The sequence below is a fragment of the Bradyrhizobium amphicarpaeae genome (assembly GCF_002266435.3).
In the GTDB taxonomy this organism is placed as follows: domain Bacteria; phylum Pseudomonadota; class Alphaproteobacteria; order Rhizobiales; family Xanthobacteraceae; genus Bradyrhizobium; species Bradyrhizobium amphicarpaeae.
Map to the genome: position 1 here is coordinate 4,807,069 of NZ_CP029426.2, position 112,937 is coordinate 4,920,005.

The 112,937-nt window shown below is 65.7% G+C and carries 100 protein-coding genes (1 of these 100 running past the window's edge); 44 read left to right on the top strand and 56 right to left on the bottom strand.

From position 1 onward, the window contains the following. Nucleotides 1–822 carry a helix-turn-helix domain-containing protein gene (locus tag CIT40_RS22680; RefSeq protein WP_094895688.1) on the bottom strand — a complete coding sequence of 274 codons (822 nt, stop codon included), beginning with the start codon at nt 820–822 and terminating at the stop codon, nt 1–3. Nucleotides 823–923: 101 nt separating this feature from the next. On the opposite strand from CIT40_RS22680, the gene CIT40_RS22685 reads away from it, so the two are divergent. After that, nucleotides 924–1,154: a hypothetical protein gene (locus CIT40_RS22685; protein ID WP_193550878.1), complete on the top strand. Its 231-nt coding sequence runs from the start codon at nt 924–926 to the stop codon at nt 1,152–1,154. Nucleotides 1,155–1,192: 38 nt separating this feature from the next. Further along, the gene (locus CIT40_RS22690; protein ID WP_094895690.1) at nt 1,193–1,591 is read left to right on the top strand and encodes a hypothetical protein; all 399 of its coding nucleotides are present in this window, start codon (nt 1,193–1,195) and stop codon (nt 1,589–1,591) included. A 1,254-nt stretch (nt 1,592–2,845) separates the two neighbouring features. Here the strand turns inward: CIT40_RS22690 and CIT40_RS22695 are convergent. Continuing rightward, on the bottom strand, nt 2,846–3,412 hold the full coding sequence (locus CIT40_RS22695; RefSeq protein ID WP_094895782.1) for an SET domain-containing protein: 567 nt from the start codon (nt 3,410–3,412) through the stop codon (nt 2,846–2,848). Between the two features lie 161 nt (nt 3,413–3,573). Here CIT40_RS22695 and CIT40_RS22700 point away from each other — a divergent pair, with 161 nt between their 5' ends. After that, the gene (locus tag CIT40_RS22700; RefSeq protein WP_244612011.1) at nt 3,574–4,176 is read left to right on the top strand and encodes a hypothetical protein; all 603 of its coding nucleotides are present in this window, start codon (nt 3,574–3,576) and stop codon (nt 4,174–4,176) included. Here the strand turns inward: CIT40_RS22700 and CIT40_RS22705 are convergent. Together CIT40_RS22705 and CIT40_RS22710 are read right to left on the bottom strand one after the other, a co-directional pair. Continuing rightward, a complete protein-coding gene (locus tag CIT40_RS22705) occupies nt 4,173–4,817 on the bottom strand; it encodes a DUF6321 domain-containing protein (RefSeq protein WP_094895692.1) in 645 nt (214 codons plus the stop codon). The two genes, CIT40_RS22700 and CIT40_RS22705, sit on opposite strands and share 4 nt — an antisense overlap. Nucleotides 4,818–4,860: 43 nt before the next feature. Further along, nucleotides 4,861–5,592 carry a TetR/AcrR family transcriptional regulator gene (locus CIT40_RS22710; protein ID WP_094895693.1) on the bottom strand — a complete coding sequence of 244 codons (732 nt, stop codon included), beginning with the start codon at nt 5,590–5,592 and terminating at the stop codon, nt 4,861–4,863. A 106-nt stretch (nt 5,593–5,698) separates the two neighbouring features. On the opposite strand from CIT40_RS22710, the gene CIT40_RS22715 reads away from it, so the two are divergent. From CIT40_RS22715 to CIT40_RS22740, 6 genes are all read left to right on the top strand, one after another. After that, nucleotides 5,699–7,096, top strand: a complete 1,398-nt coding sequence (locus tag CIT40_RS22715; RefSeq protein ID WP_094895694.1) for a carotenoid oxygenase family protein — start codon at nt 5,699–5,701, stop codon at nt 7,094–7,096. 37 nt (nt 7,097–7,133) lie between these two features. Further along, entirely contained in the window at nt 7,134–7,397 is a 264-nt protein-coding gene (locus tag CIT40_RS22720) for a hypothetical protein (protein ID WP_094895783.1), read from the top strand. Between the two features lie 76 nt (nt 7,398–7,473). Then, nucleotides 7,474–8,049: a hypothetical protein gene (locus CIT40_RS22725; protein ID WP_094895695.1), complete on the top strand. Its 576-nt coding sequence runs from the start codon at nt 7,474–7,476 to the stop codon at nt 8,047–8,049. A 12-nt stretch (nt 8,050–8,061) separates the two neighbouring features. Then, complete coding sequence (locus CIT40_RS22730) at nt 8,062–8,616, top strand: inner membrane-spanning protein YciB (protein ID WP_094895696.1); 555 nt, start codon at nt 8,062–8,064, stop codon at nt 8,614–8,616. 188 nt (nt 8,617–8,804) lie between these two features. Beyond that, the gene (locus CIT40_RS22735) at nt 8,805–9,101 is read left to right on the top strand and encodes a hypothetical protein (protein ID WP_094895697.1); all 297 of its coding nucleotides are present in this window, start codon (nt 8,805–8,807) and stop codon (nt 9,099–9,101) included. A gap of 15 nt (nt 9,102–9,116) precedes the next feature. Beyond that, nucleotides 9,117–10,037 (top strand): SH3 domain-containing protein, encoded by a 921-nt coding sequence (locus CIT40_RS22740; protein ID WP_094895698.1) that lies wholly within the window; start codon nt 9,117–9,119, stop codon nt 10,035–10,037. 108 nt (nt 10,038–10,145) lie between these two features. On the opposite strand, the gene CIT40_RS22745 is transcribed toward CIT40_RS22740, so the two are convergent. Further along, nucleotides 10,146–11,801 (bottom strand): fumarate hydratase, encoded by a 1,656-nt coding sequence (locus CIT40_RS22745; RefSeq protein ID WP_094895699.1) that lies wholly within the window; start codon nt 11,799–11,801, stop codon nt 10,146–10,148. A 243-nt stretch (nt 11,802–12,044) separates the two neighbouring features. Here CIT40_RS22745 and CIT40_RS22750 point away from each other — a divergent pair, with 243 nt between their 5' ends. The 3 genes from CIT40_RS22750 to CIT40_RS22760 all read left to right on the top strand — a co-directional run bounded on the left by CIT40_RS22750 (nt 12,045) and on the right by CIT40_RS22760 (nt 14,305). Beyond that, nucleotides 12,045–12,518: a hypothetical protein gene (locus CIT40_RS22750; protein ID WP_094895784.1), complete on the top strand. Its 474-nt coding sequence runs from the start codon at nt 12,045–12,047 to the stop codon at nt 12,516–12,518. A 269-nt stretch (nt 12,519–12,787) separates the two neighbouring features. Beyond that, nucleotides 12,788–12,961: a hypothetical protein gene (locus CIT40_RS22755; protein WP_167443370.1), complete on the top strand. Its 174-nt coding sequence runs from the start codon at nt 12,788–12,790 to the stop codon at nt 12,959–12,961. Between the two features lie 222 nt (nt 12,962–13,183). Further along, nucleotides 13,184–14,305 carry a helix-turn-helix transcriptional regulator gene (locus CIT40_RS22760; protein WP_094895701.1) on the top strand — a complete coding sequence of 374 codons (1,122 nt, stop codon included), beginning with the start codon at nt 13,184–13,186 and terminating at the stop codon, nt 14,303–14,305. Nucleotides 14,306–14,622: 317 nt separating this feature from the next. Here CIT40_RS22760 and CIT40_RS22765 read toward each other — a convergent pair whose 3' ends face one another. From CIT40_RS22765 to flgB, 10 genes are all read right to left on the bottom strand, one after another. Further along, nucleotides 14,623–15,330 carry a glutathione S-transferase gene (locus CIT40_RS22765; RefSeq protein WP_094895702.1) on the bottom strand — a complete coding sequence of 236 codons (708 nt, stop codon included), beginning with the start codon at nt 15,328–15,330 and terminating at the stop codon, nt 14,623–14,625. Between the two features lie 197 nt (nt 15,331–15,527). Continuing rightward, the gene (locus CIT40_RS22770) at nt 15,528–16,208 is read right to left on the bottom strand and encodes a lectin (RefSeq protein WP_094895703.1); all 681 of its coding nucleotides are present in this window, start codon (nt 16,206–16,208) and stop codon (nt 15,528–15,530) included. A gap of 145 nt (nt 16,209–16,353) precedes the next feature. Continuing rightward, a complete protein-coding gene (locus tag CIT40_RS22775) occupies nt 16,354–17,376 on the bottom strand; it encodes a Tim44 domain-containing protein (protein WP_094895704.1) in 1,023 nt (340 codons plus the stop codon). Between the two features lie 328 nt (nt 17,377–17,704). Continuing rightward, nucleotides 17,705–20,284, bottom strand: a complete 2,580-nt coding sequence (gene cckA / locus CIT40_RS22780) for a cell cycle histidine kinase CckA (protein ID WP_094895705.1) — start codon at nt 20,282–20,284, stop codon at nt 17,705–17,707. A gap of 155 nt (nt 20,285–20,439) precedes the next feature. Beyond that, nucleotides 20,440–21,519, bottom strand: a complete 1,080-nt coding sequence (flhB, locus tag CIT40_RS22785) for a flagellar biosynthesis protein FlhB (protein ID WP_094895706.1) — start codon at nt 21,517–21,519, stop codon at nt 20,440–20,442. 6 nt (nt 21,520–21,525) lie between these two features. After that, nucleotides 21,526–22,296, bottom strand: a complete 771-nt coding sequence (fliR, locus tag CIT40_RS22790) for a flagellar biosynthetic protein FliR (RefSeq protein WP_094895707.1) — start codon at nt 22,294–22,296, stop codon at nt 21,526–21,528. Between the two features lie 17 nt (nt 22,297–22,313). After that, nucleotides 22,314–22,577, bottom strand: a complete 264-nt coding sequence (gene fliQ, locus CIT40_RS22795) for a flagellar biosynthesis protein FliQ (RefSeq protein ID WP_018321865.1) — start codon at nt 22,575–22,577, stop codon at nt 22,314–22,316. A gap of 175 nt (nt 22,578–22,752) precedes the next feature. Beyond that, nucleotides 22,753–23,067 (bottom strand): flagellar hook-basal body complex protein FliE, encoded by a 315-nt coding sequence (gene fliE, locus CIT40_RS22800; RefSeq protein ID WP_094895708.1) that lies wholly within the window; start codon nt 23,065–23,067, stop codon nt 22,753–22,755. A gap of 16 nt (nt 23,068–23,083) precedes the next feature. Beyond that, nucleotides 23,084–23,509, bottom strand: a complete 426-nt coding sequence (flgC, locus tag CIT40_RS22805) for a flagellar basal body rod protein FlgC (RefSeq protein WP_094895709.1) — start codon at nt 23,507–23,509, stop codon at nt 23,084–23,086. Between the two features lie 18 nt (nt 23,510–23,527). Further along, nucleotides 23,528–23,932 (bottom strand): flagellar basal body rod protein FlgB, encoded by a 405-nt coding sequence (gene flgB / locus CIT40_RS22810; protein ID WP_094895710.1) that lies wholly within the window; start codon nt 23,930–23,932, stop codon nt 23,528–23,530. Nucleotides 23,933–24,284: 352 nt separating this feature from the next. Between flgB and CIT40_RS22815 the strand changes: the two genes are divergently transcribed. After that, nucleotides 24,285–25,241, top strand: coding sequence for a flagellar biosynthetic protein FliO (locus CIT40_RS22815; protein ID WP_094895711.1), 957 nt, complete (start codon nt 24,285–24,287; stop codon nt 25,239–25,241). Next, nucleotides 25,238–25,996, top strand: coding sequence for a flagellar type III secretion system pore protein FliP (gene fliP / locus CIT40_RS22820; RefSeq protein WP_094895712.1), 759 nt, complete (start codon nt 25,238–25,240; stop codon nt 25,994–25,996). Before CIT40_RS22815 ends, fliP begins: the two co-directional genes overlap by 4 nt. Before the next feature lie 190 nt (nt 25,997–26,186). Here fliP and CIT40_RS22825 read toward each other — a convergent pair whose 3' ends face one another. From CIT40_RS22825 to fliL, 5 genes are all read right to left on the bottom strand, one after another. Continuing rightward, the gene (locus CIT40_RS22825) at nt 26,187–29,948 is read right to left on the bottom strand and encodes a tetratricopeptide repeat protein (protein WP_162307621.1); all 3,762 of its coding nucleotides are present in this window, start codon (nt 29,946–29,948) and stop codon (nt 26,187–26,189) included. A 104-nt stretch (nt 29,949–30,052) separates the two neighbouring features. Next, complete coding sequence (locus tag CIT40_RS22830; RefSeq protein WP_094895714.1) at nt 30,053–30,817, bottom strand: MotE family protein; 765 nt, start codon at nt 30,815–30,817, stop codon at nt 30,053–30,055. A gap of 9 nt (nt 30,818–30,826) precedes the next feature. Next, on the bottom strand, nt 30,827–31,273 hold the full coding sequence (locus CIT40_RS22835; RefSeq protein WP_094895715.1) for a DUF6468 domain-containing protein: 447 nt from the start codon (nt 31,271–31,273) through the stop codon (nt 30,827–30,829). Next, nucleotides 31,270–32,472, bottom strand: a complete 1,203-nt coding sequence (gene fliM / locus CIT40_RS22840; RefSeq protein ID WP_094895716.1) for a flagellar motor switch protein FliM — start codon at nt 32,470–32,472, stop codon at nt 31,270–31,272. The genes CIT40_RS22835 and fliM overlap by 4 nt, the downstream gene beginning before the upstream one ends. A gap of 29 nt (nt 32,473–32,501) precedes the next feature. Next, nucleotides 32,502–33,002 (bottom strand): flagellar basal body-associated protein FliL, encoded by a 501-nt coding sequence (fliL, locus tag CIT40_RS22845; RefSeq protein ID WP_094895717.1) that lies wholly within the window; start codon nt 33,000–33,002, stop codon nt 32,502–32,504. Between the two features lie 376 nt (nt 33,003–33,378). Between fliL and flgF the strand changes: the two genes are divergently transcribed. The 4 genes from flgF to flgH are packed head-to-tail and all read left to right on the top strand — an operon-like array spanning nt 33,379 to nt 36,863. Beyond that, nucleotides 33,379–34,140, top strand: coding sequence for a flagellar basal-body rod protein FlgF (flgF, locus tag CIT40_RS22850; RefSeq protein WP_094895718.1), 762 nt, complete (start codon nt 33,379–33,381; stop codon nt 34,138–34,140). A gap of 16 nt (nt 34,141–34,156) precedes the next feature. Continuing rightward, nucleotides 34,157–34,945: a flagellar basal-body rod protein FlgG gene (gene flgG, locus CIT40_RS22855; RefSeq protein ID WP_091965437.1), complete on the top strand. Its 789-nt coding sequence runs from the start codon at nt 34,157–34,159 to the stop codon at nt 34,943–34,945. Nucleotides 34,946–34,955: 10 nt separating this feature from the next. Next, nucleotides 34,956–36,089 carry a flagellar basal body P-ring formation chaperone FlgA gene (gene flgA, locus CIT40_RS22860; RefSeq protein ID WP_162307622.1) on the top strand — a complete coding sequence of 378 codons (1,134 nt, stop codon included), beginning with the start codon at nt 34,956–34,958 and terminating at the stop codon, nt 36,087–36,089. A 9-nt stretch (nt 36,090–36,098) separates the two neighbouring features. Then, on the top strand, nt 36,099–36,863 hold the full coding sequence (flgH, locus tag CIT40_RS22865) for a flagellar basal body L-ring protein FlgH (RefSeq protein ID WP_094895720.1): 765 nt from the start codon (nt 36,099–36,101) through the stop codon (nt 36,861–36,863). Between the two features lie 238 nt (nt 36,864–37,101). Here the strand turns inward: flgH and CIT40_RS22870 are convergent, their stop codons facing one another. Together CIT40_RS22870 and CIT40_RS22875 are read right to left on the bottom strand one after the other, a co-directional pair. After that, complete coding sequence (locus CIT40_RS22870) at nt 37,102–37,881, bottom strand: 2-keto-4-pentenoate hydratase (protein WP_094895721.1); 780 nt, start codon at nt 37,879–37,881, stop codon at nt 37,102–37,104. A gap of 96 nt (nt 37,882–37,977) precedes the next feature. Further along, complete coding sequence (locus CIT40_RS22875; protein ID WP_094895722.1) at nt 37,978–39,006, bottom strand: SDR family oxidoreductase; 1,029 nt, start codon at nt 39,004–39,006, stop codon at nt 37,978–37,980. A 96-nt stretch (nt 39,007–39,102) separates the two neighbouring features. Between CIT40_RS22875 and CIT40_RS22880 the strand changes: the two genes are divergently transcribed. Beyond that, nucleotides 39,103–39,543 (top strand): winged helix-turn-helix transcriptional regulator, encoded by a 441-nt coding sequence (locus CIT40_RS22880; RefSeq protein WP_162307623.1) that lies wholly within the window; start codon nt 39,103–39,105, stop codon nt 39,541–39,543. Between the two features lie 283 nt (nt 39,544–39,826). Here CIT40_RS22880 and dksA read toward each other — a convergent pair whose 3' ends face one another. Both dksA and CIT40_RS22890 read right to left on the bottom strand, forming a co-directional pair. Further along, on the bottom strand, nt 39,827–40,192 hold the full coding sequence (gene dksA / locus CIT40_RS22885; RefSeq protein ID WP_008554760.1) for an RNA polymerase-binding protein DksA: 366 nt from the start codon (nt 40,190–40,192) through the stop codon (nt 39,827–39,829). A 216-nt stretch (nt 40,193–40,408) separates the two neighbouring features. Continuing rightward, nucleotides 40,409–41,020: an NAD(P)-dependent oxidoreductase gene (locus CIT40_RS22890; RefSeq protein ID WP_094895723.1), complete on the bottom strand. Its 612-nt coding sequence runs from the start codon at nt 41,018–41,020 to the stop codon at nt 40,409–40,411. A gap of 149 nt (nt 41,021–41,169) precedes the next feature. Between CIT40_RS22890 and CIT40_RS22895 the strand changes: the two genes are divergently transcribed. Then, entirely contained in the window at nt 41,170–41,538 is a 369-nt protein-coding gene (locus CIT40_RS22895) for a winged helix-turn-helix transcriptional regulator (RefSeq protein WP_094895724.1), read from the top strand. Between the two features lie 176 nt (nt 41,539–41,714). Here the strand turns inward: CIT40_RS22895 and CIT40_RS22900 are convergent, their stop codons facing one another. Beyond that, nucleotides 41,715–42,128 carry a flagellar assembly protein FliX gene (locus CIT40_RS22900; protein WP_094895725.1) on the bottom strand — a complete coding sequence of 138 codons (414 nt, stop codon included), beginning with the start codon at nt 42,126–42,128 and terminating at the stop codon, nt 41,715–41,717. A 284-nt stretch (nt 42,129–42,412) separates the two neighbouring features. On the opposite strand from CIT40_RS22900, the gene CIT40_RS22905 reads away from it, so the two are divergent. From CIT40_RS22905 to CIT40_RS22920, 4 genes are all read left to right on the top strand, one after another. Further along, nucleotides 42,413–43,537 (top strand): flagellar basal body P-ring protein FlgI, encoded by a 1,125-nt coding sequence (locus CIT40_RS22905; protein WP_094895726.1) that lies wholly within the window; start codon nt 42,413–42,415, stop codon nt 43,535–43,537. Beyond that, nucleotides 43,537–43,905 carry a flagellar assembly peptidoglycan hydrolase FlgJ gene (gene flgJ, locus CIT40_RS22910; RefSeq protein ID WP_094895727.1) on the top strand — a complete coding sequence of 123 codons (369 nt, stop codon included), beginning with the start codon at nt 43,537–43,539 and terminating at the stop codon, nt 43,903–43,905. The genes CIT40_RS22905 and flgJ overlap by 1 nt, the downstream gene beginning before the upstream one ends. An 11-nt stretch (nt 43,906–43,916) precedes the next feature. Beyond that, nucleotides 43,917–44,411 (top strand): hypothetical protein, encoded by a 495-nt coding sequence (locus CIT40_RS22915; protein ID WP_094895728.1) that lies wholly within the window; start codon nt 43,917–43,919, stop codon nt 44,409–44,411. A 164-nt stretch (nt 44,412–44,575) separates the two neighbouring features. Beyond that, complete coding sequence (locus tag CIT40_RS22920; protein WP_094895729.1) at nt 44,576–44,935, top strand: hypothetical protein; 360 nt, start codon at nt 44,576–44,578, stop codon at nt 44,933–44,935. Here CIT40_RS22920 and CIT40_RS22925 read toward each other — a convergent pair. The 6 genes from CIT40_RS22925 to CIT40_RS22950 all read right to left on the bottom strand — a co-directional run bounded on the left by CIT40_RS22925 (nt 44,925) and on the right by CIT40_RS22950 (nt 55,761). Next, nucleotides 44,925–45,056, bottom strand: coding sequence for a hypothetical protein (locus CIT40_RS22925; RefSeq protein WP_283810030.1), 132 nt, complete (start codon nt 45,054–45,056; stop codon nt 44,925–44,927). The two genes, CIT40_RS22920 and CIT40_RS22925, sit on opposite strands and share 11 nt — an antisense overlap. Next, a complete protein-coding gene (flaF, locus tag CIT40_RS22930; RefSeq protein WP_008554779.1) occupies nt 45,053–45,421 on the bottom strand; it encodes a flagellar biosynthesis regulator FlaF in 369 nt (122 codons plus the stop codon). The genes CIT40_RS22925 and flaF overlap by 4 nt, the downstream gene beginning before the upstream one ends. Nucleotides 45,422–45,714: 293 nt before the next feature. Beyond that, complete coding sequence (locus CIT40_RS22935) at nt 45,715–48,000, bottom strand: DUF1522 domain-containing protein (RefSeq protein WP_109862232.1); 2,286 nt, start codon at nt 47,998–48,000, stop codon at nt 45,715–45,717. Nucleotides 48,001–48,219: 219 nt separating this feature from the next. Then, nucleotides 48,220–50,508, bottom strand: a complete 2,289-nt coding sequence (locus CIT40_RS22940; RefSeq protein ID WP_094895787.1) for a DUF1522 domain-containing protein — start codon at nt 50,506–50,508, stop codon at nt 48,220–48,222. Nucleotides 50,509–50,837: 329 nt separating this feature from the next. Then, nucleotides 50,838–53,120 (bottom strand): DUF1522 domain-containing protein, encoded by a 2,283-nt coding sequence (locus tag CIT40_RS22945; protein WP_094895788.1) that lies wholly within the window; start codon nt 53,118–53,120, stop codon nt 50,838–50,840. 358 nt (nt 53,121–53,478) lie between these two features. Next, the gene (locus CIT40_RS22950) at nt 53,479–55,761 is read right to left on the bottom strand and encodes a DUF1522 domain-containing protein (RefSeq protein ID WP_094895789.1); all 2,283 of its coding nucleotides are present in this window, start codon (nt 55,759–55,761) and stop codon (nt 53,479–53,481) included. 321 nt (nt 55,762–56,082) lie between these two features. On the opposite strand from CIT40_RS22950, the gene flbT reads away from it, so the two are divergent. Then, a complete protein-coding gene (flbT, locus tag CIT40_RS22955) occupies nt 56,083–56,523 on the top strand; it encodes a flagellar biosynthesis repressor FlbT (protein ID WP_094895790.1) in 441 nt (146 codons plus the stop codon). An 88-nt stretch (nt 56,524–56,611) separates the two neighbouring features. Here the strand turns inward: flbT and CIT40_RS22960 are convergent, their stop codons facing one another. The 9 genes from CIT40_RS22960 to CIT40_RS23000 form a co-directional block, all read right to left on the bottom strand. Beyond that, entirely contained in the window at nt 56,612–58,111 is a 1,500-nt protein-coding gene (locus CIT40_RS22960) for a pyridoxal phosphate-dependent decarboxylase family protein (protein ID WP_094895791.1), read from the bottom strand. Then, nucleotides 58,108–59,361 (bottom strand): ATP-grasp domain-containing protein, encoded by a 1,254-nt coding sequence (locus CIT40_RS22965; RefSeq protein ID WP_094895792.1) that lies wholly within the window; start codon nt 59,359–59,361, stop codon nt 58,108–58,110. Before CIT40_RS22965 ends, CIT40_RS22960 begins: the two co-directional genes overlap by 4 nt. A gap of 1 nt (nt 59,362) precedes the next feature. Then, the gene (locus tag CIT40_RS22970; RefSeq protein WP_162307624.1) at nt 59,363–61,012 is read right to left on the bottom strand and encodes a hypothetical protein; all 1,650 of its coding nucleotides are present in this window, start codon (nt 61,010–61,012) and stop codon (nt 59,363–59,365) included. Then, complete coding sequence (locus CIT40_RS22975) at nt 61,002–61,778, bottom strand: methylenetetrahydrofolate reductase (protein ID WP_094895794.1); 777 nt, start codon at nt 61,776–61,778, stop codon at nt 61,002–61,004. Before CIT40_RS22975 ends, CIT40_RS22970 begins: the two co-directional genes overlap by 11 nt. Before the next feature lie 71 nt (nt 61,779–61,849). Next, the gene (locus CIT40_RS22980) at nt 61,850–63,733 is read right to left on the bottom strand and encodes a flagellar protein (RefSeq protein WP_094895795.1); all 1,884 of its coding nucleotides are present in this window, start codon (nt 63,731–63,733) and stop codon (nt 61,850–61,852) included. 21 nt (nt 63,734–63,754) lie between these two features. Further along, nucleotides 63,755–65,638: a flagellar hook-associated protein FlgK gene (gene flgK, locus CIT40_RS22985; RefSeq protein WP_094895796.1), complete on the bottom strand. Its 1,884-nt coding sequence runs from the start codon at nt 65,636–65,638 to the stop codon at nt 63,755–63,757. Between the two features lie 35 nt (nt 65,639–65,673). Beyond that, entirely contained in the window at nt 65,674–67,932 is a 2,259-nt protein-coding gene (locus CIT40_RS22990) for a flagellar hook-basal body complex protein (RefSeq protein WP_094895797.1), read from the bottom strand. 198 nt (nt 67,933–68,130) lie between these two features. Then, entirely contained in the window at nt 68,131–68,643 is a 513-nt protein-coding gene (msrB, locus tag CIT40_RS22995) for a peptide-methionine (R)-S-oxide reductase MsrB (protein WP_094895798.1), read from the bottom strand. 84 nt (nt 68,644–68,727) lie between these two features. Beyond that, nucleotides 68,728–70,194: an NAD(P)/FAD-dependent oxidoreductase gene (locus CIT40_RS23000; protein ID WP_094895799.1), complete on the bottom strand. Its 1,467-nt coding sequence runs from the start codon at nt 70,192–70,194 to the stop codon at nt 68,728–68,730. Between the two features lie 191 nt (nt 70,195–70,385). Here CIT40_RS23000 and CIT40_RS23005 point away from each other — a divergent pair, with 191 nt between their 5' ends. From CIT40_RS23005 to CIT40_RS23020, 4 genes are all read left to right on the top strand, one after another. Further along, nucleotides 70,386–70,916, top strand: coding sequence for a SixA phosphatase family protein (locus tag CIT40_RS23005; RefSeq protein ID WP_094895800.1), 531 nt, complete (start codon nt 70,386–70,388; stop codon nt 70,914–70,916). A 100-nt stretch (nt 70,917–71,016) separates the two neighbouring features. Beyond that, entirely contained in the window at nt 71,017–71,442 is a 426-nt protein-coding gene (locus CIT40_RS23010; protein ID WP_094895845.1) for a universal stress protein, read from the top strand. Between the two features lie 182 nt (nt 71,443–71,624). Continuing rightward, on the top strand, nt 71,625–72,629 hold the full coding sequence (locus CIT40_RS23015; RefSeq protein ID WP_162307625.1) for an alpha/beta fold hydrolase: 1,005 nt from the start codon (nt 71,625–71,627) through the stop codon (nt 72,627–72,629). Between the two features lie 178 nt (nt 72,630–72,807). Continuing rightward, entirely contained in the window at nt 72,808–73,614 is an 807-nt protein-coding gene (locus CIT40_RS23020) for a transglutaminase-like domain-containing protein (RefSeq protein ID WP_094895801.1), read from the top strand. Nucleotides 73,615–74,704: 1,090 nt separating this feature from the next. On the opposite strand, the gene CIT40_RS23025 is transcribed toward CIT40_RS23020, so the two are convergent. After that, nucleotides 74,705–74,941 carry a DUF1127 domain-containing protein gene (locus CIT40_RS23025; RefSeq protein ID WP_094895802.1) on the bottom strand — a complete coding sequence of 79 codons (237 nt, stop codon included), beginning with the start codon at nt 74,939–74,941 and terminating at the stop codon, nt 74,705–74,707. Nucleotides 74,942–75,127: 186 nt separating this feature from the next. On the opposite strand from CIT40_RS23025, the gene CIT40_RS23030 reads away from it, so the two are divergent. Next, on the top strand, nt 75,128–76,471 hold the full coding sequence (locus CIT40_RS23030) for an aminotransferase-like domain-containing protein (RefSeq protein WP_094895803.1): 1,344 nt from the start codon (nt 75,128–75,130) through the stop codon (nt 76,469–76,471). Nucleotides 76,472–76,492: 21 nt separating this feature from the next. Here CIT40_RS23030 and CIT40_RS23035 read toward each other — a convergent pair whose 3' ends face one another. Beyond that, entirely contained in the window at nt 76,493–77,080 is a 588-nt protein-coding gene (locus CIT40_RS23035) for a hypothetical protein (RefSeq protein ID WP_094895847.1), read from the bottom strand. 78 nt (nt 77,081–77,158) lie between these two features. Between CIT40_RS23035 and CIT40_RS23040 the strand changes: the two genes are divergently transcribed. Then, nucleotides 77,159–77,593, top strand: coding sequence for a hypothetical protein (locus CIT40_RS23040; protein ID WP_094895804.1), 435 nt, complete (start codon nt 77,159–77,161; stop codon nt 77,591–77,593). A gap of 62 nt (nt 77,594–77,655) precedes the next feature. Here CIT40_RS23040 and CIT40_RS23045 read toward each other — a convergent pair whose 3' ends face one another. From CIT40_RS23045 to CIT40_RS23055, 3 genes are all read right to left on the bottom strand, one after another. Beyond that, nucleotides 77,656–80,055, bottom strand: coding sequence for an EAL domain-containing protein (locus CIT40_RS23045; protein ID WP_094895805.1), 2,400 nt, complete (start codon nt 80,053–80,055; stop codon nt 77,656–77,658). 100 nt (nt 80,056–80,155) lie between these two features. Further along, entirely contained in the window at nt 80,156–81,580 is a 1,425-nt protein-coding gene (locus tag CIT40_RS23050) for an MFS transporter (protein WP_094895806.1), read from the bottom strand. 144 nt (nt 81,581–81,724) lie between these two features. Further along, nucleotides 81,725–82,231: a YciE/YciF ferroxidase family protein gene (locus CIT40_RS23055; RefSeq protein ID WP_094895848.1), complete on the bottom strand. Its 507-nt coding sequence runs from the start codon at nt 82,229–82,231 to the stop codon at nt 81,725–81,727. Between the two features lie 428 nt (nt 82,232–82,659). On the opposite strand from CIT40_RS23055, the gene CIT40_RS23060 reads away from it, so the two are divergent. The 7 genes from CIT40_RS23060 to garD all read left to right on the top strand — a co-directional run bounded on the left by CIT40_RS23060 (nt 82,660) and on the right by garD (nt 92,608). Then, entirely contained in the window at nt 82,660–83,742 is a 1,083-nt protein-coding gene (locus tag CIT40_RS23060) for a lysylphosphatidylglycerol synthase transmembrane domain-containing protein (RefSeq protein WP_094895807.1), read from the top strand. A gap of 85 nt (nt 83,743–83,827) precedes the next feature. Continuing rightward, complete coding sequence (locus CIT40_RS23065; protein WP_094895849.1) at nt 83,828–85,780, top strand: SGNH/GDSL hydrolase family protein; 1,953 nt, start codon at nt 83,828–83,830, stop codon at nt 85,778–85,780. A 353-nt stretch (nt 85,781–86,133) separates the two neighbouring features. Further along, nucleotides 86,134–87,039, top strand: coding sequence for a LysR family transcriptional regulator (locus CIT40_RS23070; protein ID WP_094895808.1), 906 nt, complete (start codon nt 86,134–86,136; stop codon nt 87,037–87,039). 128 nt (nt 87,040–87,167) lie between these two features. Then, nucleotides 87,168–88,112, top strand: a complete 945-nt coding sequence (gene kdgD, locus CIT40_RS23075; RefSeq protein ID WP_094895850.1) for a 5-dehydro-4-deoxyglucarate dehydratase — start codon at nt 87,168–87,170, stop codon at nt 88,110–88,112. A gap of 25 nt (nt 88,113–88,137) precedes the next feature. Beyond that, nucleotides 88,138–89,481 carry a glucarate dehydratase gene (gudD, locus tag CIT40_RS23080; RefSeq protein ID WP_094895809.1) on the top strand — a complete coding sequence of 448 codons (1,344 nt, stop codon included), beginning with the start codon at nt 88,138–88,140 and terminating at the stop codon, nt 89,479–89,481. 22 nt (nt 89,482–89,503) lie between these two features. Beyond that, nucleotides 89,504–90,952: an aldehyde dehydrogenase family protein gene (locus CIT40_RS23085; protein ID WP_094895810.1), complete on the top strand. Its 1,449-nt coding sequence runs from the start codon at nt 89,504–89,506 to the stop codon at nt 90,950–90,952. 114 nt (nt 90,953–91,066) lie between these two features. Continuing rightward, complete coding sequence (gene garD, locus CIT40_RS23090; RefSeq protein ID WP_094895811.1) at nt 91,067–92,608, top strand: galactarate dehydratase; 1,542 nt, start codon at nt 91,067–91,069, stop codon at nt 92,606–92,608. 17 nt (nt 92,609–92,625) lie between these two features. Here garD and CIT40_RS23095 read toward each other — a convergent pair whose 3' ends face one another. Both CIT40_RS23095 and CIT40_RS23100 read right to left on the bottom strand, forming a co-directional pair. Further along, a complete protein-coding gene (locus CIT40_RS23095) occupies nt 92,626–93,366 on the bottom strand; it encodes a hypothetical protein (protein WP_094895851.1) in 741 nt (246 codons plus the stop codon). 5 nt (nt 93,367–93,371) lie between these two features. After that, complete coding sequence (locus CIT40_RS23100; RefSeq protein ID WP_162307626.1) at nt 93,372–94,259, bottom strand: MipA/OmpV family protein; 888 nt, start codon at nt 94,257–94,259, stop codon at nt 93,372–93,374. Between the two features lie 142 nt (nt 94,260–94,401). Between CIT40_RS23100 and CIT40_RS23105 the strand changes: the two genes are divergently transcribed. From CIT40_RS23105 to CIT40_RS23115, 3 genes are all read left to right on the top strand, one after another. Continuing rightward, the gene (locus tag CIT40_RS23105; protein ID WP_244611829.1) at nt 94,402–95,280 is read left to right on the top strand and encodes a response regulator transcription factor; all 879 of its coding nucleotides are present in this window, start codon (nt 94,402–94,404) and stop codon (nt 95,278–95,280) included. Next, nucleotides 95,277–96,641 carry a sensor histidine kinase gene (locus CIT40_RS23110; RefSeq protein WP_094895813.1) on the top strand — a complete coding sequence of 455 codons (1,365 nt, stop codon included), beginning with the start codon at nt 95,277–95,279 and terminating at the stop codon, nt 96,639–96,641. The genes CIT40_RS23105 and CIT40_RS23110 overlap by 4 nt, the downstream gene beginning before the upstream one ends. A 195-nt stretch (nt 96,642–96,836) precedes the next feature. Next, entirely contained in the window at nt 96,837–97,106 is a 270-nt protein-coding gene (locus tag CIT40_RS23115; RefSeq protein ID WP_162307627.1) for a hypothetical protein, read from the top strand. A 52-nt stretch (nt 97,107–97,158) separates the two neighbouring features. Here CIT40_RS23115 and CIT40_RS23120 read toward each other — a convergent pair whose 3' ends face one another. The 3 genes from CIT40_RS23120 to CIT40_RS23130 all read right to left on the bottom strand — a co-directional run bounded on the left by CIT40_RS23120 (nt 97,159) and on the right by CIT40_RS23130 (nt 99,586). Next, nucleotides 97,159–97,515 (bottom strand): hypothetical protein, encoded by a 357-nt coding sequence (locus CIT40_RS23120; protein ID WP_162307628.1) that lies wholly within the window; start codon nt 97,513–97,515, stop codon nt 97,159–97,161. 339 nt (nt 97,516–97,854) lie between these two features. Next, nucleotides 97,855–98,451 carry a DUF2147 domain-containing protein gene (locus CIT40_RS23125; RefSeq protein WP_094895816.1) on the bottom strand — a complete coding sequence of 199 codons (597 nt, stop codon included), beginning with the start codon at nt 98,449–98,451 and terminating at the stop codon, nt 97,855–97,857. Nucleotides 98,452–98,557: 106 nt separating this feature from the next. After that, a complete protein-coding gene (locus CIT40_RS23130) occupies nt 98,558–99,586 on the bottom strand; it encodes an NAD(P)/FAD-dependent oxidoreductase (protein WP_094895817.1) in 1,029 nt (342 codons plus the stop codon). 182 nt (nt 99,587–99,768) lie between these two features. On the opposite strand from CIT40_RS23130, the gene CIT40_RS23135 reads away from it, so the two are divergent. Further along, on the top strand, nt 99,769–100,236 hold the full coding sequence (locus tag CIT40_RS23135) for an acyl-CoA thioesterase (protein ID WP_094895818.1): 468 nt from the start codon (nt 99,769–99,771) through the stop codon (nt 100,234–100,236). Nucleotides 100,237–100,311: 75 nt separating this feature from the next. Here the strand turns inward: CIT40_RS23135 and CIT40_RS23140 are convergent, their stop codons facing one another. Together CIT40_RS23140 and CIT40_RS23145 are read right to left on the bottom strand one after the other, a co-directional pair. Next, nucleotides 100,312–100,632, bottom strand: coding sequence for a 2Fe-2S iron-sulfur cluster-binding protein (locus tag CIT40_RS23140; RefSeq protein ID WP_092213319.1), 321 nt, complete (start codon nt 100,630–100,632; stop codon nt 100,312–100,314). A 164-nt stretch (nt 100,633–100,796) separates the two neighbouring features. Continuing rightward, complete coding sequence (locus CIT40_RS23145; RefSeq protein ID WP_094895819.1) at nt 100,797–101,171, bottom strand: Hpt domain-containing protein; 375 nt, start codon at nt 101,169–101,171, stop codon at nt 100,797–100,799. A 396-nt stretch (nt 101,172–101,567) separates the two neighbouring features. Here CIT40_RS23145 and CIT40_RS23150 point away from each other — a divergent pair, with 396 nt between their 5' ends. After that, nucleotides 101,568–107,342 carry an apolipoprotein A-IV repeat region-like domain-containing protein gene (locus CIT40_RS23150; RefSeq protein ID WP_094895820.1) on the top strand — a complete coding sequence of 1,925 codons (5,775 nt, stop codon included), beginning with the start codon at nt 101,568–101,570 and terminating at the stop codon, nt 107,340–107,342. A gap of 1,090 nt (nt 107,343–108,432) precedes the next feature. Here CIT40_RS23150 and CIT40_RS23155 read toward each other — a convergent pair. Genes CIT40_RS23155 through CIT40_RS23165 form a run of 3 tightly spaced genes read right to left on the bottom strand, consistent with a single transcriptional unit; the run spans nt 108,433 to nt 111,257 of the window. Continuing rightward, the gene (locus CIT40_RS23155; RefSeq protein WP_094895821.1) at nt 108,433–109,308 is read right to left on the bottom strand and encodes an MlaD family protein; all 876 of its coding nucleotides are present in this window, start codon (nt 109,306–109,308) and stop codon (nt 108,433–108,435) included. A gap of 42 nt (nt 109,309–109,350) precedes the next feature. Next, nucleotides 109,351–110,121 carry an ABC transporter ATP-binding protein gene (locus CIT40_RS23160; RefSeq protein ID WP_162307629.1) on the bottom strand — a complete coding sequence of 257 codons (771 nt, stop codon included), beginning with the start codon at nt 110,119–110,121 and terminating at the stop codon, nt 109,351–109,353. Nucleotides 110,122–110,123: 2 nt separating this feature from the next. After that, nucleotides 110,124–111,257, bottom strand: a complete 1,134-nt coding sequence (locus tag CIT40_RS23165) for an MlaE family ABC transporter permease (protein ID WP_094895823.1) — start codon at nt 111,255–111,257, stop codon at nt 110,124–110,126. A 133-nt stretch (nt 111,258–111,390) separates the two neighbouring features. Here CIT40_RS23165 and dgcA point away from each other — a divergent pair, with 133 nt between their 5' ends. Beyond that, the gene (gene dgcA / locus CIT40_RS23170) at nt 111,391–112,386 is read left to right on the top strand and encodes an N-acetyl-D-Glu racemase DgcA (RefSeq protein ID WP_094895824.1); all 996 of its coding nucleotides are present in this window, start codon (nt 111,391–111,393) and stop codon (nt 112,384–112,386) included. Here the strand turns inward: dgcA and CIT40_RS23175 are convergent. Next, nucleotides 112,356–112,937, bottom strand: partial view of an MFS transporter gene (locus tag CIT40_RS23175; protein WP_094895825.1) — the 3' portion only. The gene runs 615 nt beyond the window's last position; only the last 582 of its 1,197 coding nucleotides appear in the window; its start codon lies off the right edge, out of view — the gene reads right to left on this strand; it ends in the stop codon at nt 112,356–112,358. The genes dgcA and CIT40_RS23175 overlap by 31 nt on opposite strands.

Below are 112,937 nucleotides of genomic sequence, written 5' to 3' on the forward strand. Positions count from 1 at the left end.
CTAAGTCATGGCTGCTGCCATCTGCCTGAGCCGCTCGGCGGTGCGCTCGTCGGCCGGGAAGAAGGTTTCCAGCGCCAGCTCCGACAGTGTGATGTCGACGGGCGTGCCGAACACCATCGTGGTGGAGAAGAAGCTCAGGATTTCACCGTCGTGACGCAGCTTGAACGGGATCGCGACATTGTCGCTCGACAGCGGCCCCGCGCGCGCCGGAATCGGGTAGCTCTTGAGGTCGGTGTAGAGCTTGACCAGCCCGGGATCGGCCGTCACCTCGCATTGCCGGTGCAGACGCTCCAAGAGATGGCCGCACCATTCCGCGAGATTGACCGTGCGCGGCGCCAGCGCCTCGGGGTGAAAGGCCAGCCTGAGCACGTTGAGGGGCTGGCCGAGCAGATGTGGCGGAATGCCGTCGAGCAGCGGCGCCACCATGCGGTTGGCGGAGACCAGGTTCCAGTGCCGGTCCACCGCGAGCGCGGGATTGGGCTCGTGCGCTTTGAGCACGAGGTCGATCGCCTGGCGGGCTGATTTCAAGGCGGGATCCTCCAGCGGGCGCTGCTGGAACGCCGGCGCGTAGCCGGCCGCGACCAGCAGCACGTTGCGTTCGCGCAAGGGCACGTCGAGACGTTCGGCGAGCCGCAGCACCATGTCGCGCGAGGGCGCGGCGCGACCGGTCTCGACGAAGCTCAAGTGACGCGCCGAGATTTCGGCCTCGCCCGCGAGATCAAGCTGGCTCATGCGGCGGCGCTGCCGCCATTCGCGCAAATGGTCGCCGATGTGAACCGGCTGGCTGCGGTCGGCCTGTGCCGTGGATGCATGTGCGTTCATGGCCGAAAACCTATCATGCGGATTTCGGCCCATCCATTACCCGCGAGGTAATCGAATTGGCCCGCGGGCCGGCGCATCTTCGGTGGCGACAGGAGATGACCATGATCGCGCTGCTGCTCTACCGGACCGTCGCTGACCACCTTGTTCCCTGGGTCGTGGCCTTCGCAACGCGGATGCTGGCGCGCAGCCTCAACATGCCGGAGCCGCTGCTGCATTCGACCGGCGACTATGTAGTTGCACGGGTCACGGCCTTCGAGCACGGCGTCGGCAGGAGCCTCTGTCCGTTCCGCCTCGCCCGCCTGCTCCGCGCCTGGTGGCGCGGACTGCGCTGAATTCCACCCCGAGCCCACCCTGACCAAGGAGACCTCAAATGATCGACGCTTCCACCTTCCTGCGCCGCGCGCTGCTTGCCGATGCCGTCTTCAGCGGCGGCGCCGCCCTCGGCTTCACGTTCGGCGCCGGCACTTTCGCGACACTGTTCAACCTGCCGGAAGCGCTGCTGCGCGAGACCGGCCTGTTCCTGATCGCCTATGCCGCGCTGGTCGGCTGGCTGGCCTCGCGCGCCTCGGTGGCGAAGGCGCTCGTGCTGCTGGTCGTGGTCGGCAACGCGGCCTGGACCGTCGGCAGCATCGCGCTGCTGTTGTCGGGCGCGGTGTCGCCGAATATCGCCGGCGAGGTCATGGTCGTCGCGCAGGCCATCGCCACCGGCGTGTTCGCCGAGCTGCAATATGTGGGATTGCGGAAGAGCGGGAGTGTCGTCACAGCCTGATGATCTTGTGTCCCGGACGCGCTGCAGCGCTCCTGCGCTGCTGCGCAGAGCCGGGACCCATGCCGCACGGATCGGTCGCGGATACATGGACCCCGGCTCAGCAGCGCACCGCTGAAGGAGCGCTGCGCTGCGTCCGGGGCACGAGACCGTAGTTTTTACACAGCTGTTTCCACATCGTCATTGCGAGCGCAGCGAAACAATCCAGACTGCCTCCACGGAAAGATCCTGGATTGCTTCGCTGCGCTCGCAATTACGGAATGTGTGCGGCACCAGTTTGTGCTCTCCATCCGTCTTCATTACAGACATATCTCCGCGCTCTCGCGGCGCATTTCGCCCGAGCTTTGCCCGATCGTTCGCGCCCTTCGTTGCCAAAGGGCGCAGGGAAGGCCGGGCGCCGGCGGCACCCGAGTCCGTGTACAAGAAAACTGCACACGGGGTGGACTACAGGTGATGCCGGTCGCCCGGCCTTCCCTGCGCGGATGGTTTTAACGGTGTCCTTCGTGCTCTCCTCGGGGAGCGTTGCACTATTGCCCCCGTCGCCTTGCGGATGGCTGATGCACGTGCCCGGTCGGGCCGCCGCATCACCGCAAGCCTTGACGCCAGAACCGCGGGCGTCGGGACCACACGACTTCTCCGTCCGCGGACGATTTGGCCTCAGCGCCCGGGGCTTGGTGTGCACACCCCGGACCATCGACCAAACCGCTGTGACCGCGCCGTGTCGTATGCGCATCGCGCCGGGACTCAACGGTCGCCCGCCCCTGTCCCCACGCAATCGCGCCGGCGCTACCGCGTCCACCGCACCCCGACCCGCATCTCGTGACGATCGCGAAGCGCCCCTCTGGCAGGGCCGGGATGGCGTCTCTATGCCACAAATCCGAAATTCGGAAAAGCGATATATTTCTCCCAGGAGGGATTGACGGGTTTTGGGTGTTTTGCCCGACGCCTCGCCGCCGGCAGCACCCCTGCCGACATTCCGTGGCGCGCGGTACGTCACGCGGTCGGATGGTTGATGGTCGTGGCGCAGGCCATCGCCACCGGCGTGTTTGCCGAGCTGCAATATGTGGGGTTGCGGAAGAGTGCGCGCGTGGCGGCGGCGTTAGGCCGCTAGTGTCCCGGACCCGCTGCGACGCTTTCGGCGTTGCGGCGCAGAGCCGGGACCCACGCCACACGGGTCGCCCGCGGATACATGGACACCGGCTCTGCAGCGCACCGCCGAAGAGGCGCTGCGCCGCGTCCGGGGAACGAGAGCGTCGGCTACGCCCGCGCTCGGCCGTTCGCCTTGGCGACGGCGTGACCGTTCAGCTTCTTCTTTTTGGCGGCCTTGGTCTTCGAACCCTTGGCAGCTACCTTCTTGGTGGCGCGCGCCTTCACCTTGGCGGCTTCCGCGCGTGCCTCGGCGCGTTGCTTCTTGCGCTTCTTCTCGCAGGACTCGCACTTGCAGCCGATCGGCTTCAGATAGGCTTTGAAATAGTCGGTGCCGTAATCGTAATTGATCTCGTCGCCCGGCTCGATATTCCTGATGGCGCGGATGAAGACCTTGCGCTCGCGCGGCCGGACGTCCGACTCGGCGTTGGGCCGGCAGGAATGGTTGATGTAGCGGGCGAGATTCTTGCGCACCGAACCGTCGATGGTCCAGCGGCCGTTGAGCTCGAACAGGTATTTGTTCTCGATCTCGTCGTGCGCGGGAATCTTGGAGTCCAGAATCGGTCCGAAATAGCGGATGATCCGGGTCCCCTTCTTGATCGGCATGGTGGCGAACAGGCCAAGTCCGGTCTTGGAGCGGCCGACCCGGTAGGATTTGCTGGAAGCGATGGCTGGCATGATCAAGGGTAATGAGAAACGCAAACGAGGCGACAGGCCTCAGGCGAAGCCGCTCTTCTAGAACGATTCCGCGCCGCTGTCAGGTCCATCCCACGCCTGTTTGAACCTTGCCCACAATGAAGACGTCTGATGAGACGGAGTTCCCGGCGATGAAGCCCATGATGAACCGTATCACCATACGCCTGGCTGTCCTGATGATTGCCATTGGCGTGAACAGCGCCGGCGCCCAATCCGTGGGCAGCACATACACCTCGACGGCGCCAAAGGATTGCCGTCAGGTCGGCAAGCCCAGCGAGCTCGACGGCAGCACGACGCGGGCATGCCCGGGCAAGGCGGGCCTGACGGTGCTGATCGCCGAGGACGATCTTCGCGAAATCGTCTCGGTCGGCCGCAATCGCAGGCAAGCTGCCGAGGAACCGGCGGCGAAGGTGTGGTTTGGCCCGTTCAATTCGTCGGAGACCACGATCGAATGGCGCTCCATTGGCGCCAAGCCGTTCGCGATCATCCAACGCTGGCACATCGCCGATAATGACGATCCCGACAAGCAGGGTCGGCCGAACACCAGGGCCATGCTGGTCGTGACTCGGCTGCCGCCGGGCCCGGTCTGCCATGTCGCCTATGTCGATGCGATGGCCAATCCGGATGCCAACGAGCTCGCGCGCAAGGCCGCCGACGATGCCGCCCGCGGCTTCGTGTGCGGCAAGGACGAGGTGAAGATCATTGGCGCGCGCGGCCGCGCCGTTGAGCTCGCAACGATGCGCTAGCGTTTGGTCCGCCGATAGCGCGCCAGCAGCCGCTCGCCCTTGACAGCGATGCGCCGTGCCGCCGCCACAGTCTTCGGCACCGGTTCTCCCCAGGCATGCGCCGACAATGCGTGGCGGGTCGGCCGGCCCTTGGCATCGACCAGCGGCGGCAGTTTCGCGCGGCCGTAGAAGCGCACCGCCCAGCTGCCTTTCCGCCGCATCTCCTGCGGCGTCATCTCTGCCTCCGGCTTGGTGACGCCAGGCCGCAGATGGGCGCCCTGCTTGCGCGCGAATGCCTTGCGGCCCGCCGCGGTCAGGCCGCCGCGCGGATCCTTTTCGCGTGCGGACGCGCTGCCCTTGCGTGAGGATTTCGCCGTCTTCTTTGCGCTGCGCTTGCGACTCTTCTTCGCAGATTTTTTCGCCGACTTCGCCTTCGATTTGGAGGTCTTCTTCTTGAACGTCTTCTTCTTGGACGTCTTCTTCTTGGATGTCTTCTTCGCTGCCATGCGCATGTTGTCCACGAGGTTGGGATAGCGGCGGCCGGCGCGCCGGGCGCGCGCTTTCGCCGCCGATTTCTGCGCGGGACTGAGATGCTTGGCGGCCTTGCCGGCCCGCTTGCGGGGGTTCGAGCGTTTCCAGGGCGCGCGTGGTGTTTTTGCCATGGGGCGTCAACGCATCACCGAGGCAAGAGTTGCGTAGGCCGGCTCACGGACCGGGCGGCTTTCCCGCCATCGGCACCGTCAGCATCGCCTCGAGAAGCCGCTCCGCCGTCGTGCCCTCAGGCAGCCGCCCCAGGATGTCCTCGAGCCGTCCGTCGAGCAGCAGCGTGGTGAAGCCGTGCACCATCGACCAGGCGCGTGCGATCGCCGCACCCTGGTTCAATGTCAGCGCGTCTTCGCTGATCCGCTCCTGCCGCATCGCGCCGATCGCATTCGCAAGTCCGGCGAAGGAGGCTTCGGCCGCCTCGTGCAGCGAGGGCCTGGAATAGTCGAGCCGCTCGGTACGGAACATGATGCCGTACATGCCGGGATGGGCTTGCGCATAGGCGACATAGGCTTTGGGACGCGCCAGCGCGGCCTGGAGCGGCGTGGTGGCGGCATCGGAGGACGACGCCATCGCCGCGTTGAACTGGCGGAAGCCGACGGCGGCGAGCTCGCTGAGCAGGCCGGTGAGATCGCCGAAATGATGGGTGGGCGCGGCATGCGAGACGCCCGCCTCGCGCGCCACCGCGCGCAGAGTAAGGCCGGCGAGCCCCTCGCGCTCCAGCACCCGTTCGGCGGCCTGGAGCAGCGCCTCGCGCAAGGCGCCGTGATGATAGGGCGTCTCGGTCTTCGCGCCCTTGGCACGGCGTGCCGGACGGGATGCCGCAGTCGCATTCGTTGTTCGGATGGAACGCGCGCTTCGCGCCGTTTCGCTCTTGGTGTCGGTCTTTGCCATCCGCAAGCTATATGACGCAATATTGACAGTGTAAAGATTTCGCTTGACGAACGCGGCGATCGGCGCTATTTCATCTTTACGATGTAAAGATAGGGAGGGATATGCCGTGCAGCACGATGCCGCCGCCGAGCGCCGCAACAATATCGCGCCGATCCCGTTCGAGGCGGACGCGCCATTCCTGAAGATCATCGGCGAATTGCCGCGCGAGCTCAACGGCGTGCTCTATCGCAACGGCCCCAATCCGCAATTCGATTCCCCCGGTGCACATTGGTTCGTCGGCGACGGCATGCTGCACGCCTTCCACCTCGAAAACGGCCGCGCCAGCTATCGCAACCGCTGGGTCCGCACCCCGAAATGGCTGGCCGAGCACGATGCCGGCCGCGCCCTGTTCGGCGGCTTCGGCCGCAAGCTGCCGGATGCGCCCGCCGATCTCACCGACGGCGGCGTCGCCAACACCAACATCATCTTCCATGCCGGCAAGCTGCTGGCGCTGGAAGAAGCGCATCTGCCGACCGAGATCGAGCCGGGCACGCTGGCGACGCGCGGCTATCACAACTACCAGGGCCGCGTCGCCGGCAGTTTTACCGCGCATCCGAAGATCGACCCCATCACCGGCGAGCTCGTGTTCTTCGGCTACAACGCGGCAGGTCCGTTGACCCCCGCCCTCTCCTACGGCGCGATCGATGCCTCCGGCAAGGCGACGCGCTTCGAGCGGTTCGAGGCCCCCTATGCCAGCATGGTGCACGACTTCATCGTCACCGAAAACCATGTGCTGTTTCCGATCCTGCCGATCACAGGCAGCATGGAGCGCGCCATGAGCGGCCGGCCGCCCTACGCCTGGGAGCCGGACAAGGGCGCCTATGTGGGCGTGATGAAGCGCAGCGGCACCGCAAAGGACATCGTCTGGTTCCGCGGTGAAGCCTGCTACGTCTTCCACATCATGAACGCGTGGGAGGACGACAACCGCATCATTGCCGACGTCATGCAGTTTGAGGAAGCGCCGCTGTTTCCACATCCCGACGGCCGGCCGACCGATCCGGAGAAGTCGCGCGCCCGGCACTGCCGCTGGACCTTCGATCTCTCGGGCAATACCGACCGCTTCCGGCAGACCTATCTCGACGACCTCACCGGCGAATTCCCGCGCATCGACGACCGCCACGCCGGGCTGAAGAACCGTCACGGCTGGTACGCCTGCGCCAATCCGAAACGGCCGACATTCGGCGCGCTCTCCGGCATCGTCCATGTCGACGGCAACGGCAGGCGTCTCGGCCATTATCTGCTGCCCGCCGGCGACACCATCTCCGAACCGGTGTTCGTCGAGAGATCGAAGGATGCGGCTGAGGGCGATGGCTGGCTGCTGGCCGTCGTCTGGCGGGCGTGGGAAAATCGCAGCGATCTCGCCGTCTTCAACGCCACCGATGTCGAGGCCGGCCCCGTCGCGCTGGTGCAGCTCGGCCACCGCGTGCCCGACGGCTTTCACGGCAATTGGGTCAATGCGCAATAGCAGTCGCGGAATGACATCGCGGAAACGGGACTCCTCCATGCACATATCCTCGATCACCGCAGACCTCCTCGCCATCCTCGCGCTGATCTGTGCCGCGCTGACTCTCGAGGTGATCCATCTGCGTCGGAGCGGCCAGGTCATCTTCAATGGCGGCATCCTGCTGGGCCTCGGCCTCGCGGTTGCCTGTGGGCTGCCCCTCCTGCCGCGCCTGAACTTGGCGCAATTGGCCGACGAGGCTTTCGACCAAGCCCTTGCCGCATTGCAACTTCTACATGTTGCCTACACCATTTTGACACTGTAAAGATTTCACTTGACCCGACCACACCTCTGAATTATTGATCTTTACATCGTAAAGATAAACCCGACCGAGGGTGGCAATGGCGATTTTCCTGATCCTCGCGCCCTACGGCGCTTTCAGCCTGCTGATGCTGGTGACGTCGGCCGTGATGAGCGTGTTCGTGGCCTCCGCGATCTGCCTCGTCACCGTCGCAATCGATGTGCTGCGCGGGCGCTCGGTGAAGATTCTGGCGACGGGCTCGGCGATCGTGTTCGCCTCCATCGGCCTCTACCTCACGCTGATCGACCCGCAGCTCGGAACGCTCGGGGTCAAGCTCTCGATCGATATCGGCATCTTCGTCATCTCGCTCGGCTCGCTGCTGGTCCGCCGTCCCTTCACCTTGCAATACGCGCTCGAAGCGGTGCCGGCCGAGACCGCGGCGATTCCCGGCTTTCTCACCGCCAACTACGTCATCACCGGCGCCTGGACCATGGCCGCGTTGCTGATGGCGGCCGGCAATCTCGTGCTGCTCTACGTTCCCGGCTTGCCGCTCTGGTCGAGCCTTGCGGTCGCCTTCGCCGCCCGCAACAGCGCGATATACTTCACAAAATGGTATCCCGAGTATCGTCAGATCAAGTACGGTACGCCCGCCCGCGCCTTACCCGACGCAAGCTGAACAGGATCGACGATGAAGGACGTATTCGCCCGCCTCGCCTCCGACCTCTTCTCCGCCATCGTCTTCCTGGTCGTCTATCTCGTCACCGACAACGTCATCCTGGCGACTTCGGTGGCGATCGCCGGCGCGTTCGCACAAGTGGTCTACGCCCGCATCAAGGGCCAGCAGCTCAACTACATGACTTACGCGAGCCTCGGGCTCGTCGTCGTGCTGGGCACGGTCACGCTCTTGACCAATGATCCCCGCTTCATGCTGGCAAAGCCCGCGATCGCGCATTTCGCGATCGGTCTGATCATGCTCAAGCGCGGCTGGATGCTGCGTTACATGCCGCCAATCGTCGTCGAGACCGTTCCGGAATATGTCACGGCTGCGGGCTATGCCTGGGCGGCGCTGATGTTTGTGATCGGCGCCGGCGTGATCGTGGTCGCCTCCACAGGCGATTTGAAGCTGTGGGCGTTCTACCTCACGGTGGTCGCCGGCGGCGGTAAGATCCTGGCCTTCGCCGTGCAATATGTCGTGCTCCGGCTCGTCGTCACCAGCCGCCGGCGCGCCGCCGCCCGCGCCTGAAGCGCGACGTGATCGCGCTGCAGGCGTCGTCTGAGCATGATCTTTACCGAAAACCGCTGCACACTTTTCGGGATCATGCTGCAATGCCCTATTCGAGGGTTAGTCAGGAGCCGCGAGTTGAGCTATAGGCTCGCTCGGGACTGGCCGCGGATCGTCGCGGTCCGCCGGGATTTGTTCGGGAGACGGGAATGGCCGTAGACGGCAACTGGAATCTGACCATGACGACGCCGATGGGTGAGCGCCAGGCGACGCTGAGCCTCAAGGCCGCCGGCGGCACGCTGACGGGCACGCAGGGCGCGGAAGGCAATACCGCCGAGATTTTCGACGGCACCGTCTCCGGCGATGCGGTCAACTGGAAGGTCTCGATCGACAAGCCGATGCCGCTGACGCTCGAATTCATCGGCACCGTCTCCGGCGACAGCATGAGCGGCGAGATGGGCATCGGCCCGATGGGCAGCTTCCCGTTCACGGGCACCCGCGCGTAAGGCGCGCTGGCCATCATGCGCGTGCTTGGTCTCATCGCGGCGACGGTGCTGTGCGTCGCGACGCAAGCGGCACGCGCGGATGACACCGAACCGGCGTGGCGAGCAAGCGCGCTCGCACTGGTGCCGGCAGGCTATGTCGCCGGCACCGCCTATCGCACCGAAGGCGCGACCGGCTACCTCGCCGTCTATCCCGCGGCGTCGAACGATCCGAAGACACCCGCCAGCGTGTTCGCGGCACGTCAAAGCCTCGTGGTCACACTGACACCGGATGCGACGCGCGCAGTGTCCGCCGAGTTGAAGCCGCGCGCCGGGCCTGATCCGGATAACGACGACACCGACTTCGCAAAATTGCACACCGAGCTTGCGGCCAAGCGGGCGACGCTGCCCGATGGCACCGAGCCCTGCGACCTCGGCGCCTGGTCGATCGACAAGGATCCTGCCGGCCTCAACGTGCGCGCCGAGCCGTCGGCGACGGCGCGTGTGCTCGGCACGCTGCCGCCGCCCTATCGCTTGAAGCTGGGCGGCGCCGAGAACACGCCCGACGGCGGCTGGCTCACCGAATTCCGCATCATCGGCGTCAGGAACGGCTGGTTTCTGATCGAAGGCGCCAAGCCGCCGGGCAAGGACTACGAGGACGAGAAGAGATATCCGCGCAGCGCGCCAAAACCCTATGCCGGGCGCGGCTGGGTCGCCTCCAACAAGGTCGGCGCCGCCTATGCCAATGGCGCCACCCGCATGGGCGGACTGTTCCAGGCGCCCTTCGTCGATGCCAAATGGATGCCGGCCCAGCGCGAGCTCGGCGGTGCGATCGATACCGACGGCGGCCCGAAGCGCCTGTTCGCCTGCAGCGGCCTCTGGGGTCTGGTCGAGAGCCAGGACGGCGTCCGCGGCTGGTGGCGCGGGCTGTGCTCGAACCAGGTCACGAATTGCAGCTAGGGCAAACCGAGACTTTGCCGATAACTCAACTCGTCATACGCGGGCTTGACCCGCGTATCCATCTTCCGACGCGCGATGGATGGCCGGGTCAAGCCCGGCCATGACAACTCAGCCCAAATTCAATTCCTTGAAGAAGTCGTTGCCCTTGTCGTCGATGATGATGAAGGCGGGGAAATCGACGACCTCGATGCGCCAGATCGCTTCCATGCCGAGCTCGGGATATTCGAGCACCTCGACCTTCTTGATGCAGTGCTCGGCGAGGTTCGCCGCCGCGCCGCCGATCGAGCCGAGATAGAAGCCGCCATATTTCTTGCAGGCCTCGCGCACGGCAGGCGCCCGGTTGCCCTTGGCCACCATCACCATCGAGCCGCCGGCGGCCTGGAACTGGTCGACGAAGGAATCCATGCGGCCCGCCGTGGTCGGACCGAACGCGCCGGAGGCGTAGCCTTCGGGCGTCTTGGCGGGTCCGGCGTAATAGACCGGATGGTTCTTGAAATAATCCGGCAGCGGCTCGCCCCTCTCCAGCCGCTCGCGCAGCTTGGCATGGGCGCTGTCGCGCGCGACGATCATGGTGCCGGACATCGAGACCCGGGTCTTGATCGGGTGCTTCGAGAACGTCGCGAGGATGTCCTTCATCGGCTGGTTGAGATCGATCTTGACGACATCGCCGCCGAGCGCCTGCTCGACCTCGGGCAGATACTGCGCCGGATTGTGCTCGAGCTCCTCGAGATAGACGCCGTCCTTGGTGATCTTGCCGAGCACCTGGCGATCGGCCGAGCACGACACGCCGAGCCCGATCGGCAGCGAAGCGCCGTGACGCGGCATGCGGATCACGCGGACGTCGTGGCAGAAATACTTGCCGCCGAACTGTGCGCCGACGCCGAGCGATTGCGTCATCTTGTGGATTTCCTGCTCCATCTCGACGTCGCGGAAGGCGTTGCCGTCGGGCGAGCCGTGGGTCGGCAGCGCATCGAGATAGCGGGCCGACGCCAGCTTCACCGTCTTCATGCAGAGCTCGGCCGAGGTGCCGCCGATCACGATGGCGAGGTGATAGGGCGGGCACGCGGCGGTGCCGAGCGTGAGGATCTTTTCCTTCAGGAAAGCGAGCAGCCGCTCCTTGGTCAGCACCGAGGGCGTGGCCTGGAACAGGAAGCTCTTGTTGGCGCTGCCGCCGCCCTTGGCCATGAACATGAACTTGTAGGCGTCATCGCCATCGGCGTAGATCTCGCACTGCGCCGGCATGTTGTTGGCGGTGTTCTTCTCCTCGTACATCGAGAGCGGCGCGACCTGCGAGTAGCGCAGATTGCGGCGCAGATACGCATCGCGCGCGCCTTCCGACAGCGCCGCCTCGTCGTCGCCGTCGGTGATGACGTTGCAGCCCTTCTTGCCCATGATGATGGCGGTGCCGGTGTCCTGGCACATCGGCAGAACGCCGCCGGCCGCGATGTTGGCGTTCTTCAGAAAGTCGAGCGCGACGAATTTGTCGTTCGGGCTGGCCTCGCCATCCTCCAGGATGGCGCGGAGCTGCTTCAGATGGCCGGGGCGCAGGTAATGGTTGATGTCGCCGAAAGCGGCTTCCGACAACGCCCGCAGCGCCTCGCGCGACACCACCAGCATGTCCTTGCCCAGGACCTTCTCGACCCTGACGCCCTCGGCCGTGATCTTCTTGTAGGGCGTCTCGTCCTTGCCGAGCGGAAACAGCGGGGTGTGCTTGTAGGGCGGAACGGGCTTGGCCGGGTCGGGGAAGGCGGTCGGAGCGTTCATGGGCAAATCTCGGGGTTTTGAAGCCGTAGCTGGCCTCTCAGCATGGAAGCGTTCTAAGCTTTTTTGCCATAAAGGGAAGGCGTTCCGGCGCGGCCGGGGCATCCCGATTCGGCAACGAAGGGGTACCTTTCCGAGGGTTGCCGGCGGGACCAAAGCGATCATGATGCTTTTTAAGATCTGGCGGCGCCCCTTGCACTTCGCGCCCGCCGACGCTTGAATGCGCGCCTCAAGGGGCTTTTCATCATGATTTTCAAACTGCACTTCCGCGGCGCGATCCTGGTCGCCGCCGCCATCACCGGCCTTGTGACCCTCGCCTCGCCCGCGCGCGCCGATCGCTGCGACGACAGCGCCAAGGAGCTGGCGACCCAGATCGATCGCCTCAAGGTGAACTTTCGCGCCGCCAACGTGGTCTATCTGACGCACCCGGCGGCCAAGGAGCTGTCGGTGGGTTGCCGCGGCGACAAATATTCCATCGAGCTCTATGCCAAGGGTGATCGCAAGCCGACGCCGGAATTCTATGCGCTGGTGGGATCGATGGCGGCGATCGTCTTCACCGTGACCAAGGACGACACCACGACGGGCGCGACACGCTGCCTGAAGCGGATGGGTCTCTTGCGCGGCGACAAGATCAGCATGCGCTATCGGCGGCTCAACATGGAATGCACCCGCACCAAGAAGGACGCCTCCATCGCGATCACGCGCGGCAAGGACGAGTAGCGAGGATCACTCTTTCCACACATTCCGTCATCGCGAGGAGCCCTTGCGACGAAGCAATCCAGGCCGTCTCCGTGGAGATAGTCTGGATTGCTTCGCTGCGCTCGCAATGACGAGGAGAGGTCTCGTTGCCTCGTTGATAGAACGCGAGGACGCGCACGAAATCAGCCCATCCGACCGCAGCAGATCGCTCGCATTTTAACGAATGCCTTGAAGGAATTTTCGCGTCTCGCAGGGCAGGATCAATCGTTTCCATATGTGAGGATTTGCGGATGAACGTTTCTACCGTTGCGCCGCCGCCGATCGCGATCGTGGTTCCGAGCTACGACACGAGCAAGCAGCAGGACGACCAGACCAAGACTGCGGATGCCGACCCCACCTACAAGCCGCAGCCGCCCGCGCCGCTGCCGCCGGGTCAGGGCACGCGGATCGATCAGCTCGCCTGATCGATCCTCTCGATGACGAATTGCCCGATCCGGTCGATCGGGCTTTTTCGCGTCCGGCCGCGTGTGCGCCACCGTGGCCATCTCCCCTTCGCGCACGCCCCGGTCGTCAACCACCGCCTTCGGCTCGGAGCGCATCTTCAAGTGTGATCCGCCTCATCAAATCTCCGCGTCCCTCGTGCTCATGTGCGAGGCCGAACGAGCATGCATCGATGGGACGGGCCGATGGAACTGAACGAAAAGCTGCTGTCGCTGGTGGCGGACATCTACGATGCAGCGCTCGACGATTCCCGATGGCCGTCGACGCTTCGTTGCATCGTCGACATGGCGGGCGGCCAGAGCGGCGGCCTGGTGCGGATAGGAGCAGCCGGCGAGGCCGTGATCGCGCATGCCGTCGGGGTCGAACCCGCCTATGTTCAGTCCTACATCGAAACCTATGAGCCGTTCGATCCCTCGCGCAGCGTGCTCCACGCGCCGGTCGGCGAGATCCAGACCATCAGCGACTGGATCGATGTCGACGAATTCCGTACCACCCTATTCTACAACGAATGGACCCGGCCGCAGGGCCTCGAGGACGCCGCCAATATCCTGCTCGACAAATCTGCCGAGGGAATATCCCGCCTCTCCATCATGAAGGCCGGCGGCCCTGTCGACCGCAGGATGGTCCAGGTGATCGCCCACCTCACGCCGCATTTGCAACGCGCCATGGTCGTCAGGCAGAAGCTGCAGCAGCAAAATGCGCTGGAGACGATTTCGGTCCGCACGCTCGACGCCCTGCGAACCGCCGTGCTGCTGCTCGATGCCGAGGCTCACATCACGCACGCCAATGCCGGCGCGCGCGACATTCTGGACGAGGCCGAAATCCTGCGTTCGGTCCGGGGCCGGCTGCAGACGTCCGACCCGAATGCCGATCGTGTGTTGCGGCAGGCGCTGGCGGGCACGGCTGTCGGCGACCGGGCGATGACGAACGCGAGCATCTCGCTGCATCTGACGGCGCGCGACGGCTCGCATTACGTCGCGCACCTGCTGCCGCTGACCGCCGGGCGCCGGCAAAGGCTCGCAGCCAGCTACGACGCCTGCGCCGTCCTGTTCGTCGGCAAGGCCGCGCTCGATACGACCGTCGCGCCCGACCTGATCCGCAAGCTGTTCAAGCTGACGCCGGCAGAACTGCGTGTCTTCCTGTCCATTGTCGAGATCGGCGGAGTTCCCGACGTGGCCAGGAGCATGGGCATCGCCGAAAGCACGATCAAGACCCATCTCGCCCGGATCTTCGTCAAGACCGGCACCAAACGACAGGCGGATCTGGTTCGGCTGATGGCGGCCTACACGCCGCCGATCAGGATCTGAAGCCGGATCATCGCGGCGGCGGCAAAATCGCGTCTCCTCGTCCGATCGACTGACGTCACCGCGAGCGAACCTCGCTAGAGGGAAGCGCACCTTTGCGACGGGAGACGACGATGTTCTGCAAGCCACCCTGCCCCGACGAGCACGACCTCTCTCCCGTCCCCGACGATTCCAGCAATCTGCCTGCGCCGGAGCGCTCACGTGCGCTTCCCGGCCAAGACGCGTTCGGGCGATCGATCTCGCCCGAAGCGGCCGGTCCGGAACGGGGACTGCCGCCAGCCTCCCTCCGGACCGGCTAGATGTCCTGCGTCGAAAACGCTCTAGCCGTCGAGCTCCTTGTAGCGGCGGAAGATGCCCTGTTCGTTGAAGGGAATGCGGCGTTCGCTTGCCAGATAGGCCTTGATGTTCGGCCGCGCGGCGATGCGGTCGTGCAGGGCGACGAGCCCCGGAATGTCCGTCTCGAACGCCGTCATGCGTTTCGGGAAGGCATAGCGCAGCCCGGCGACGATCTGGAATAGCGAGAGGTCGACGTAAGTGAGCCGCCGGCCGGTGACATAGGCGCCGCCATTGCCGGCGAGAAGCTGCTCGAAATAGCCGAGATATTTCGGCACGCGCTCGCTCCAGAAATCCGCCGTGCGCTTCTTCGCCGGCGGCCTCTGGTCCTCGTAATAGAGCGAGGGCCCGAGTGGATGATGGGTGTCGTGGATCTCGACCACGAAATCGGTGATGGTGAGCTGCAGCTGGTGCACCCAGAGCTGCCCGGCCTCCGCCTTCGGCGCGAGCCCGTGGCGGCCGCCGAGATAGAGCAGGATATTGGCGGTCTGGCCGATGACGAGCTTGCCCGCCTTCAGGAACGGCGGCGCAAAGGGCGGCGTGCCCTGATGCGCGTCCATCATCTTCATCATCGCGGCCGTGCCGCGCGGCCCGCGTGCGACATCGACGTAAGCGGCCCCCGCCTCCTCCAGCGCCGACCGCACATATTCGCCGCGGCCCTGGATCTCGGGCCAGTAGTAGAGTTCGTATTTCATGAGAGAGGTCCGTGAGCGTGGGGACGATCGGACCAATGTAGCATAGAGCCGCATGTTCCGTCGTCATGTGACGGAACATCGGCGCCACAACGTCACTGCGAGCGCAAGCAAAGCAATCCAGAGCGTCTCCGCGGAGGCGGTCTGGATTGCTTCGCTACGCTCGCAATGACGAGACTAAAGAGCTTCGCGCCCTTAACTCAATTCGCCGCAAAACAATACAACAACCCGTCGCCGCCGGTGCTCTTCAGATCGGCCTGCGAGCAGCCGCCCTCGGGACCGCGCGAGGGGTGGGAGCTGTTCCATGATTTCGACGGCTCATCGTCGCGAAGGCCTTGACGATCCGCATGGCCGACGACCGCGGCGCCTTGCGTGCTCGACGTCCAATTCTTGCAGGTCTTGTCGTCACCGGCGGCGAACGCGGTGCCGTCGGGTTGCGTGCCCGTCAGGATGTCGTGCCGGTTCGGCGTGTCACCGCGGCCGTTGATGACCTCGCCCTTTTCGCTGAGCGCCGTTTGCTTGGTGAGGTTGTTGGCAGCGCCGTGCAGCTCGGCCATGTCCTTGGCGATCATCGTGCCCTTGGCGTTCTGCCACGGTCCCTTGCCGATGCGGTCCTTGGCGTTGACGGCCGGCTTGCCGTCGGCGGCCTGCGTAGAGAGATAGGCACGCCAGGTCTTGGCGCCGGCGCCGCCGGCCTGCGCAAGCTTCTGGCATTGCGCATCGGCTCCCTCGAGCCCACCGAGATCAGCGCCCTTGCCCGGGCCATTGGACGTCACGAAGAACGTCATGTCGGCCGACTGTGCTTGCGCCGATGGCATGGCCAGTAAGGCGATTGCCAGCGCAAGGCCTGAAATCGTCACGGCTTTCTCGATGCGGATCATGTGGTCCTCCCGTTGTGCTTGTCGTTGGCTGCCTGATTTCAACCCAAGGCGCGTCCGCTTATTCCAATGCGGCGCGATACGCCGAAAAGAAAAAGGCGCCGTGCGGTAAGCACGACGCCTTCGTTTCGTCCGAGTGTTTCAGCGATCAGTTGGTCTGCTGGATCGCCGACAATTCCCAGCTGCTGCCGGGCCGTCGGGCGAAGGTCCAGACTTCAGTGACTTCACCCGGCTGTTCGCTGCCGGCGACGACCGTGCCGCTGTTGCGGTCGAGCGTCTTGTCGGTGAGCGCGAAGCGCAGCGCAACCGTCGCGTAGTCGGTCTCGCCCTCGCGCCAGGCTTCCGCGAGGTCGCCCTGCAACAGCTTGACGCCGGTCACCTTGTTGACGACGTTGCGCGCGCGGTTCTGGCCGAGGTCCTGCTCGAAATAGGAGACCATCTCCGGCGTCGCGAGCGTGTGCAGCTTGGCCACGTCCTCGTTCGACCAGGCGGTCTGGACGTCGCCGAGCAGGCGCTCGAACGCCTCGTAATCGTCCGGCTTGATCTCGAGCGGCGCGTTGTTGGCGTTCGCGCCGAAGCCGAAGCCGCCAAGACCGCCGGCAAGTCCACCACCGAGGCCGCCGCGCTGGTTCGGCTGCGGTCCGGAAGCTGCGCCCGCATCGGCATTGGCATAGGCCGCCTGCGGCGTCTGACGGCGCTGCCACCAGGACATCGCCAGCCGCACCACCAACACCACAAGCACGATCTGGATGATCAGGCCCAGGATCGAGGACAGGCCGCCGAGGCCGCCGAACAGGCCGCCGCCGAACAGCATGCCGAGCAGGCCGGCGCCGAGGAAGCCGGCCGCAAGGCCGCCCATGAAGCCGCCGGCGCGGCCACCGAACAGGCCGCCGCGCGCGGGCGCGGACGCAGCCGAGTTCATGCCTGCACCCGGCTGGGTGTAGGTGCGGTTGAATTGCGAGGCCGAGCCCGGCGCCGTGGAGGTCGAGGGCGGCGCCGAAAAGGTGCGCGAGCCGCGTGAGCCCGACGAGCCGCCGCCGCCGACACGCGCGTCGGCGGACGAGATCGCCAGTGCGGTCGGCAGCGCAAGCGCCAGCACGACAGCGATCGTCTTGAAGAGACTGCGGGAGCGTAGCGAGAAATTCATGTGCGTTTCCCAAATCCCCGGCATGGGGACGTGCCCCTAAGATGGGCAGACTTCCCGAAAAGTGAAGTGTGTTTGGGAACTTGCGGCTGCGGCCCTCAGTCGCGGGGATGTGGCAAAAGCCCATATTTGGCCGTGGTTTGGCCGGATGCGCGGGGAACCCGTGGTTGCGGGCTACCGGCGGTTTTGACAAGAGACTTCCGCTCTTTCGCCTCCTTGCGAGCCCGGCTCTCTCGTCGTCATTGCGTGGAGCGCTTGCGACGAAGCAACCCACACTGCCGCCGCCGAGAGATTCTGGATTGCTTCGCTGCGCTCACAATGACGGAGAATGTGGGGCAGGACGTAAGCCCACTTCTCACCCCTGCTTCGCCATCGTCTCCTTCACCGCCGCCACCAGCTGGCTGAGCGTGAACGGTTTCGGCAGGAAGTCGAACTGCTGGCCCTCAGGCAGGCTCTTCTCGAACGCGTCCTCGGCATAGCCGGAGACGAAGATGAACTTGATGTCGGGGTTCTTCTCCCGCATCGCCTTCAAAAGCGTCGGGCCGTCCATCTCGGGCATGACGACGTCGGAGACGACGAGATCGATCGCCCCGCTCTGCTCCTCCAGCACTTCCATGGCATCGACGCCATTCTCGGCCTCGACCACGGTGTAACCGCGCGAGCGCAAGCCGCGTGCGTTCAGCGCGCGCAGGCCCTCTTCGTCCTCGACCAGTAGGATGGTGCCCTGTCCCGTGAGATCGGTGCGCGGCTTGGCCTCGGCCGCCGGGGCATCCTTTCCGGCGCCGTTGGCCGCGCTGACCGCAGCCGCCGGCTGCTCGACCTGCGCCTCGGGCTCGGCATGATGGCGCGGCAGGAAGATGTGGAACGAGGTGCCCTTGCCCGGCGCGGAATCGACGTAGATGAAGCCGCCGGTCTGCTTGACGATGCCGTAGACGGTGGAAAGGCCGAGGCCGGTGCCCTTGCCGACCTCCTTGGTCGAGAAGAACGGCTCGAAAATCTTGTCGCGGATGTCGGCGGGAATGCCGGTGCCGGTGTCGGCGACCTCGATGCGGACATAATCCGCGGCCGGCATGCCCTTGTAGGCGAGCTTGGCCGCTTCTTCCGCGGTGACGTTGGCGGTGCGGATGATCAGCTTGCCGCCGTCGGGCATGGCGTCGCGCGCGTTCACCGCGAGATTGACGATGACCTGCTCGAACTGGGAGACGTCGACCTTGACCGGCCAGAGATCGCGGCCGTGGATGGTCTCGTGCTTGACCTTTTCGCCGATCAGCCGGCGCAGCAGCATCGCGAGATCGGACAGCGCATCGCCGAGATCGAGCACCTGCGGCCGCAGCGTCTGCCGTCGCGAGAACGCCAGCAGCTGCCGCACCAGCGTGGCGGCGCGCGTGGCGTTCTGCTTGATCTGCATGATGTCCTGGAACGACGGATCGGTCGGCTTGTGCGCGTTCAACAGGAAGTCGTTCGCCATCATGATGGCGGAGAGCACGTTGTTGAAGTCGTGGGCGATGCCGCCGGCGAGCTGGCCGACCGTCTCCATCTTCTGCGACTGGTTGATCTGGTTCTCCAGCGCGCGCCGCTCGGTGGTCTCGAGCATGTGCACGATGGCGGCTTCCGCCTCGTTCTCGGCAGCATCGACCGGCGTAACGAAGAACTGGCCCCAGCGCTCCCTGGGCCCTTCCAGCGCCACTTCCACCGGCGCGACGTCGGCCTGGCCTTCGGCGGCCTGGTTGATGGCCGCGATCAGGAGGTGACGGTCGCGCGAATTCACCGCTCGGAAGATCGACTTGGAGGCGCTGTCGAGCCCGAGCGCCTGCCCGAGCTTGGCGTAGCGCGCATTGGCGCGCACGACGTTGCCGGCGCGGTCCACGGTCGCGATCGCCATCGGCGTATGGTCGAAGAAGCGCATGAAGCGCACTTCGGCGGCACGATCGGGATCGCTGCGCTCGTCGCGGGCGCGGCTGATCACGAGCGTGCGCGACGGCCCCGGGGCGCCGTCGGCGCCGAAGGCGAGCTTGTGATAGAGCCGCACCGGCATGGTCTTGCCGGTGCGCATGCGCAAATCGATGTCGAAGACCTCGGTCTTCACCTCGCCCGGCACGGCCACGATCGACGTCAGCAGCGAGGCACCGTCGCCGGAGACGATGTCGGTCAGCTTGAGACCGCCCGAGCCGATCTCGGCGAGGTCGTAGTCGAGCCAATTCGCCAGCGTCGCGTTGACGTAAGCGAGCTCGCCGGCGGGATTGACCGAGAAGAAGCCGCACGGCGCGTGGTCCAGATATTCGATGGCGTGCTGGAGCTCCTGGAACACGTCCTCCTGGCGCTCGCGGTCGCGGGTGATGTCGGCGATCGACCACACCGCGTATTTCGCCTCGCGCTTGCCGGTGCCGAGCGGGCGCACCCGCATGCGCAGCCAGCGGCCCTGGCTGCCGTCCTGGCCGGAGATGCGAACCTCTTCCTGCTGCCGCTTGCCTTCGCGCGCGGCCTTGAGCAGGCGGAACACGGCCTCCGAAACGTCGGGGTTGCCGATGAAGACACGCTCGACCGGGCGCACGTCCTGCGGGCCGGTCGCGCCGGTGAGCGTCAGATAGGCCGCGTTGGAATAGACCACGTGGCCGCGCTGATCGGTCACGGCGAGGCCATCGAACCCGTGATCGGCGATCCGGCCCACGACCGGATCGTCGAGGCTGCGGTCGGCGAAGCGGATGATCCCGGCGGCGAAAGCGAACAGGTTGAACAGGCCGACCATCGCCAGCACGGCAAGGATGCCGAGGATATAGGGCTGCGCCTGCGCGCGCCCGAGCGTCATCAGCCCGATGGCGACGGCGACGAGGCCGGCGGCCACCAGCAGCACCAGCGCAATGCTGCCCGAGCGCGGCGACGGCTCGTGCGTCGCAACGGGCTCGCGGGTGAGGTCGTGGTCGGTTTCGGCGGTCATTCTCGAGCTGGCGCAGCCTGTCTGCAGAGAATCAACGCGCGACAGCGCGCGTGGGGTCCTCCCTGCCTGAATCGGACCCTGAGGTGCAAGGGCAGCGGAGGCGAAAGGTACGCTGATTCCCAGATTACCGCCATTTCCGGTACTTTTCGGGTGTTTTATCCTCGCCCGGCGCCAAATCCGCGCTTCAGCCGCATGACGTAGCCGATGACTTCGGCGACCGCATGGTAGTGCTCGGCCGGGATTTCCTGATCGATCTCGACGGTGGCGTACAGCGCGCGGGCGAGCGGCACGTTCTCCACGATCGGGATGTCGTGCTCGCGCGCGATCTCACGGATCTTGAAGGCGAGATTGTCGACGCCCTTGGCGACGCAGATCGGGGCCGTCATGCCGCGCTCGTAGGACAGCGCCACCGAGTAGTGGGTCGGGTTGGTGATGATCACCGAGGCCTTGGGAACCGCCGTCATCATGCGCTTCCTGGAGCGTTGCTGGCGCAACTGCCTGAGCTTGCCCTTGATGTGCGGATCGCCTTCGGACTGCTTGAACTCTTCCTTGATCTCCTGGAGCGACATCTTCTGCCGCTGGAACCAGCTGCGGTACTGGAAGAAATAATCGGCAATGGCGATGATCGCGAGCGCCGCGACCACCGCACCGAGCAGATGGATCGTCATGCTGGTGCTGGCGCCGAGCATGGCGGCCGGGTCGAGCCTGACCATCGCCTCCATGCGATGCCGCTCCGGCCACAGGATCATGGTCATGACCACGCTGAGCGCGACCAGCTTGCCGATGCCCTTGAGAAAATTGGCCGCCGCCTGCTTGCCGAAGATGCGCTTGAAGCCGGCGCCGGGCGATATCTTGCTGAATTTCGGCGTCAGGGATTCGGCCGACCAGACCAGGCGATGCTGCAGCATGTTGCCGGCAATCGCCGCCAGCATCAGCATCATCAGAGGCACGCCGATCGCCGCGAGAATGGCGAATTCGATCTGCTGCATCAGCGCGATCAGGGCCTTGCCGTCGGTCTTGATCATCCAGGAATTGGCAAGCAGGCCCCGCATCGGCGCCAGCAGCCCGCTGCCCACCGAGGCCGAGAAGGTCGAGACCACGAGCGTGCCGCCCGCCATCATGAACCAGGTGTTGATCTCCTGGCTCTTGGCGACGTCGCCGCGTTCGAGCGCGTCGTCCAGACGCTTTTGCGTCGGGTCTTCTGTTTGACTCTCTGGGTCCTTGTCTTCTGACATCTACCGTTACCTCAGCGGCATCAACTGGTGCATGACACCGATGAAGTAATCCAGATACGTCCCCATCATCGCCGTGAGCACCATGGCGAGCACCAGGAATCCCGCGAAGATCGAGAGCGGCACGCCGACGAAATAGACCTGCATCTGCGGCATCAGCCGCGCCAGCACGCCGAGGCCGATGTTGAAGACCAGGCCGAACACCAGGAACGGTCCGGAGAGCTGCAGGCCGAGGCGGAACGCGGCGGCAAAGGCGCGCGTTGCGAGCGCGGCCACGTCGCCACTCGATACGGTCTCGCCCGGCGAGAAGATCGTATAGCTGTCGTTCAGCGCCGCGATCACCAGATGATGGCTGTCGGTGGCGAACAGCAGCGTCACCCCGAGCATGGTCAGGAAATTGCCGACCAGCACGCCCTGCTGGCCCTGCGTCGGGTCGACCGAGGTGACGAAGCCGAGCCCCATCTGTTGCGCGATCACCGATCCCGCGACCTGGAGCGCCGACAGCGTCACGCGCGCGGTGGCGCCCAGCACGATTCCGATCGCGATCTCGTGCAACATCAGGACCAGGAGCGGCGCCAGCGAGCCCATGTCGACATGGTAGGCGTCGCGATGCAGCGGCAGGATGATCAGCGTCAGCAGCAGCGCGATCGACAGCTTGATCCGCGTCGGAATATTGGTCTCGCCCAGCCCCGGCAACAGCATCACCATCGCGCCGACCCGGGCGAAGGCGAGCATGAAGGCGGCGGCGAGCGCCGGCAGCAGCGAGACGTCGATGCGCATAATCGACGCATCTTGCCTCAGCCGCCGATGATTCGCGACGATATCCGCAGCATGTGGGCGTGAAGCGCGTCGGCCATGAACGGCAGCGCCAGCAGCATCGTGGCAAAGATGGCCAGGATCTTCGGCACGTAGATCAGCGTCTGTTCCTGGATCTGCGTCAGCGCCTGGAACAGCGACACGATGACGCCGACCACCAGACCGACCACCATCAGGGGGGAGGACACGATCACGATCGTCCAGATCGCATCGCGCGCAACGTCGAGGGTCTCGGGGCCGGTCATTGCATAATTCCTTGTTCAACTTTCATCCCCGCCACCGCGGCGAGGAGCGAACGCCCTCTCCCCGTCATTGCGAGGAGCCGTTGCGACGAAGCAATCCAGACTGCCTCGCCGGAGAGATTCTGGATTGCTTCACTACGCTCGCAATGACGAATGGAGCGAGCGCCAACGCCGAGGATCAGATCGGCATCTTCATGATGTCTTCATACGCCGCGATGACGCGGTCGCGGACCGAGACCAGGGTGGACACCGCGACGTCGGTGTCCGCCACCGCCGTCACCACGTCCATCACGTTGGCCTTGCCGGCGGCCATCGCCACCGTCTGCGCGTCCGACTTGCGGCCGGACTCCATGACGCTGCCGACGGCGTCCTTCAGCATCGAGGCAAAGGATTGCCCGCCGGCCTCGGTGGCTTTGCCGGCACCGGCACCGCTGTTCTCCAGCACACGGGCAAGGTTGGCATAGGCGTTGGCGGCGACTGTCGGTGATGCCATGGCTCAATTGTCCTGTTCAGCTCTTGAGAATGTCGAGCGTGCGCTGGATCATCCGGCGCGTCGCACTTATGATGTTGAGATTGGCCTCGTAGGACCGCTGCGCGTCGCGCATGTCGGTCATCTCGACCACCGAGTTCACGTTGGGATATTTGACGTTGCCGCTGGCGTCCGCGACCGGATTGCTGGGCTCGTATTTGACGCGGAAGTTCGACTGGTCGGGCTTGATCTTGCCGAGCGTGACGACCTGCGCGTCGAGCGTGCGGTCGAGCGCGGAGGAGAAGGTGGGAACCTTGCGCCGATAGGGATCGCCGCCGGCGGTCTGCGCGGTCGAATCCGCGTTCGCGATGTTTTCCGAGATCACCCGCATGCGGCCGGCTTGCGCCCGCAGACCGGAGGTCGCGATCGCCATCGAACGGGCAAAGTCGCTGCTGTCATTGGCCATGATGCGCCTCCCCTACCTCTAGCCCTTGCCGATCGCGGTCTTGAGCAGGTGCAGGCTCTTCGAATAGAGCGAGGTCGCCGCCGCGTAGTCCATCTGGTTGCTGGCCGCCTTCATCATCTCCTCTTCGAGATTGACGGCGTTGCCCGCGGGGCGGGTCTCGAAGCCTGCATTCCTGTTCTGGTCGAATCCGGAAGCAGCCCCCGACGGCGCCATGTGAGAGCTGCTGGTGCGGGTCATTGCCAGGGGGCCCATCGAGCCGGTGACGGCCCCGGCCTTGTCGAGCTTGGGCTCGACCAGGTCGCGCGGCCGGAATTTGGGCGTGTCGGAATTGGAGACGTTCTCGGACAGGACGCGCTGGCGCTCCTGGTGCCACTGCATCTTGGTGCGAAGCGCCGACAGCACCGGGAGGTCGTTGATGGACATCGTCGCGGCTCCTTCCGCCTGCTTGCGAACCTTGGGTCCGCCGCTAGGCAGAATTTGCCGCGTGTATGGTTAACAGCTGGTTAAGGCCGCCCTCGATGCGTGTCCCCGGGCGGGACACAATTTTGCGCTCCCGTGATTCTACGTCTCCAAAACCGGCATTAACCCAACCATTTGGCGGCGCATGCACAGGCCAAGAAGTCGTTTTGGATCGAGCGATTCATGGGTTATTAAGACTTGGGGACGGCAAAACTTGCCGTGGGACGTTAAGAAATCGCAGTTTGGGGCATCGTTAGAGCCGGTGGTTGGAGTCTGACCGTCGGCACGAGAACAGCGCCATTTGTCGGGGACAAGTATGCAAGGCAGCCCTATCACCTTCATCGTCGCGTTCATCGTCGTCCTGGCGTTGATCGGCGTCGCTGCCTGGCTGGTGCGCCGATTCGCCGGCGGCCGGGTCGGCGCCAACACCCAGCGCGGCAGGATGCCCCGGCTCGCGGTGATCGACGCTGCCGCGGTCGACGGTCGGCGCCGCCTGGTGCTGGTCCGGCGTGACAATGTCGAGCATCTCCTGATGATCGGCGGGCCGACCGATATCGTCGTCGAGCCCAATATCGTTCGCGCCGCGCCCGGCCGCGACCAGCTTCCGCAGCGTCCGAACGCGGAACCGCCGCGGCTTGCGCCCATGCCGGATACCAGCGGCTGGGCCGACGAAGCACCGCGACCGGAGTTGCTCGATCATCCCGAGCCGCAAATGCCCGAGCCGCCGCCGCGGCCCGCGCGCCCGTCCTTCGCCGACGAGGTGCGCCGGCCCGCTCCCGCGCTGGCCGAACGCCGCAGCGATCCCCTCGCCGGCTTCACGGCCGATCCGGTCGCGCCACGCCTCGAGCGTGAACCGCGGCCCGAGCCGCTGCCGCCGCGCGTTCCGCGCAGCGAGGCGCCGCTGATGCCGCGGCCGCCCCGCCAGAGCGAGCCGCCGAAGATGCCGCCGGTGCGCGCCGAGCGCGTCGCTGCCCCGCCTCCTCCGCCGGTGCCGCAAGCTCCGCCCGTTCCGCCGCCGGCTTCCACTGCCGCCCCCTCCAGCGCCGAGCAAAATCTCGCCGAGATGGCGCAGCGGCTGGAGGCTGCGCTGCGTCGCCCGGCCGGCGAGACGGTCGCGCCTCCGGTTGCGCCGGAGCCGCCTGCTGCTCCCCCGCGCGCCGCACGCAGCGAGCCGCCGGCACCACCGGCGAAACCGGCCGCCGAAAAGACCAGCTTTGAAAATCTCGAAGACGAGATGGCCTCGCTGCTCGGCCGTCCGAAGCCGTCTTCGTGAGGCTGCCGTCCCTCCCGCGTAGAGTTGTTTTCCTTTCTGTTCTGATCGGCGCGGCATCGGCAGCGATGCCGGCGCACGCGCAGGACATCAGCATCAATCTCGGCGGCGGCGCCGGTGGCGGCGGCGTCACCGAGCGCGCGATCCAGCTGATCGCGCTGCTCACCGTGCTGTCGATCGCGCCGTCGATCCTGATCATGATGACGTCGTTCACGCGCATCGTGGTCGTGCTGTCGCTGCTGCGCACCGCGATGGGCACGGCGACCGCGCCGCCGAACTCGGTGATCATCGCGCTGGCGATGTTCCTCACCTTCTTCGTGATGGGGCCCGTGCTGCAAAAATCCTACGACGACGGCATCCGCCCGCTCGTCGCCAACCAGATCGGCGTCGAGGACGCGCTGCAGCGCGCCTCCGTTCCCTTGCGCGGCTTCATGCAGAAGAACGTGCGCGAGAAGGACCTCAAGCTGTTCCTCGACCTCTCGGGCGAGCCGCCGCCGGCCACGCCCGACGAACTGGCACTGCGCATCCTCGTCCCCGCCTTCATGATCTCCGAGCTGAAGCGCGCCTTCGAGATCGGCTTCCTGTTGTTCCTGCCCTTCCTGATCATCGACCTCGTCGTCGCCTCGGTGCTGATGTCGATGGGCATGATGATGCTGCCCCCTGCGACGATCTCGCTGCCGTTCAAGCTGATCTTCTTCGTTCTGGTCGACGGCTGGTCGCTGGTGGCCGGAAGCCTGGTGCAGAGCTACGGGGGATAGCGGCCTTCTGGTGACGCTCGCGTTCCCACCGCTCCCGCGATAGCCTCCGGCCCCTCCCCGTCATTGCGAGGAGCCCTTGCGACGGAGCAATCCAGACTGCCGCTGCGGAGGGATTGCTGGATTGCTTCGCTGCGCTCGCAATGACGGACGATGGAGCGGCGGCTCGTCGCTTGAACGCAGAGACTGAAAGCTACCGCGTCATCTTGATCTGCCGCACGACCGGGATCGTCGGCAGCGAGCCGGTGTGGTCGGCTTCTTCCTTGGCCTGCGGCGCGCGGGCGGTGGCGTCGGGGAAGCGTTGCTTCATCTCGCGCAGGAAGCCGTCGAGCGTATCGACGCTGGCGGCGAGCTTGGCGATCTCGGCGAATTCGGCGCTGGAGGCCGCGGCAGGCTTGCTGGCGATGTCGAAGGCGAGACGGTCCGCGCTCTCGCTCATCAGCGGCGCGTATTTCTCGCGGAAGCGCGACAGGCCGATCGAATCGTCGGCGAGCGCGTAGCCGACCGCGGCGCGGATGATGTCGCTCTTCTCCACCGAATTGAGCGGCTTGAAGTCGCGGAAGCGCTCGCCGTAATAGAGCTCGATCTGCTCGGCGGACTCGCGCCAGCGCCGTGCTGCCCAGAAGATGTCGGAACGCAGCCGCAGCACTTCGCGCCCGGAGACGTTGGAGACGATATCGAGTGCGAGATCGTGACGGCCGACGTCGCTCTGCGCGCGCGCTTCCAGCAACAGGCGCTGCTGCCTGAGCTCGCCGGAGAGATCGCTGATGCGGCTCGCGCGCAGCGCCGTGATCGCCTTGTCCGGTTTGCGATTGGCGAGATAGATCATGGACAGGCGTGCGGCAACCTGGGCGCGGGCGGCGCCTTCGAGGCGGTGGTCGACCTGATATTGCAGCAGCTCGGCCGCCTGGTCGAGCAGGTCGATCGAGGCGAGACGGTCGGCGAGACGGCGGATCAGCTCGTCGCCGCGCCGGCCGATCGGCGTCAACTCGCGAAACTCGTAGAACAGCCCGAGCGCCTCGACCTCGGGCAGCTCGTCACCCTTCGGCCCCAGGAAGATCTGCGTGAACAGGTCCGAGGCGAGATCCTGCGCCTGGCGCGAGGCTTCCGAGTTCGGCTGCAGCCTGGTCGCGGTGCGCGCTGCGGTGAGCGCGTCGCGGTAGCGCCCGCCCTCGGCGTACATCTTCGACAGTATCTGCAGCGTCCTGACCTCGATCGAGTCGCCGCGCCAGGTCATGGACAGGGTTTCGAGCTCGCTCAGCGCCTCGTCCTTGCCGATCTCGTCGCGTTTCTGCCGCAGCGCGATCTCGAGCTGCTTGGCCTCGGCCGCAGCCGGCCGATCGGCCGAGGCGGCCGCGAATCTGTAATCGTCGAGCGCGTCCTTGTCGTGGCCGAGCGCCTCGGCGAGCCGGCCGCGCAGCACGGCGAAGCCGGGCGCGGCCTCGGGCGAGACGCCGACGACCTCGAGCTCGCTGCGGCGCTTGGAGGCGCCGGCATAGTCCTTCACCTCGAGCGAGGCGCGCATCGCCTCCATCGTCACGATGCGCTGGATGTCGAGCGGCAGCGAGGCGATCGCGAATTCGACGTTCTTGAACTTCTCGCGCGCGTCAGCCCATTTGCCCTGGCGCGCATAGGCGAGCGCCTTCCAGAGCTGGGAATCGTGGCTGTTGCCGATCACGGGATTGGCCAGGTCCTTCAGGCCCTGCGCCGGACGGCCGATCAGGATGCTGGCGATCGCATGCATGATCAGCGCGCCGCTCTCCTCCTTGTTGAGCGGATCGCTCAGCATCAGATCGGTGACGGCCTTGGCTTCGTGATACATCGCGCGCGACATGTAGAATTGCGCGAGATCGAGCCGCGGCAGCGAGCGCAGCGCCGGCTCGACGGCCGAGATCGCCGTGATCAGCTCGCTCTGGCGCGTCACGAAATTTTCCGACTGGCCTTTGCGCCAGCCTTCGGGGCTGAACACCGGACGCACCGCGGTCGGCGCCCGCTCGGCCGAGATGTCGACCGGCGACAGCGTCAGTCCGCCCTTCTTGCCGAGGATCACCTTGTCGGCGCCGACCTCGACGCCGACCTCGTCGGAATTCGGCCGGATCGCGATGCCGTGCGCAGATTCCAGCAGCGAGAGATCGACGAGATCCTGCCGCTTGATGAAGCCGCGCACCGGCCGCTGCGCGGTGACGACGAAGAGCGTGTCGCCGGCATCGGGGTCGGTGAGCTTGTGCAGCTGGCCCGGATTGGCGAAGGGGATGGCGATGTTGGCGAGCGCGGGGTCGGTGATGTTGCGCGACATCATCAGCGGCAGCGGCGTCGTCTGGATCTTGTCGGCGAGCGTCAGCATCCAGTTGGTCTCCTTGCCGACCTCCTCGCTCGCCAGCGAATAGACCAGCGGGCGGGTGAGACGGATGCGCACCGCCTGCCCCTTGTCGAGCGGAATGCGGCCGACATCGCCGATCATCACCCCGCCCTTGCTGCGGATCGCCTCGACGTCGATCGGCTTCGGCGTATCGAACACCAGCCACACCGTGTCGCCGCGGCGGAACGCCGCCGCCGGTGTTGCGACCTGAATCGGGAACGTCACGCGCAAGCCGTCACTGTCGCGGCGCGCATCGACGCCGGCGACGGCGGGCTGCGGCGCGGCCGGCGCTTCGGCGGACGCGGCCTTGGCGGCGTCCTTGACCGGCTCCTTCGCGGCCTCTTTCGGCGCTTCCGCAGGCGCCGGCTTGGCAGGCGCGGCCGCAGCTTCGGCCATTGGCGGCGCGGGCTTCGCAGCTTCCTTCGAAATTTCCTTCGGAGCTTCCTTCAGAGCTTCCTTGGACGCTTCCGGCGCTTGCGCGGCCTCGGTCGCGGGAGCCGGCGCCGGTTTCGGCGCTTCCGCGGTCGGCATCGCGGCGGGCGCGGCCGGCTTCATCTCGGGCTTGACGTCGATCTTGGCTTCGCGCGCGATCGTTTCGGAGGTCGGCGGCGCGATTTCGCCATGGGCGTCCTTATGGACGTCCTTCGGCTTCTGGGCCGCTTGCTTGTCCGGCGCCGGCGCGGGTCCGTGACCTGCAGGCTTCATCTGCGCGATCGCCGCCTCGGGCGTCGCGGCGGTCTTGCCCTTGTCGGGCTGGAAGGAGACGTCGACGACGTAGTTCTTCTCGTCGCGGAACGAATGCACGTCGGAATCGCCGATCAGCGCGATCTCGACATTGGTCTGGTCGATGTCGGCCTTCTGCTTGATCGAGGCGACGTTCGGCGGCGCTGCGACGACGGCGTCCGCCAGATCGAAATTAAGGTTGGCGTTGAAAGCGAGCGTGAGCTTCTGCTCGTTGAGTACGGAGGACACGCCGACGCCGTCGGGCATCTCGAACACGAAGCGCACGAAGGTCGGCTGCACCGAGGCACGCACGCGGATCTGCGGACGCTTCTTGGTCTCCGCCGCGGCACGCTGGGCGCGCAGCGCGCGCTCGGCCGCGCGGGCGCGCTCGGCGAGTTCCTTGACGACGTCCATCGGCAGGCTCGGCGGCGGTCCCTTCCAGCCCTCCGGCAGGAGGTCGACGAAGGTGCGCTCGCCCGCATTCATGGTGTTGACGGTGACGCGACGCGCCAGCGACAGGCGGATGGCGCCGCCATCGGGGTCGCTGCGCGCGGAGTTGACGTAATCGGGCGCGCCTTCCGGAACGCGGTCGACGGGAACGTCGACCGGCCGGTCGAAGCGGATGATGAGGATGGAGCCCGCGGTCGTCACCTCCGAGGGCACGTCCTCGCCGAGCTTGATCACGAGACGGGCAAAGCCGCCGCCGGCCGAAAAGCTCGCCTCGCCCCTGACCGGATCGGCCGCCCGGGCCGGCGCACCGAGGCCGACCAGCAGGCAGACCGCCAGGACGCCAGCTTTTCGGACATGACGCGACAGCCCCGGCGCCAGAGCGCGGGCTCGCGACCACAATCCATCGGCAGCCTCTCGCGCCATTGGCGGCATGTCTTCCGTTTCGACGGGTCCACGGCGGCACTGGTGCCGGCCCCTGCCCCCGATTCTAAGGTTTTGCCAATTAAGGACTTCTTAAGTATGAGCCCTCAATTCGGCTTTTGCGTCGGCTTGCCGTCGATCTTCGGCAGCTCGCCGGCCGAGGCCGACTGATCGCCGCCGCCATTGGCACGACGGGCCATCTCGACCGTCAGCTTCTCGGCGGCCTCCGGCGACATCAGCCCCATGATGTCCGACATCTTCCGTGGCGCGATCGCCGAGGCGATCTCGATCAGCACGCCCATCTCGAGCCGGTCGAACACCCGCGCGGCGTCCTTGGGCTTCATGCCCTCATACATGGTCACGAGGCCCTTCATGCGCTGGGCTTCGGCGGCCTTCTGCTCAGCCTGCGTCGCGGAGATGCGGGTTTCCACCGCCTTCATCTCCTCGACCTTGCCTTCGATGCGCTTCTCGGCCGACTTCAACAGGCTCTCGCGGATGTCGATCTCGCGCTGGCGGGCCTCGATCTCCTGGCGGCGCGCCTGCAACCGTTCGAGGATCGCGCGCTCGGAGGCGGAGATCTGCGGCTGGGCTTCGTCGATCTTGACCACGGTGCCTTCCGGCTTGGTCTCGGGCGCGGCCGGCTTGGGCGCTTCCTTCGGCGCGCCATGGGTCGAGCCGGTGATGATCTCCGGCTCCTCGCGGCCGCTCGGGAAGTTCAGATTCTCCTGCGCCCAGGATTTCTTGGTCTGGTTCGGCTTGTAGTCGAAGACGTAGCCGCCATTGATCACGAGGCCCGCCACCTTCAGCGTGGCGAGACCTGCGACGGCGACCAGGACGATCGGGATGACGCGGATGTTACGAAAGGACTTCATACCCTGACTTTATGCGGCAATGCCGTTGGATCGTCGGCGTTCGGAGAAGGCTTCGGCCGCAGCCGCCACCGCCTTCGCCGTCGAGGGCTTGGCTGCTGGCGCGGCAACCGGTTCCGGGTTCGTCATGGGGCGCGCGGCGATCGCGATCTTGGACAGCCGCCGCACCACGTTGTCGGCTTCGCCGAGCTGCTTGTGGAGCTGATCCGACATCTGCGTCGCCGCGGCGAGCTGGCTGCCGAGGTTCTCGTTGACGTCGCGCACGGCGAGCTTCAGCCCGCCGATCGCGCGCTCGGCGATCTCGGTCGCGGTGATCAGCTCGCCGATCACCGCCTTCAGCGAATGCTCGTCCGCCTTCAGCCGCGTCAGCCGCTTGTTGAGCATGACGCAGTAGAAGATCGTCAGCATCAGCAGGATAGCCACCAGCGTCTCGATCGCCATTCCCAGGGAGTGGTTCATGGGGCCTCCATCATCTTGTTCTGCTCGTCCACCTTCTCGAACATCGCAAGTGTCGTACTTGGCTTGCGCAAGGGTTTCGTCACGCGGATCGCGACGCGGTCGCCGACCCGGCCCATCCGCCCCTCGGTCAGCGTGACGTCGCCGCAGCGCACGGTGACGTTGGCGTCGGCGCGCATGTCCAGCGGCAGCGTGTCGCCGACCTTCAGCCGCATCAGCTGCTTGAGCGGAATGTCGGCCTCATAGAGCACGGCATCGACGGCGATCTCGGCCTGGTTGATCTCGGTGGCGAAATGGCCTTCCCAGACCGGATCGCGGCCGAACTTTTCGCCCATGAACATCTGGAGCAGGACGCCCCGGATCGGTTCGATGGTCGCATAAGGCAGCAGCAGCTCGATGTTGCCGCCGCGGTCTTCCATGTCGATGCGCAGGCGCACCAGGATCGCGGCGTTGGCGGGACGGCTGATCGCGGCGAAACGCGGATTGGTCTCGAGCCGGTCGATCGTGAAGGTCACCGGCGACAGCGGCCGGAATGCCTGCTCGGCGTCGGCCATGACCACCTCGACCAGCCGCTTGACCAGCTCGGTCTCGATCGTGGTGTAGGGCCGCCCCTCGATGCGGAGCTGGCTGGTGCCGCGGCGGCCGCCGAGCAGCACGTCGATCATCGAGTAGATCAGGCTGGAATCGACCACAGCCATGCCGAAATTGTCCCACTCTTCGGCCTTGAAGACGGTGAGGACGGCGGGCAGCGGGATCGAATTCATGTAGTCGCCGAAGCGCACCGAGGTGATGCGGTCGAGCGAGACTTCGACGTTGTCGGAGGTGAAATTGCGCAAGCTCGTCGTCAGCAACCGCACCAGGCGGTCGAAGACGATTTCGAGCATCGGCAGACGCTCGTAGGAGACCATCGCCGAATCGATGATGGCGCGAATGCCGGAATGGTCGTCGAGGGTGACGTCGCCGACGGCGAAGCCCAGGAGGTTGTCGATCTCCTCCTGCGACAACACCCGCTCGCCGGAGTTCTTGCCGGTGCCGAGATCGCGGCTGCCGTCCTCGACCATGGCCGCCCATTGCAGGGCCATGGTCTCCGATAGCTCGTTTTCGGCCGCAGCCTTCGCGGCCTCGGCGGGATCCTCGGAATCGAGCGATGCCTCCCATTGGGCGGCAATCGCATCCTGGTCCATTTGCTCGTTGCCGGCCATGACGCTAGCCCGTTACCTTCCGCAAGCCGTCACTGGATCACGACTTCCTTGAACAGCACCGCGCTGACCTGCACCGGAGCAACCGCCGCGTTGACGCGCTTGGTCAGCTCCTCCTTGAGGCGGAAGATGCCGGCGGAGCCGTTGAGGTCGGAGGGGCGCAGTTCGCGCACGTAAGTCTGGAAGATGTCGGTGACGCGCGGCATCGTCGGCTTGATCGCCTCGATCTGCTTCTCTTCCTTCAGCTCCAGCACGATTTTCAGCCGCAGATATTGCACGCGCTCGCCGGGCGCGCCGGCGAGGTTGACCATGATGTCGGGAACGTCGACGAAGGACGGCGGCTTCGGCGGCGGTGCGGCCTCGGCATGATGCTCGTCGGCGCCGTGACGGAAGAAGAAGAACCAGGTCGCAGCACCGCCGCCGAGCACGGCGAGCAGGCCGACGGCCATGATGATGAGCTTCAGCTTGTTCTTCGGCGGAGCCGCTTCCGCGCCTTCGGCGGCTGCGCCGCCTTCCGCTTCATTCTCTGCCATGGTCGCCGCGCCCGAATCTCTGAAAGGGGTCGAAAGAGCAGAGCCTGAAGACAATGACGCGATACAAATGCCCCGGCGCGATGCGCTCCTCTTCATGCAAACGCTACGGTAATAATGGTTAACGGAACCTTTCGATTGGGCTTCCACTAGGAAAAATCTGCCGGGCAGACATGGCTAACAGAACCTTTCTGCCGCCCTCCGAAGCCCTTCGAAAACAATCAAGCCACTGAAATTACATAAATTTTCAAGTTGGCACGGCTTTCGCTGAGAAAGGGGCGAGACCGAACGGTTTGGGAGAACCCGACGGTCTCGTTCACGGGGTCCGCCACGGCGCTTGGGAGAGCGAAATGGCAGATCCGCTCAGGGGAGATTTCCGATGCAGAACGCGCTTCTGATCGGCTTGTCACGGCAGATGACGTTGGAACGGCAGATGGATGTCGTCGCCAACAACGTCGCCAATGCCAACACCAACGGCTTCAAGGCCGACCATTCGCTGTTCGAGGAATTCCTCAACTCGAACGCGCGCGAGGACAATTTCGTCGGCGCTGACCGCCGTGTCTCCTATGTGCAGGACCGCGGCACCTACCGCGACATCGGCCAGGGAGCGATGGAGGCGACCAGCAACCCGCTCGACATGGCGATCGACGGCAACGCCTATTTCGCCGTGCAGGCCAATGGCGGCGAGATGTTCACGCGCGACGGCAAGTTCTCGCTCAACAGCACCGGTCAGCTCGTGACCTCGAACGGCAATCTGGTGCTCGGCACCGGCGGCCCGATCACCTTCCAGCCGACCGATCACGACATCAACGTCTCGCCGGACGGCACCATCACGGTGCTCGAAGGCACCGCCAAGACCGACTCGATCCGCGGCAAGATCCGCATGGCCTCGTTCGACGATCCGACCAAGCTGACCAAGCTCGGCGCCAATCTCTATTCCGCCGGCTCCGCCACCCAGCAGCCCGATGCCAAATCCACCGTGCGCCAGGGCTATATCGAGAAGTCCAACGTGAATTCGGTCGGCGAGATGACCCGCATGGTCGAAGTCATGCGCAGCTACACCGCCATCGCCAACCTGCTCCAGCAGCAGAGCGACCTCCACAAATCGGCGATCGAAAAGCTCGCCGACGTTCCGGCCTGATTGAGGGAGAACTGAAATGCAGGCGCTTCACACCGCAGCGACCGGAATGGCGGCACAGGAACTCAACGTTCAGGTGATCTCCAACAACATCGCCAACCTCCGCACCACCGGCTTCAAGAAGCAGACCGCGGCGTTCCAGGACCTGATCTACGAGCACGTCCGCCGCGTCGGCGCGCAGGCCTCGGACCAGGGCACCATCCTGCCCGTCGGCGTCGACATCGGCGGCGGCGTCAAGACCGTCGGCACGCCGCGCAGCATGACGCAGGGCACGCTGTCGCAGACCGGCAACGATCTCGACCTCGCGATGTCCGGCGAAGGCTTCTTCAAGATCCTGATGCCCGACGGCACCTACCAGTACACCCGCGACGGCACCTTCCAGATGGACAATCAGGGCCGCGTCGTCACTGCCCAGGGCAACCCGGTGCAGCCGACGATCACGATCCCGAACAACGCTTCCGGCATCTCGGTGAGCGAGCAGGGCCAGGTCTCGGTGACGCTGCCGGGCTCGTCGACGTCCTCGATCGTCGGCCAGATCGGCGTGACCCGCTTCATCAACAAGGCCGGCCTGCAGCCGGTCGGCAGCAACCAGTTCACCGAGACCCCTTCGTCCGGCCCGCCGCAGGACGGCACCGCGAACTCCGAAGGCTACGGCAAGATCACGCAAGGCAGCCTCGAGCAGGCCAATGTCGACGTCGTCTCGGAGATGAGCGACCTGATCGCCGCGCAGCGCGCCTACGAGATGAACGCCAAGGTGATCAGCGCCGCCGACCAGATGATGCAATCGACCACGGCGCTGTTCCGCTGAGGTGATGACGATGATCCGCACCACCCTCGCCACCCTCTCCGTCCTGCTCGCGCTGGCCTTGCCGGCAGCGGCCGCGGACGATTTCATCGCCTCGCCGACGCTGCGCGCCAGCGTCACCGTGACGTCGGACGTCGTGCGGGTCGGCGATCTCATCGAAAATGCCGGATCGGCCGCGCAGATCCCGGTCTACCGCTCGCCCGACCTCGGCACGACAGGCACGCTGACGGTCGGCCAGGTGCTGTCGGTGCTCCGCGCCAAGCAGGTGATCGGCGTCATGACCGGCGACCTCAAGGAGGTCCAGGTCACCCGCCTCGCCCGTACGCTGGCGAACAAGGATCTCGAAACCGCGGTCGCCTCGGCGCTCGAGCGCCGCTTCGGCCTCGGGGACGCCGCCAACATCACCGTCACCTTCGACCGCGGCGTCGCCGAGATGCGGCTGGATGCCTCCAACTCCGGCGCGCTGCAGCCGGTCGCAACCCGCTTCGATGCCCGCAGCGGCCGGTTCGACATCGCCTTCGAGATTGCCAACGACAGCAGCCCGGTCCCGACCAAGCTGCGCTTCACCGGTAACGCGGTCGAGACGGTGGAAGTGGCCGTGCTGACGCGCGACATCGACCGTCTCGATCTGCTGAAATCCTCCGACATCGTGTTGGAGCGCCGGCCGAAAGCCGAGGTCACCGGCGAGCCCGCCTCGCGCGACCGCAGCATCGGCATGCAGCTGCGCCGGCCGATGCGCGCGGGCACGCCGCTGCGTGCCGCCGACATGGTCAAGCCCGATTTGGTGGTGCGCGACCAGAGCGTCACCATCATCTACAAGGTGCCCGGCCTCTATCTCACCTCGCGCGGCAAAGCGATCGAGAGCGGCGCCGAGGGCGACACGGTGAGCGTGCTCAATGTGCAATCCAAGCGGACGCTGACCGGAACCGTCACCGGCCGCGGCCAGGTGACGATCGAGGGCGCGAGTCAATCCGCGCCGATGGCACCCGCAGTCGAGCAGACTTCCTCGCTCAAGCGGGACGAGGCGCCGGCCCCGGTCGACACCGCTGCCCTCCTTCGGAGCCTTGTGCAGGCTCCCGCCTCGCCGGCCCAGATCGCAGAAGCCCAGATCCCGCAAGCTCGCGCCTCGCAAGCTCAAGCCAAGTAAGAGTTCGTCATGTCCGCTTTCAGTTCGGCTTACCGTCTTCGTCGCATCGCGATCTCCGCCCTGCTGCTGGCCTCTTGCGCGCTGGGCGGCTGTTCCTCGATCGACCGCCTGTCGCAGATCGGCGAGCAGCCGAAATTGTCCGCGATCGACAATCCGACGGCGCAGCCGGGCTACAAGCCGGTGCAGATGCCGATGCCGAAGCCGGAAGTCGCCTCCTACAATCCGAACTCGCTGTGGCGCAACGGCAGCCGCGCCTTCTTCAAGGACCAGCGCGCCCGCCAGGTCGGCGACCTCCTGACCGTGACCGTGAACATCACGGACAAGGCCAACATCGCCAACGAGACCCAGCGCAGCCGCACCAATTCGGAAGATTCCGGCATCACCGACTTCATCGGCGGGAAGACCCTCGGCGTGCAGGCGCAGAAGGTGCTGCCCGGCCGCATCCTCACCGCCGACTCCTCCGCCTCCAGCGACGGCAAGGGCTCGGTCAACCGCACGGAAGCCCTGCAGACCAACGTCGCCGCGGTCGTCACCCAGGTGCTGCCGAACGGCAATCTCGTGGTCGAAGGCAAGCAGGAGATCCGCGTCAACTACGAGATCCGCGAACTCATCGTCGCCGGCATCGTCCGCCCCGAAGACATCCAGAGCGACAACACCATCGATTCCACCAAGATCGCACAGGCCCGCATCGCCTATGGCGGCCGCGGCCAGATCATGGACGTGCAGCAGCCGCGCTACGGCCAGCAAGTGATGGACGTGCTGCTGCCCTTCTAAGCTTCTCCCGAGCTCCCACATCGTGTTCGCGAACCTAGGCGCGAACGACGATGTACGACGCGGCCTCCGGTAGCTCCCCTGCCGGAGGCCGCCTGTATTTTTGGGCGGTGCGCACTTTTGCCCTGCTGTCATCGTCCGCGAAGGCGGACGATCCAGTATTCCGAGCCGCCGGTGATTGGACGATACGGCGCGGCGTACTGGATTCCCCGCCTTCGCGGGGAATGACGATGGAGAGATCCTACGTAAACTCCGCCTCCACCACGCCCAGCCCGTCCAGTTCCATCCGCACCTTGTCGCCGGCCTTCAGCCACAGCGTCTTGACCAGGCTGCCGGTCAGCACGAGCTGTCCCGCGTGAAGGCCCTTGCCTTCGGCGGCGAGATGGTTGGCGAGCCAGGCGAGCGCGTTGTGGGGATGACCGAGCACGTCGGCGCCGGTGCCGTGGCTGACCTCCTCGCCGTTGACGATGGCGCGGCCCTTGACCGCCTTCAGGTCCGGTACCGACGAGCGCGGAACCGACGGAGCCAGCACGCAGCCGGCGGCGAAGAAATCGTCGGCGATCAGCGTCGGCGCCCCCATCGTCTCCCACTTCACGTAGCGATCGTCGACGATCTCGATCGCGGGATGATAGGCCTCGACGGCTTCGCCGACCCATTCGGCCGTGAACGGCGCCTCGCCGGCGGCGAGGTCGCGCTTCAGGCGCACCGCGATCTCGCATTCGACGCCAACCCGGACATAGTCGGCAGCCGCGAGCTTGGCGCCGGTGTCATGCACGCCCTTCTGGAATACGCCGCCGCCGCAAGGGTGCGGGATGCCGATATAGTCCTGCATCACCTGGCTGGTGCAGCCGATCTTGTAGCCGACCAGCGGACCGGCATGCGGCAGCAGCAGATCGTGCAGCGCGCGCTGAACCTGATAGCCCTCTGCTTCATCGGCCGGCGGACGCTCCAGCGCCGCAAGCGGCGCATGGTTGCGGCGCGCCAGCGCGATCGCCTTTGCGGCTTCGAGAATCCTGTCCATCGGCGCCGCCTCCCACGCTACGCAGTCGAGGGCGGTACTTCAGCATCCCCGCCGGGGCGTGACAAGCGCGAGCCAAAGAACAGTTCGAGGGTGCCCTCAGCCCTTGACGAGACCGAGCCGGATCAGGCTTTCGGCGGTCGAGAGGATCGCCTCCTGGTTGGAACGGGGCTGCCAGCCGAGCACGGACCGCGCCTTGGCGCTGGTGGAATGCCGCACCCTGCCGAGCATCGGCACGACGGCACGCAGCAGCGCAATCCGGTTGGCGGCAAGCCGCACCAGCCAGTCCGGCGCCTGCAGTCGCGGAACCCGGCGTGCCGCAGGCCCCAGTTCCCGCCGCAGCACCCTGGCGATGTCGAGGATCGACATCGTCTCGCCGGACACCGCGATGAAACGCTCGCCCTTCGCGTCCGGCGAGATCATCGCCCGCAGATGCAGATCGGCGACGTCGCGCACGTCGACCACGCCGAAATGGACCCGTGGCACTGCCGGCATGGCACCGTCGAGCAGCGATTTGACGATCTCGATCGAGCCGGAGAAATCCGGCCCGAGCACCGGACCGAAGATGCCGGCGGGATTGACCACCGCCAATTCGAGCCCGCCGCCCTCCTGCGCAATGAAATCCCAGGCCGCCCGCTCAGCCAGCGTCTTGGACTTGATGTAGGGCTGCACGTCGGCGCCGCCCAGATTGGTCCAGTCGGACTCGTCGAACGGTCTTTCGCGCGGCGGATGGCCGTAGCCGATCGCCCCCAGCGACGACGTGACGACCACGCGCCTGACGCCGGCGTCGCGCGCGGCACGCAGCACCCTCAGCGTGCCGTCGCGGGCCGGGATGATCATCTCGTTCTCGTCCTTGGGAACGCTGGTCGAGAGCGGCGAGGCGACATGGAGCACGTAGTCGCATCCCGCGACGGCCTCGCGCCAGCCCTCGTCCGCGGTGAGGTCGGCGGTGAAGAAGGACAGGCTTTCGGGCGATGCCGCCCCGCCCTCGCGGAGCATCGCCAGCACATCGGCCTGCCGGTCCGGCCGGCGCACCGTGGTCCGCACCTGATGGCCGGCGGCGAGAAGTTGCAGGACGACATGGATGCCGACGAAGCCGGACCCGCCGGTCACCAGAACAGTGCTCATTGCCAAATTCCCTCATTGCTCAGGAAGGTCGGCGAATTGGCTCCGCCCCCTGCTCAAGGCCGCATCTGGTCACTATCTCCGGGGGCAACAAGTAGAATGGATTTCGAGACCAGTATGGAAAACCTGACCAGCACTTGCGACGTGGACTGCGATTGCAGCCCCGGGGACTGCGATTGCAGCCCCGGGGACTGCGATTGCAGCCCCGACCCTGCCGTGCTCGCCGAGTTCAAGCGGGCCATCCATGCCCTCGGCGGCAAGTGGAAGCTGGAGATCCTGTTCGCGCTGATGAACGGCGCGGTCCGCTTCGGCGCCTTGCGGCGATCGATCGGCGGCATCACCCAGCACATGCTGACCACGCAATTGCGCGAGCTGCAGCGGGACGGATTGGTGTCGCGCACCGTTCTCGCTTCGAGGCCGTTGCAGATCGAATACGAGCTGACCGATGCGGCCTACGCCCTGCTGCCGGCGTTTAAGGAAATATTGAGCTGGTCCAGGCTTTATGGGGATGCACGCCTCGCGGTGTCGCAAGAAGCCTGATTGCAGCGATGCTTGATGCAGCTCGATCCACGCTTCAACGGACTCGACGATCTCGTTGATGCGACTCGCAAAAACTCCCGCACCTGAAGTGAAGGCTGTTTCTCATCCGAACTCACGTGAGCTCGGAGGAAGTGAGTCTAGCCCATTGATTGCGATTCACTTTTCGCGATGGCGTCCGCGCGCCAAGGCGCGCCGGCGACCAGCGACAGGCAAAACGCTGAACAGGACGCAAAGCTGCGCCTTGATCCCAAAACAAAAGAGCCGCATCTCTGCGGCTCGGGCTCTATTCGTCGCGATAGACCTTCTCGCGCTTCTCGTGGCGCTCCTGCGCCTCCACCGAGAGCGTCGCGATGGGCCGGGCCTCGAGCCGCTTCAACGAGATCGGCTCGCCGGTGTCCTCGCAATAGCCGTAGGTGTTGTCCTCGATACGCTGGAGCGCGGCGTCGATCTTGGCGATCAGCTTGCGCTGGCGGTCGCGGGCACGGAGTTCGATGGCACGGTCGGTTTCGGACGATGCCCGATCGGCGAGATCGGGATGGTTCACGTTCTCCTCCTGCAGGGCTTGCAGGGTGAGCTTGGACTCTTTGAGGATCTCATCCTTCCAGGCGAGGAGCTTCAAACGGAAGTACTCCTTCTGCCGGTCGTTCATGAAAGGCTCTTTTTCGGTCGGTCGGTAGTTTTTCAACTTTTCCAAGGGCGGCCTATCTGTCTAAGCAACGACTCGCACAACGGAACGGGGTCCGCTGAGCGGGGCCTTATATAGCGGCCACCTGTGACAGACAATGTTTCCCTCACCGCCCGATCGGCGCCCCCAAGCCCTTGCACAGGAAGGTTTATCCTGGAGGGGCCGGGGGCGGCCGAAAGCCTAGTAGCCGACCGTGAAGCGCTGCTTCACGTGGGCGGGGCGCTCGATCTCGTCGGCCAGCGCAATGGCGTAGTCGGCGAAGGTGATCCAGCTCTTGCCGTTCGCATCTGCGAGAAGCTGATCGGTCCCGAGCCGGAACTTGCCGGTGCGGTCCCCCTCGACGAACAGGGCCGAGGGCGAAATGAAGGTCCAGTTCAGCTCCTTTTCCTGCCGCAGCAGGTCGAGGAAAGCCGAGCCAGCCTCCGCTTCCGCCTTGTATTGGGCCGGAAAATTGGGAGTCGTGACCAGTTTCACGCCCGGAGCGACCTCGAGGCTGCCGGCGCCGCCGACGACGAGGTAACGACCAACTTTGGCGTCCTTCGCCGCGCCGATCAGCTTCTGCGCATCGCTGGCCAGGAAGTGCACGGAACTCACGGCGACGTCGTGCCCGGCCCACAGCTTGGCAAGGCCCGCCCGGTCGAGCACGTCTCCCCTGGTCGGGGTGACGTTCGGCAGGGCCGCGATATTCTCGGGGTTCCGGGCGATGGCAGTGACCGCATGGCCGCGGTGGGACAGTTCCTTGGTGATCTCCGACCCGGCCCGGCCCGATGCGCCGGCAACTGCGATTTTCATGGATGGCTCCTTTGCTACTATAGTAACTAACAGTGACTAGATATCGCAAAGAATGCTGGTGTTAAGAGAGCACTTTGTGCTTACCTGATTACGCGGGGGTGACCGCCACGCGTATCACAAGCAACGAAACCGGATTCCGAGGCCCGACGATGAAGCCCGACGTCTATGCAGCGAACTGCCCCACGCGCCAGATTCTCGATCGCATCGGCGACAAATGGGCAGTGCTGATCCTGCTGCTGCTGCGCGAGGAGCCGATGCGCTTCAATCAGCTTCGCCGCGCGATCGAAGGCATTTCGCAGAAGATGCTGAGCCAGGTTCTCAAATCGCTCGAACGCGACGGCCTGCTCAGGCGCCACGCCATCGCGACCGTGCCTGTCACGGTGGAGTATTCGATCACACAGCTCGGGCTGACGCTCGCCGGTGCGGTCGATCCGCTGCGCGATTGGGCCGAGCAGAATCTGAAAGACGTTCTCGCCGCCCAGCGCAGCTACGACGCGCAGCAGAAGGAAGCAGCGTAACCAACGTGTAGCAGACCCGTCATCCTGAGGTGCGAGTGGCGCGATGCAGAAGCATCGCGCCGGGAGCCTCGAAGGATGTACGGCCGAGATGAAGCAGCCGGGCTCGTCGCCCTTCGAGGCTTTTCATACGGCGCATGCGCCGTATGAAAAGCGCCTCAGGGTGACGGATTTAGCAGCTACGCCTGCCCGGCCTTCGCCAGTTCGACCTCGACGCGCAACTCGATCTCGGACAGCACCGAGTCCAGTCCGGGATCGCCGGAGGATGATTTCAGGTTCGCCGCAGCATCGCGCAGGCGCATCACGGTCGAGGCGTCGAGATTACCGGACAGCAGCCCCATCTTGAGATCGTCGAGTACGTCGAGCGCCGTCCTGCCGCGGGAGACCGAACGCTTGCGGCGCTCGACCGGATCCTCCTCGACGCCCTGCAAGGCAAGCAGCGCGTCGATGTTGGCGGCGGCCTTCGGTGCGGCGGCGCTCCGGGTCTCCTGTGCCGACGAGGTGTCGGGCAACACGAAGGTGCCGGAGCCGGTCCGCCTGGCCTGGCTGGCCGGCGTTCCAAGCGTCGTGCCGTTCGGTCCGTAGATGCGCATCGGAGGGAATCCGGGTGATCGATGCGGTCACCTTCGCCGTCTTATGGTTAACGGCGGGTAAACGGCCCGGCAAAATCTGCCGACAGGCGGCAGTTTCGCTCCTCAGGGAGAACGCCAGCTGACACCGGTCGAAACAGATTTAGTCAACCTATTCAGTGGCCTGTCCCTGCCGCGCCGGGTTGGCACAGCCCTCGCAAGGACAGCGCCGGACCAGCTCGTCATGGGAGTGTCGTGCAGGTCCTTAGGATTTGAGGAGCCTTTTGAGGATCCTTGGGGAGCAGAGGATGCCAGGCGTTCGTTGGGTGAGGATGATTGGGGTGGCCTGCGCGGCGCTGTCGGCGCTGACGCTGTCGCTCGCGCCGGCGGCTGCGACCTCCCGCATCAAGGACCTCGCCAATATCGAAGGCGTGCGGCAGAACCAGCTCATCGGCTATGGCCTCGTCGTCGGTCTCAACGGCACCGGCGACACACTCAACAACATCCCCTTCACCAAGCAGTCGCTGCAGGCGATGCTCGAGCGGATGGGCGTCAACATCCGCGGCGCCACCATCCGCACCGGCAATGTCGCAGCCGTGATGGTGACGGGCAACCTCCCCGCTTTCGCCACCCAGGGCACGCGCATGGACGTCACCGTCTCCGCGCTCGGCGATGCCAAGAATCTGCAGGGCGGCACCCTGCTCGTCACTCCCCTGTTAGGTGCCGACGGCAATGTCTACGCGGTGGCGCAGGGCTCGCTCGCGATCTCCGGCTTCCAGGCCGAGGGCGAGGCGGCCAAGATCGTGCGCGGCGTGCCGACCGTGGGACGCATCGCCAACGGTGCCATCATCGAGCGCGAGATCGAGTTCGCGCTCAATCGGCTGCCGAACGTGCGCCTGGCGCTGCGCAACGCCGACTTCACCACGGCCAAACGGATCGCGGCTGCGATCAACGACTATCTCGGCGTCAAGACCGCCGAGCCGATCGACCCCTCGACGGTGCAGCTCTCGGTCCCACCCGAGTTCAAGGGCAACGTCGTCGCCTTTCTCACCGAGATCGAGCAGCTCCAGGTCGACCCTGATCTCGCCGCCAAGATCATCATCGACGAACGCAGCGGCATCATCGTGATGGGCCGCGACGTCCGTGTCGCAACCGTCGCGGTCGCACAGGGCAACCTCACCGTCACCATCTCCGAGAGCCCGCAGGTCAGCCAGCCCAACCCGTTGTCGCGCGGTCGCACCGTGGTCGCGCCGCGCAGCAGCGTCACCGTCACCGAGGACGGCAAGAAATTGGCCCTCGTCAAGGACGGCGTCTCGCTCCAGCAGCTCGTCGACGGCCTCAACGGCCTCGGCATCGGTCCGCGCGACATGATCAGCATCCTCCAGGCGATCAAGGCCGCCGGCGCGATCGAAGCCGACATCGAGGTGATGTGATGCAGACCAACGCGACCTACGCGCCGCGCCTCGCCACCTCCTCCGCCTTCTCGGTCGAGAGCCGCAACGGCCGGCCGGACTTCGAGCTCGCTGCCGCGCTGCAAAAGGTCTCGCCGAAGCAGCAGAGCAAGGCGCAGAAGACCGCCACCGACTTCGAGGCGATGTTCCTCAACAGCATGTTCGCGCAGATGACCTCGGGCCTGAAGGGCGAAGGCCCGTTCGGCGACACGCCCGGCACCGGCGTGTGGCGCTCGATGCTGACCGAGCAATATTCCAAGAACTTCGCCAATGCCGGCGGCGTCGGCATTGCCCGCGACGTCTATCGCACCCTCATCACGCAGCAGGCGAAAACGATCCGCTCGGCATAAGGTCAAACGAGATGAACCATTTCAACGCCTCACGTCAGCCGATTCAACAGCGCCCGAACACCGCGCCCGGCAATGCCGAGGCGCGCAAGCTCGCCGAGGGCCTGATGGACGCGATGAGCGCCCTGCTCGGACTGATCGAGCGCGAGACCGAGCTCGTCCGCGCCGGCCAGGTTCGGGAGGCGATGATGCTCGAGAGCAAGAAGCAGGAGCTGTCGCGAAACTATGTCGGCGCCGTCGGCCAGTTGAAGGCGAACCAGGCGCAGCTCGCGAAATCCGCGCCGGAGCTGCTCTCGACGCTGCACCGCCACCACGATGCATTTCGCGCGATGCTCCAGGTCAATCTCACCGTGCTCGCGACCGCGCACGCGGTTTCCGAAAGCGTCGTGCGCGGCGTCAATGCCGAGATCCAGAAGCGCAACGTGCCGAACACCTATACGGCCGCGGGTCGCCGCGCTGCTCCCGGCCCGCGTCACATCACGCCGCTCGCGGTCAGCCGCTCGCTCTGAGCTGAGCGCGCACAAGAACAAGCGACAATTTTACGAAAAACCGCGCGGCGAAATCGTCGCGCGGTTAGGCACGTTTCCTTACCGGGTCTTCAGTCCTGGCGTTCCATGGTTGCGTTACGAGAGGGGTTGGGATTTGACTCACGTTAGGCAACCAGGAGGCTGCCATGAGTACAGATTTCAGCATCAGGCCGGTGGGGATCCCGGCCCCTGTGCAGATCATAACGACGTCCAATGCGGCGGCGAACGAGGCTGTGCAAACCGATCTTCCGGTGAACCAGACGGTTGCCGCGGCGGATACGAGCGCGCCTGTGCGCAACGATCTGCCGAACCACGAGAACGTCTCGCGCCAGGTCGTGTTCGACCAGGCGTCCGCATCCATGGTCTTCCAGGTCGTCAACGACAAGACCGAAGCGGTGGTCAACCAGTTCCCCGACGAAGCGATGCTGCGCCGACGGGCCTATTTCCATGCCTTGGATATGAAGTCCGAGCCTTCGCGCCCGCTCAGCACGGACGTCAGCGCCTGACGATCACGCGATCGATGACGACGCTCTGCGTCTGACCGATGCCGGTCAGCGCGAAATTCGTGTTTCCGAAGAACAACAGGTCCGGGATGCTCGTGATGCGACGATCACGAGCCGCCTTCACGGCCGCCCGGACAGACCGGCAGCGATGTTGCGGTTGATCTCGATCAGCGGACGGAAGTGATCGAACTGCGGGCTCATCTGCAGCGCGGCGGTCTGGCTCAGCACGAACACGCTGATGTTGGCGATCTTCTGCCGGACGTCGATCGGCTGCGGATTGTTGTCGCGCATCGCCTCGCTCAGGAAGATGGTCCAGAGCTTGCGGTTGAACATCAGGGCCTGCATGGTCTGCTCGCTGAGCGGATCGGCGTTGTTCACCGCATCCTGGAGCTTGTTCGCGGCCTTGAGCAGGGTCTGCGCCTCGATGTCGCGAGGAGATGCAGTGGTCGTTGCAACGCGCGCGTAAGCCGAGGCAGCGGAATTCGACATCAATCACACCCTGGAGGTTACCTAGCGCGTTGGAAGCGCTTAAGGATTTCTTTTCCAACCCTAGGCAGCACCGCTTAAGATTTGCTTACGTGTGTGCTTGGAAGCACTCCGGATAATTACGGGTCGCGGAGCTCTTCCGTCGGCGCAACGCTAGATCCACGCACGCACGATGTAAACTCGCTCGCGTGATACGTGTCGATCTCAGCTAATCTTGTCTTAGCGGTCTCCCTCAAAAGAACGGCGGAGCCTTAGCCCCGCCGCGATATATCGTATGGCGATCTTGCGCCGCGAAATTAGCGGAGCAGCTGCAGCACGCTCTGTTGCGACTGGTTGGCCAGCGACAGCGCGGACACCGCGATCGACTGGCGGGTCGACAGCGCCTGGCTGTTGGCCGCTTCCTCGTTGGTGTCGGCCAGCGTCAAATTGGACGAGCCGGTCTGCAGCACGTTGATCAGGTTCTTGGAGAAATCCTGACGCACCTGCACGATCGAGAGGTTCGAACCGAGCGATGATCCTTCCGAGCGCAGCCTGCTCGAGGCGGCATTCAGGCTGGCCAGCACCTTGTTGGTGGCGCCGTTGTCGATGAAGTCCGTGCCGGGAACGAGATTGCTGAGGCCGAGGCCGGCCGCGTTGAACACGACGCCGTTGATGCCGAGCGTGGAGCTGCCGTTCTCGTTGAAGACCAGCTTCAGCGTGTCGCCGTTCAGCAGGTTGATGCCGTTGAAGGACGAGTCCTGCGAGGTCGTGTCGATCTGCGCCAGGATGTTGTTGAACTGGCTGACAAGGCTCGAACGCGCCGTTTGCGCGACGGGATCCTGGACCGGCGGCTGCGCGGTGGTGAAGGCGAGCACGCCGGTGAGCGTACCGCCGACCGCGCCGCCCGCGGCAGTCGACCCGAGGGTCGAAGACGCGTATTCGTTGACGGTGGTGACGGTCAGCACGCCGTTGGCATCGATCGTCGCCGTCAGATGATTGGCTTGCAGCTGCACGTTGAGCTGATCGAGCGTCTTGACGGTGCCGTTGGTGCCGTCGCCGAAGGTGACGTTCACCGGCGTGCCGCCGTTGAAGGACGAGAAGGTCAGAGTCTTGCCGCTGACGCCGCCAACACCCGAGGTGCGCGCCGCGGTGAAGGCGGTCGCCGTTCCCGTGTTACCGCTGAGTCCGAACGAGCTGAGGGCGTTGCCGGTGCCGGTGATCGAAAGATCGGAGTTGATACCGGTGGAGAGCGCAAGCTGACCGCTGCTGTTGACCGACGACGGGATCTGGCCCGCAGTGGTCGACAGCGTCGCCGCGCCGTTGAAGATGCTCGCGGTCTTGACGCCGGTGGCGAGGTCGACCGCATTGAGCAGGTCGGTCAGTGTCGCGCTCTGGATATAGACGGTCGAGTTGCCGTTGCCGTCGGTGACGACGTTGCCGCTGACGCCATAGCCAGTGGCCACGCTGGTCGTCGATTGCGGCGTCTGCGCGTTCTTGAAGGTGATGGTGTGGCCGTCGATGTTCAGCGTCGAGCCGTCCTGAACGAGGGTGCCGAGCGAGCCGGCGGTCGTCGAGCGATCCGCTGCGACGGTGGCGAGGCCCGCGCCGGTCGACGAGGTCAGGCCGAGAGCCTTGAGGAAGTCCGCCTTGCCCGTCACGCTGAGATCGGCACCGGTCGAGCTCTTCAGCGTGATCGCGCCGCCGGTGATGGAGGATGGCGTCTGGATCGTGCCGACCGTCGCGCCGCTCGTCGCGATGGTCGCCGCGCCTGCGCTGATGGTTGCGGTCTTGACCCCGCTGGCGAGGTCGATCGCGCTGAGGACGTCGTTGATGGTCGCCCCGGGCGCTGCTGCGGTTCCCTCATAGACGATCGAATTGCCGTTGCCGTCGGTGGCAATGTGTCCGCTGGCGTTGAGGCCCCAGCCCGTCGGCTGCGACGTCGGGGCGACGCCGGTGCGGAAGGTGATGGTCTTGCCGTTCACCGTAATGGTGTCGCCGTCCGCAGGCGCAGTGCCGAACGTGGTGGACGTGGTGGTGCCGACCAGCGTGGCGGTACCGCTGAGCGCGGTGGTGCCGTCGGCCGCGGTCACCGCAGTGCCTGTAAAGGTGCCGGCGCTCGAGCCGAGCGATGCGCCGAGCGCGGCAGTCCCGGTGACCGGAGTGGTGCCGCCGGCAGCACCGGTATAGAGCACGTTGCTCTTGGCGGTCGCGCTGGCATAGGAGGTGGTGCCGCGCAAATCTGCCGGGGTCGCGCCGGGAATCGTGGTGGAGACGTTGGACTTGGTGGAGTAGCCGACCGTGGTCTGCAGCGCCTGGTTGGCGATCGACTTCGCGCTGTCGATCAGCTTCTGCAGCGAGGTGATGCCGGTGTTGGCGGCTTGGAGCACCTGGACACCGTTGTTGATGCCATCGAGCAGGTTGCTGATGTCGCTCGCCCGGTTGTCCAGCCCCTGCGCCGTGAAGAAGTTGGTGGGATTGTCGAGCGCGGTGTTGACCTTCTTGCCGGTCGACAGCCGCTCCTGCGTCGTGGCCAGCAAGTCGGCCGTCGACTGCAGCGACAACAGGTTCTGGCGAACGGACGCCGAGAGAACGATGTTGGACATTGGCGAGTCTTCCTCTTGAACCGGATACGAATCGGCCGCGCGGTCTCGAAAGCGGGCTTTTGTCCAGTTTTAGGAGGTGTCCTTTAAAGTATGGTTAACGCCGGTTTAAGAGACACGGTTAATGGCTGGTGAACGCCTCACCCGCCCTCGGAACGCAAAAAAGGACGGCGGGGCAAATGGCCCCGCCGCCCGGTTTTATTTAGTGATTTCAGTCGCTTATTAGCGGAGCAACTGGAGCACGCTCTGCTGCGAGGTGTTGGCCAGCGACAGCGCGGAGACCGCGATCGACTGGCGGGTCGACAGCGCCTGGCTGTTGGCCGCCTCCACATTGGTGTCGGCCAGCGTCAGGTTGGACGAGCCCGTCTGCAGCACGTTGATCAGGTTCTTGTTGAAGTCCTGACGGATCTGCACGACCGAGAGGTTGGAGCCCAGGGCCGAAGCCTCCGAGCGCAGCGTGCTCGACGCGGCATTCAGGTTGGTCAAAACCCTGTTGGCCGCGGCGTTGTCGATGAAGTCGACGCCGACCGTCAGCGCGGCAAGACCGAGACCCTTCGAGTTGTAGGTCACGCCGGTGATGTTCAGGCTCGACTTGCCGGTCTCGTCGAACACCAGCTTGAGCTGGTCGCCGTTCAACAAGTTGACGCCGTTGAACGAGGAGTCCTGCGAGGTCGTGTCGATCTGGTTCAGGATGTTGTTGTACTGAGACACCAGGTTGGCACGCGCCGTCTGGGCAACCGCATCCTGGACGGGGTTGGACGCCGTCGAGAACGTCAGCGCCGAGGTGAGCGTGCCGCCGATCGCGCCGCCGGCAGTCGTCGAGCCGAGCGTCGAGGACGCATAGTCGTTGGACGCGGTGATGGTCAGCAGGCCGTTGGCGTCGATCGTCGCGGACAGGTTGTTGGCCTGAAGCTTCGAGTTGAGCTGATCGAGCGTCTTGACCGTGCCGTTGGTGCCGTCGCCGAAGGTGACATTGACCGCCGTGCCGCCGTTGAAGGAGGAGAAGGTCAAGGTCTTGCCGCTAAGGCCGCCGATGCCGGACGTGCGGGCGGCGGAGAACGCCGTTGCGTTTCCGGTGTTGCCGGCGAGGCCGAACACGTTGAGCGCGTTACCGGTGCCGGTGATCGACAGATCGGCGTTGATGCCGGTCGAGATCTTGAGCTGGCCGGAGGTGTTGATCGTCGAGTTCGACTGACCGGTGGCGGTCGCAAGCGTCGCGGTGCCGTTGGCGTTGATCGTCGCCGTCTGCACGCCGCTGGCAAGGTCGATCGCCTTCAGCACGTCGTTGACCGTGCCGGCCTGCAGATAGACGATCGAGTTGCCGTTGCCGTCGGTGAGGATGTTGCCGTTCGCACCGTAACCGCTCGGAACGCTGGGAGCACCGGTCGAACCCGGCACCGGCGCGTTCTTGAACGTGATGACGTGACCGTCGACGTTCAGCGTCGAACCGTCAGTGACCGTCGCACCGAGCGAGGCCGCGGTCGTGGTCCGGTTGACCTCGACATTGGCGTTACCCGCCCCTGTCGCCGTCGTCAGGCCGAGCGCATTGAGCAGGTCGGCCTTGCCGGTGACGTTCAGATCCGCACCCGTCGAGCTCTTCAGCGTGACGGCGCTTGCAGCGACGCTCGAAGGAGTCTGGCCGACGCTGTTGGTGATCGTCGCGGCACCGGCGCTGATTGCAACCGTGTTCACGCCGCTGGCGAGGTCGATTGCGCTCAGGAGGTCGCTGACGGTCGCAAGCGTCGCAGGGGTGCCGGTGCTGCCGAGATAGACGGTGGTATTGCCGTTGCCATCGGTGACGAGATGGCCGCTGACGCCCGAACCGGCCGGGACAGCGCTCGCCGCCGGCGCGGTGCCGGCACGGAAGGTGATGGTCTTGCCGTTCACGGTCAGCGTGTCGCCGTCGGCCGGCTGGGCGACGCCGGTGAGGCCGCTCGCGCTCGTGCCGTTGGTGGCGATCAGGGTGATGGTGCCAGTCAGCGCCGTGGTGCCACCGGCGCCGGTCGTTGCCGTGGTGCCGGTGAAGGAGCCGATGGTCGCGCCGAGCGTCGTGGTGCCGTTCGCCGCAGTGGTGCCGCCGGCCGTACCGTTATACAGCACATTGCTGCTCGCGGTGGCGCTGGCAAAGCTCGTCGTGCCGCGCAGGTCGGCCGCCGTCGCACCCGAGATGGTGGTGGAGACGTTCGACTTGGTGGAGTAGCCGACGGTGGTCTGCAGCGCCTGGTTGGCGATCGACTTCGCGCTGTCGATCAGCTTCTGCAGCGAGGTCAGGCCGGTGTTGGCGGCCTGCAGCACCTGAACGCCGTTGGCGATGCCGTCGAGCAGGTTGTTGATGTCGCTGGCGCGGTTGTCGAGCGACTGTGCGGTGAAGAAGTTGGTGGGATTGTCGAGCGCCGAGTTGACGCTTCTGCCGGTCGACAGACGGTTCTGTGTGGTGGCGAGAAGATCGGCGGTGGACTGGAGAGAGAGGAGGTTCTGGCGAACCGACGCAGAGAGAACAATACCGGACATGACTCTTACCCTTCTGGCTTACGCGTCTTCGTTCGATCGCTTCTGGATCGAGTGACGGGCCAAGCGTGCCGTGACATGGCTAACAAAGGGTGAAGCGCGTGCGAGCAACCTTAAGCGCCGGTTCACCATAACCGCGCGGAGGGCCGCGACAGGGTTCGCAATCCCTCTGAATTCATTGGAATTTCCTGGCGCTTACGCTCCATTAACCATAACCGCTGGTTACTTTTTGGAGCGACGCCTGCCCTCTCGAACTGTCGAGCATTGAGCAAAAAGAAAGCGGCGGGGCCGAAGCCCCGCCGCCGGATCTTGCTTGCGATGTGGTCCGCGACTTAGCGGAGCAGCTGCAGCACGCTCTGCTGCGACTGGTTGGCCAGCGACAGCGCGGAGACCGCGATCGACTGACGGGTCGACAGCGCCTGGCTGTTGGCCGCTTCGACGTTGGTGTCGGCCAGCGTCAGGTTGGACGAGCCGGTCTGCAGCACGTTGATCAGGTTCTTGTTGAAGTCCTGACGAACCTGCACGATCGTGAGGTTCGAGCCCAGAGCCGAAGCTTCCGAACGCAGCGTGCTCGACGCCGAGTTCAGGTTGGTCAGCACCTTGTTGGTGGCAGCGTTGTCGATGAAGTCGACACCGCTGGTCAGCGCGGCGAGGCCCAGACCCTTCGAGTTGTAGGTCACGCCGGTGATGCTGAGGCTCGACTTGGCAGTTTCGTCGAACACCAGCTTGAGCTGGTCACCATTCAGCAGGTTGACGCCGTTGAACGAGGAGTCCTGGGCAGTCGAGTCGATCTGCTGGAGGATGTTGTTGTACTGGTTGACCAGGTTCGCACGCGAGGTCTGGGCAACGGTGTCCGCGACGGGGGTGGAAGCCGTCGAGAAGGTCAGCGCCGAAGTCAGCGTACCGCCAATCGAACCACCCGCGGCCGTCGATCCGATGGTCGAGGATGCGTAGTCGTTGGTGGTGGAGACCGTCAGCAGGCCGTTGGCGTCGATCGTCGCCGTCAGGTTGTTGGCCTGGAGCTTCGAGTTGAGCTGATCGAGCGTCTTGACCGTACCGTTGGTGCCGTCGCCGAAGGTGACGTTGGCCGCCGTTCCGCCGTTGAAGGAGGAGAAGGTCAAGGTCTTGCCGGTGAGGCCGCCGACGCCGGAGGTGCGCGCCGCGGTGAAGGCGGTCGCAGTCCCGGTGTTGCCGGCGAGGCCGAGCACGTTCAGCGCGTTGCCGGTGCCGGTGATCGACAGATCGGCATTGACGCCGGTCGAGATCTTGAGCTGGCCGGAAGCGTTGATCGACGAGTTGGTCTGGCCGGTGGCGGTCGCAAGCGTCGCGGTGCCGTTGGCGTTGACCGTCGCGGTCTGTACGCCGCTGGCAAGGTCGATCGCCTTCAGCACGTCGTTGACCGTGCCACCCTGCAGATAGACCGTCGAGTTGCCGGCGCCGTCGGTGAGGACGTTGCCGCTCGTGCCGAACCCGCTCGGAACGCTCGGAGCACCGGTCGAACCCGGGATCGGCGCGTTCTTGAAGGTGATGACGTGACCGTCGACGTTCAGCGTCGAACCGTCCGCAATCGTCGCGCCAAGTGAACCCGAGCTCGAGGTCCGGGTAGCACTCACGGTGGCGTTGCCGCCGCCGACGGCCGACGTCAGACCGAGGGCATTGAGCAGATCGGCCTTACCGGTGACGTTCAGATCCGCACCCGTCGAGCTCTTCAGCGTGACGGCGCTTGCAGCGACGCTCGAGGCGGTCTGGCCGTTGCTCGTCGCGAGTGTCGCGGCACCCGACGTGATGGACACCGTCTTGACGCCGCTGGCGAGATCGATCGCGCTCAACAGATCGTTCACGGTCGCAGCCGGCGTGCCGGCGGTGCCGAGATAGACGGTGGTATTGCCGCTGCCGTCGGTGACGAGGTTGCCGCTGACGCCCGAGCCGGTCGGAACGGCGGTCGTCGCCGGAGCCGAGCCGCTGCGGAAGGTGATGGTCTTGCCGTTCACAGTCAGCGTGTCGCCGTCAGCGGGCTGGGCCACGCCGGCAAGGCCGGTCGCGGTGGTGCCGTTGGTGGCGATCAGGGTGATGGTGCCGGTCAGGGCCGTGGTGCCGCCGGCGCCGGTCGTCGCGGTGGTGCCGGTGAAGGAGCCGATGGTCGCGCCGAGCGTCGTGGTGCCGCTTGCCGCGGTGGTGCCGCCGGCCGCGCCGCTATACAGCACGTTGCTGCTGGCAGTCGCGCTGGCATAGGAGGTCGTGCCGCGCAGGTCGGCCGCCGTCGCACCGGAGATCGTGGTGGAGACGTTCGACTTGGTGGAGTAACCGACAGTGGTCTGCAGCGCCTGGTTGGCGATCGACTTGGCGCTGTCGATCAGCTTCTGCAGCGAGGTGATGCCGGTGTTGGCAGCCTGCAGCACCTGCACGCCGTTGGCGATGCCGTCGAGCAGGTTGTTGATGTCGCTGGCGCGGTTGTCGAGCGACTGGGCGGTGAAGAAGTTGGTGGGATTGTCGAGAGCAGAATTGACGCTCTTGCCGGTCGAAAGACGGCTTTGGGTGGTGGCGAGAAGATCAGCAGTGGACTGGAGGGAAAGCAGGTTCTGACGAACCGATGAAGAGAGAACGATACCGGACATTGAGTGTTACCCTTCTGGTACGCAACGCAACAAACTTCGATTAGGATTAATCGATGCCGGGACGGTGAACGCAGACGGCTAACAAAGCATGAAGTGTGTCGCACCAGTCCTTGCGCGGATTCACCATGTGCGTGTTCGAAGCCGGATCGCGCCATCTCATATCGTCATGATAGAATGACGCTTTTTGGTGCAACGATGCGGCGTTTGCGACTTGTCAACCATAACTCAGAGTGAGCAATTGGCTGCATCCGGATGCATCCTTCTCATCTCTCTGGCGGCATTCTGATGCCGGCGCCAAAAAGAAAGCGGCGGGGCCGAAGCCCCGCCGCCGGATCTTGCTTGCGATGTCTGCCGCTTGTTAGCGGAGCAGCTGCAGCACGCTCTGCTGCGACTGGTTGGCCAGCGACAGCGCGGAGACCGCGATCGACTGACGGGTCGACAGCGCCTGGCTGTTGGCCGCTTCCGTGTTGGTGTCGGCCAGCGTCAGGTTGGACGAACCGGTCTGCAGCACGTTGATCAGGCTCTTGTTGAAGTCCTGACGAACCTGCACCACCGAGAGGTTCGAGCCGAGGCTCGAAGCTTCCGAACGCAGCGTGCTCGAAGCCGCGTTCAGGTTCGACAGCACCTTGTTGGTCGCGGAGTTGTCGATGAAGTCGACGCCGCTGGTCAACGCGGCGAGACCCAGACCCTTGGAGTTGTAGGTCACGCCGGTGATGCTGAGGTTCGACTTGCCGGTCTCGTCGAACACCAGCTTGAGCTGGTCACCGTTCAGCAGGTTGACGCCGTTGAACGAGGAGTCCTGCGAGGTCGTGTCGATCTGGTTCAGGATGTTGTTGTACTGGCTGACCAGGTTCGCACGCGAAGTCTGGGCAACAGTGTCCTGGACGGGGGTGGAAGCCGTCGAGAAGGTCAGCGACGAGGTCAGCGTGCCGCCGATCGAACCACCTGCAGCGCTCGATCCGATGGTCGAGGACGCGTAGTCGTTGGTGGTGGAGACCGTCAGCAGGCCGTTGGCGTCGATCGTCGCCGTCAGGTTGTTGGCCTGAAGCTTGGTGTTGAGCTGATCGAGCGTCTTGACCGTGCCGTTGGTGCCGTCGCCGAAGGTGACGTTGACCGCCGTGCCGCCGTTGAAGGAGGAGAAGGTCAAAGTCTTGCCGGAGATGCCGCCGATGCCGGAGGTGCGGGCCGCCGAGAACGCGGTCGCAGTCCCGGTGTTGCCGGCGAGGCCGAGCACGTTCAGCGCGTTGCCGGTGCCGGTGATCGACAGATCGGCATTGACGCCGGTCGAGATCTTGAGCTGGCCGGAAGCGTTGATCGACGAGTTGGTCTGGCCGGTGGCGGTCGCGAGCGTCGCGGTGCCGTTGGCGTTGACCGTCGCGGTCTGCACGCCGGTGGCGAGGTCGATCGCCTTCAGCACGTCGTTGACCGTGCCACCCTGCAGATAGACCGTCGAGTTGCCGGCGCCGTCGGTGAGGACGTTGCCGCTCGTGCCGAACCCGCTCGGAACGCTCGGAGCACCGGTCGAACCCGGGATCGGCGCGTTCTTGAAGGTGATGACGTGACCGTCGACGTTCAGCGTCGAACCGTCCGCAATCGTCGCACCCAGCGAAGCCGAGCTCGAGGTCCGGGTAGCACTCACGGTGGCGTTGCCGCCGCCGACGGCCGACGTCAGACCGAGGGCATTGAGCAGATCGGCCTTACCGGTGACGCTGAGATCCGCACCCGTTGAGCTCTTCAGCGTGACGGCGCTCGCAGCGACGCTGGAGGCGGTCTGGCCGTTGCTCGTCGCGAGTGTCGCGGCACCCGCAGTGATGGACACCGTCTTGACGCCGCTGGCGAGATCGATCGCGCTCAACAGATCGTTCACGGTCGCAGCCGGCGTGCCGGCGGTGCCGAGATAAACGGTGCTGTTGCCGCTGCCGTCGGTGACGATGTTGCCGCTGACGCCCGAGCCGGTCGGAACGGCAGTCGTCGCCGGAGCCGAGCCGCTGCGGAAGGTGATGGTCTTGCCGTTGACAGTCAGCGTGTCGCCGTCAGCGGGCTGGGCCACGCCGGCAAGGCCGGTCGCGGTGGTGCCGTTGGTGGCGATCAGGGTGATGGTGCCGGTCAGGGCCGTGGTGCCGCCGGCGCCGGTCGTCGCGGTCGTGCCGGTGAAGGAGCCGATGGTGGCGCCGAGCGTCGTGGTGCCGCTTGCCGCAGTGGTGCCGCCGGCCGCGCCGCTGAACAGCACGTTGCTGCTGGCGGTGGCGCTGGCATAGGAGGTCGTGCCGCGCAGGTCGGCCGCCGTCGCACCCGAGATGGTGGCGGAGACGTTCGACTTGGTGGAGTAACCGACCGTGGTCTGCAGCGCCTGGTTGGCGATCGACTTGGCGCTGTCGATCAGCTTCTGCAGCGAGGTGATGCCGGTGTTGGCGGCCTGCAGCACCTGCACGCCGTTGGCGATGCCATCGAGCAGGTTGTTGATGTCGCTGGCGCGGTTGTCGAGCGACTGGGCGGTGAAGAAGTTGGTGGGATTGTCCAGGGCCGAGTTGACGCTCTTGCCGGTCGACAGACGGTTCTGCGTGGTGGCGAGAAGATCAGCGGTGGACTGGAGGGAAAGCAGGTTCTGACGAACCGACGAGGAGAGGACGATACCGGACATGACTCTGTTACCTTTCTGGTAAACGACGCTACTGTTACACGTCTGCTTGGATCGCGATTGACCCAGCGACGGCGGACGGTGCCGCCGAGACCTCTAACGAAACATGAAATGAAACCCGCGCTTTCGCCCCGTCAGGGGTGATTCGGCCCGCGAAGCCCCGCCCATCGCTGCGTCGCCGCACGGGCCCCACCTTTGAAAACGTTGCGCTTTCTGACGAAAATCGCGGGAATTTACAGCTCGTTAACTAGTTGCGAGCGAGAATCACGTCTTCACAGGCCGCAACGAACGCTCGGTTACGAAAGCGTTGATGGAGAACAGGCAATGGCCCTCAAGGTCGAGCTCAGACCGCACGAACGCATCATCGTCGGTAACTGCGTGATTACCAACACGGACCAGCGCGCCCGCCTCCTGATCGACGGCGACAACGTGCCGATCCTGCGCGAGCGCGACATCCTCACGCCGGAGACCGCGGATTCGCCTGCGAAGCTCGTCTATCTGGCGGTCCAGCTCATGTACATCTCGCCGGATCCGCAGAGCCAGCACGGCACCTATTTCAACCTGGTGCGCGACATCGTCACCGCGGTGCCGAGTGCCTGGCCGATCATCGAAGGCATCAACAACAACATCCTGAACGGCGACCTCTACCGGGCGCTGAAGGACGCCCGCAAGCTGATCGCCTATGAAGAGAAGCTGCGAAGCCAATTCGAGGCCACCCACCCCCTGGCGGAAGCGCCCAACGCCGACGTCAGCTCCGCCGCCTGACACGCGCGTTCGCGCGGGCAGCCCCCTGCGAAACGACAACGGCCCCGGATCGCTCCGGGGCCGTTGTCGTTTCAGCCATGCACCAGGGCTATTGCGCTGCGAGCGGCGGTGCCTCGACCTCGATCATTCCGTCGCCGCACCGCCGGCCGCCGAACTCCAGCACCGCTCCGACCAGCGCATTGATGTCCGCCTCCTCGGTACGGTGATTGACGATCGCGGCGCGGATCGCAAACCTGCCGCCCAGCGTCGTGCTCGCGGGCGCCGCTATTCCGGACTCCTGGATGTCGGCGACGATCTCGCGATTGACCGCATCATCGGCCCGGTAGCGGAAGCAGACGATGTTGAGATTGACCGGCGCCAGCAATTCCAGCCGCGGTTCGGCCAGAACGCGGGCCTCCAGATATTTCGCCAGCGCGCAGCTTCGCGTGATCGTCGCACCGAGCCGGTCGGTGCCGAATGTCTTCAGCGTAAACCACGTCTTCAGCGCACGGAAGCCGCGCGACAGATCGGGGCCGAGATCGCAGGGCCAGACCGCGCCCGCCGCAAGCCCCCTCGCCTCGCGGCGCAGATAGGCCGCGGGTTGCGCAAAGGCCTGCCGATGCTGCTCGCCGTCGCGCACCAGCAGGAAGCCGGCGTCGTAAGGCACCTGTCCCCATTTGTGGAAGTCGAGCGCAATGGAATCCGCGCGCTCGATGCCGCGGAGCAGCGGCGCGAGCTCAGGCGAGAAGATCGCGAGCGCGCCGAAAGCGCCGTCGACGTGAAACCAGATGCCCTCCTCGCGACACAGCTCCGCGATCGCCTCGAGGTCGTCGATCGCACCAATGTCCACCGTACCGGCAGACGCAACGACCAGGAACGGCTTGAAACCGATCTCGCGATCGACGGTGAGCTGTGCACGCAACGCGGCAAGGTCGATGCGATGACCGGCATCGACGCCGATCTTGCGCAGCGCATCGGTGCCGAGCCCGGCAATGTCCATCGCCCTGGACACGCAGCCATGCGCGGCCTGCGACGTATAGGCCGTCAGCACCGCGCCGTCATTGCCGATGCCGTGCTGCCGCGCCAGCGTCCCGAGCGCAGCACTACGCGCCACCAGCACCGCCATCAGATTGGCCATCGACGTGCCCGTGACGAAGATGCCGCTCGCGCTGTCCGGAAACGCGAACAGCCGGCGCATCCAGTCGACGATCTGGCGCTCGACCTCGATCGGCATGTGGTCGCGTCCGCCGAGATTGGCGTTGAGGCCGGCCGCGAGCATCTCCGCGATCATGCCGACCGCGGTGCCGCCGCCATGCACCCAGCCCATGAAGCCCGGATGGACGTTGCCGGTCGCATAGGGCGCGACATGCTCGACGAATTCGCGATAGACCTCGGCGAGCTCGCTCGCCTCGTGTGGCACGTCCGCCTTGAAGGCCGCGCGGGTCGCATCGGGAATCGGTTGCCAGACCGGGCGCGCCCGAACGTTGGCGATGCCGTCGATCGCATCGTCGAGCATGCGATGGGCGAGCGCGCGAAAGTCGCTCCAGTCCTGCGGATCGAGCGAGGTGCGCGCGACGGAGCTGTGCGCGTTGCGGATGATCTCGTTCATGTTGCACTCCCCGCGCCTGCGCCTGCGTGCCGCGACAGCATCGCCGAGAACGCCGCGAAGATCTTGCGCATCTGCGGCGGCTTGTACGGAAACACGTCGGGCGAATCCATGTTGTGCACGACGGCGGTGTTGTCGGCTTCGAACACCAGCAGCTCGTTGCTCTGGTTCTCGGCGCAATCGACGATGAAATAATCGAGGCCGACGCGCCGGCTCATCTCATCGAGCGCGCTTCCGTGGCGCGCAGCGAAGGCGTGCTCGAAGTCGCGCATGAAGATCGCCTCTTCCGCACGCTTCTCCTCGCTGAACGCCATGTAGGCGTTGAGATACCAGATGTCCCAGCGGTCGGCGATCGCCATGTGGCAGGCGTAGGGTTTGCCGTCGACCATCGCGAGACGATATTTGCGGTAGAGCCCGTCGGGGCTCACGTAGTCGACGAAACGCGCGACGAAGAAATCCTGCTCATCACGCTCGGCAAGATAGGCCGCGATCGCCGCGGCATCGTCGAGCTTGGCGAGCCCGACGCCGGCATGCGAGCCGCGCGGCCGCGCGATCATCGGAAAGCGCAATTCAGCCGCGATGTCACGGCAGGCGATCTGCCCTCGCGAAAGATCGGACAATTGCGCGCGCGTTGCGTGAATCGTCGCGGGAATGTCGAGACCCGGCACGCCGGCCAGCAGGCGGTGCAGCTTGTCGCGATCGAGGTTGCCGATGCGATCGGGACGATTGAGCAGTGGCCGCGGCCAATGCGGCGCGACCCTCCCGATCGAAGCGAGCGCCTCGCGGCATTCCTCGGAATCGGATGCGACCACGATGGCAACGTCGTGCTCGGGCAAATCCTTTGGCAGACCGACGCCCTCGACCACGTAGAGCGTCAACAGCTCGATGTCAGAGCCTTCGAGCAGAAACTCGATCGGCGTGTTGCCGCCCATGTCGATGTCGGCTGCAAGCGCGAGCACGCGCAGGCCCGGCTTCGGAGCCGCGCTCGGCGTGCGAAACAATTGGTGGAAGGCCAGCACCTCCGACTGGATCGCAAGCCCCTGTTCCTTGTCGCCGAGCAGCTGGGTGATCAACGACAGATCCAGCCCTTCGCCCGCGAGCGCCGTCCCCGCCGCGATCCGCGTCAGCAGCTGGTCGCGCAATGGATGCAGGTCGACACCTTCAAAGGCCTGGCGCGTCAGCTGCGCGAAGCCGATGCGATCGGCATAGTTCGCTGTTGTCATGCAAAGCGGCGCGGAAACCGGATGCTGCATCTCAGACCTCGAGCGCGGAGTTTGCCGGTACGGCCGCGACCGCGCCACGGTCGAGCAGCAGTTCGATCTTGACCAGGACATGGGCGATGCGATCGAGAATTTCCTGCACGTTGCGTTGCGCCTGCGCGATGTCGGGCGACCAGGCCTCGGTCACGAGCCGCGCGCCGACGCAGAGGCGCAGCACGGCCTGCGGCGCCTCGTCCTGCCGCTCCAGCCGTACCGGCTGGCCGACCAGGCAGCGCTGCACGGCGACTTGCCGGTCCGCAGCGCTGCCGCCGATCGCCTCGTTCATGTCAAGCGCCAGCGCCCGATGGACGGCCCCGGTCTCGGCGATGGAGACCGGCTTGCCGTCGCGCAGCAGGATGAACGGAAAGATCGTGGTTTGTGCAAATTCCTCATCATCCGCGCCGGCGGTCCCGATCGCGGATCGGACGGGGCGCAGCGACGGCGACAACGCGATCATGCTGTCGATGCCGGCGGCAAGCTCGGCGAGCACCTTGGCGCGGAAAGCCCCGGGTACGGCGTAGTAGCGGCCGATCTCGGCCAGTGCCGCTTCCCAGCGCAGCCATTGACCGAAGTTCGGACGGCGTTCGAAGCGCGAACGCAGCGCTGTCCAGGCCACCGGCCAATCGCAACGGCCGGCGTAATCGAAGATACCAGGCGCGATCCTCTCGACCCGGTCGAACGACCGCGAAAGGCCCTTCGGCACCAGCACGGCACCGCTGAAGGCAGGTCCACCGAAGAATTTCGAGCCAGACATCAGCACCATATAGCCGCGGTCGAGATAGGAGCGCAGCCGGCGGCGGCCGAGCCGGGCCTGGCAGGCATCGACGACGATCTGGACCTTGCGCGGCCAGCGCCGCGCGATCTCGTCGAGACAGGCCTCGCTCGGTGCGCGCCAGCCTAGCTTCGATGCATCCATGATCTGGAGCAGCACGGGCGCGCCTCGCGCAATTGTGGCCTCGATCGCACGCAGCACCGCGGCATCGATGTCCGCGCGCATCGCGATCCCGGGCGCGGCCCCGAGCAGCGGCAGCGTAACGCTGGCGCCGGCGAGCCCTGCGACCGCACCGTCCTTGCGAACCGCAAGGCCGCTCGCCGTCATCGAGCTGAAATGGTGCCCGCGGGCGGTGTGGATCGTCCCGCTTCCGGTCTGGTCGGCGCCGACCACGATCGTCACCGGCGGCGCCCCGAGCAACACACGCGCCAGGAACAAGGCGTGGAGCTGTGAATCCGTGCCGGAGGGCGAGAACACGATGTCGATGCGCGCAGCGAGCTGGAGATGGCCGCGCAGCTCGTCCCGCATGTCCTCGCAGCGCGCGTCGAAGGCGATCTCTACCTCGTCGAACAGGCATTTGTGCATCAGCTCTTCACGCGCCAGCGCGGCACGGTCGTAAGCCGCGTGCGAGATCGTCGATGCGGTCGAGGAGGCGAAATTCCAGATCTCCGGCGCCGGCGAAGCCGCACAGCCATAGCCGTTGACGCGATCCCTGGCGTCGAGCGCCAGCCGCGGATCGCCGCCGGAGACGAGCAGCGTGTCCAATGGTGTGAAGAGATCGCGCAGGCGATAACGCGAGCCGCCGTCGGGGACGGGCTCCTGACCTGACAGACGGGATGCGCCGGCGCTCATCCCGGAAGGCTCACGCCGCATCGGCCGCAGCCGCCGGCGCGAATTGCGATGCGATGTCGCCGTGGAACACCGACGGCCCGACGTGATCGAGCGAGCTCTGGATGTCGGCCCAGATCTCGCCGCCGATGCCGGTCCAGCGCTTGCAGAAGGCGAAGTCCTCGGAAAGATACGTGCCGGTCGCCGGGTCGATCATGCATTCGAACAGCGCAAACCGGTTCTGGCTCGCAGCCAGCGTGTCGTGCGAATGCTCGCGGAAGAACTGCAAGGCCGCATAGTCCGGATGGCGGCACATCGTCTCCAGCGCCTGGCGCCGGATCATCAGGAAGCCGGTGCCGGCATAGCGCACGCGGGTGAAGCCGTTGACGACGACGATGCGGTCGGGATCCTCGATCTCGAGCACGTAGTCGAGCGAGGCTGCCGGCACGTCAGTGCGGCCGGATTGAATCGCCCGCGCCGCCTTGTCCCAATTGACGCGCTTGATCGGATAGCAGCCGGCGACGACATCCGCGCCGCATTCGATCAGCCGGAACACCTGCTCCGGCTTGAAGCCGATATCGGCGTCGATGAACAGGAAATGTGTCGCCCTGGGATCGTCCAGGAACATCGCGACCAGGTTTGCCCGCGCGCGGGTAATCAGCGCATCGCCGTCGCGCAGCAGCACCTTCAGCTCGAGGTTGGACATGCCGTGCACGGCCCGCTGCAGCGCGAAGATCGAGCTCGCATAGATGCTCGACACCTGCCCGCCGAAGCACGGCGTTGCCACCACCAATTGCATCTTGTCCGACATCGACGGCTCCGCCCCGCTCCAATCCTCACCAAGAGGTAAAGAGGCATGGTTAACGGCGCCTTAACGCGTCCTTACAGGAACTTGACGAGCGAGAGCTGCGCGAGATTCGAGGTCACCTGGTAGGACGCCTGGAGCGCGTTCTGGAGCGCCAGCAGCTGGCTCGCGACCTGGTCGGGCGAGGCCGATTCCGCCTGGTCGATGATGGTCTGGAGCTGCGCCTTGGCTTGGGTCTGGCGCGTGCTCGCATCCTTCATCGTGTTCTGGGCCATCGCGATGTCGGTCTGGATGTCCTCGATGCGCTGCTGGCCGGGCTGCTGGGTCAGCGCCTGGGTGGTGCGCAGGCTCAGCGCGGCGACCTGCCCGCCCGAATACTGCCCGGTCGGCGAAGTCGAGAAGGTCCCGAACACCGCGGTCGCCTGCAACAACTGGCGGATCGCGTCCTCGTTCGCCTGGGCGCCGTATTGGACCGAGACGGAATCGTCGACCCGCGCCATCGCGGTGGAGCGCGCCGAGCCGGGCCCGTCATTGCCGAGGTACCATTTCACCGTATTGGCCGAGCCGTTGACCAGCGTCGTCGCAGAGCTCGCCGGCGAGGAGCCGACGCGCAGCGGCGGCTGGCTGGCGGTCACGGGCGTCGCGCTGAAGCCGAGCGAACCGAGCGCCCCCGTATTCGAGCTCGTGATATTCAGACTCGCGGCATCGTCGGTGTTGATCGTGATCGAGCCGCCGTGGACCGTCGAGGGCTTCGACGTCCCCGTGATCTGGTCGATCTTGCCGAGCAGATTCTGGATGCTGTCGGTGACGTTGAGCTGGTTGCCGGTCGCGCCCGACGCCACGAAGGTGAGCGTGGTGCCGTTGACGGTGATGGTGTCGCCCGCAACGAAGCCCGGCGAGATCGAGTCCGACGGGCTCGCGCCCGACAGCGCCGTTGCACCGCTGATCGGTGCGGGCGGGGCCGCCTGGTTGGCCTTGGCCGTGCCGATCGCCGAGCTTGCGGTGTTGAAGAAATTGTCGCCGGCGACGATCGCGGATGCCGCCACCAGCGACGTGTTGGCGAGTTTCGTGATCGCGGTGTTCAGCGCGGTGTTGAGGCTGTTGGCGGTGTTGGTCGGATTGACGGGCGTGCTGGCGTCGATCGCGAAGCTACCTAATGGCGTCGGCGTGGCTGTCGAGGCGGTCAGGTCGATCTGCTCGGTCGTGCCGTCCGGCAGCGTGAACTGCACGCTTAGCTTGTCGCCATTGTTCGGGTTGACGCCGTTGAGATCGACCGAAAACGACACCGGCGAGCCGCTCGGGCCGGTGATGGTCGCGCCCGTCAGGGTCGAGGACACCGCCTTGAGCTTGAGCCCGAACGGCGATCCGGCGGCGTCCTCCGACACCTGGACCGAGCTCGGCGTCGGCTGCGTCTGCACCAGGCGGCCCATGCCGTTGGCGCCGAGGTCGGCGGCCTGGCGCTCCGCCATTACGGTCTTGAACCCCGCCTGCGTCGTGGTGCCGTTGATGATGTCGCCGGCATCCGCGACCGACTGCGTGTTGACGGCGGTTCCGGAGAACAGATAGCGGTTGCCGGTCTGGGTGTTGAGCACGCCGACCATCGAGCCGAACTGGGCGGCGGCGGTGTTCTGCGCGATGGTCTGGCCGTTGACGTTGAGATCCTGCGCGGTGTTCGCCGCGCCGGTCTGCACCGTGCTGCGGATCTTGGTCAGCGATTGCAGCGCGGTGTTGGCGAGATTGATGCTGACATTGACGTTGGTGATCGTGTCGGTATAGCCAGCGATGTTGGAGAGCTGCGCGCGCCCGGCGATCGCGAAGCCCTCGTTGGTGCCCATCCCGGAATAGTTCTGCGACAGCTTGCCGGTCGAGAGCTGCGTCGACAGGTCGGTGAGCTGCTGATTGATATTGCGGATCTGCGAGCCGAGAACCGACGAAGAATAGTTGATGCTGCTGATCGACATGTTTCAGAGCCCCGTTACTTGTTACAGTTGAGCCTGGATCAACGTGTTCATCATGCTCTGCACCACCGACATCACGTGCGCGTTGGCGGCGTAGGCATTCTGCAGCTGGATCAGGTTCGACATCTCGGAGTCGAGGTTGACGCTGGAGGTCGAGTTGAACTTGGCCTGCAGCGTCGAGACCACGACGCTCTGGCCCTGCTGCAACTGGGTCGCCTGGCTCGCGCTGTTGGCCTGGACGCTCAGGAATTGCTGCAGATAGTTCGAGACGCTGCCGGTGAAGGGCTGGTTGGCCGAGCCGAGGCCGGTCGCCGGCGAATAGGAGAACACAGCGTTGGTGAGCTGCGAATAGAGGTAGTCCGGACGCGTGGTGTCGCCCGCGGGGGTAACGGGCGAGGTGTTGTAGACCGACATCCTCGTAGGATCGGCGACCAGCTGCGTGTTCACCGCGATGCGTCCGGCAAGGCCGGTCATCTGCGAGCCTGAGGACGTGATCGCGCCGGTGTAGAGCGCCTGACCGCCGTCCGTGAACACCGCAAGCTGCGGATTGCCCGAGGTCAGCGCCGAGATGGTCTTGGTCGTCGAGGCCGAATTGACCTTGGCGAGACCGGAATTGTCGTCCGTGACCCGCAGGGTCGTGGCGGTCGCCGGAGCCGGGGCCGCGGAGAAGCTCAGGTGCGAGGTCGAGAGCGCGGTGTTGAGCGCAGCGGCGATCGCGCTCATGCCGCCGGTGAAGTTCACGCCGATCCGCATCGGGTTGGCGTTGGGCGCGTTCTGCAGCGGCAGCGCCGCCGGATCGGTCACGTTGACCAGCGTGATCTGGCGCTGCGTATTGGTGGTCGTATCGGTGTAGGTGAAGTTCGCGGTGTTGCCCGGCAACGCACCGGCGAGATCGATGTCGAAGCCGGCGGGCGAGCCCGACACAGTGCTGCCGGCGGTGGTCTTATCCGACAGCGCGCTCGCCATCGTCGCGGCGAGCTGGTCGATCTGGTTCTGGGCCTGCACCAGCGTCTGGTCGCGCAGCTTCAGATCGGCGGCGATCTGCCCCGACGAAACCACGTTGTTGGCGACGACGTCGACCTTAGAGCCGTTCGGCAGCACGATGTTGAGCGCGCCGACACCGGACTTGGCGGGATCTATGTCGTAGAGCTTGGTCGCCGACAGCGCGCCCGCCGAAGCGAAGGTGAATTGCGAAGCCAGGCCCGCACCGACCAGCTGGATGCCCGTCGTGGTATAGATGTTGGCCTGGTTCGAACCGTCGGTGGTGACGCGCACGTCGACATATTTCGACAACGTGTTGATGGCCTGGTCGCGCTGGTCCATCAGGGTCGCAGCCGAAGGGTCGTTCGCCGACAGTCCCTGCAGCCTGGTGTTGATATCGGCGACCGTCTGCATCGCGGCGTTGGCGGCCTGGGCCGAATTGCCGAGATCCTGCTCGACATTCGACCGCAGCGACTGGATGCCCTTGGTGGTGACGTTGAGCTGGGTGGCCAGCGCCTGCGCCGCGCCGAGCGCAACGGTTTGCGCCGACGAGGCGCCCGAGCTGGTCGACAGCGCCTGCAGCGCGGTGGTGAAATTGTTCAGCGCGGTTTCGAGCGTGCCGCTGTTGCCGGGCGTGCCATAGACATTCTGAAGCTGCTTCAGGATGCTGGCCATCTGGTCGGCATAGCCGCTGCCGCCGGTCTCGGTGCGCAGCTGATTCAATACATAGGTGTCGAGCTCCCGGCTGACGCCGGTCGTCATCGCCGTCGAGCCGAAATCGCCGGTGGTGACCTCGATCTGGTTCGGGGTCTGGACGACGTAACCCGGCGTCTGCGAATTCGCGACGTTCGAGGAGACGATCGAGAGCGCGGCCTGGTTGGCACGCAGACCGCTCATCGCACTGGCGAGGGCTGAACTCAAACCCATGTTGACTAGCCGCCTTTGGTTACGTCACGCGCCGATCAGCGCAATACGTTCAAGAGGTCCTGCACCATCGAATTCGCGGTCGTGATCACCTTGGTGTTGGCCGAGTAGGCCTGCTGGGTCACGATCAGCTTGGTGAATTCGTCGGCGATGTCGGTGTTCGAGCCTTCCAGCGACGAGCCGCTGATGCTCCCCGATGCGCCGTCGATCGCGGGCCCCGACTGGTCGGTCGCCGCATACGCGCCGCCGTCCATCGCCTTCAGGTAGTTGGTGCCGTTGAAATGCGACAGCGAGACCTGCGCGAGGTTGAGGTTCTGGCCGTTGGAGAAGGTGCCGACCACGAGGCCGCTGTTGTTGACGGCGACCGAGCGAAGCTGGCCCGCGGCGTAGCCGTTCTGGGTGATGGTGTTGATGGTCACCGCGCCGCTGGTAGAGGCGTATTGCGTCAGCCCGCCGGTGGAGATGTTGAAGGCGACCGAGCCGAGCGACTGGCCGCTGACGCTGACATTGTTGATGGTGATGCCCGAGCCGCTCGGCGTGGTCAGCGAGCCGTCACTGGCGAAGGTGAAGGCCTGGCCCGTATTGACCCAGCCGACCGTGGTGCCGGTCGCGTTCGGATCGGTCTGGTAGAACAAATTCCAGCTGTCGGAGTGACCTGCGCCCAGCGAGGCGCTGTCGGTCTTGGCCCAGCGCAATTGCAGGTTCACTGGCGTACCGGCCGCATTGTAGGCGGTCACCGCGCCGCCGCTGATCGATTCCTTGGTGAAGGTTGCGACGTCGTTGCCGATCACGCCGCCGGTGCCCGCGGTGCCGCCGCCGTTACGATTCTTGGTGATGGTGGAGGTGAAACCGAGCGCGGCAAAGGCGGCGCTGTTGGAACTGGACACCGACAGATTTGACACGGTGCCCGTGTTCAACGTGATCACACCACTGGTGCTGACGGACGAGCCGGTCGCGCCGGAGAGCGCATCGATCTTGCCGAGCAGCGTCGTGATGTTGTCGGTGATGTTGATCTGGTTCGGACCGGTCGCGCCCGAAGCCATGAATGTCAGCGTCTGGCCGTTGACGGTGATCGTGTCGGCAGGTGGGCCCGCCGAAAAGCCGGAGGAGAGGACCTGGGCGCCGCCTGCCGTCGCGCTGCCGCTCAGCAGTGTCGATCCCGAGATCGCGGGCGAGGACAGCACGTTGCCGCCGCGCGTCACGCTGGTGATGCCGAGCGCCGTGGCTGCGGTGCCGCTGTTCACCGCCACGTCCGTGCTGGTGCCGCTCGAAATCACGATGTTGCCGCTGGCGCTCAACGAAGCGGTGACGCCGGCGCCGCCAGCATTCTGGATCGCGGTCAGAATGTCCTGGACCGTCGCCGGCGTGCCGGCGCCCAGGCCGATGGTCGAGTTGGTGCCGAGTGTGACGGTGTTGCCCGCGTTGAAGGTGATCGTGTTGCCGTTGATCGTCAGCGTCTGGCCGCTCAGCGCGGTGAGGATGCTCGATGCCAGATGCGTGCCGACGGCATTGTCCAGTGACGTCGTCGTCGATGCCACGGCCGCCGAGTTGTTCTGCAGAGCCACCGACCCGGTGTTGGTCGTCGACGAATAGGGCGAGCGGACGTTGCCCGTGGCCGCGGCGCCCGAGGCGGTGTTGTTGGTGTAAGGCGCGGGCGGCGTGCCGACCGGCAGCGGGTTGGCAGCGAAATCCGACGGGTTGATGCCGCCGGCCGCCAGCAGCGACCCGGTCCCGGCGGTCGAGCTCGCTGCAGTGTTCGGCTGGGTCGGCAGGTTTGCCGCGTACTGGATCGAAGTGGTCGCCTGGGCGGGAATGAAGTTATTCTGGAATTTCAGGACGTTCGCCACATTGCCGGTCGGGTTGCCGGTCTTGGGGTCGACCGTGACGCCCATCAAATAATAGCCGGCGCCGTTGACCAGATTGCCGTTGGCATTGAGCTGGAAGTCGCCACGCCGCGTGTAATAGGTGACGCCGCTGAACACCGGCACGTTGTCCACGATGCCGGTCGCCTTCTGGATCGAGAAAAAGCCGTCGCCGGTGATGGCCATGTTGGTGGCGACGGTGGAGCCGGAGATCGTGCCCTGCGTGGTGATCGTGGCCTTGGCGTTGGCCGTCACGCCGCCCGCGACCTGCTTGCTCGGAACCGAGGAGTCGGGAATGAGATCGACGAAGCTGGTGCCGATGCCCTTGTAACCGGTGGTGGATGAGTTCGCGATGTTGCCGGAAATGTTCTGCAGCGCGTAGGACTGCGCCTGCAGGCCACCCACCGAGGTGTTCATTGCATCGAAGATACCCATAACTTTGTCTCCAAATCCGATCTCGGCGGCCGGTCGACCAGGGCCGCAGTCGGAGGAGACATTCGCAAAGGCCATGCCAATGCGGGTCTTGTCGTGGAATCAATGACTTAATGAAAAAGCCCCGGCCTGATGACCGGGGCACAATTGCCGGGACCGGCATTTATTGCCGGGACACATCGTCGCTACGAAGTGAAAAACCTACGTCGCCGACGCGGCCGCCGGATGGAACACCAGTCCGAACCCGTCGATGCAATAGCGCAATCCGGTCGGCTTCGGGCCGTCGTCGAAGACGTGGCCGAGATGGCCGCCGCAGCGCCGGCAGTGCACCTCGGTGCGCAGCATGCCGTAGGTGCGGTCCTCGGTCTTGCCGACATTGCCCTCGATCGGCTGGTAGAAGCTCGGCCAGCCGGTGCCGCTTTCGAATTTGGTCTCGGACGTAAACAGCGGCAGGTCGCAGCCGGCGCAGGCGAAGGTGCCCTTGCGATGCTCCTTCAGCAGCGGGCTGGATCCCGGCCGCTCGGTGCCCTCCTTGCGCAGGATCTCATATTGCTGCGGCGTGAGCTGGGCCCGCCACTCGGCGTCCGTCTTCTCGATCTCGAATTTCTGAGCGGCCTTCTGGCCGGCCTCTGCAGGCGTTCCTCTCAGCCAGCGGAAGGCCCCAAGGCCGAACAGGCCGGCGGCAGTCGTCAACATCATGCGGCGGTCAAACATCTCATTCTCCGTGCGGGAGCTCCACGCCTTGAGATACGGGCTTTGACGGCCGACGTTACACGTTCGGGCGGAATTTCTCTCAACTTATTGGGAGCTGGCGCCGTCATGCGAGGCCGGTTCCACGGCCTGCGTCTCCTCCCGGACCGCGGGCCTCGGCGGGCTCGATCGCGGCCGGACGCCGGGCGGCGGGCGGCGCGGACCGATGCCGGCGGCCCGGTTGGCTTCGGCAAGGCGCGCCTCGCGCTGGCGGTCCTTGACCCTCGTTCGTTCCCGGTAGCGGGCGAGCGAGCCTGCGGCGGCGGAACTCGCCCTGCCCCAGACACCGACCAGCTGGCCTGCAACCCGGCCCGTGGCGCCGCCGGCCCAGACCAGCTCGAACGGCGAGAACAGCTTCCAGCGCTCGTCGCCCCACAGGATGCTGCGCGCGATCATCTGCCCGGCCATGGCCGAGGTGTTCATGCCTTGGCGGCCGAACCCGCTCGCCACCCAGAGGCCTTTGCGCAACTGGCCGATCTGCGGCATGCCGTGCACGGTCTGGCCGGTGGCGCCGCCGAACATCTCGGGCACCTCGACATTGCCGAGCTCCGGAAAGATCGTGCGGATCCGCCGCCTGACGCTGCCTGCAAAGCGCTGCGGACGCGCCGCCCAGGTGGTCTCCGGGCTCTCCCACATCAGCCGGTCGCCATCGACGATGCGGAAATGGTCGACACCGTCGGAATCCATCACCGATCCCTTGAAGGCGATGATCTCGTGCACGCGCTCGCCGAGCGGCGCGGTGATGCCGGCATAACGCCAGACCGGCAGCAGCGTCTCCGACAGGCGCCGCAAGGGCGCGCCGAGATGAATGTTGCCCGCGAGCACGATGTGGCTGGCGCGCAGCCGTGCCGACGGCGTGACGATGCGCTTGCGGATGCCGGAATGATCGATGCTGACGACCGGTGTGTCCTCGAAGATGCGGGCGCCGGCCCGCCGCGCCAGCGCCGCGAGGCCGTGCACGTATTTGCGGCCGTCGAGCTGGAATGCCTTCGGATAGTACACGCCGTGGAAATAGCGATCGGTCCTGAGCACCTCGCGGACGCGATCGACCTGCCAGCCCTCGACCTCGGTGTCGAAATCCTCGTTCAGCATCTGCAACCGGCTGATCAGGCGGTCGCCGGCGTCGACATTGGAGACCTCCAGCACGCCATCGCACGGGGCGATGCCCGGCATGTTGGCTTCCGTGGCGTTGGCCCGGACGAACTCGGCGCCCTCCTTCGACAGCGACCACAATTCACGCGCATCCTCGAAGCCGATGCGCTCGATCAGATCGGTGAGCGGCAGCGCAAAGCCCGGCATCACGGTGCCGAGCTGGTTGCCGGAGGCGTTCCAGCCGATATGACGGCCCTCGAGCACCGCGACACTGGCCCCGAGCCGGGCCGCCTCCAGCGCGATGGAGAGCCCGGCAAGCCCGGCCCCGATGACGCAGATGTCGGCGTCGAGATCGAACGACAGCCGGACACGGTCGCGAAAGCCGGCTTCTTCCTGGGACACGCTTGTGAAAGTCTCGCTCATGTCGTTTCTTAGAGCATGATCCGGAAAAGTGTGCAGCGGTTTTCCGAAAAGATCGTGCTCGAAATAACAACCTTAAGCGCGCTGACGATTTGTCCTAGTCTCATCGCGCTTGATATCAACCGCGCGCCTGTCACCTTGTCCTCGACCGGCGCCTTTGGATTATCCTGGACGCGGAACGATTCGAGAATGCCATGCGCCGTTTGATGTTGCTGCGTCACGCCAAGACCGAGACCGACGCGCCGAGCGGCCGTGACCAGGATCGCCGCCTCGACGACCGCGGCCACAAGGATGCCGCCCGGATCGGCGACTGGATCGCCTCCCATCCCCCCTTCCCCGATACCGTGCTGGTGTCGCACGCCGTGCGGGCCCGGCAGACCTGGGACGCCGCCTGGGAGGCGATGAAGGACCGCGTCCCGTCGCCGCAGGTCGAGATCCTGCCGGAACTCTACGGCGCCGATCCCGCGCAGATCCTGGACTGCATTCGCACCGCAACCGCCCCGGCCGATCCGAAGCAATTGCTGCTGGTCGCCCATAATCCCGGCATGCACGAAGCCGCCCTGATGCTGATGGGCGGCGGCGATCCGGATGGCGCCAAGGCGCTCGCCGACAATTTGCCCACCGCGGGGCTTGCGATCTTCGACTTTGACGTCAAGGATTGGGGTGACGTGGCCTACCGCCGTGGCAGACTGGTGCTGTTCACCAGCCCCAAGCTGCTAAGATGAGCTGCTGGGATAAGCTGCTTCGATCGGGATGAGACGAGCGGGCGCCGTCTCGACCGGTTGATCCAGCCGGATCCGGGGCAATGAAGATTTGGAGGCGCAGATGTTCAAGTCCATCCTCGTGCCCATCGACCTCGCCGACACCGACCTCGCCAAGCCGGCAATCGCGACCGCGGCCACGCTGTCGCAGACCTGGAGTGCAGTCGTGCGGCTGCTCAACGTGCTGCCGATGACGCCGGTGATGCTGGCCGAATACGTGCCGGCCGATTTCGACGAGCAGCAGCGCCAGACCTCGGAAGAAGCGCTTGCCATCGTCGCGCGCGAATCCGGCATCGATCCGAGCCGCATCTCCAGCGTGGTCCGCCAGGGCGGCATCTACCACGAGATCCTGGAGGAAGCCGTGCACATGAAAGCCGATCTGATCGTGATGACCTCGCACCGGCCGGCCATGCGCACCTATTTCCTCGGCTCGAATGCGGGACACGTCGTGCGCTACGCGAAGTGCTCGGTGCTGGTGGTGAGGCATTGAGGGCGCGTATTGTCAATCGCGACATCCACAATGCAAGGCGGAACTCGGCCTGCCGAGCGCGGTCGCGATGATAATCGCGATTGCGCACAGGAACAAAACGCGCAACGCCTTCGTTTGACCTACCTGCAACATTTCTCATTTTTGCCCTGAGGCATCGTGCAGACCCCGATGAGGTACTGCCAATGACCTTGCTGCGCGCACACTCCCCTTCACTCGTCTCCACCTGGCTCGGTGCCGCAAGGCAATACCCCGCGCTTGCCGCCGTCGCTGGAGCCGCGGTGGCGCTGGCGGGGACGGCGCTCATCAATCGGCAGCTTGCCAGGAAGGCGCAACGCGACAATCCGCCCAAAGGACGGTTCATCGCCGTCAACGGCGTGCGTCTGCACTATGTGGAGCGTGGCAACGGCCGGCCGCTGGTCCTGTTTCACGGCAACGGCAGCATGATCCAGGACTTCGAGTCGAGCGGCTTGATCGATCTGGCTGCTGAAAACTATCGGGTGATCGTGTTTGACCGCCCGGGATTTGGACATAGCTCGCGGCCCCGGAATGCGGTCTGGACTCCCGAGGCGCAGGCGGACCTGTTCAAGGACGCGCTCGGCCGTCTCGGCGTGCAACGCGCGATCGTCCTCGGACACTCCTGGGGAGCGTCGGTCGCAGTGGCGCTGGCGATCAGGCATCCTTCGCTGGTCGAAGCCCTGGTGCTGGCGTCGGGGTATTACTTCCCGACCGCCCGCAGCGACGTCGCGGCCTCGCTCGCGCCGGCGATGCCGGGACTCGGCGATGTCATGAGCTACACCATCTCTCCGATCTTCGGACGGCTGATGTGGCCCGTGATGTTGCGAAAGCTGTTCGGCCCGCGCGCGGTCCCCGGGAAGTTCGCAGACTTTCCCAAGGCCATGGCGGTGCGGCCGGCACAGATGCGGGCCAGCGCCGCGGAAGCGGCCTTGATGGTCCCTGCGGCCTTTGTCGCCGCGAAGACCTATGGCGAGCTCGAGATGCCGACGATCATCATCGGGGGCGCGGACGACCGTCTGATCGACACCGAAAAGCAGTCGGCCAGGCTCCACGGTGAGATCAAGCAGAGCACGCTGCGCCGGATCGCCGGCGTCGGCCACATGGTCCATCAATCCGCGACGCCGGACTTGATGGCGGCGATCGACGAAGCCGCGGCCGCGACCTTGCATTAGGCGACGGTGCCGCAAATACCGGCAGGCGACGCGGCCTCCATTGCATTCGACCGGCGCGTCGCCATTTGCTCTTCGACGAGGCAGGCGGCTGTTGCTGCGATGCCGACCGGAGTTCGAGCCTACACGACCAATCCCGCCGGCCGATTCCGGTCAGCGCAATTGAAACCGAGGCCCAAGCATGCGCATCCGTGTCGGTTTCGAGATGATCTACGACTTCAAGCAAGTCACGCCGTTGATCGCCATGGTCGGAACGCATTTCACGCGGGCCTCCGATATCGTCGTACCGGATCACCTTGTTACCTCGCCATCTGTGCCGATTACGCCTTACCGCGACAGCTTTGGAAACTGGTGCAGCCGGCTCGTTGCGCCTCCCGGCCGCATGATTTTGTCTGCCGACGGTACGGTGCGCGACAACGGTCTGCCCGATGTGGTCGTCCCTTCGGCTACACAGCACGCGGTCGAGGATCTTCCCTCGGAGACCCTCCTCTTCCTGCTCGGCAGCAGGTATTGCGAAACGGATCGGCTTTCCGACATTGCCTGGAAGCTGTTCGAGAAGACGGCGCCCGGCTGGCCGCGCGTCCAGGCGATCTGCGATTTCGTTCACCATCACATCGCTTTCGGCTACGAGCACGCACGGCCGACCATGACGGCGTGGGACGTCTTCAACGAGCGCAAGGGCGTTTGCCGCGACTATGCGCATCTCGCCATCGCATTCTGCCGTTGCATGAACATCCCCGCGCGCTACTGCACCGGCTATCTCGGCGACATCGGCATTCCGCCGCCCTACGCCCCCGGCGACTTTGCAGGCTGGTTCGATGCCTATCTTGGCGGCCGTTGGTACACCTTCGATGCACGCAACAACACGCCGCGCATCGGCCGGGTCCTGATCGCCCAAGGCCGCGATGCGGCGGATGTTCCGATTGTCCATACTTTCGGACCAAGCGAGCTCGTCAGCTTCAAGGTGTGGACCGACGAGCTGGTGTGAGCCGCACTCTCGTTGGTCGATTGCGCGCATGACGGACGAGTTCTGGCCGCCGGGACGACACTCCACTCGACCCCAGGGCCACAATCCCTTGTGTTGCCCGACGGGCAAAACACCCAAGCGGCCGGTCAATCCGCGACGTCGAAAATATTCCACTTTACCGAATTTCGGAAAGGGCGTATGTGTCGCCTCGACCCGGCCCAAGGAAGAGGGGCGTATCGCGATCGTCACGAACGCGGGCCGGACGGCGGTGGACGCAGATCGCATTGGCGCGAAGGGTTTTGCAGGGCGGGCAACCGTGAGCGAAAGTATCGCGCACACGACCGGTGTGATCGGCGTACGGCAAAATCGTGTGGTCCTGGCGCCCGCAGTCTGGCGTCAAGTGTTGCGGTGATGTGGAGGGCCCAACCGGGCCCACGCATCAGCCATCCGCAAGGCGACGGGGCAATAGTGCAACGCTCCCGGGGAGAGCACGACATAAGCCGTAAAGCCACTGCGCAGGGAAGGCCGGGATGTCCTGGCTACACCTGTATGCCACTGTGCAGCTTCTTGTCACGCAGGATTCGCACAGTGGACCGCGGGTGCCAGCCGGCGCCCGGTCTTCCCTGCGCCCTCTTTCTATCGAGGGTGAAGCGATCAAACAAATCTCGGGCGAAATGCGTCGCGAGGATGCGAAGCCATGTCTACCGCTTGAAAGCAGAATACCGAATGTTGTCACGAGCACTAACTTGCGACCGTCACCCTGAGGTGCTCGCCTCTTCGGCGAGCCTCGAAGGGCGACAGCCCGGCTGCACCAGCTCGGCCGCTCATCCTTCGAGGCTCAGCATGCGATGCGTTCGCATCGCACGCCTCGCACCTCAGGATGACGGGACGGATATTGCGAGCGCGGAGAGATTGTGTATGGCTTGACCTCGCGCGCCAAAACACCGCTCTCGTGCCCCGAACGCGGCGCAGCACTCCCGGCGATGCGGAGCATCGTCCGGTGTGATGCGCTGCAGAGCCGGGGCCCATGCATCGGCGCGTGCCGTGGTCCTCGGTCCCGGCTCTGCGCAGCAGCGCAAGAACGCTGCAGCGCGTCCGGGACACGAGAGCCTCACAGATACCGCGTCAGCTCGGCCTTGACCTGCCCGTAGACGGCGTCCTCGATCTGGCTGCGCGTGATCCCGATGTCGCGCAGGGCGCGGTCGTCGAGGTCGCTCAAAGTCTTGATGGCCGAGCGGCGCTCGAGGCTGTTGAAGAGCGCATAGGCGCCCTGGGCGAGCATGCTGAAAAATCCGCCCGTCGAGGATGGGCGTAAACTCCGCCCGGCAGTTTGCGAGATCGTGGTCATGTTTCTTCTCCGGCCTGGTGTCCCGCGCGGCGAAGCAGGCGCCGTTGGCGCCGACGCTGTCAGCGCCTGCACCTCATTTGCCGTCGGATTGCTCTCGCTTTCCTCGGCTCAATCGTGGAACTTGATGGAACTTAAATGCTCCAGTACACTACTCGGAGCAAGTGAAACATTGCTCTCGGTGCAATAATGTCCAAGTTCGAGTACGTGAAGCTTGCCGACGCAATAGCCTCGGATATTTCTAACGGGACGTTAAGGCCCGGCGACCGTCTGCCGCCACAGCGAAATTTTGCTTACGATCGGGGCATCGCGGTCTCGACCGCGAGCCGTGTTTATACGGAGTTGCTTCGCCGCGGGCTCGTCGTCGGCGAGGTCGGCCGCGGCACCTTCATCTCAGGCGACATCAGGCGCGAGGTCGAGGCCTTGAGCGAGCCGCGCGATGCGCGGATCGATTTCGAGGTCAATTATCCGCTATTGCCGCAGCAATGGGCGATGATCGCCAAGAGCCTCGCGGGACTGGAGCGCGTCGACGCGCTGGAATCCGCGCTGCGCGTCTCGACCAGCACCGGCACCAAGAGCGCGCGCAATGCGGCTGCCGCCTATCTCGCGCGCAAGGATTTCGCGCCGCAGGCCGAGCAGATCGTCTTCACCGCCAACGGCAAGCAATCGCTCGCGGCCGCGCTCGCCGCACTCGTCCCCACCGGCGGCCGCTGCGGCGTCGAGGCGCTGACCTACCCTTACGTCAAGAGCATCGCGGCGCGGCTCGGCATCACGCTGGTCCCGATTCCCATGGACGAATTCGGCGCGCGTCCCGATGCGATCCAGAAGGCGCATCGCGAGGCGCATCTGTCGGCACTGTATCTGCAGCCCATCATCCAGAACCCGCTCGGCGTCACCATGAACGCGACGCGGCGCGCCGACATCATGCGCGTCGCCGAGAAGCTCGACCTCACCATCATCGAGGACGCCGTCTACGGCTTCCTCGCCGACGACACGCCGCTGGCTGCACTCGGGCCGGACCGATGCATCGTGATCGACAGCCTGTCCAAGAAGGTCGCGCCTGGCCTCGCGCTCGGCATCCTCGTGGCGCCGCCTCGCTTGCGCGAGAGCGTGATGAGCGCGGTCCGCACCGGCGGCTGGATCGCCTCGGGCCACGCACTCGCCTCCGGACAACGGCTGATGGCCGACGGCACCGTCGCCGAGCTGACGCGGCTGAAGCGCATCGACGCGACGCGCCGGCAGCAGACCGCGGCAAGATTGCTCACCGGTTATCAGCACGCCGCCGATCCGCGCTCCTATCATCTCTGGCTGACGCTGCCCTCGCACTGGCGCTCGCAGACCTTCGTCGCGGCTGCGGCCCGGCGCGGCATCGCGCTGACGCCGTCCTCCACCTTCGCGATCGCCCACGGCCATGCGCCGAATGCGGTGCGCCTCGCGCTCGCCCCGCCCACGTTCGAGCAGCTCGATTCCGGCCTGCGCACGATCGTGTCGCTGCTCGGCACCAAGGAAGAGGATTTCGACTCGACCGAGTAGCGATTGGTCGTAGCGATCGGTCTAGGGCAACAACGCCTTCGGCACCTGATCGAGGCGATAACTCTGCGGCCGGTTGCGCCGGACGAAGCCGCCGACCTGCCAGGCGAACAGCGCGGCAAAGCCGAGGATGAACAGCGCGCCGGCGAACTCGCCGATGACAAGCGCCCGGATCAACAGGCCCGCCATCACCACCGTCAGCACCGCGAGGAATACCAGCACCGTCGCATAGGCCGTGCGGCCGAGCCCGGAGGTCAGCACCGCGCGGCTGCCGGCCTTCGCCATCCGTGCATGCAATTCGACGATGAATTCACGAAAGCCGTTGTCCTGCGGCGCCATCAGCGCCGCGGTCTGCCAGCTCGTCGACAGGATCGCGATGCGGCGGCCGCCCGTGTGGGTGACGTCGGCGCGAAAGCGGTGCTGCTGCATCGACACCGGACGGAACGACAGCCGGATCGCGTCGATCTCGTCATAAGGCCACAGGCCCGAGCGGCTGCCGATGTGCCAGGACAGCCCCTGCTCCGTCAACGCGAAGCGATGCGCCGAGCCGATCAGCGAGGCCCTATAGGCATAGCTCACAACCGGCACGGCCTCGGCTTCCGACCCCTGCATCCCGACAATCAATCCCGTCCGCGCCATCCGCCCGCGATCCGCTTGCGCGATCGCCCTCGCCCATCCTACAAGCGGGGCATGGCTGAGACGACCTTTTTTCCGCGCCGCCTGATTCTCGGCGCCGCCGTGATATCAGGCGTGCTGCTCGCGCTCGCGGTGCACATGCTGGGCGCGCGCTATGGGCTCGACCTCGGCGGTCTCTGGCGCTCCGACACGCACGAGTTCATACCCGCCGGCGCTGCGATCGCGTGGTGGCTGATCGCGACGGTCGGCTTCTCCGGCGGCTATTTCACGGCGACATTGATGCAGAGCGCCGCCGACGGCCAGATCCCGCACCGGATGCGGCAGTTCCTGATTGCGGTCGGGGTGCTCCTACTCGCAGGCGCAGGCCAGGTGGCCGCGGCACCGAGCCCGGTCCCGACCATCTCCGGCATGCTGGCGGCCCTCGCCGCGCTGTGCCTTGGCGCCGTGATGGCGTTCTGCGGCGCCCATTTCGCCCTGCGCCGCGGCTAGAGCATGATCCGGAAAAGTGCGAAGCGGTTTTCCGGATAGATCATGCTCAAACAACAGAGTCCTCACGCCGACGCCAGCAGCCGCGGACGGTTCAGCATCATCGCGACGTCGGAGGCGGGCCGCGGCTTGCTGAACAGATAGCCCTGCGCCTGGGTGCAGCCCTCGCGCCTGAGCAACTCGAGCTGCACGTCGTTCTCGACGCCTTCCGCGGTGGTGACGATCCCGAGGCTGCGGCCGAGACCGGTCACGGCGCGGATGATCGCCATGGAATCCTCGCGCGTCGCCAGCTCCGACACGAAGGAGCGGTCGATCTTGATCTTGTCGAACGGAAAGCTGCGCAAATAGCTCAGCGACGAATAGCCGGTGCCGAAATCGTCCAGCGAGATGCGCACGCCCATGGCGCGCAGCTCATGCAGCGTGGTCAGCGTCGCCTCGCTGTTCTGCAGCAGCACGGATTCGGTGATCTCGAGCTCGAGACGGCGCGCGTCGAGTCCCGAGACCGCGAGCGCTGCGGTCACGGAGGCGATCAGGTTCGGATTCTTGAACTGCACCGGCGACAGATTGACGGCGAGATCGACATCGTCCGGCCAGGTGGCGGCATCCGTGCAGGCCGAGCGCAGCACGAATTCACCGAGCTGGAGGATCAGTCCGGTCTCCTCGGCCAGCGGAATGAAGTCGATGGGTGCGATCAGGCCGCGCTGCGGATGGTTCCAGCGCAGCAGCGCCTCGAAGGCGACGACGCGGCCGCTGGCGACGTCGCGGATCGGCTGATAATAGGCCTCGAACTCGTCGCGCTGCAGCGCCGCGCGCAGGTCCATTTCCAGGAGGCGCCGCGCCTGCGCGCGCGCATCCATGCCGGTCTCGAAGAAGCGATAGGTGCCGCGGCCGTCCGCCTTGGCGCGGTAGAGCGCGAGGTCGGCGTTTTTCAGCAGCTCGCTCGGATCGCTGCCGTCCTGCGGCGACAGCGAAATGCCGATCGAGACGCCGATCACGATCTGATGGTCGTCGATCTCGTAGGGCGCCGAGATGATCTCGACGAGCCGGCCGGCAAGCGATCTCGCAGCGGTCTCCTCGGAACGACCGATCTGGACCACGGCGAACTCGTCGCCGCCCAGTCGCGCCACGGTGTCGCTCTCGCCGACGGCCGCCGTCAGCCTGCGCCCGACCTCCTTCAGCAGCGCATCGCCGATGGGATGGCCGAGCGAGTCGTTGATGTCCTTGAAGTGATCGAGATCGAGACACAGCACCGCGAGCTGATCGCCCGATCTGGTCCGGCGCAGTCCCTGCTCGAGCTGCTCGTGGAACAGCACGCGGTTCGGCAGGCTGGTCAGCGCGTCATGGCGCGCCATGTGCGAGATCTTGGCCTGCGCCTCCAGCCATTCGGTGATGTCCTCGAAGGTCGCGACCCAGCCGCCGCCCTGCATCGGCTGGTTGACCACCCGGATGGAGCGGCCGAACCGGTTGACGACATCCGTCGTGGTGCGGCCCTCGCGCGCGTCGGCGACGAGGCGGGCGAAGAATTCATCGGCATCGCCGTGCCACTCGCCCTTGGCCTCCTCCTCCCTGAGCACGTCGACCAGCAGGCGACCGGCCAGCGCGATGTCGGTACGGCGAAGCATGGCGGCATAGCGCTCGTTGAACAGCATGATCTTGCCGTCCGCATCGAACATGCAAAGCCCCTGCGACATGTTCTCGAGCGCCGTATCCAGCACCATCTGCTGGGCGCCCAGTTCGCCCTTGGCGCGGCGGTCGAGCAGCGCAGCCACGAGCGCGATCGCGATGATCGCAACCGCGGCGCTGGCGGTGAGGAAGGACAGCGAGGCCGGCGGGATCGAGAGGCCGCCGATCGCGAGCGTCGGATCCGGCGTCAGCACCACCGCACCCATTGCGGTGAAATGATGCGCGACGATGCCGACCGTCAGCAGGACCGTCGCCGTCAGTGCATGGAAGAGGTCGTCGCGCCGCGCGGCCATGAGCAATGCAAGCGCCGCAAAGACGATACCTGATAGCACCGAGACCGCGACCGTGCTTCCGATCCAGCCCACCCGCGCCGGTATTTCCAGCGCCGCCATGCCGGTGTAATGCATCGCCGCGACACCGCTGCCGACGATGGCACCGCCGAGGGCGATCCACACCGCGCGCGAGGACGATACGGCGATGCTCAGCCCCACGAAGGTCACCGAGATCGCAAAGACCAGCGACAGGATCGTCACTGGAATGTTGTAGGCACCGGCGCCGCCCGGTCCGTAGGCGAGCATCGCGATGAAATGCGTCGCCCAGATGCCGCAGCCACTGACGGCCGCGTCGAGGCCAAGCCAGGCCAGGCGTCCGACGCCCTTGGTCGCCCGCGCCCGGTGGAACAGGCTGATCGCCGCCGCGCTGGCGAGCAGACACACCGCGCCGCCAAGCGCGACGAGCCGCCAATCGTGCTCTTCGGTGAGACAGTAGAGAACTTGATGCATCGCGGGCCTCTGATGGACCCGCACATAAACCGACAGAGGTGGACAGATGGTAACCGGCTACATGCCTGTTGCGGCAATGGTGAACGGAAGCTGTGTCCATTCACTCGGATTTCTCATCCCTCGCGGGAACACCGAGGCCGATCACAACGGCAGCGAGCAGCAGGACGGATGCAGATACGACCAGCGAAAGATGCAGCCCCGCCATGAAAGCCCCCTCCGCGGCCACCAGCGAGCCGAACAGCGCGACGCCGAGAACGCTGCCGGTCTGCCGTGTCGCGTTCAGGACGCCCGCCGCGATGCCGGACCGCGCCTTGTCGACACTGCCCAGCAAGGTCGAGGTCAGCGGCGGAACCAGCAGTCCAAGTCCGGTGCTGATCGCGATCATCTGCGCGCAGATCATCCAATAACTGGTGTCAGCTTCGATCCACAGCAGACCGAGACAGCCGAGCGCCGAGATGCTGGCGCCGAGGACGATGGTCGGGCACGGCCCGATGCGCTCGGCGAGGCGTGGCGCCAGCAGATTGACCGGCAGCACCGCCGCCATCATCGGCACGAAGGCGAGCCCGGTCCACCACGCCGACAGCCCGTTGATCCGCTGGAAGTACAGGCTGAGCACGAAGATCAGGCCGTAGATCGCGGTGTTGACGAGCAGGCCGACCAGCGCGGTCAGCGCGAACAGCCGGTGGCCAAACAGCGACAGCGGCAGCATCGGCTGCGCCGCGCGCCGCTCGCGCCATAGGAAGAGCGCGGCGAAAACGGCGGCCCCGACGAAGGCCGCGATCACCGCCGGATGATCCCACCCGAGCGCACCGCCCTCGATGATCGCACCGGCCAGCGCTCCCAGCGCCCCGATCGCCGCAAGCTGGCCGGGCAGATCGACCTCGCGCGCGGGGGAACGCGGGGTTTCACTGGCGTAGCGCCAGCTCAGCCCGAAGCCGGCAAGCCCGATCGGCAGATTGACCAGGAAGATCGCGCGCCAGCCGACCAGCGTGATCAGCGCGCCGCCAACGAAGGGGCCGGCGGTGAGCGCAAGGCTCGCTCCGGCAGCCCAGACTGCGACGGCACGGCCGCGCGCGCGCTCGTCCGGATAGGCATGGTTGAGGAGCGCAAGGGAATTCGGCACCAGGATCGCCGCCGCAAGCCCCTGCACCAGCCGCGCTGCAATCAGCACGGCAGCATTGGGCGACAACGCGCAGGCGAGCGAGGCCGCGGTGAAGATGGCAAAGCCGGCCATGAAGACCCGCTTAGCGCCGATTCGGTCCCCGAGCGCGCCTGACGTCAGGATGAAGGCGGCAAACGCGATGGTGTAGGCGCTGACGACCCATTGCAGCTCGGCCACACCGCCGCCGAGCGTCCGGCCCATGGCATCGAGCGCGGTGTTGACGATGGTGACGTCGAGCTGCACCACGCCGTAGCCGAGGCTCATCGCGGCCAGCGTGAGCGAGGTCGCAAGAGCCGAGGCGGCGCGTGGCGTGCTGGCCCTGCCCTCGTTGAAGGCTTCATATTTGCTGGTATCGGCTCGCATGCTGCACCTCAATTGCAGCCCCATGCGACTTATAGGCTTCCAGCTCGCCGCCATGCTTCGAGATTGATCGAATAATGATGCCAGGTACAAATATGAAAGCGCCGCGCGGATGACCGCGCGGCGCCCTCCTCGTTCAGCTTGGGCTTAGCTCGCCGCGCGCAGATTCACCTTGCTCTCGGCGAGCGTCGTCAGCTTCTGGTCGGTCGCCTTCTCTTCCTCAAGCGTCTTGGCGAGCACGCTGGCGCAGTCGTTGCGGCCGAGTTGCTTGGCCCAGGCGATCAGGCTGCCATAGCGCACGATTTCGTAATGTTCGGCGGCCTGCGCCGCGTTGATCAGGGCGGCGTCGAGCACCGCCTTGTCGGCGACTTCGCCGGCCGTCTCCTCGGCTTCCTCGATGATGCCGTCGATCGCCGGGCAGTCGACCGCCTTCACGGGGACGCCGTGCATCTTGAAGACCTCCTCCAGCCGCGCGACGTGCTGTTTCGTCTCCTCGAGGTGCGTCAAAAAGCCCTGCTTCAGTTGCGGATCGGTGGCCTTGCTGGCCATCTTCGGCAGCGCCTTGGTCAGCTGCTGCTCGGCATAATAGATGTCCTGCAGCTGGTGCACGAACAGGTCGTTCATGGTCTTGATGTCTTTAGTGAACAGTCCCATCGTTCCGTCCTCTTCCGATTTCTGGAACACGAAGGCAGCGGCTTGCACGAAAGCCGCTTGTTCCGCCGTGTCCGGTTGCTGATGGGGGCCCAACGAGCGCGCGGCATCGGCGTTCCAAAAAGACCAGTATGACTTGCGCTGGAACAATGCGGATGGCGTCGGGATCGAAGATCGTGTCGACATACGACATGCGTGAGCCGGGCCCGCGCTCACGACTCATATGCTTAACGCGCCAGCGATGTGAACCACGTATGACAAAGGGGCGGGTCCGGCGCAGAACCTATTATTGTCAAGGGCTGCACAAGCCGCAGTTTATGCCTTAAATGATCTGGATCATGCATAGCGATCGATGCCTGCCTTTGGCCACGATCGCACCCGACCGGCCAATGCCTGGCCCGGACGGTCTTTGCCCGCCGCCGGGAGGATGAATGCACGGACTGCTGCCAGCGCTGAAGCGCGGGTTCAAGAGATGGATCGGCTGGCGACGACTTGGAGTTGCCGCGAGCATCTTCATCATCGCCTTCGCGATCACCTCGCTGGTGCGGACCCTCAAGGGCATCGATACCGGGGTCATCCTGACCGCGTTAACCGAGATTCCCCGCGGGAATATCGGGCTGGCGGCGATCTGCGTGTTTTTCGCGTTCTGTACGCTGACCTTCTACGATTTTTTTGCACTGCGAACGATCGGCAAGAAGCACGTGCCGTACCGGATTGCGGCGCTCTCCAGCTTCACGTCCTATTCGATCGGCCACAATATCGGCGCCACGGTCTTCACCGGGGGCGCGATCCGCTTCCGGATCTATTCGGACTATGGGCTGAACGCGATCGACGTCGCCAAGATCTGCTTCCTGTCGGGCCTGACCTTCTGGCTCGGTAACATCTTCGTGCTGTCGATCGGCATGGCGATCCATCCGGATGCGGCGTCCTCGATGGATCAGCTCCCCTCCTCGATCAACCGGCTGATCGCGCTTGGCGGGCTCGCCTCGATCGGCGCCTATCTGGTCTGGCTCATGATGGGCGAGAAGCGGCGCGAGCTCGGCCAGAAGGGCTGGAAGGTCGTGCTGCCGTCGGCGCCGCTGACGCTGGTCCAGATCCTGATCGGGGTGGTCGATCTCGGCTTCTGCGCCACGGCGATGTACCTGCTGATGCCGGCCAACCCGCCGATCGACTTTATGTCGCTGGCCGTGGTGTTCATCCTGGCGACGCTGCTCGGTTTCGCCAGCCACGCCCCCGGCTCGATCGGCGTGTTCGATGCCGCCATGCTGCTGGCGCTGCCCGAATTCGGCCGCGAGCAGCTGTTGGCGACGCTGCTGGTGTTCCGCATCCTCTATTTCGTCATCCCGTTCGGTCTCGCCATCTCGATCATGGGCACGCGCGAGCTCTGGATGAACGTGGTCGAGCCCTGGCAGGAGCGGCGGCGGCTGGCGGAGGCCTGCGCGCAGGCCAATCTGCCAAAGCAGGTGGCAGCCATGGAGCGCGAGCGGGCGCTGCGGCAGGCTAATCAGCGGTAAGTCGCGAGCGCCAAGACAAAGCTTGCGGGCGGCAGAGCAATCCTCTCTTATTTCCGCCTCAACTTTGCCGTTGAAGACGCGGGCCATGATCCCTTCATTCCTTCGCACCCTTTCCGCAGGCGCCCTGTTGCTTGCCGGGATTCTGATTGCCATGCCGCCGGAGCGCGCCAGCGCCCAGGACGCCGGCGCCCTGCAGATCAATTGGGAGGTGCGTAACCGCTTCCGGCTGTTCCGCGAGGAGCGCGACTTCCTGCTCCATGTCGAGAACGCCCGCAACCGCAGCATCCTGGCCGCCGAGCAATCGCTGGAGCTCCAGAGCGAGGGCCGCGGCTGGGCCCGCAACATGGTCAACCGGCTCTGCATCGACCTGCAGGGCCGGGTCAACCAGCCCTGCACCCGCGACAATATCAAGGAAAACTACCTGACCCCGATCGACCATCCCGTCACCGTGCGCCTCACCGGCGCGGTGCCGGTCGGCGCCACCTGCGCCTGGTCGTTCGACGACGGCGACGGGCCGCAGCAATCGACCTTCGACTGCGCCGAGCCGATCAATCTGCGCGTCCGCTACGGCAAGCAGACGGTTGCGACCGTCGACGTCTCCTCCGGCTCCGATCCGACCCAGCGCGTCCAGACCGAGATCCAGGTCCGCGACATCTTCATCGCCGGCCTCGGGGACAGCATCGCCTCAGGCGAAGGCAATCCGGACCGGCCACTGGCGCTGTCTGACGAAGGCTTTTGCTTCCGCTCCTATCTGGGCACCGCCGGCGCGCAGTACTACCGGCCGAGCCGCCATGGTTTCAAGGGCGGCCGCGCCTGCGAGGCGCCGGATACGCTCGCCAATTGGCAGCGATACAGTGCACTCTGGTTCAACTCGCCGTGCCACCGCTCGCTGTACAGCTACCAGACCCGCACCGCACTGGCGCTCGCGGTGCGCTTCACGCACATCGCGGTGACCTTCCTGCCGCTCGCCTGCACCGGCGCCAGCATCAGCGACGGGCTGCTCGGCTCGCAGCGCGCCCGCGAATGCCCCCCCGGCAAGACCGGTGTCTGCAACACCAGCGTGAACGCGCAAGTCGCCGAGTTGCGCGAGGCGCTTACCGCAGCGAAGAAGCGCCAGCCCGACCGCACGCTCGACCTCGTGCTGCTCTCGGTCGGCGCCAACGACGTCTATTTCTCCGGTCTCGTCGCCGACGTGATCGTCGAGACCTCGACCGAGCGCGCGCTGTTCCGCCGCTCCGGCGTGATGGCGACCGTCGACGATTCCCGCGACGCGCTGGCGCGCGAACTGCCGCAGAATTTCGTCAAGCTGCGCGAGGCGCTCAAGCCGCTGGTCGGAGGCGACCTCTCGCATGTCGTCTATGTCTCCTACGCCAACCCCGCGCTCGCCGACGGCGGCGTGCCCTGCCGCGGCGGTCGCGCCGGCTTCGACATCCATCCGGCCTTCAACGCCGATCCGCAGCGCCTGGCGCGCGTCTCGACCTTCGTCGACACCGAGTTCCTGCCGCAGCTCAAGGGGCTCGCCACCTGCACCCGCGGCGCGCTGTGCCGCGATCCCGAAGCCGACCGCATGACTTTCGTCGATGCGCACCAGGCCGCGTTCGCCGATCACGGCTTCTGCGCCCATTCCGGCAATGACCCCGAATTCGACCGCACCTGCTTTGCCGAGAACGGCCAGAGCTTCAATCCCGACATCGTGAGCGCGGCGAGCCAGCCGATGCTGTGCGGCCGCGGCGCCTCGGAATATCGCGCCTATTTGCCCCGCGCGCGCTGGATCCGCGACGCCAATGACAGCTATTTCGCCGCGATGACCTATCCGCAAGGGTTGCCGGCGGCGAGCCAGCCGACCGATATCCACGACGCCACCTGGGGCGTGCTCTCCGCCGTTTATGGCGGCGCGGTGCATCCGAGCGCGGAAGGGCATGCGGCGATGGCGGATGCGGCGCTGCCGGCCGCCAGCACCGTGCTCGGCCTCGACGCCGTGCCGCCGGGCGTGACGCGCGGACTGCTGCCGCAGCTGTTGCCGAGCACGCAGCAGTAGAAGCGAGAGCTTTCTCCACACCCGCGTTGTCATCGCCCGCGAAAGCGGGCGATCAAATACTCCGTGAGCGCGGAGCACTTGCCGTTCCATCAATCCAAAAACGGCATCGATCGATACCCCCTTCAACTTGGACACCCCGCCGCGCGCACCTCTAGGAATCGCAAGCCGCCGACCTCGCGATGGTGGTCGGCAAGATCGAGCGAGTGGTTTTCAAACGTTCCTCCTGAGCGTTCCGAGTGATCGGAGCGGGACAGGCAACTCAACGGCGGCCCAAAAAGCCGCCGTCTTTGTTTTGGGGATGATCGATGCTAGAAGTACCGGGGAAACGCCTTATCCATCTAAGGCATGTATCGATGTTCGACCTCAACCAGCTCCGCTGTTTCGTCACGGTGGCGGAGGAATTGCATTTCGGCCGCGCCGCGACGCGGCTGAACATGACCCAGCCGCCACTGTCCAGGCAGATCCAGGTGCTCGAACACATCATCGATGCGCCGCTGCTGGAGCGCACCAGCCGCTCGGTGCGCCTCACCCCGGCCGGGCGCAGCTTCCTGCCGGAGGCGCGCCGCATCCTCAAGCTTGCCGAAAGCGCCTCGCAGGTCGCCCGGCGCATCGCGCTCGGCAAGACCGGCTCGGTCAAGATCGGCTTCACCGCGGCCGCCGCCTACGGCTTCCTGCCCGAGCTCGTCGCCGCCTGCCGGGCAAAACTGCCCGAGGTCGACTTCTCGCTGAAGGAGATGGTGTCGGGCGACCAGTTCGAGGCGCTGACCTCGGGCCAGATCGACGCCGGCCTACTCAGGCCGCCGATCGCGCGGCCCGAACTCACCAGCCGCCGCGTCGTCGCCGAGCCCCTGCTTGCCGCCATCCCGAAGAAGCATCCGCTGGCGAATGCCGACAGCATCACCATCAAGGATTTCGACGACCAGCCCTTTGTGATGTATTCGCCTTATGAGAGCCGCTACTTCCACGATCTCCTGGTGGCGCTGTTCACCCGCGCCGACGTGCTGCCGCGCTATGTCCAGCATCTCAGCCAGATCCACTCGATCCTCGCCATGGTGCGCGCCGGCCTCGGCCTCGCCATCGTACCGGCGGCCGCGGCGAGCCTGAAGATTTCCGACGTGCGCCTGCGCCCGCTGAAGCTGCGCACGCGCGTCCCCGTCGAGCTGTTCATGGTCTGGCGCCGCGACGACGAGAATCCGCTGCTGTCGGCGCTCGTCAAAATCGCCGGCGAACTGGCCTCCGCGGAGCCAGCGGAGGATTGATGCTGATTTCGCATCGGTCGATATAGGGTTTGGCTTGGACCCGCATCGAACGGTCTCCTAAACCACGGCGCATGGGCGCGCAGATGTCGGTGGCGTCCTCCACAACACGCAATGACGGAGCAGCGCCCGTGAGCAAGATGACCCCGCAGGAGATGGCCCAGAAGATCGGATCGGGCCTCCTCTCTTTCCCCGTCACGCCCTTCAGGGCTGACTACTCTTTCGACGAGGCGACCTACCGCGCCAACATGGACTGGCTGTGCGGTTACGACGTCGCCGGCCTGTTCGCCGCTGGCGGCACCGGCGAGTTCTTCTCGCTGACAGCGACCGAGGTCCCTGAAGTCGTCAGGATCGCGGTCGACGAGACCAAGGGCCGCGTGCCCGTGCTCGCCGGCACCGGCTACGGCACCGCGATCGCCCGCGAGATCGCTGTTGGTGCCGAGAAGGCCGGCGCCGACGGCCTGCTGCTGCTGCCGCCCTATCTCACCCATGCCGAGCAGGACGGCCTTGCCGCCCATGTCGAGGCGGTCTGCGCCGCCGTGAAGATCGGCATCATCGTCTACAACCGCGACAACGCGATCCTCCAGCCCGACACGCTCGCCCGCCTCGCCGAGCGCTGCCCGAACCTCGTCGGCTACAAGGACGGTATCGGCGACATTGAGCTGATGACCCGCGTCTACACCAAGCTCGGCGATCGCCTGACCTATATCGGCGGCCTGCCGACCGCGGAGACCTTCGCGCTGCCCTATCTCGACATGGGCGTGACGACCTATTCCTCGGCCGTGTTCAACTTCGTGCCGGAATTCGCCACGAACTTCTACGCCGCGGTGCGCAAGCGCGACCATGCTACGATCCAGGCCGGGCTGAAGCACTTCATCCTGCCGCTGATCGCGATCCGCAACCGCAAGAAGGGCTATGCCGTCTCGATCATCAAGGCCGGCATGAAGGTGATCGGCCGCGATTCCGGCCCGGTCCGCCCGCCGCTCACTGACCTCACCGAGCAGGAGATCGTCGAAGTGAGCGCGCTGGTGAAGAATTTGCCCGCCATCCGATCGACACAACAGGCGGCAGAATAAGGACGACAACAACGAGGAGCGAGCGATGGCCCTGACCGAGATTTCCGGCGCACCCGTCGTCACCGCGATGCAGGTGATCCCGGTCGCGGGCCGCGACAGCATGCTCCTCAATCTCAGCGGCGCGCATGCGCCGTTCTTCACCCGCAACATCGTCATCCTCACCGACAATGCCGGCCACACCGGCGTCGGCGAGGTGCCGGGCGGGCAGAAGATCTGGCAGACGCTGCAGGACGCCCGCGATCTCGTGATCGGCAAGACCGTCGGCGCGCTGAACAACATCCTCGCGGACGTCCGCACGGCCTTCGCCGACCGCGACGCCGGCGGGCGCGGCAAGCAGACGTTTGATCTTCGCGTGATGATCCACGCGGTCACGGCGATCGAATCCGCTCTGCTCGATTTGCTCGGCCAGCATCTCAACCTGCCCGTCGCCGCGCTGCTCGGCGAGGGCCAGCAACGCAAGAGCGTCGAAACGCTCGGCTATCTCTTCTTCGTCGGCGACATCAGCAAGAGCAAGCTGAACTACGTCCCGGGCGAGACCGGCAAGCCCGAATGGTTCAACCTCCGCCATCAGGAGGCGATGACGCCCGAGACCGTGGTGCGGCTCGCCGAAGCCACCCACGACCACTATGGCTTCGCCGACTTCAAGCTGAAGGGCGGCGTGCTGCGCGGCGAGCAGGAGATCGAGGCCGTCAGCGCAATCGCAAAGCGTTTTCCGAACGCCCGCGTGACGCTTGACCCCAATGGCGCCTGGTCGCTCGAGGAGGCGATCCGCCTCTGCAAGGACATGCACGGCATCCTCGCCTATGCCGAGGACCCCTGCGGCGCCGAAGGCGGCTTCTCGGGCCGCGAGATCATGGCCGAGTTCCGCCGCGCCACCGGGCTGCCGACCGCAACCAACATGATCGCCACCGACTGGCGCCAGCTCTCCCATGCGCTGCGGCTCGGCGCGGTGGACATTCCGCTCGCCGATCCCCATTTCTGGACCATGCAGGGCTCGGTGCGGGTTGCCCAGACCTGCCGTGACAACGGCCTGACCTGGGGCTCGCACTCCAACAACCATTTCGACATTTCGCTGGCCATGTTCACCCATGTCGGCGCCGCCGCCCCCGGCAAGGTCACCGCGATCGACACCCACTGGATCTGGCAGGACGGCCAGGCCCTCACGAGCGAGCCGCTGCAGATCAAGGGCGGCAAGATTGCCGTCCCCGACCGCCCGGGCCTGGGTATCGAAATCGACAGGGCCGCCATCGACGCGGCGCATGATCTCTACAAGCAGCATGGACTCGGTGCCCGCGATGACGCTATTGCCATGCAGGACCTGATCCCCGGCTGGACCTTCGACGACAAGCGTCCCTGCCTCGTGCGTTAAAACAATTCCTCGGAGGAAAAAGATGACTGCGATCCTGAAGAATTTCATCGGCGGCGAATGGGTCGACGGCTCCGGCGTCACCAGGAACATCAACCCCTCCAACACCAACGACGTCGTCGGTGAATACGCCAAGGCCGACAAGGCGCAGACCGAGAAGGCGATCGCCGCCGCCAAGGCCGCCTTCCCGGCCTGGGCGCAGTCTACGCCGCAGGTGCGCTACGACGTGCTGAACAAGATCTCGCTCGAAATCCTCGCCCGCAAGGAAGAGCTCGGCCGCCTGCTGGCGCGCGAGGAAGGCAAGACGCTGCCGGAGGGCATCGGCGAGGTCGCGCGCGCCGGCCAGATCTTCGCATTCTTCGCCGGCGAGGCGCTGCGCCTGATCGGCGAAAAGGGCGCCTCGGTGCGTCCTGGTATCGACGTCGAGCTCACGCGCGAGCCGATGGGCGTCGTCGGCATGATCACGCCCTGGAATTTCCCGATCGCGATCCCGGCCTGGAAGATCGCGCCCGCGCTCTGCTACGGCAACACCGTGGTGTTCAAGCCGGCCGAGCTGGTGCCGGGCTCTGCGCATGCGCTCTCCGAGATCATTGCCAAGTCCGGCATTCCGGCCGGCGTCTTCAACCTCGTGGTCGGCTCCGGCTCGGTGGTCGGCCAGACCTTGCTCGAGCATCCGGACGTCGCGGCGATCTCCTTCACCGGCTCGGTGCAAACGGGGCGCAAGATCGCGCAGGCCTGCGTGCTGTCGAACCCGATGAAGAAGTTCCAGCTGGAGATGGGCGGCAAGAATCCGCTGGTTGTGCTCGATGACGCCGACCTCAAGACCGCCGTCGAGGTCGCCGTCAACGGCTCCTATTTCTCGACCGGGCAGCGCTGCACCGCATCCTCGCGCCTGATCGTCACCGAAGGCATCCACGACCGCTTCGTCGCGGCGATGGCCGAGCGCCTGAACGGCCTGTCGGTCGACGACGCGCTCAAGGCCGGCGTGCATATCGGCCCGGTCGTCGACCAGAGCCAGCTCGACCAGGACCTGCGCTACATCAAGATCGGCCAGGACGAGGGCGCCAAGCTGGCCTTCGGCGGCGAGCTGCTCAAGCGCGAGACGCCCGGCCACTATTTGCAGCCGGCGCTGTTCACCGAGGCCAACAACAACATGCGCGTCGCGCGTGAAGAGATCTTCGGGCCCGTCGCCGCCGTCATCCGCGCCAAGAACTACGAGGAAGCGCTGGCGATCTCCAACGACACCGAGTTCGGCCTGGCCTCAGGCATCTGCACCACCAGCCTGAAATACGCCTCGCACTACAAGCGCAACAGCGAGTCCGGCATGGTGATGGTCAATCTGCCGACCGCCGGCGTCGACTATCACGTGCCGTTCGGCGGCCGGAAGGGCTCGAGCTACGGCGCCCGCGAGCAGGGCTCCTACGCGCGCGAGTTCTACACCACGGTGAAGACGGCCTATACGTTCCCGGGTTGATCGACTTCGTAGGGTGGGCAAAGCGAAGCGTGCCCACCGCTTACGTTCGATGTGAAGATGGTGGTACGGCGCGTTGCGCCTTTGCCCACCCTACGGCTTCGGAGGCAGGCGCAGATGGACCAGGACGTCGCAGCGAAAGAGCAGCCCCGCTACATCAAGCTCCACGAGCGCGACAATGTCGCGATCGTGGTCAACGATTTCGGGCTTCCCGCCGGCTCGCGCTTTGCCAGCGGACTGACGCTGCGCGCCTTCGTGCCGCAGGGACACAAGACGGCGCTGGTCGATATCGCACAGGATCAGCCGATCATCCGCTATGGCGAGATCATCGGCTACGCGCTCTCCCCGATCCTGGCCGGCGAATGGGTCGACGAGGCCCGCATCCGCATGCCGGAGGCCCCCGACCTCGACAAGCTGGAGATCTCCACCGCGGTCCCCGCGCCGCTGCCGCCGCTCGACGGGTTTACCTTCGAGGGCTTTCGCAACACCGACGGATCGGTCGGCACGAAAAACATTCTCGGCATCTCCTCCTCGGTGCAATGCGTCAAGGGCACGATGGAATATGCGGTGAAGCGCATCCGCGCCGAACTGCTGCCGAACTACCCCAACGTCGACGACGTCGTACCGCTCACCCATGCCTACGGCTGCGGCGTCGCCATCAATGCCCCCGATGCCGTCGTTCCGATCCGCACGCTGCAGAACATCGCGCTCAATCCGAATTTCGGCGGCGAGATTCTGGTGATCAGCCTCGGATGCGAGAAGCTCGCGCCCGAGCGCCTGGTGCCGGAAGGCGTCAGCGACGCCATCGTCCGCATGCAGGACGAAGCCTTCGACGGCTTTGGCGCCATCGTCGATGCGATCATGACGCAGGCGGAAGCCCGCCTGAAAATTCTCAACAAGCGCACCCGCGAGACCTGCCCGGCCTCCGACCTCGTCATCGGCCTGCAATGCGGCGGCAGCGACGCCTTCTCCGGCGTCACCGCCAATCCCGCCGTCGGCTTTGCCGCGGACCTCCTGGTGCGCGCCGGCGCCACCGTGATGTTCTCGGAAGTGACCGAGGTGCGCGACGCCATCCAGCTCCTCACCCGACGCGCGATCAACGAGGACGTCGGCCGCGCGCTGGTGCGCGAGATGGCCTGGTACGATTCCTATCTCGCGCGCGGCGGCGCCGATCGCAGCGCCAACACCACGCCCGGCAACAAGAAGGGCGGCCTCGCCAACATCGTCGAGAAGTCGCTGGGCTCCATCGTCAAGTCCGGCTCATCCGCGATCACCGGCGTGCTCTCGCCCGGCGAGAAGGCGACGCAGAAGGGCATGCTGTTCGCGGCAACGCCGGCAAGCGACTTCATCTGCGGCACGCTCCAGCTCGCCTCCGGCATGACGTTGCAGGTGTTCACGACCGGCCGCGGCACGCCCTACGGCCTTGCGGCCGCTCCCGTGATCAAGGTCGCGACCCGCACCGAGCTTGCCCGCCGCTGGAAGGACCTGATCGATTTCGATGCGGGCGGCATCGCCACCGGCGCGAAGACCATCGAGGAGACCGGCTGGGATCTGTTCCGCCTCATCCTCGATGTCGCCTCCGGCCGCACCAAACCGTGGTCCGACCGCTGGGGCATCCACAACGATCTGACGCTGTTCAATCCGGCGCCGGTGACCTGAGCGGCAGCGAGCCGGCTTCACTGGTCTCCGATCAGGTGCATGTCAGCGAACGTGACGGGCAGGCTGCGCATAATGAGATCGACGACTGCCGCGCGTAAGCGTTCGCTCGACGCAGAGCCGCCCAGCGTGTCATCTATCGGCCCGCTCGGACCGGCCAGCTGCATGGTCCCGGTGTTGTCGAGCGGCGCGGCCGCCCGCTTCTCGATCACGTCGAATGATTTGCCGTCGATGACACGGACCTCGTAGAGCGCGTGGATCAGACCGTAGTCAGCAAGCAGCGTGCGGTACTCAGCAAGCCCGACGCCCTCGACGTTGCGGCCATTGCCGAGTTTCGATTTGGCCCGGGTGATCACGATGTAGGCGTCGAGTCCCCGCGGGGCGACATCGCTGCGCACCAGCTCCTTGAACGGATCGCTGCGCAGGAGATTGACGGGCGCGACCACCAGGTCCCTGACCGCGGCGAAAGCGGCGCGCCTGTAGGTCAACGACTGCACCCGAAAGCGTCCGTCCAGCAGCCTGGTCGCCTGCTGGACGATCAAGTCGTCCAGCGCCCAGGCGCTGATCGGCAGGCTTTGCGCGGTGGCGCCCAGTCGGGTCAGACCGGCTTGCGTGAGGCTCATCTCCTCGCCGATGGCGGAAACGATGCCGACGGTCTTGATCGCCTGAATACGACTCGCGCGCGTCTCGAACGCCGCGGCGGCGCCGAGAGCGACGCAAGCCGTCGTGAAGCCAATCCATAAAAAAGCAATGCGGCGCATGAGGCTCATCGAATCCTGAAGTCGAACGAATAGGACGCCCCGAGCCCAACGGTGGTCTGGTTCGACGACCCCCGCAGCTTCACCAGCGGACTGTCCGCGGCATCGCCCAGCAGCTTCTCGTATTCGACATAGGCATGCACCTCCCATTGCGGCTTGATGCGATAGGAGATCTGGCTGCCGAAGCCGACCGAGTGCGCGCCGCCCTTCGCGCCGTATGTCGGCAGCCCCGATGCCAGCGCCTGCGCCGCATCGACGCCGAAGTAAGGCGCCGTCGCCTTGGTGCTCTTCCACGTAAAGCGCGGGCCGGCCGAGATCGTGAGTCGCTGAATCAGCGGCACGATGACGTCGGCGGAGAGGTCGGCGACCGCGCCTGTATGGCCCCCCATGCCCTGGCGCAGTTCACCGCGCAGGCGCAGCCAGTCGACCGGATAATATTCGACGAAGCCGCCGAGCTCGTAGGCGGCCTTGACGTCGCCGAGGCCTGTCAGCTCGGCATATTTGTCGGCCTTGCGCGAGGCGACGTATTTGAACGCCGGGCCCGCGCGGAAATTGCCGATGTCGAGCAGTGCAATGCTGGCACTGTCGCGCGGCCCGCGAAACTGATCGATCGATCCGGCACGGCGGATGGAGAAGATCGGTATCGGCATGAGCTTGCCGTTCTTCGACCCGACGAAGTCGGGCATGTACTGGCCGCCGATGCCGACCATGACCGTCCAGTTTCCAGAGGGCGAGGGCAGCATCGGCAGCTCGAATGGCGGTGCCGGCAGCGTGAACGCGGTCTGCGCCGATGCGGCTTGCGCGGTAGCCGTGATTGTACCGAGTACTGCGAGACAGGCGGTCGTCGACCGCGCATGCGCCGTGAGGCGGAGAGCGGCTTCGTCAAAATGGTTCATTACGGGGCCCCATCGGCCTTGCTGGCCGAACAGACTGGTGTGATCAGGAGCCCAGCATGTGGTCCGGCAAAGTTGCCCCAAGATTGCAGCGGGCCAGCACGCCTGCGACATTGCGCGCCTCGGAGGGGGCGCCGGATCAACATTGCCCGAACATTGCAGCAACGTACGCGCGCGCCGAAATTTCGGCCGGCGGCGCATCGAAGAGCCTGGATCGCTGCCTTTTATTCGCCAAGCTCGCAGCCTTAAAGGGAACCTCACGCACGAACCGAAACGCCGGACTTCGGCCAGGCAGCGTCAGGTCGGGGGCTCTGTTACCCCTGAGAAGTCAAGGACGACCCGCGTGCGCTCCCTCGTGATCGAAGACGAACCGCAGATCGGCGCCTATGTCAGCCGCCTGCTCGGGCAATTGCACGGCATCGTCGATCTCGTCGGATCGATCGCCGATGCGCGGCACGCGCTGGACAATTTCAAATACGACCTCGCGATCGTCGACCGTATGCTGCCCGACGGAGACGCGCTGCAGGTGGTCACGGCGCTGAGCCGGTCGCCGGAGCGCCCCGCGATCATCATGCTGACTTCCAAGGACGCCAAGGAGGACGTCGTCGATGGCCTCAACGGCGGAGCCGACGATTATCTCGGCAAGCCGTTCGAGCCGCAGGAATTGATCGCGCGGGTGCGCGCCGTGCTGCGGCGACCCCGGCTGCTCGCGCCGTCGGTACTGTCGCTCGGCAATGTGGAGCTGCATCTCGGCAGCAACGAGGCGGTGGTCGCCGATACGAAGATCCTGCTGCGGCGGCGCGAAGCGCTGATCCTCGGCGCGCTGCTGATGCGGCGCGACCGCGTCATCACCCGCGCCGCGCTGATCGAGGAGATCTACGGCTTTGACGACGAGATCGAATCCAACACCCTGGAGGCGCAAGTTTCACGCCTGAGGAAGAAGCTGGCCGAACTTGGCGGCGACGTCGAGATCCGCAGCATGCGGGGCATCGGGTATATTCTGCGGCTGGCCACCCCGCGATGACGTCAATCGCCCGAACGTTCGCGATCTCGCTCGGGATCGCCGCGACCACCATCTTCCTGATCATGCTCGGCCTCTTCATCTGGCGCTATCCAACGGAGGAGCGCGAGTTCAGGGCTTGCCGGGTCGTGGCTGCCGTTCTCGATCGCGCCACCGTGATCGAAGGAAAGAACCTGACGGTGCGGCCGACTCCGGCCCTCGACGAACTGAAGGCCGACAGCCCGAACCTCTGGTACGTCATATCCGCCGGCGATCTGGTCAGCGAATTCGGCAGCGAACGCCGGCCGGCACTTCCCTTCGCGTTTCCCTATCACGGGCCCGTCGGCTCATCCGTCTTCAACACGCTCGACCAGAAGAGCACTTTTTGCCTCTCCGTCGTGCAACGGGGGTCGTTGCAGCTCGCGATGATGGTCGGCGAGCCTCGGGTTCGCTTCGGCCGGATGGCAAGAAACTTCCTCATCAGGAGCGTCTTTTCGATCACGCTGCTGGCGCTGGCCTTTGCCGCGACCGTTGCGGTCGGCGCGGCGCTGGCGGCGCGGTTCGTCTCACGCGGCATCGAACGGGTGGCGCGCCGCGCGCTCGCGATCGATCCATCAGCGCCGCAAGGCTTGATATCCCTGTCGGAGGTCCCCTCCGAGCTGAAGCCCTTGGTCGAGGCATTGAACCGCGCCTTCGGCGAGATCGACGCCTATATCCGGATGCAGCGCCGCTTTCTCGGAAACGCCGCCCATCAGCTTCGCACGCCGCTCACGCTGCTGCGCGCGAAAATCGAGGACGTGCCGGAGCCTGCGCTCAGGGCCGAATTGGTGCGCGACGTCAGGCGACTGACCTCGCTGGTGGCGGCCATGCTCGACCTGGCCCGCTTGCAAAATCATGCGATCGAGAAACGACCGATCGACCTAGCGCAAATCACGCTGGACGTACTGGCCGACTTCGGCCCCTCGGCAATGGACGCCGGCATCGAGCTGGCGCTGGACCAGGCCGAGAAGGGTCCGCTCCTGGTGCAGGGCGTGGACGCCGCGATCCGGAGCGCACTTGCCAATCTCGTCGGCAATGCGCTGATCCACGCGCGCGGCGCGCGCCGCATCGTCGCCACGCTGGACCGCGACGGCGTCTCGATTCATGACGACGGCGCAGGCCTGCCCGATGGCGTGGAGAACAGAACGATCGAACCGTTTCAGACCGGCAACACAGCCGGCGACGGCGCAGGCCTCGGCCTGTCCATCGTCCGCGAGATCATGGCGGCCCACGGCGGCGAGCTCATCATCTCGTCCGCTCCCGACCGCGGCACGACCATGCGCCTGCGCTTTCCGGTGAACGCCGCACCGACCATATCTGCGGGGCTGGAATTGCAGGCAAGCTAGCTGCGCGCTGCGCCGCTCGAAGGCACGAAACCGTCCGGAAACATGGACACGGAAAACTTCGTCGCTGTTTCGTGCTGTCGTATCACGCAATCAATGGGTTCGCTTGCGGACACACGAATGTTCGCACACGAGCGAACCTCTTTCTGCATCGTCACGACCAAACCTCCGATTGACATCTTCAACGGAGATTTTCCAATGCGTGTTCTCACAATGATTGCCGTCGCCAGCGCCGTGATTGCGAGCTCGACCGGTGCTTTCGCGGGTGAGCTTCCGTCTTACGAAGTGCAGTCGTTGCCGATCTCGGCGACGCAGGTGCAGGTGCTCGGCGGCGCCGGCGTCGAGGAGCAGTCGACCGCGCCCTCGATGATCATCGCCGGCATGCCCGCCTCGCCCGCGCAGGTTTCGGTGCTGTCGCCACGCCTGAAGCGGCTTGCGAGAGCGGGTTCGGGCGGCGAAGCGCGTTGAGCCTCCTTATCGCTTGCGGCGCCTGCCTCCGATGCAGGCGCCGTAAGCGTTTTCAGGTCATGCTGCCCGGCATGAAGCAGCGCACCCGCGGATGGCCGTCGATATAGTGCTTCCACACCATGGTGCGACCGATCTTGTTCGGCTCGGTGATGACGGCACCGTCGGGCACCACGACCCACTCATTGTCGAGATGCACGCGGTAACGCCCCTGACTGGACTCCCAATCGACGTCGGCGACGACATAGCCGTCCGCATCCGTGCAGCATTGCCCATATTCGCTATGCAGGCTCTCGAACCAGGGTTTCAACGGCGAGTTGGCGTAGCGTCCGTCATCGCGCGCCAGCGCCGATGTCGTCACGAACGCGGCGAGGCCCAGCAATGGCGCCGCATATGATCTTGCAGCTCGCAATCCTGAAAGTCGCAATCCTGTAAGTCGAAATCTTGCAAGTCGCATGTCGTCTCCGCGGGTCGCATGAGCGCCGCGTGGGACAATGCGCACTGCCCGCCTTCCGCAACTCGGCGAAAGGCGCGGAGGGCAGCGACTCATTCCCCCAGCAGCTTTGCGGATAGCTATGCAAATCCGGCGCCAGCATGCATTCCCGGGCAACTACTGGAGCCCGCCCGCGGCGCATTGGTCTTTCGGCGGAGATGGCCGCCGCCGACTTTTCGCCTTCCCCGCCTGCGCGCGGAAGGACGACGATGTGTGGAGCGATTGCCGATCAGGCGGCCCAGCGTTCGATGGACACCCTTACTGCTTGGGCGCCGGCGCCATCATCATGCCGCCGCCCTTCTTCGCCGCGGGTGCCGCCGGCTTGGTGGCCGGGGCCTGTGGGGGCAGGTATTTCGCGACGATGGCGGGATCGACCTGGGCGATGTTGGCGTCAGGCAGGCGCGTCCAGGTCTCGTCCTTGCCGAGCAGCGCGATGCCGAGATAGCCGCGCAGGGTCAGGGTCTGGCCGTCAGGACTGACCTTCATGTTGGCCTTCCAGATCTGGCCGTCGCGCGGATTGAGAACGTTGCCGCCTTCGTACTTCAATCCCTCACGCTTCATGTTGCGGACGAAGGAGATGCCGAGCACCGGCGCGTTCTTGCGATCGTCGGTGCACTTGGCGCAGATCTCGTTCGGATCGTCGCCGGGCCGCGGGAAGGTCTTTGCAATCACGCCTTCGAAGATACCGTTGTGGTCGATGAAGAGAAACCATCCGACCGTCTTGCCGTCTTCGACCTTCTGCCAAAGGCCGGCCGCCGTGGGCTCTGCGGGTTGCGCCGCAGACGGCGTCACCGTCGCGAGCGACAATGCGAGCGCGAGAAAGGGAAGCAGCCGAGAGCTGAAAAAAATCCGCATCAGATCACCTTGTTATTCCACGACCGGAATGGCCGCAGACTACGGCGATTTCGCGAACCGTTCCAGCACCAGAAACATGGGGCATTGCCCTCCCGGCCCGCCGCCGTCAGTTGACACCGAGCTTCTTTTGCAGGCTGGAGGACGAGGTCGTGTACTGGAACACGAGCCGCTTCTCCGGATAGACGTAGCGATGGGCTTTTTGCGACATCAGCGCGCCCTCGTGGAAGCCGCACAGGATCAGCTTGATCTTTCCGGGATAGGTGTTGATGTCGCCGATCGCGAAGATGCCGGGAACATTGGTCTCGAACGCCGACGTCTCGACCGGCACCAGATTGTTCTCCAGCGCAATGCCCCAATTGGCGACCGGGCCGAGCTTCATGGTCAGCCCGAAGAACGGCAGCATGGTATCGCAGGCAATGTCCGCGACGCTGTTGTCGTTGCCCTTGATGGTGGCGCCGGTGAGCTTGCCTTCGGCGCCGGAGAGCGCGGTGACCTGGCCGAGCCGGAGATCCATCTTGCCGCCGGCAACCAGCGCGCGCATCTGCTCGACGCTGTGGGGCGCGGCGCGAAACTCGTCGCGCCGGTGCAGCAGCGTGATGCGCTTCGCGATCGGATGCAGATTGAGCGTCCAGTCGAGTGCGGAATCGCCGCCGCCGACCACCAGCACGTTCTTGTCGCGGAACGTCTCCATCTTGCGCACGGCGTAATGGACCGAGGTGCCTTCATAGGCCTCGATGCCCGGCACCGGCGGACGCTTGGGCTGGAACGAGCCGCCGCCGGCCGCGATCACCAGCACCTTGCATTCGAACACCTTGCCCGCATCGGTCGTGCAGCGAAACAGGGGATCGCCGATCTTCTCGACGGTCTCGACCATCTCGCCGAGATGGAAGGTCGGATGGAACGGCTTGATCTGCTCCATCAGCGCATCGGTGAGGCCCTGCCCCGAAACCTGCGGAATGCCGGGAATGTCGTAGATCGGCTTTTCCGGATAGAGCTCGGCGCACTGGCCGCCGACCTTGTCGAGGATGTCGACGAAATGCGTCTTCATGTCGAGAAGGCCAAGCTCGAAAGCGGCAAACAGACCGCAGGGGCCGGCACCAATAATCAGCACATCGGTTTTGATCACATCGCTCATGTCGTCTCTTTATCGGTCGTTATCGGTTGGACGGCGCCCGGCGGGCAGAGGTGACCCTGCCTGTCTAGCCAACGGGGATGGATCAGGGAAGGCATAAAAGCGGGAGCGCCCCGCAGCCGCGCCCACTTGCCGGGTCAGGATAACTGGGCTGTAACGAGCAAGGATATGACGGAGATCAATCGGTGAACGCACCAAGCCGCCTCGATACGACGCCGCGCCTGGAGGACTATCCCTTCCGCCTCAGCGACAACGTCCGCTTCGGCGATCTCGATCCCAACCAGCACGTCAACAACGCGGTCTACGCCACCTATTTCGAGACCGGCCGCGTCACGCTGATGAAGCTGCCGGAGTACGGGCTGACGCCGCCAGGGCTCGCCTGGATCATGGTGCGACTCGACATCCATTTCCGCGCCGAGCTGCACTGGCCCAATGCGATCGAGCTCGGCCTCGGCGTCGTCAAGCTCGGACGGACGTCGGTGACCTTCGAGCAGGTGGTGTTCTCGCAAGGAAAGTGCATCGCCTCGGCGATGTCGGTCGGCGTCATGCTCGACGAGGCGACGCGGCGGCCAGCGCCGCTCAGCGCGGAGATCGTCGAGAAGCTCAGACCCTGGCACAAGCGCGGCATCGAGGTCGCGACGCCGAACACCTAATTCAGTTTGGAAGAGGCTAGCCCGCAAGGATCGGGCATATCAGGATCAGGCGTATCGGGATCAGGCGTATCAGGATCAGGCCTGGCGTTCCGGCGTCGCCACGACGAGACCGTCGAGTTCGTCGGAGACCTTGATCTGGCAGGACAGGCGCGAATTCGGACGCACGTCGAAGCCGAAGTCGAGCATGTCCTCTTCCATCGGCGTCGGGCCGCCGACCTTCTCGCGCCAGGCTTCGTCGACATAGACGTGGCAGGTCGCGCAGGCGCAGGCGCCGCCGCATTCGGCCTCGATGCCGGGAATGCTGTTGCGGATCGCGGCTTCCATCACGGTTGCGCCGTTCTCGACTTCTACCGTGCGGGTTTCGCCCTTGTGGTCGACAAAGTGAATCTTGGCCATGTGTGCTCGTGCTGCCGCGGTGCTGGGAATGAAGGAGGGTCCGGGCTGTCCTATAACGGGTCGATCAGGCCGGCGCCATAGGGTTTTGAGGCGAAGTGAATCCCGCTTTGCGGGAAGAAAACGCGTCAAAACAAGAGACTACGGTCCGGCTCGGCGGCGTGGCCTCAAGCCTTCAGGATCGTCTCGATGGCGACGCGGGCCTCGGTCACCGCCTCTTTCAACGCGGCCAAGGCGTGGCGCTGGTCATGGCCGGTCTGGATCGCGATCTCCAGGCTTGAGGCGGCATCCGCCACCGCGAAAGCGCCGATCCCGCGGGCCGAGCCCTTGAGCTTGTGGGCCAGTGCGCCCGCCTCGGCCGGCAACGCCGCCATCGCCGCGACCAGGCGGACCGCCTGCTCGGCAAACATGGCCAGCACTTCCTGCTCCAGCTCCGAATCGCCGAGCGTCATCCGGGAGAGATGGTCGAGGTCGAGCGGGCTGTCGATGGGTGCGAGCGGGGGCGAGGGCATCCAGTCCATCCGTTGCAGTTCAGGCGTCATGGCGCAGGCCCCGGCATCGCGCGACGGTTCCGCCGGTTCGGCGGTGAGTTCGCCTCACCCAAGCATGGAAATGGTTAATGAAATGTTTGGGGTCTTGAACGCAAATCTGCCGGTTTATTGACGAAAAGTTGCCGCAATCCGTCGAGTCCGGTGGAGAATTGCATTTATTGCTAAGGCGTTACGGCGCGATCCTGTTAACGATGATTAAGATTGTCTTAATCGCAGGCATTTCATTCGCGACGCTCTGCCAATAGGATGTTGCGGAAATTGGCGGACAAGCCGTCCGGGTGGGGATGGCTCGGAGATCCGCGCAAGCGGCATGATCCGGTCTGTGGGCTTGCGTAGCGCGCAGGGCTCGCGGGGGACGCGTACAAGTAACGAGGGCTCGGACTGAACATGGCGAACACTCCGAAAAAGGTCAAAGACCCCACAGAAGTTGCGCTTTCTGCGATCCAGGAAGCCCTGAACATCAGCGACACGGCTGCCGACACCAGCCGCAACGCCGCGATGCGCAACGAAACCGCGCCTTCAGTGGCGCCGCCGCCCCCGATCTTCGACGAGCCGAGCTTCGAGCCGCGTCCTGCCGCCAACGAACGGGCAAATGTGTTCGACCAGGTCGAGGAGCCGCGCGCTTCGCGCCGCGCCGCCAATGACGACCGCGAGACCATCGGCCAGCTGCTCCAGGCGTTGCAGACGGGTCGCCCTGCCCGCAGCATCTACACCGGCGCGACGATCTTCACCGTCATCTGGCTCGCGGCTTGCGCCGCGCTGACCGTCGGCTTCCTGCCCTCGATCCAGGCCGCCATGGGCCAGAGCGGCGGCGTGCTGGCCATCGCCGGCCTCATCACCATGTTCTTCGCGCCCATCATGCTGTTCTACTTCCTGGCGAGCCTCGTCTGGCGCGGCCAGCAGATGAGCTCGGTTGCCCAGGCGATGGCGCAGGTCGCGATCCGCTTCTCCGAGCCGGAAGGCTCCGCCTCCGATTCCATGGTCACGGTCGGCCAGGCCATCCGCCGCGAGGTCGCGGCGATGGGCGACGGCATCGAGCGCGCCATCGCGCGCGCCGGCGAGCTCGAGACCCTGGTCGCCAACGAGGTCGCCGCGCTCGAACGCGCCTATTCCGACAACGAGGTGCGCATCCGCGCCCTGCTGCAGGACATCGCGCACCAGCGCGACAATCTGGTCGGCCAGGCCGAGCAGGTCCGCAGCGCCATCTCCGGCGTGCAGATCGATCTGCGCCACGACATCGCGCTGATCTCGGATGCGATCGCCTCGCGCGTCGACGAGGTCGCCAAGTCCATCACCGGCGCGCTGGAAGAGCGCGGCGCCCACATCACCGGCGCGCTGAGCAATGCCGGCGACAACATGATCCTGGCGCTCGGCGAGCGCGGCGGCGACCTGCTCGACCGTCTCGAGGAAGCCAGCAACGAGACCACGCGCGCCGTGCTCGACGCCAGCGAGCGGCTGACCACCAGCCTCAACTTCAAGACCGGCCACGTCCACGACGAGTTCGTCGACCTCGCCGACCGCGTCCACGAGATGCTCAACGAGCGCATCGACCGCATCACCGGCGAGTTCGAGCAGCGCTCCGCCGCGATCGTCGACGGCATCTCCGAGCGCACCGAGCAGGTGCATGACAGCCTGAAGAACTCCTCTGATTCGCTGCTGCTCGAGCTCGAGCTGCGCTCCAACGACCTCTCCGCCAAGATCGACGACGCCGGCAACCGCCTCGCCGGCCAGATCCTGACGAGCGGCGACAAGGCGAGCGAGGCGCTCGACGCCACCGTCAACACCCTCGTCGCCAAGGTCGTCAGCCAGACCGAGACCGCGCACGATTCGCTGTCGCTGCAGATGAGCGCGTTCGACGAGCTGGTGCGGAACCAGGGCACCGAGCTGGTCGAGAAGTTCGCCCGCGACAGCGGTACGCTCGGCGCGCTGATCACACGCCACATCTCCGAGTTCGACCGCACCGTGAAGACCTTCGGCGGCGAGATCGTCGAGCGCATGGGCCAGCGCACGCAGGACATCCATGACTCGCTGAAGACCTACGTCGACAATTTCGACACCCGCTTCACCGCCAACGGCGGCGAGATCACCGCCATCCTCGACCAGCGCCTGGTGCAGTTCGAGACCACGATCGGCGAACGCGTCAGCAATTTCGACACCTCGCTGAACGGCAAGATCGCCAGCCTCGACGGCACGATCGACGGTCACATCAAGACCTTCGACGAACAGCTCGTCGGCCGCGTCGCCGCGCTCGAACAGTCGTTCGACACCCGCGCGAAGTCGGTCACCGACACGATCGACAACCGCCTCGAAACCCTGACGACGACGCTGACGGACGGCGCCACGCAGGCGATCCAGTCGATCGACTCCCGCCTCACCCACCTCACGACGTCGCTGACCGATGGCGCATCCCAGACCATCCACTCGATCGACACGCGACTGACCCATCTCACGACGACCCTCACCGGCGGCGCGAGCCAGGCGCTCGAGTCCATCGACTCCCGCCTCACCTATCTCTCCACCGCGGTGACGAACGGCGCCTCGCAGGCGGTGCAGTCGATCGACACGCGTCTGACCCTGCTGACATCGACCCTCACCGACGGCACCGCGCAGGCGATCGAGGCGGTCGACCGCCGCATCACCGGCGTCACCGAGATGATCGACGGCCGCAGCACGCATCTGACCGACACGGTCACGGCGCGCTTCCAGGAGATCCATCAGGCCATCGAGACCAAGGTCGGCTCTGTCGCCAGCGACATCGACGTGCGCGTGGCGCAGTTCGAGGACCTGCTCGGCTCGCGTGTCGAGGCCGTCGCCGGCCGCATCGAAAGCAGCGGCCGCCAGGCCAGCGAGGACATGATGTCCCGCGCCGAGATGATCTCGACCGCGATCCGCTCGCATGTCGAGGACGCCGAGCGCTCGCTCACCAACCTCGTCGTCAACACCAGCGAGACGATCCAGACCGGTGCGCGCACCGCCCAGCAGTCGATGATGACGGTCTCCTCCGACGTCAACGCCCAGCTCAAGATGACCTCCGCCGAAGTCGAGCGGGCGCTGACCGCGGTCGGCACCGGTGCGGCAAACTCGATCCTGACCAGTGCGCGCGAAGCGCAGTCGACCCTGGTCGGGGCGTCGGGCGAGGCCTCGAACCAGATCAAGGGGCTCGCCGCCGACGTCGAGCGCACGCTGTCCGCGGCCGGTTCGGCGACGGCAGCCTCGATCCTGGCCGGCGCGCGCGAGGTGCAGACCACCCTCGTCACGGCGTCGTCGGACGCGGCCAACCACGTCAAGACGCTCACCGCCGACGTGCAGCGCTCGCTGTCGCTGGCCGGCACCACCACGGCGGAATCGATCACCGCCGGCGCCCGCGATGCGCAGAGCGCGCTGATCGCGGCCTCGAGCGAGACCGCCAACCAGATCAAGGCGCTCTCCTCCGACGTGCAGCGTTCGCTGACGATGGCCGGCACCTCGACCGCCGAGATTCTCACCAGCGGCGCACGCGAGGCCCAGAACACGCTGGTTGCCGGCTCCTCGGATGCCGCGGCCCAGGTCAAGTCGCTCACCGCCGATGTGCAGCGCTCGCTCTCGATGGCCGGCGCCACGACCGCCGAAACCATCACCGCCGGCGCGCGCGAGGCCCAGAACATGCTGGTCACGGCGTCTTCCGAGGCGGCCAACCAGGTCAAGTCGCTCGCGGCCGAAGTGCATCGTTCGCTCTCCCAGGTCGGCCAGTCGACCGCCGAGACGATCACCACCAGCGCCCGCGACGCCCAGAGCACCCTGCTCACGGTTTCGGCCGAACAGACCAGCCAGGTTCGTTCGCTCGCGGCCGAGATGCAGCGCGCGCTGGCAACCGCCGGCGGCGCCACTATCGAGGCGCTCACCAGCGGCGTGCGCGAGGCCCAGGGCACGCTGATCTCCGCCTCGACCGACGCGGCCAGCCAGATCAAGTCGCTGACCACGGACATCGAGCGCACGCTGACCGCGGTCGGCGCCGATACCGCCTCGACCATCCTCGGCAGCGCGCGTGAGGCCCAGATCTCGCTGACCTCCACCTCGGCGGATGCCGCCAGCCAGATCCGCACGATCTCGACCGAGATCGAGCGCACGCTGAGCGCGGCCACCGCGAACGCGACCAATGACATCCAGACCAGCGCGCTCAACGCCCAGAACGCGCTGATCACGGCCTCCAACGAGGCCAGCTCGCGGGTCAAGTCGAGCTCGTCCGACGTCGAGCGTTCGGTGCTCGCCGCCAGCTCCAGCTTCGGCCAGGCCATGACCGGCAAGACCGACGAGATCGTCACCTATGTCGCGCAGCAGGCCGACCGCCTGTCGAACATGATCGACGCCAAGCGCGGCGCCCTGGTCGACGCGATCGGCTCCAAGACCAGCCAGCTCACGCTCGACATCGACCGCGTCACCTCGGACGCGCTGAAGTCGATCGAGACGCGCGGCCAGGCGTTCTCGCAGACCATGATGGGCAACGGCTCGGAAGTCGCCCGCACCATCAACGCGGCGAGCGAGATCGCCACCAGCGCGGTCGGCAAGTCGCTCAAGGACCTCGAGCAGGCCTCGCGTTCGGCGATCGACCAGTCGCGACAGGTTTCGATCGCGGCCGTCACCGAGATGCAGGAGACCAGCAAGATCCTGCGCACCGACACGGTCGCTCTGTTCGAGCGCCTGCGCGAAGGCAACATCCTGCTCCAGGAGGTGCTGACCGGTGCGCACGACAACCTCAACTCGCTCGAGCGGGCGCTGGTGACGCGCGTCGCCGACTTCGTCTCGGCGATGAACGACGTCACCTCGCGCAACGGCGCGGCGACGCAGAACCTCGAAGAGCAGCTCAACGTCTTCAACAGCAAGACCACGAAGGCGCTGCAGGATCTCGGCGAACTCTCGACCCAGTTCGACGCGCACGGCAAGGCCCTGGTCGACGCCGCCCAGGTCGTCGAGCAGAGCAACAAGAACACCACCGCCTCGCTCGCCGAGCGCAAGCAGGCGCTGGAATCGCTCGTCACCACGATCGACCTGCGCACGGCCGATCTCGACCAGCGGCTGTCGCGTTTCACCGGCCTGCTCGATGAATCGCTGGCCGCCGCCGAAGAGCGTGCCCGCGACATCGCCCGCGTCGTCGCCGAGACCGCCGGCGCAGGCTCCGCTGCGATCACCCGCCAGTTCGAGGCGGTGCGCGTGGCGTCCGAGGAGGAGCACCGCCAGACCATCGAGTCCATGCACGACATCTACCGCCAGACCACGGACGAGGCGGATGCGATGTTCAAGCAGTCGGCCGAGAAGTTCGGCAACCTCGTCTCCAGCATGAAGCAGATGGCCTTCGAGATGCACAACGAGCTCGAAGCCACCCGCAACGAGCTGCGCCGCGGCGTGCTCGAGATGCCGCAGGAGGCCGCCGAGAGCACTGCGCAGATGCGCAAGGTGATCGTCGACCAGATCGAGGCCCTCGCCGAGCTCAACCGCATCGTGGCCCAGCATGGCCGCGGCCTCGACGTCACCACGACGGGCCGCGCCTCCGTCGCCGTCCAGCGCCAGGAGGAGCCGATCATGGCAAGCGCGGGCGGGCGTGGCGCCGAGACCCGCATGCGCGACACCGGCAGCGCGTCCACGCTGCCGCCGCCGGACCTCGGCATGCCGGCCGCGCGCCGCACCGAAGCGCCGCCGGTCGCGCCCGCCGGCAACGACCAGGGCCGTGACGGCTGGCTGTCGGACCTCCTCACCCGGACCGACGCCAATCAGGGCGCCCCGACCGGCCGTGAGGCTCCGCGTGGCCGTGCGGCACCCGCGCCGCAACCGCAGGCGCCGCAAGGTGGCGGCAATCCGCTGGAATCGCTGTCGCTCGACATCGGCCGGCTGATGGACCGCAACCTCGCCGCCGAAATGTGGGACCGCTACCAGCGCGGCGAGAACAAGGCCTTCACCAAGCGCCTGTACACGCCCGCCGGCCAGAAGGCCTTCGACGAGGTCGCCCGCAAGTACCGCGCCGACCGCAACTTCAAGGGCACGGTCGACCGCTACGTCGCCGAGTTCGAACGCCTGCTCGACGAAGTCGCCCGCGACGGCCGCGGCCCGCAGGAGCTGCGCAGCCACCTGACCTCGGAGACGGGCCTGGTGTACACGCTGCTGGCGCATGCGGCGGGACGGCTGGGGTAAAGCGGCAAGTCCATCGCGAATGAGAAAACGGAGGCCTCGCGGCCTCCGTTTTTGTTTGAGCGACCTGGAACTCCGAGTGGGCGCACGCGCACACTCATCGATCCGTCACCCTCAGATGCCCATCCTGCGAAGCAGGACGGGCCTCGAAGGGCGACAGCCCGGATGCACCGGGGCCGTGCATCCTTCGAGGCTCCCCATGCGCCGCGAGGCGGCGCACGGCTCGCGCCTCAGGATGACGGATCGGCGAGTGGAGCTGGCGTCCCGGACCAATACTTCTCCATCATCAATGCCGACCCCTCTCCGTCACCCTGAGGTGCCCGTCCTGCGAAGCAGGGCGGGCCTCGAAGGGCGACAGCCCGGATGCACCGGGGCCGTGCATCCTTCGAGGCTCCCCATGCGCCGCGTGGCGGCGCACGGCTCGCACCTCAGGATGACGGATCGGCGAGCGGAGCTGGCGTCCCGGACCAATGCTTCTCCATCATCAGTGCCGACCCCTCTCCGTCACCCTGAGGTGCCCATCCTGCAAAGCAGGACGGGCCTCGAAGGGCGACAGCCCGGATGCATCGGGGCCGTGCATCCTTCGAGGCTCCCCATGCGCCGCGAGGCGGCGCACGGCTCGCGCCTCAGGATGACGGATCGGCGAGCGGGGCTGATGTCCCCGACGAATGCTGATCTGCCATCAATGCCGACCCATCTCCGTCACCCTGAGGTGCCCGTCCTGCGACGCAGGACGGGCCTCGAATGGCCGACAGCCCGGATGCATCGGGGCCGTGCATCCTTCGAGGCTCTCCATGCGCCGCGTGGCGGCGCACGGCTCGCGCCTCAGGATGACGGATCGGCGAGTGGAGCTGGCGTCCCGGACCAATACTTCTCCATCATCAATGCCGACCCCTCTCCGTCACCCTGAGGTGCCCGTCCTGCGAAGCAGGGCGGGCCTCGAAGGGCGACAGCCCGGATGCACCGGGGCCGTGCATCCTTCGAGGCTCCCCATGCGCCGCGTGGCGTCGCATGGCTCGCGCCTCAGGATGACGGGATCAGCGCCGGTGAGGAAAGGGATCAGGGCCGGTGAAGGAAACGGCTACCGCGCCTCCTACCGCCTCGGCGCCGGCGCCTGCCTCGGGGGCTCGGGCGGCGGAGGTGCAGGCGGCGGGGCGCTGCTGTTGCTGGCGCCGAACAGCACGCGGGTCGGGTTGCGGTCGAAATTGTTCACGGCGCGGCTGATGTCGCCGAGCGTGCGGCGGCCGTCGGCCATCAATGCGCCGGAGCGCTTGTCGAAATCGTCGGCGAGTTCGCGGATCGACTTCACCGCCTGGAACAGTTCGCCGCCGTCCTTGCCGCCGGCCAGCGTGTTGAGGCCGAGCATGAGATTGTCGGCCTTGAGCATGACGCCGTCGACCTTGCCCATGATGACGTCGATCTTCTCGGAGTTGCGCGCCAGAGAGCTGGTGAAGGTCTCGAGGTTCTTCAGCGAGTTCTTCACCGACTCCTGATTGTCGGCGACGATCTTGTTGATGTTCTGCAGCGTGCCGCGGATCGCCTCGGTGACGTCCTGCAGCTTGTTGGGGTCGGCGGTGAGCGTCGGGATGCCGTCCTGGTCGAGCGGCGGCGGCGGCGCGGCCTCGTCGCCGCCCTTGAGCGAGATCGCGGCGACGCCGGTGAGGCCCTGGAATTCGAGCCCGACCAAGGTGTCCTTGCGGATCGGGGCGTTGTTCTCGATCATGGCGAGTGCGACAACCCGCCGCGGATTGTCCAGCTTCACCGAGACCACCTCGCCCACCCGGATACCGTTGAAATTGACGCTGCCGCCATTGCGCAGGCCCGCCGCCGGGCCCTCGAACACGACGCGCAGCGGGCTGCGCTGCTTGGTGGTGTGCAGCGACTGGAACCAGAGCACGAAGCCGATCGCCGCGGCGAACACCGCCAGCGTGAACGACCCGATCAAGACGTAGTTTGCCCGCGTTTCCATCAGGTGCTCCGGCTACTCATCACAGCTTCTCAACCCAGCTACTCACCCCATGACCGCGCGGGCGCGCTTGCCATGGAAATACTGCCTCAGCCAGGGATGTTGCGAGGCCTGCATGTCGGCGATCGACCCTGCCGCAATGATCTTACCGTTGCCTAAAACGGCGATGCGGTCACATGCGGTGTAAAGGCTGTCGAGGTCGTGCGTTACCATGAAAACCGTCAGCCCCAAAGTGCGCTGGAGCGTCCTGACCAGCTCGTCGAAGTCGCCGGCGCCGATCGGATCGAGGCCCGAGGTCGGCTCGTCCAGGAAGACGAGGTCGGGATCCAGCGACAGCGCGCGCGCCAGCGCCACGCGCTTGATCATGCCGCCCGAGAGTTCCGAGGGAAAGCGCTCGGCAACCTCTGGCTTGAGGCCGACCATGGCGAGCTTGGCCATGGTGATCTCGTCCATCAGACGCTGCGAGACGCGCAGATATTCGCGCATCGGGAACTGGATGTTCTGCCGCACGGTCAGCGAGGAGAACAGCGCGCCCTGCTGGAACAGGACGCCCCAGCGCCGTTCCACGTTGCGGCGCTGCGGCGTGTTGGAGGAATCCAGGTCGACGCCGAACACCTCGATCGAGCCCGCAACCTTCGGCACCAGGCCGATGATGGTGCGCGTCAGCACGGACTTGCCCGCGCCTGACGGACCGACGAAGCCAAGGATCTCGCCGCGCTTGACGTCGAGGTTGAGGCCGTCGAGCACGCGCGTGGAGCCGAACTGCACGGTGATGCCGCGGACGCGGATGATGGGATTTTGAATTTCGCCAGCCATCGTCACATCCCGATCGCGGCGAAGAAGATGGCGAACACGCCGTCCATCACGATGACGAAGAAGATGCCCTTCACCACCGAAGCGGTGGTGTGCTGACCCAGCGATTCCGCGCTGCCCTGCACGGCGAGGCCCTCGACGCAGGCGACGATGCCGATCACCGCGGCCATCACGGGGGCCTTGACGATGCCGACGATGAAATGGTCGATCGAGATGGCGTCGCGCAAGCGCAGCAGGAAGGCCTCGGGCTCGACCCCGCCATAGAGCCAGGCCACGAGCCCGCCGCCATAGAGCGCGGCCATCGCGCCGAGGAAGGCCAGGATCGGCAGCGCCAGCACCAGCGCCATCATGCGCGGCAGCACCAGCACCTCGATCGGGTCGAAGCCCATGGTGCGCAGCGCGTCGATTTCTTCCCGCATCTTCATCGAGCCGAGCTCGGCGGTATAGGCGCTGCCCGAGCGTCCCGCGACCATGATCGCGACCAGCAGCACGCCGATCTCGCGCAGCACCAGCACGCCGAGCATGTCGACCACGAAAATGTCGGCGCCGAATCTGCGGAAATGGAAGATGCCTTGTTGCGCGATGATGCAGCCGATCAGGAAGGTGATCAGCACGATGATCGGCACCGCGCGCCAGCAGACCTGCTCCAAATGATGCACGGTCGAGGTCAGGCGGAGCGAGCGCGGATGGATCAGCACGCGAAACCATGCGGCGAGCACGGCGCCGAGCATGTCGAGCAGTCCCGCCATCGTGCCGCCGACGCCGGCCACGGCCCGGCCGATCTGCTCCAGCATGCCGGTGATGGTCACCGAGCCGCTGTCGACCACGGCGGTCGCCTTGACCCGCCGCACCTCGTCCACGAGGCTGGAATAATTGGCGGAGAGACCTGCGATCTGCGCCTCGACCGCTCCTTGCGTCAGGCTGCGGCGCAGCCGCTCGATCAGCCAGGCGCCGAAGGTGTCGAGCTTGGCGACCTCGGAGACGTCGATGAAGATGCTTTGCGGGCCGCCGGCGAGTTTCTCGGCGTCGGCCACCATCCGCTCCAGGACCGGCGCGAAGCTCGCGGTCCAGGTTCCGGTGGCGCAGAGTGCCAGCGCATTGCCCTTGGCAATCCGTTCCAGCTTCGGATCGCTATTCAAGATGTCCGCTCCCGTAGGGGGCGGAGAAAATCAGAGTGTTGCGCACGCGCCCTTACCCAGAGAAGGTATCCCCAAGTGGTTAATGTTAGTTGCTAGAGGTAACCAGCAGGTTCAGATTTCGCCAGAGTTCAAAATGACTTCCATGAAATTTGCTTCCCTGGCGGCGCGAATCGAGCGCTTCCCGATCGCCGGTAGCTTCACCATCAGCCGGGGGGCCAAAACCGAGGCCGTGACTGTCGTGGCCGAGGTCAGCCGGGACGGGCTGACCGGCCGCGGCGAGTGCGTGCCCTACCCCCGCTATGGCGAGACGCCCGAGGCGACGCTGGCCGCCATCCAGGCCATGCAGCAGGCCGTGGCTGATGGCCTGACGCGGCAAGCCCTCCAGGCCGCCATGGCGCCGGGGGCGGCCCGCAATGCCCTGGATTGCGCCCTGATCGACCTGGAGGCCAAGGCGGCGGGCCTGAGGGCCTGGAACCTGCTCGACCGCCCGGTGCCGGGCGAGCGCACCACGGCGTACACGATTTCGTTAGGGACCCCCGAGGCCATGGCCGCCGCGACCGCCAGGGCGGCGCACCGGCCCCTGCTCAAGATCAAGCTCGGCGGCGAAGGCGATCCGGATCGGATCATGGCGGTGCGCAAGGCCGCGCCCGAATCCGAGCTGATCGTGGATGCCAACGAGGCCTGGACCGAGGCCAATCTGGCGCACAATCTCGCCGCCTGCGCCGCCGTCGGCGTCACGCTGGTGGAACAGCCCCTGCCCGCGGGCCAGGACGAGGCGTTGGCGCGGATCAGGCGGCCGCTCGCGGTCTGCGCCGACGAGAGCGTGCATGACCGCTCGTCGCTCGCTCCCTTGCGCGAACGCTACGACGCCGTGAACATCAAGCTCGACAAGACCGGCGGCCTCACCGAGGCGCTGGCGATGGCGGACGCAGCGCAGGCGCTCGGCTTCGAGATCATGATCGGCTGCATGGTCGCGACCTCGCTGTCGATGGCGCCTGCGATGCTGGTGACGCCGCAGGCGCGCTTCGTCGATCTCGACGGCCCCTTGCTGCTGGCGCGCGACCGCGATCACGCCCTGCGTTATGACGACAGCCTGGTCTATCCGCCGGACGCTTCGCTCTGGGGATGAGGCATGAGCCGGTGCCGCGCCGACCAGATCAGGAGCGCGCCGGCCGCGGCCATCGCAGCCATCACGTAATACACGCCATCGCCGATACGGGCGTAGATCGCGCCCGACGCGATCGAGGTCGCAGCGCTGAGCAGTCCGCTGCACGCGGCGAGGTAACCCTGCCCCCGCGCGATCTGATGCGAAGGCACGCGCTGCACCAGGAGATTCATGGTGCCGACGACGGTCATGCCGAAGCTGAGGCCGTGGCCGAGCTGGACGATCGCAAGCAGCGCGAGCGGCGGCTCGTTGGCCGTGACGATCCAGCGCAGCACGGCGCTGAGCCCTCCGATCGCGATCATGGTGGACGGATGCAGCGAGAAGCGCGGCGACAGCGCGAACACTGCGATCTCCGCGATCACGCCCAGCGTCCACAGCCCCGCGATGGTCAGCCCGCTGATCCCATGGAGCTGCCAGTTGATGGCCGAGAAGGTGTAATAGGCGACGTGGCTGCCCTGGATCAGCGCCGCCGAGACGATCACGGCCCAGAAGCCGGCATCGCGCAGCAGCGCCTC

Excerpts from the sequence above, each read along its gene's own strand:
- CIT40_RS22765 (WP_094895702.1), bottom strand. The coding sequence starts at position 15,330 with ATGAAATACGAACTCTACTACTGGCCCGAGATCCAGGGCCGCGGCGAA.
- CIT40_RS23020 (WP_094895801.1), top strand. The coding sequence starts at position 72,808 with ATGCGCATCCGTGTCGGTTTCGAGATGATCTACGACTTCAAGCAAGTC.
- CIT40_RS22710 (WP_094895693.1), bottom strand. The coding sequence starts at position 5,592 with ATGGCAAAGACCGACACCAAGAGCGAAACGGCGCGAAGCGCGCGTTCC.
- CIT40_RS22735 (WP_094895697.1), top strand. The coding sequence starts at position 8,805 with ATGGCCGTAGACGGCAACTGGAATCTGACCATGACGACGCCGATGGGT.
- CIT40_RS22745 (WP_094895699.1), bottom strand. The coding sequence starts at position 11,801 with ATGAACGCTCCGACCGCCTTCCCCGACCCGGCCAAGCCCGTTCCGCCC.
- CIT40_RS23015 (WP_162307625.1), top strand. The coding sequence starts at position 71,625 with ATGACCTTGCTGCGCGCACACTCCCCTTCACTCGTCTCCACCTGGCTC.
- CIT40_RS23095 (WP_094895851.1), bottom strand. The coding sequence starts at position 93,366 with ATGCGCCGCATTGCTTTTTTATGGATTGGCTTCACGACGGCTTGCGTC.
- CIT40_RS22725 (WP_094895695.1), top strand. The coding sequence starts at position 7,474 with ATGGCGATTTTCCTGATCCTCGCGCCCTACGGCGCTTTCAGCCTGCTG.
- CIT40_RS22870 (WP_094895721.1), bottom strand. The coding sequence starts at position 37,881 with ATGGACAGGATTCTCGAAGCCGCAAAGGCGATCGCGCTGGCGCGCCGC.
- flgJ (WP_094895727.1), top strand. The coding sequence starts at position 43,537 with ATGCAGACCAACGCGACCTACGCGCCGCGCCTCGCCACCTCCTCCGCC.
- CIT40_RS22730 (WP_094895696.1), top strand. The coding sequence starts at position 8,062 with ATGAAGGACGTATTCGCCCGCCTCGCCTCCGACCTCTTCTCCGCCATC.
- CIT40_RS22875 (WP_094895722.1), bottom strand. The coding sequence starts at position 39,006 with ATGAGCACTGTTCTGGTGACCGGCGGGTCCGGCTTCGTCGGCATCCAT.
- CIT40_RS23100 (WP_162307626.1), bottom strand. The coding sequence starts at position 94,259 with ATGAACCATTTTGACGAAGCCGCTCTCCGCCTCACGGCGCATGCGCGG.
- CIT40_RS22825 (WP_162307621.1), bottom strand. The coding sequence starts at position 29,948 with ATGGCGCGAGAGGCTGCCGATGGATTGTGGTCGCGAGCCCGCGCTCTG.
- CIT40_RS23145 (WP_094895819.1), bottom strand. The coding sequence starts at position 101,171 with ATGACGCCTGAACTGCAACGGATGGACTGGATGCCCTCGCCCCCGCTC.
- CIT40_RS23065 (WP_094895849.1), top strand. The coding sequence starts at position 83,828 with ATGATCCCTTCATTCCTTCGCACCCTTTCCGCAGGCGCCCTGTTGCTT.
- fliR (WP_094895707.1), bottom strand. The coding sequence starts at position 22,296 with ATGCGCATCGACGTCTCGCTGCTGCCGGCGCTCGCCGCCGCCTTCATG.
- flgH (WP_094895720.1), top strand. The coding sequence starts at position 36,099 with ATGTCCGCTTTCAGTTCGGCTTACCGTCTTCGTCGCATCGCGATCTCC.
- CIT40_RS22775 (WP_094895704.1), bottom strand. The coding sequence starts at position 17,376 with ATGCCGGGGATTTGGGAAACGCACATGAATTTCTCGCTACGCTCCCGC.
- flgK (WP_094895796.1), bottom strand. The coding sequence starts at position 65,638 with ATGGGTTTGAGTTCAGCCCTCGCCAGTGCGATGAGCGGTCTGCGTGCC.
- CIT40_RS23055 (WP_094895848.1), bottom strand. The coding sequence starts at position 82,231 with ATGGGACTGTTCACTAAAGACATCAAGACCATGAACGACCTGTTCGTG.
- fliE (WP_094895708.1), bottom strand. The coding sequence starts at position 23,067 with ATGGCATCACCGACAGTCGCCGCCAACGCCTATGCCAACCTTGCCCGT.
- CIT40_RS23060 (WP_094895807.1), top strand. The coding sequence starts at position 82,660 with ATGCACGGACTGCTGCCAGCGCTGAAGCGCGGGTTCAAGAGATGGATC.
- CIT40_RS22705 (WP_094895692.1), bottom strand. The coding sequence starts at position 4,817 with ATGGCAAAAACACCACGCGCGCCCTGGAAACGCTCGAACCCCCGCAAG.
- CIT40_RS23070 (WP_094895808.1), top strand. The coding sequence starts at position 86,134 with ATGTTCGACCTCAACCAGCTCCGCTGTTTCGTCACGGTGGCGGAGGAA.
- CIT40_RS22895 (WP_094895724.1), top strand. The coding sequence starts at position 41,170 with ATGAAGCCCGACGTCTATGCAGCGAACTGCCCCACGCGCCAGATTCTC.
- CIT40_RS22980 (WP_094895795.1), bottom strand. The coding sequence starts at position 63,733 with ATGTCGATCAGCAGCATCAACTATTCTTCGTCGGTTCTCGGCTCGCAG.
- CIT40_RS23000 (WP_094895799.1), bottom strand. The coding sequence starts at position 70,194 with ATGAGCGAGACTTTCACAAGCGTGTCCCAGGAAGAAGCCGGCTTTCGC.
- CIT40_RS22700 (WP_244612011.1), top strand. The coding sequence starts at position 3,574 with ATGAACCGTATCACCATACGCCTGGCTGTCCTGATGATTGCCATTGGC.
- CIT40_RS23155 (WP_094895821.1), bottom strand. The coding sequence starts at position 109,308 with ATGGAAACGCGGGCAAACTACGTCTTGATCGGGTCGTTCACGCTGGCG.
- CIT40_RS22770 (WP_094895703.1), bottom strand. The coding sequence starts at position 16,208 with ATGATCCGCATCGAGAAAGCCGTGACGATTTCAGGCCTTGCGCTGGCA.
- CIT40_RS22760 (WP_094895701.1), top strand. The coding sequence starts at position 13,184 with ATGGAACTGAACGAAAAGCTGCTGTCGCTGGTGGCGGACATCTACGAT.
- CIT40_RS23040 (WP_094895804.1), top strand. The coding sequence starts at position 77,159 with ATGGCTGAGACGACCTTTTTTCCGCGCCGCCTGATTCTCGGCGCCGCC.
- flbT (WP_094895790.1), top strand. The coding sequence starts at position 56,083 with ATGGCCCTCAAGGTCGAGCTCAGACCGCACGAACGCATCATCGTCGGT.
- CIT40_RS22915 (WP_094895728.1), top strand. The coding sequence starts at position 43,917 with ATGAACCATTTCAACGCCTCACGTCAGCCGATTCAACAGCGCCCGAAC.
- CIT40_RS22835 (WP_094895715.1), bottom strand. The coding sequence starts at position 31,273 with ATGAACCACTCCCTGGGAATGGCGATCGAGACGCTGGTGGCTATCCTG.
- CIT40_RS23050 (WP_094895806.1), bottom strand. The coding sequence starts at position 81,580 with ATGCGAGCCGATACCAGCAAATATGAAGCCTTCAACGAGGGCAGGGCC.
- flgA (WP_162307622.1), top strand. The coding sequence starts at position 34,956 with ATGATCCGCACCACCCTCGCCACCCTCTCCGTCCTGCTCGCGCTGGCC.
- CIT40_RS23005 (WP_094895800.1), top strand. The coding sequence starts at position 70,386 with ATGCGCCGTTTGATGTTGCTGCGTCACGCCAAGACCGAGACCGACGCG.
- fliM (WP_094895716.1), bottom strand. The coding sequence starts at position 32,472 with ATGGCCGGCAACGAGCAAATGGACCAGGATGCGATTGCCGCCCAATGG.
- CIT40_RS22740 (WP_094895698.1), top strand. The coding sequence starts at position 9,117 with ATGCGCGTGCTTGGTCTCATCGCGGCGACGGTGCTGTGCGTCGCGACG.
- dksA (WP_008554760.1), bottom strand. The coding sequence starts at position 40,192 with ATGAACGACCGGCAGAAGGAGTACTTCCGTTTGAAGCTCCTCGCCTGG.
- CIT40_RS22685 (WP_193550878.1), top strand. The coding sequence starts at position 924 with ATGATCGCGCTGCTGCTCTACCGGACCGTCGCTGACCACCTTGTTCCC.
- CIT40_RS22960 (WP_094895791.1), bottom strand. The coding sequence starts at position 58,111 with ATGAACGAGATCATCCGCAACGCGCACAGCTCCGTCGCGCGCACCTCG.
- msrB (WP_094895798.1), bottom strand. The coding sequence starts at position 68,643 with ATGTTTGACCGCCGCATGATGTTGACGACTGCCGCCGGCCTGTTCGGC.
- flgF (WP_094895718.1), top strand. The coding sequence starts at position 33,379 with ATGCAGAACGCGCTTCTGATCGGCTTGTCACGGCAGATGACGTTGGAA.
- CIT40_RS22905 (WP_094895726.1), top strand. The coding sequence starts at position 42,413 with ATGCCAGGCGTTCGTTGGGTGAGGATGATTGGGGTGGCCTGCGCGGCG.
- flgG (WP_091965437.1), top strand. The coding sequence starts at position 34,157 with ATGCAGGCGCTTCACACCGCAGCGACCGGAATGGCGGCACAGGAACTC.
- flaF (WP_008554779.1), bottom strand. The coding sequence starts at position 45,421 with ATGTCGAATTCCGCTGCCTCGGCTTACGCGCGCGTTGCAACGACCACT.
- CIT40_RS23045 (WP_094895805.1), bottom strand. The coding sequence starts at position 80,055 with ATGCATCAAGTTCTCTACTGTCTCACCGAAGAGCACGATTGGCGGCTC.
- CIT40_RS22890 (WP_094895723.1), bottom strand. The coding sequence starts at position 41,020 with ATGAAAATCGCAGTTGCCGGCGCATCGGGCCGGGCCGGGTCGGAGATC.
- CIT40_RS22945 (WP_094895788.1), bottom strand. The coding sequence starts at position 53,120 with ATGTCCGGTATCGTTCTCTCTTCATCGGTTCGTCAGAACCTGCTTTCC.
- CIT40_RS22900 (WP_094895725.1), bottom strand. The coding sequence starts at position 42,128 with ATGCGCATCTACGGACCGAACGGCACGACGCTTGGAACGCCGGCCAGC.
- CIT40_RS22830 (WP_094895714.1), bottom strand. The coding sequence starts at position 30,817 with ATGAAGTCCTTTCGTAACATCCGCGTCATCCCGATCGTCCTGGTCGCC.
- CIT40_RS22720 (WP_094895783.1), top strand. The coding sequence starts at position 7,134 with ATGCACATATCCTCGATCACCGCAGACCTCCTCGCCATCCTCGCGCTG.
- CIT40_RS23010 (WP_094895845.1), top strand. The coding sequence starts at position 71,017 with ATGTTCAAGTCCATCCTCGTGCCCATCGACCTCGCCGACACCGACCTC.
- CIT40_RS23125 (WP_094895816.1), bottom strand. The coding sequence starts at position 98,451 with ATGCGGATTTTTTTCAGCTCTCGGCTGCTTCCCTTTCTCGCGCTCGCA.
- CIT40_RS22920 (WP_094895729.1), top strand. The coding sequence starts at position 44,576 with ATGAGTACAGATTTCAGCATCAGGCCGGTGGGGATCCCGGCCCCTGTG.
- CIT40_RS22680 (WP_094895688.1), bottom strand. The coding sequence starts at position 822 with ATGAACGCACATGCATCCACGGCACAGGCCGACCGCAGCCAGCCGGTT.
- fliL (WP_094895717.1), bottom strand. The coding sequence starts at position 33,002 with ATGGCAGAGAATGAAGCGGAAGGCGGCGCAGCCGCCGAAGGCGCGGAA.
- CIT40_RS22975 (WP_094895794.1), bottom strand. The coding sequence starts at position 61,778 with ATGTCGGACAAGATGCAATTGGTGGTGGCAACGCCGTGCTTCGGCGGG.
- gudD (WP_094895809.1), top strand. The coding sequence starts at position 88,138 with ATGGCCCTGACCGAGATTTCCGGCGCACCCGTCGTCACCGCGATGCAG.
- CIT40_RS23150 (WP_094895820.1), top strand. The coding sequence starts at position 101,568 with ATGGCGAACACTCCGAAAAAGGTCAAAGACCCCACAGAAGTTGCGCTT.
- CIT40_RS22695 (WP_094895782.1), bottom strand. The coding sequence starts at position 3,412 with ATGCCAGCCATCGCTTCCAGCAAATCCTACCGGGTCGGCCGCTCCAAG.
- garD (WP_094895811.1), top strand. The coding sequence starts at position 91,067 with ATGGACCAGGACGTCGCAGCGAAAGAGCAGCCCCGCTACATCAAGCTC.
- flgB (WP_094895710.1), bottom strand. The coding sequence starts at position 23,932 with ATGTCCATCAACGACCTCCCGGTGCTGTCGGCGCTTCGCACCAAGATG.
- CIT40_RS23110 (WP_094895813.1), top strand. The coding sequence starts at position 95,277 with ATGACGTCAATCGCCCGAACGTTCGCGATCTCGCTCGGGATCGCCGCG.
- CIT40_RS23160 (WP_162307629.1), bottom strand. The coding sequence starts at position 110,121 with ATGGCTGGCGAAATTCAAAATCCCATCATCCGCGTCCGCGGCATCACC.
- CIT40_RS22940 (WP_094895787.1), bottom strand. The coding sequence starts at position 50,508 with ATGTCCGGTATTGTTCTCTCTGCGTCGGTTCGCCAGAACCTCCTCTCT.
- CIT40_RS22755 (WP_167443370.1), top strand. The coding sequence starts at position 12,788 with ATGAACGTTTCTACCGTTGCGCCGCCGCCGATCGCGATCGTGGTTCCG.
- flhB (WP_094895706.1), bottom strand. The coding sequence starts at position 21,519 with ATGTCAGAAGACAAGGACCCAGAGAGTCAAACAGAAGACCCGACGCAA.
- CIT40_RS23035 (WP_094895847.1), bottom strand. The coding sequence starts at position 77,080 with ATGCAGGGGTCGGAAGCCGAGGCCGTGCCGGTTGTGAGCTATGCCTAT.
- CIT40_RS23025 (WP_094895802.1), bottom strand. The coding sequence starts at position 74,941 with ATGACCACGATCTCGCAAACTGCCGGGCGGAGTTTACGCCCATCCTCG.
- CIT40_RS22935 (WP_109862232.1), bottom strand. The coding sequence starts at position 48,000 with ATGTCCAACATCGTTCTCTCGGCGTCCGTTCGCCAGAACCTGTTGTCG.
- fliQ (WP_018321865.1), bottom strand. The coding sequence starts at position 22,577 with ATGACCGGCCCCGAGACCCTCGACGTTGCGCGCGATGCGATCTGGACG.
- CIT40_RS22965 (WP_094895792.1), bottom strand. The coding sequence starts at position 59,361 with ATGCAGCATCCGGTTTCCGCGCCGCTTTGCATGACAACAGCGAACTAT.
- CIT40_RS22750 (WP_094895784.1), top strand. The coding sequence starts at position 12,045 with ATGATTTTCAAACTGCACTTCCGCGGCGCGATCCTGGTCGCCGCCGCC.
- CIT40_RS23030 (WP_094895803.1), top strand. The coding sequence starts at position 75,128 with ATGTCCAAGTTCGAGTACGTGAAGCTTGCCGACGCAATAGCCTCGGAT.
- CIT40_RS22990 (WP_094895797.1), bottom strand. The coding sequence starts at position 67,932 with ATGGGTATCTTCGATGCAATGAACACCTCGGTGGGTGGCCTGCAGGCG.
- CIT40_RS22690 (WP_094895690.1), top strand. The coding sequence starts at position 1,193 with ATGATCGACGCTTCCACCTTCCTGCGCCGCGCGCTGCTTGCCGATGCC.
- CIT40_RS23085 (WP_094895810.1), top strand. The coding sequence starts at position 89,504 with ATGACTGCGATCCTGAAGAATTTCATCGGCGGCGAATGGGTCGACGGC.
- cckA (WP_094895705.1), bottom strand. The coding sequence starts at position 20,284 with ATGACCGCCGAAACCGACCACGACCTCACCCGCGAGCCCGTTGCGACG.
- CIT40_RS23115 (WP_162307627.1), top strand. The coding sequence starts at position 96,837 with ATGCGTGTTCTCACAATGATTGCCGTCGCCAGCGCCGTGATTGCGAGC.
- CIT40_RS22950 (WP_094895789.1), bottom strand. The coding sequence starts at position 55,761 with ATGTCCGGTATCGTCCTCTCCTCGTCGGTTCGTCAGAACCTGCTTTCC.
- dgcA (WP_094895824.1), top strand. The coding sequence starts at position 111,391 with ATGACTTCCATGAAATTTGCTTCCCTGGCGGCGCGAATCGAGCGCTTC.
- flgC (WP_094895709.1), bottom strand. The coding sequence starts at position 23,509 with ATGGCCAATGACAGCAGCGACTTTGCCCGTTCGATGGCGATCGCGACC.
- CIT40_RS23130 (WP_094895817.1), bottom strand. The coding sequence starts at position 99,586 with ATGAGCGATGTGATCAAAACCGATGTGCTGATTATTGGTGCCGGCCCC.
- CIT40_RS22880 (WP_162307623.1), top strand. The coding sequence starts at position 39,103 with ATGGATTTCGAGACCAGTATGGAAAACCTGACCAGCACTTGCGACGTG.
- CIT40_RS22970 (WP_162307624.1), bottom strand. The coding sequence starts at position 61,012 with ATGCGGCGTGAGCCTTCCGGGATGAGCGCCGGCGCATCCCGTCTGTCA.
- CIT40_RS23140 (WP_092213319.1), bottom strand. The coding sequence starts at position 100,632 with ATGGCCAAGATTCACTTTGTCGACCACAAGGGCGAAACCCGCACGGTA.
- CIT40_RS22815 (WP_094895711.1), top strand. The coding sequence starts at position 24,285 with ATGCAAGGCAGCCCTATCACCTTCATCGTCGCGTTCATCGTCGTCCTG.